Below are 113,698 nucleotides of genomic sequence, written 5' to 3' on the forward strand. Positions count from 1 at the left end.
AATGGGTCCGCCCCGGCGGCCGGCAAAAGTTGGTTTGACGGTCTTTCCGAAGGCAACCGCAAGCTCGCTGAAACCAAGGGCTGGACCAAGCCTGAAAGCCTCGATCGGGTTTTCACATCCTATGCGGAACTGGAGCGGCAGCAGGGTGAGAGCCTGCGCGTGCCCGGCCCGGACGCATCGCGGGAAGACTGGGAGCGTTTTCATGCCCGGCTGCCCGAGACCATGCGTCCGGTCACCTCGTCCGAGAAGGTCGAATACCGCCGGCCGGAAGGCCTGCCGGAAAACTTCGCCTATTCGGACGAGCTCGCCAATGCGTCCAAGGCCTGGGCGGTCGAAGCGGGTGCAAGCCCGAAGATCGCACAGGCCTACCACGACAAGTTCGTCGGCTACATGGCCGAGCAGGCCGCGCGCCAAGAGATCGCGCTCGCCCGCTCGGTGGAAGCCACCCATGACGACCTTGTCCGGGACTGGGGACCGACCAACAGCGACGGCTTTCGCCAGAAGCTCGAGGTCGCCAACCGGGCGATGAAGAAGCTCGGCCTGGTCCACGCCTACAAGGCGAAGGGCATCCTTCTGCCTGACGGGGCGCTGACCGATCCGCAGATCGCCAAGGCCTTCCACGCCATTGGCGAGGCGATGTTCAGGGAAGACACGATCGACGGCGGCGCCGGGCGCAGCGGAGGCAATCCGTTCAAGCGCAACGCCGCCGGCGAACGCAACCTGACCGCCATTTCAGCCCTCGTCAAAAGCGACCCCGCCCGTGCCCGGCGGTTGGCTCGCGAGGCCGGGGAGAATCCGGACCGCTGGATGCCGAACAACCCCCTCTAAGCTGTGTCGATATTCAGGTGATCCCGGCCTGCAAACGATGGCTTTCTGCGCTTCCGGTGCTCACGGACCCAAATGTCCGCTCCGCTCCGGTTCTCGAAAGCCATCATTTTCGGCTCGGCCTGACCTGAATCTCAACACACCTTCACCACCAACCCAAACTGAAGGAAGAGAAAAATGGCAGATGCCTACACCCGCATCGCGGACGCGATCGTTCCGTCCGTCTATGCGCAATATGCTTTCGAGGAACATGTGCAGTCGCTCGAAATCTACCAGGCCGGAATCCTGTTTTCCGACCCGGCCATCTCGTCCAAATTGTCGATGGGCGGCCGCTCCGTCGACATGCCCGGCTGGAAAGATCTCGGCAACGATCCGTCCGAGCCGGTCAATGACGATCCGGCCGATTCCATCGAGATGAAGAAGGTCGGCTCGCGCCGCGAGGTCGCCGCCCGCAACGTCCGCGCCCAGGCGTGGGGCGTTCCGGACCTGACCTCGATCCTGGCGGGCGACGATCCGCAGAAGCTGATCGTCAAGCGGCAGACCGAGTACTGGCAGCGCGCCAACAAGCTGACCCTGCTCGGCATCCTGAAGGGGGTCGTCGCCGACAACATCGCCAATGATGGTGGCGACCTGGTGCGCACCACCGGCGCCTCCATCGTCGACACCGACATCATCGAGGCGGCCTATCTGATGGGCGATCGCGCGGACAAGTTCAAGACGATCTGGATGCACTCCAAGCAGATGAAGGCGCTGAAGCTCGCCGACCTCATCGACTATGTGCCGTCGTCCGAGCAGGGCGGGCCGCTGATCCCCTACTACATGGGGCTGCGCGCCGTCGTCGACGACGACATTCCGGTGACGGCGGGCGTCTACACCGCCTTCATGTTCAAGGACAAGGCGATCCTGTGGAACGAGCTGCCGGTCAACACCGAGGGCGGCCCGCTGGAGTTCGACCGCAAGCCGCGCCAGGGTCATGGCGGCGGCGTCACCGAAATGGTCGGCCGCCGGCATTTCGTGCCGCATGTGCCCGGCACCCGCTTCCTCGACGCCTCTTCGGCCGGCGAATTCGCCACCGATACCGAGCTGGCGCTGGCTGTGAACTGGGACCGCACCGCGTCGAGCGTCAAGAACATGACCTTCATCGCGCTGAAGACGACGGAGGCCTGACCGGGCCGAGGCGAGAGGGCGGGGCAGGGTGCCCCGTTCTCGGTCGGCAACCTGCTGGCAAACGCGTCCGCCGTCAGGCACGCTGTCTGAAGCGGCATCAGCGGATCTCAAGGAATGAAACCAGAGGCCTCGATCTTGCTTCGGCTTCCAACGGTGTTGTTGCTGGTCGTTGCTTCTGTCGTGCCGGTTTCCGCCGCCGAGATCAGCGAGCCGACACATGGTGTGACCCTGACCTATCAGGATGCGCTCTGGTCGGCGGCGATCGAGGATCAGGACATCGATCTCAAATGCAAGTCCGATGCCTGCGGCGGCGAGAGCGGCGAATGCGAGGTGATGCTGACCATGAACAACGCAGCGCTGACGTCGCGGCAGTTCTTTGACGCGTATCAGAAGGAATTCACCGACAATCTGGTGGAAGAGTTCGACAAGCTCGGCGTCGACCCCGTCGTGGTCGATCCGCCGACCAATTTCATGGAAGGCGGCGTTATCGTCTCGATATCCTCGATCCGCTACGACGAATCCGGCACGCCGACGCGGGCTTGGGCGGCCGCGCAGGAAGCGCGGTTCGGCGCCGTCACGCTGACCTGCTACGGTAGCGAAGACAAATACCAGACCGCTGAGATGGCCTGGCTGGCGCTGGTCAAGGACATCACCATTCCGAAGCAGTGAGGATCCCGGCAGCTTCGGCGCCGGTGCTCCACCGACCACGATTTTCCCAAGCCGCTTCCAAGCGGCTTTTTTCATGCCTGGAGACAATCATGACCCTTGCTCGACCCGTATGGACGAGGCGCTGAGCCATGGCCATCACCCCGCTCGATATCGCCAATATGGCGCTGGCCGTGCTCGACGAGGCGCCGATCGACAGTCTCGATCAGGACGTCAAGGCGGCGCGCCTGTTGAACCTGCATTTCGACCTGACATGCGAAGCCGAACTGACCAAATACGCCTGGGTGTTCGCGATCCTGCGCGCCAATGTGGTGGGGTCGGACAGCGGCGGCAATGATTGCGGCTTGAACGTCGCCTATGAACTGCCGGCCGACTGCCTGCGGCCGCTGCCCTTGACCCACAATGGCGAACCGGACGGCGTGCCGATCTCGTGGCGCCAGGAGGCGGGTCTGATCTATTCGGACCAGCCGGGTCCATTGACCATCCGCTACCTCGCCAACCTCACCGATCCCAACGACTGGGACGCGCTGTTCACCGAGGTGCTGGTAGCCGCGCTTGCCATCAAGGTCGCGCATCCGCTGACCCACAAATCGGGCATGATCGACATTGCCCGTTCGGCCTATGACCGGGCGCTGGATGCGGCACTCAACGCCAATGCCATCCAGCGCGGTGGCCGGTTCTACACCGCCTCCTGGTCCAGCCAGCGCGGCGACAGCAGGATGGTGCGCTGATGACGACGCTTTATCCCGTCCAGGATGTTTTCACGCGTGGTGAAATCAGTCCGCGCTTGCATGCCCGCGCGTCGCTCGATTTCTATCGGGCGGCGCTTGCCCGATGCGAGAACTTCCTCACGCTGCCGCATGGCGGCATCCGCAAGCGCGGCGGCACCTATTTCGCCGGCGAGGTCAAGACATCGGCCAAGAAGACGCGGCTGATCCCGTTCATCTTCTCGGCCGACCAGGCCTACGCGCTCGAATTCGGCGACCTCTATATCCGCGTCTACGCCTATGGTGCGCGCGTCGGCACGGTGGAGGTCGCCTCGCCCTATCTGGAAGCGGACCTGTTCGAGCTCGCCTATGTGCAGTCGGCCGACCAGATGTGGATCAGCCACAAGGACTATCCGCCCAAGGTGCTGACGCGCACCGCGCACACCACCTGGTCGCTGGCAGACTTCACCTTTCTCGATGGCCCCTATGACGAAATCAACACCACGCCGACGACGCTCACCCCGGCGAATACTGGCCACGCCACGCCGCAGATGACCTCCGCCACGACACCGAGCGGCACCGTTACTGACAACGGCACGGGCACAACCAGTTGGAGGGCCTTTGACCGGGCAATAAACGGCTCCGTCACTGTGTCGACGGGGAGCAGCGGGTTTCTTCAGTACCAGTTCCCCGCCGGTCAGGGAAAGGCGGCGAACGCCTACTGGATCTCTGCATCGGAGGATGCCGCCAAATGGGGCGACACGCCGACACAATGGAAACTGTCAGGTTCAAACAATGGCGTGAATTACGTCTCGCTGGATGGCCGGAGCGGGGAACGGGGCTGGTCCGGCTCGGAAGTGCGCTTTTACGAGTTTCAGAACCAGACGACCTATGAATACTACAAATTCGACTTCTCCGGTGGCGGCGGGGACGACGCCAACAACACCGGGATCTCAGAGGTTGCGTTGGCCGAGAACGGCGACATGATGACGCCGTTCGACCTTACCGCGTCCAGCATATCCGGCATCAACGGCGGTACGGGCTTTCAGACAACCGATGTCGGCCGATCAATCCGACTGCTCGGCGCCGACAATGTTTGGCGCTGGGCCAAGATCACAAGTCGCACCAGCACGACAGTGGTCAAGGTCAGGCTCTATGGCCACGCCTTGCCCGACTTCTCTCCGATCACACGCTGGCGGCTGGGTACGTTCGTGCCTGGGAAGTATGTCGAAAGCGGATCGCTGTACGAAGAGCGCCTGGCCTTCAGCCGCAAGTTCTCGGTCTACGCATCGAAAACCGGCGACTTCGACAATTTCGCGTTGGGCGAGAAGGACGATGATGCGCTGGAGTTCGTCCAGGCCGGCGGCGGCCAGGCCAACGACATCCAGTGGATCGCGGAATCGGACGGCGCCTTGATGATCGGCACCTCAGGCGGCGTGCGCGCGCTTTCGGGCTCGGGCATCGACGAGGCGCTGACGCCGTCTTCGTTCAAGAACCGGCGCTCGCGCACCTTCGGCTGTGCCCGCATCCGCCCGGTCGATGCCGGCCAGTCGTTTCTCTATGTCACGCGCTCGCGCAAATCCATCGCCGAGCTGACGCAGACGGCGCAGAGCCGTTTCACCTCGGACGATGTCGGCCAGATTTCCGAGCACATCCCCAAGCAAGGCGTGGTCGAGCTGGCCTTCCAGACCGACCCTGACCCGTTGCTGTGGTTCCCGCTCGATAATGGCGAACTGGGCGGTTACACCCACCAGCCATCCCAGGAAGTCAGAGGCATGCATCGGCATCGCCTGGGCGGCAGCTTCACCGGGGTAGACTGGGCAATTGTCGAAAGTGCCTGTGTTACGCCTGGCCAGGATGGCAATGATGATCTGTGGCTGGTCGTCAAGCGCACCATCGGCGGCGTGACCAGGCGCTATATCGAGATCAAGACCGCGCCGTTCGAATATGGCGCCGTCGCTGACGCCTTCGAGGTCGATTGCGGGCTGACTTATATGGGCGCCGCGGTGGCCACGGTGGGCGGCGCGGCACACCTTGCCGGCCAGTCCGTCGACGTGCTGGCCGACGGCAAGGTCTACCATGGCCTCACCGTGAGCGGCGGTGGCACGGTGACGCTGCCGGGCGGCTCGACTGCCGCCAAATGGCAGCTTGGCCTGCCCTATGCGGCGGCCGCCGACACGCTGGAACTCGATGTCGGCGGCAAGGACGGCTCCATCATCGGCCGCCGCAAGAAGGTGGCGAAAGCGATCCTGTCGCTGCTCGAGACCGACACTACGGGGCTCGAGGTGCAGTCCTTCATGCGCGGTCGCTGGGAGCCGGTGCGCATGCCCTCAATCGTCGCACCCGACGGCGGGGCGACGCTGTTCACCGGCAATGTCGAGGTGCCGATCGACGACAGCTGGGAAGGGCAGGGCCGGGTACGCATCCGCCACGTCAACCCGACGCCCGGCACGATCAGGGCGTTCACGCCGGTGTTCGACGCCGAGCCGTAGTTGATCTCCCCCCTCGAGGGGGAGATGTCGCCGAAGGCGACAGAGGGGTCGGTACGACGGGACGCGACCTCCTAGCCTGAAACGATGCCGGCGCCTCACGCGAGGCGCCAACCTTCATCCGCCGCAGAAGGTCGCATCCGGTCGTACCGACCCCCTCTGGCCTGCCGGCCATCTCCCCCTCGAGGGGGGAGATAACACTCCCCACAGGGAACCCACCCAATGACATCCCCCCATGCCGAAACCCTCGGCAGGGCGCGGACGGCTGCCGAATTCGCGGCCGTCATCGCTCTGCTCGACACCGACCTCAACGACGCGCTCGCCTGCAAGAGCGAACTGGCTGAAGCCGAGGACCGCGCGGTCTTCGGCGATGGCGACCTGGCTGCAGCGCGTGCCGCGCTCGACGACTGCAACGACCGGATCGCGCTGCTGGAAAAAACCATCGACGCCGCCGGCAAGCGCCGCGCGGAAGCCGCGCGCGGCGAGGCCCGCGCCGACATCGCCGCACTCGGCGAGGAGATCAAGGCCAGGGCAGCCCTGCTTGTCGACCGGTGGCGCGCCGTTCATCGTCTGGTCGAGCAGCTGCGCCAGGAACTGTTCGAGGCCGATGCGCTCGCCCGCGGCATCGCCACCGCCAATGGCCTGTTCGACGCCGCCGGCGTCGGCGAGCTGAAGGTGAACCTGACCACCACACGCCGCGCCGCCATGGCCGGCGCTCGGGCCACCCCGCCCGCCCGGCTCAGCCGGCCGGCGCTGCAGGCGGACAGGGTGCTGCTCTCCTTCCTGACCCCCGGCGGTGCGCTCGACCCGCGCCCGCCGCTCGGCGCGCCCGTGGACGGCGTCAAAAGCAAATTCATTCCCGCAACTCCCTCTCTGAGCGAACGAGGCTGAACCATGTGCACACTTGCCCTTCTTGGACTGGCGGGCACGGCCCTGTCGGTTGGCGGCGCGCTGGTCGAAGGCCAGCAGTCGAAGCAGATGGCCGACTATCAGACCAAGGCCTATGAGCAGCAGGCGCAGGCCGAGGCACAAAGCGCGGCCTTCGAACAGAGCCAGGAGCGCCACAAGCAGGATCTGCTGCAGGCCCAGGCGCGCGCCCAGGCCGGCGCCTCCGGCGTCGGCATATCCGGCTCGCCGACCGAGGTGCTGGACGCCAATGCCAGGCAAGGTCAGATGGACCTCGACGCGATCCAGTACAGCTCGCAGCTGCGCCAGAACAACCTCAACAGTCAGGCCGCCATTTCGCGCTTCTCCGGCAAGCAGGCGGTGACGGCATCGATCTTCAACGCCGGCAGCGCGCTCGTTGGCGGCCTCTCCAAAATCTACGACCCGACCAAGGCTGTGAGCCTCGGCGGTTCGGCATTTTTCGCCCGGGCAAGCGCCGCCATAGCCGGCGGCTATTCGGGACTCTACTGAAATGGTCCACGTCATCCCCCTTTCCATCGCCCAGCGCCGGCTCGATACCGGCAACGCGCCGCAATACCCCAGGGCTCGCCGATCGGCGGCGCCATGCAGGGTTTTGGCGATCACCTTTCCGCTGTCGCCGAGCGCTATCAGCAGATGAAGGACCAGCAGGAGGCGTTCGATGCCGAACTGGCCCGCCGCCGGTTCAACGGCCAGATCGCGCAAGCGGAAGACGAGGTGACGGCAAATGCGCCGGCCGACGGCGCCGGCCTGCATGAAGTCATGTACGGCCAGGTCGATCCGTACAGTGGCCGGGTGGTCAAGACAGGCCTGTTCGACAAGCTGTTTGCCGCCGCCTTGCCGGGTATGCCCGAGAGCCAGCGCGCCGCTTTCGCCGGGCAGAAGGAACCGCTGCGTCAAACCGGCGCGCTGCGCATGGCGGCACGGCAGCTTCAGCGGCGCGACGACTATGAGTTGGCCAAGTGGACCAAGGTCGACACCATGTCGACGAGCGCCATCGCCCAAAGCGACCCGAACGACACCGCGAACTTCGAGGCGATCCGGCAGAGCGGGTCCGACCTGATCGCCAAGATCGGCAACCCGCTTGCCCGGCAAGCGGCGGAAGCCGCCTGGCGCACCAACACGGCCAAGGCGCTGGTCCAGGCGATGATCGCCCAGGACCCGAAGCGGGCTGCCGAGATGCTGGGCGCGGCGCAGGGCCGGACGAAGGACGATGCCGTCGTTGGTGGCTCCAGTGCCTCGGACAGTGCAAATGCGGCGGCCGCGAAAGGCGATCGCGTTGGAACGCACACGCCAGATGAAGCCGTGGCGCAGGCGTTCGGCGGAAGCGACTCGACGACGCCGGAAAACAAGACAGCCATCCCACTCGACGCCATCACCTATCTGAAGCCAGGCGATGTTGCGGCGCTGAAGGACCAGGCCAACAGCGCCACCGCAGCCCAACTGATCGGTGCGCGTGCAAGGGTCCTGCTTGCGGAGCAGAACGCACCGGCCGTCATCGCCGCCACGGGCAAATATCCGGAGGAGGAGCCGACCGCTCAGGATTTCGTCAACATCTACGGAGCCGAGGACGGCCCGCAGCATTTCGATCAGTTCAGGACAACGGCCGGCGTCGCCAAGTCTTTCTTCGACATGTATCGGGCGCCGAACCAGGCAATACATGCCGAGCTTCGGGATTTCGAACCAAGCCCCAACGGCTCGCTGGAAGAGCGCGAGCGATACGAGGTAAGAGCCGGCGCCGCCCAATTGATCATGGGCGCCCGCGACGCCGATCCTGTCGCCTACATCAGCCAGATATTCCCCGGCAAGGCTCCGGACTGGAGCAAGGTCTCAACGCCCCAGGATTTTCAAGCCGCCATCACGTGGGCCTGGGCTGCTCAACAGCAGATGGGCTTCGGCAAGGTCTTGGCGGTTCCGCAGGCGCTCTCGGACAGCTTCGGCGCGAGATACGTCGATGAGAGCGCGCCATTGCGGCAGCGCATCATCGAACTGAGTGAGTTTCTCAAGGCCGTGCGCGATCCGGAGGCGCGCTTCACATTCGCCGGGCAGGTTTTCCAGTCCGCCTTGGCTCGCCTGCGCCAAAACGCGGCAAACAATCCGAAGATCGCGCCGGCAGAGCTGGAAGCTCAGGGAAAGGCCCTCGAGGCCGGTTTGATCGAGATGGCCCTGCACCCCGCCCGTGTGCGGTTCAACGCCGGCTCATGGTGGCAAAAGCCGATTGCGGCTGTGAACGACAGCGTCAGGCTCGCGGCCAACGGCGCGACATTCGATCAGGCCGATAAGTTCGCCGCGGGAATGAAATGGCTTTTCTCCGACAAAAGCTACAGCGAGTTGCAGGCAGCCGAGCAAGCCGAAAGCGAGGATGCTGAAGATCGTGCCGGCTCGGCCGGCATAGCCGCGAAATTGCTCGGCGCTTTCGCAACCGGCCACGGCATTCAGAGCGCGGGCCTCACCTTCACGGGAAAGTTCGCGGCAGAAGGTCTGAAGGGCATACCCGGCCTTTTCGCACGAAGCTCGACCATGGCAGCAGACGGCGCTGTGTTCGGCGGTGTCCATGCCGCTCTAAACGGCCGGAACATCGTAACGGAGATGAGCACCGGAGCACTGTTGGGTGCAGGTGGCAATGCCCTTGCCGAGGGTTTGAGTGCGGTTGGCGGTCAGGTGGTGAGAAGGCTCACCAGGCGCCAGGCCGATTCAGGGGCATCTGCCGCTGAGGGCAGGGGAAGTGATGCGGGCATCAAGGCGTTGGAGGAAGGCGCGTCCGAGGGGGCAGACCTCTATCAAGGCGTCGATTTATCCAAGCCTGCGCCGGAACTTGCCGCAGGAGAGGCGAATGCCAGAGCAACTCACCTACCGACCGGCCGATTTTATAGTGTAGTGTTTGAAATGAGACTAGCCCCTACGTCATATCCGGGTATCTCACGCGATCTACATTATCAAGAAGCAAACGAGGCGCTGTTGCAGGCGATGGAGGGAGAAGCGGCTTTCGCTCAAGCCATGCAGAATCATGGAATTAATCTTCGGAGAACGCCGAGGGGGCTGGCTCCCCAAAACGCGCCTGATGGTTTCTCGTGGCATCACGCCGATGAGTCCGGAGTGATGCAACTCGTGCCTAGATCTCAGCATGATCCTGGTACCATCTTCCAGAAGGTTCTGCATCCGAATGGCAAAGGAGGGTTTTCTCGATGGGGAAAGTAGGCAGGCTGATAGAGATAGTCGAAAGGCTGTCGGAGTTTGACGAGTACGACACGATTTATGCGTCGGAGCCTTGGACCGAGGATTCGGATGCGATGGTTGCTACCGGGCTAGACACGGGAAGATCGCCACCGGAGGCCGTCGAAGCGGGTTTGGAATATTTTCTTGAGATACATATCTCTAGAGAAGTCATCGAGGGTTGGCTTGCCTCGATAGAAGAAAAACCTAGCCTATCGGCAGTTTGTCAAAGGCTTATCCAATACGCCGTCAATGACGCATAGGAGATAGAATGGAAAATAATCCGCGCTATGACGGAAAGCCGTTGCTTAAACTCTTGGAATTCTATGTTCTATGGGTAATTGGGGAGTTGCCGGAAGAAGTGGATAAATCCTTGAAGGCGATAGCTCCCAAACTGCACGCTCTCTACGGTGGCGATGGACACTGGCAAGGTGCAATTGCCGCATCGGTTCATTTTTCCGAGGAAATACCGGCCGAAATCCGGGGGCTATGGGCAAGAAACCTCGAAATCGCTCGGGACAACAACGTAACGCTTTCGCCTCAGAAATTTTCCGAGATGTTCGTCGATGAAAATTTCGATAATTGAATGCTCTTTTCTGGCCGATTTGGTGCGAGGCGTCAACGAATTACGGTGACGGTGAATTACGGTGACAGTGCTGGACTGCACCCCATGGGTCATCCTCCAGGATAACCTGTCACAGAAATTGCAGTGTCTCACCCATGGGGTGCAGTCCAGTCCATTTTAATCAATCGTCCCCAATATCGCTGGAGTGAACCACCGGGCGGAGATATGGGGGAATAGTGCACTGTCACCGTAAGCATCACCTGGTGACTCAGGCGAGACGCCAGTCGAGGCACGAGCGCTTTCAGGACGAGAAAACCGGAAATAAACGATAGCCGCTGGCCAAGTTAGTTGGCGCGCCCGTCCCGTCCACCCATCCGACCCGAAATCCTCAAGCCTCGCTTCAGCGGGGCTTTTTTCATGGAGCAAGCCTTATGGCCCGACCTGCAACTGCCGCCGTTCGCCTGTTGACCGGTGAGCGCGAACCCGTGCGACTGGCGACCACGGCCAATATTTCTTTATCTGGCCTCCAGGCGATTGACGGCGTGCTGACGGAAGCCGGTGACCGCGTGCTGGTCAAGAACCAGACGAACGCCACCCAAAACGGCATTTACACAGCAAGCACAGGGGCTTGGTTCCGTGCCGCCGACGCGCGGACCTCGCGCACGATACAGAAGGGCACCACGGTCCACACCCAGGCCGGATCGACCAATGCCGCCAAGGTTTTTTCATTTCAGACCGATGAGCCGGTGATCGGCACCGACAACATCACGCTGTCGCTCTATTTGTCCGACAATGCATTGGGCGATGCTCAGGCGGCGGCGACGGCTGCGGCCGGCAGCGCTTCCGCCGCCGCCGGATCGGCCACTGCCGCATCGACCAGCGCGACCAATGCCGCGACCTCCGCAACGAATGCCGGCAACTCGGCCACCGCCGCGTCGGGCTCGGCATCCGCGGCCGCCACCAGCGCGACGAACGCCGGCAATGCGGCCACGGCGGCGGCCGGCTCGGCATCGAGCGCGGCGACATCCGCGACCAATGCGGGGAATTCAGCGACCGCCGCCGCCGGCTCGGCTTCGGCCGCGGCCGCGTCGGCGGCTGCAATCAACCTTCCGGCGCCGGTCGCCAACACCTTCCTTAAGCGGAATGCCGGCAATACGGCCTATGTGCCCATAGCCGCAATCGATGGTGCCGACGTGTCTTACACACAAGGTGGGACAAGTTCGTTGGCGCGTACAATGCAGGATCGCGCCCGGGAGAGGGTATCTGTTCTCGATTTCACAGGCGTTGATCCTACGGGCGTTTCAGACAGCCGTGCCGGCATCGTCGCGGCTGACGCCGCTGCAGCAGCTTTGGGCAAAGCTCTCTATTTCCCAAAGGGCAACTATCTGGTCTCTGCCGCGATCACACCGTCGTCGTTTGCTTGCTGGCTCGGAGAAAGCAAAGCCAAGGTCATGCTCACCACGACCTCGGCGACTGCCGATCTTCTGACTGTTTCGAACGGCTCGTTCACTCTGGATCGGATTTCCTTCGGGACTAACATCACCCGAACGGCGGGCAGCTATATCAATATTTCGGCCAACGTCGTTTCGATTACAAACTTCAATATGACCGGAACATTTCAGGGGATCTTTCTCTCGGTGGCGGTTTCAACAATTTTCGTGGCCAACGGCAACATCAGCACAGCTAACGTCTCTAGCATCGGTATCCGGCTCCATGGCGGTGTTGCAGTTGAGATCGCTAATATGATCGTGGTGTGGAACGGTGTGGCCCATCCATTTGCCTGTCTCTATATCGACAACGGAGGGGACTACAGCTTCACCAATTGTCAGTTCCTCGCTGGGACCAATGGCGCGCAAATCACCCCGGCAGCCGGCCAATCCGTTGCCTATTGCCGCTTCACCAATTGCTGGTTCGATACCTCTTTGGGCGCGGGTCTTTCCATTACCCCCACGAGCACGGGCACGATTACGAGTTGCGATTTCGTACAATGCTGGTTCAGCACTTCAGGAACTCACGGAGTGCAGATGGCGCCTGGCGCAAGCGCCTCGGTGACAAATGTCAATTTTGCAAACTGCTTTATGCTTAACAATGGTTCGAGCGGGGTTACACTCACTGGTGCAGTGATCTCTGATTGTAGCTTCGTCAACAACACCATCAACGGCCCGGGTGCTGCTGCCGGGTTTTCATTGAATTCTGGTGTGGTTCGCGCACGCCTTCAAGGCAACCGCCTTGGTGGTCTGTTGTATGGCATTTTCTCGGATGGCACGCCGACAGACGCGATGATTTACGACAACTCGTTTGTGGGCTGTACGAACAAGATAGCTGGAGCTTGGCTAGGCAGCACGCGCATCGAACGAAATGCGGGCTACAACCCGGTTGGCGCGGCAGGCATCACACCAGGAGCTTCCCCCTACACCTATACGGCTGGCGCGTCACCGGAGACAGTTTACACTTCCGCGACCACATCAATCACAGCGGCCACCCAAGGTGGCGTATCGATACTGCCGGCCGCGCTGGGCGCCAATGTCCCCCTTTGTATTCAGCTTGAACCAAACGAGGCGGTCGCGATCACCTATACCGGCACGTTGACCGCCAGGAAGATGGTACATTAGCGTCTCTACGTTGCCACTTCGCGTAGCCAACGCGCGCCTTCAGCCTGTAATCTAGCGTCCTTATCGAGATCAATCGGCCTGATGTCTGCTAGGGGCATTGACTTGGGGATCGGATCGCGCCGGGCTAGGTCGCGATCAATAGCAGAATGCACTATCTCGATGTGCGTGGCCCATTCCCGTACCTGTCGGGCGGTGTCGCGCCATGTTGGTAGTGAGATGCTTGCCGCTTCAGTCCAAAGTCTGCGGGCTTCGTCATTGTCCAGCATTTTTCTTGCCGCCGCTGCGATCCGATCGGGGCGTTTGGGCTCGATGCGAATTTGACCCAACGGTTGCAACCGTCTCGTGCTTGGCATGACGTCGCTCACGATTACGGGGATGCCGGCGTAAAGGCTTTCAACTGGCGGGATGCCATAACCTTCAAGAGCGCTGGCCAAAATGGTAGCGCGAGCGGTGGATAGGATTTGTGCCAACTGTTCGTCTGAGGCGGCCGGATAGTGCGAGAACTGAGGATACCTCTCCTTAGCCGCCTCGATCGCTGGTCCGAGGGATGCGTTACCGTGATCCACCAACTTGCCTACAAACACTAAGTCGACTTCGACGCCTTCGTCCCAGAGGTCTTCGAAGGCCATCAGGACATCGCTTTGGCGCTTTCGCGCTTCGATCGATCCGAGGCATACGAAGGTTTTTCGGCTCGGGTGGAAAGTTTGTTTCTCAACGGAAAGGCCGTCGGCGCCAAGATGAAGGATTGGCAGTGGCCAGGGCCTTCGTAGCCGACCGGCAATCTCGTAGGCTTCCTTGGTCTCCTGGCTGATGTGAGCGGTGTAGGCCATCGAAAAGACCAGGTTGAAATACGGCTCGAATGGCGTCCTGTCAGTGATACCAAAGTCCTTGGGATGCATCCATGGGAAAAGGTCATAGACAATAGCGAAGGAGCGCGACGGGTGGCGCTCAATGCGCTTTTTATAGAACGCGCAACGTGCCTGATCCCAGAACAACTCAGGGATCAGGACATAGGCTTCGTCGCCGATGAGAGTGCCTGGGGCCGCTGCTATCGATCTTGCCGCACGGTCTGCTTTTTCGGCAGTTGTTGCATTTGAATTGTCTAGGACAGCCGCCAAGGCTTCGGGTGTCAGGACTCGCAAATTGTTCGCCGCTTTGTCAAAATAGCATGCCGTCAACCCGTCCGTCCAATGGCGGAAAATGGCGCGAATAGTGCGCTGGATGCCGGTTCCGATAGGGTTTGAAACAAATTCGCTGATGTCGGCGTGGATCATGGTCCACGTTAAGCACGGCCGGCGCCACTCCGCAATTCAGATAAAGGCTTGGACCACTTCCGATAGCCGGTAGACACCTGTCACCTCGCAGGTTAGACCGAATCTATATGCGTTCGAGGGCTCATGGTGGGAATGAGGTATGTCGCTGGCGTAAGCTGGCCACGGAGCGGCCATCATCTGATGGAGCGGCTTGTCCAAAATTATTTTGGTGAGAGCTTCAGGTATTGCTTCTTTTACCGAGACGATCCGGCCTGCTGCCACACCTTCCCGTGCACTCAGTCTGGTGTCAATTTCACAAAATACCATGACTTCGAACTGTCTGGACGTATTGTCGAGGGCGTTCCTTATTTGGTCCAATACCGCGCGCTTACGCCCGCCACAATCTCTGACTTCGAGCTCTATCTGCGAGACGACGGCGATGTAGGCGAGGACACCGTCGAAAGTTTCCGAGCCTTTGCTCGCTACAAAGCCGACGGCTGGGCAGCGTTCATGGCGAAGTGGGTGGACGCACAGTTCCCGACCGAGCGCCTTCTCGTGCGGTACGAGGATCTGGTCTCAGACGCTCACGGCGTCCTGCGTTCGACCATCCCGTTTTTTGCACCAGGCGAGGTGCTGGATGAAGAGCGTCTGGGCCATGTCATTGAAACCGAGCACCATGTGGACGTCAGCAAGCAAGACGGTGTAAAATGGCGCCTTAACGCTGGCGTTAAGGCGTTTCGGAAACCTGAGAGTTTCCGCTTCTATGACGCCAGCTTTTTCAGTGAGTTGGAGGCTTATGCCGACGAAAAGCGTTGGCAAATAGCAGCGGCTGACGTGGCTGATGCGGCGCACAATTGGCGGCGTCCGTCTTCGGCAATTCAATTTTTGCGATCTTCGGCCTCGAGGTTGAGGCGCCTGATTTCGTAAGGATTGCGACTCCACCCGCGACTAGCCCATCCTGACGCCAGCTCGCGTTCTCTAGGCTTATTCGCCAGAATCCGGGGCCTGACCTAGAGTCACCGGTCCCTACACAATCGGGCCATCAGCATCGCGCTGACTTCTCGGCGCTCCTTGGCTTTAGCCACAACCAACCCCATCCGAAAGGAACTCCCATGGACCGCAACTTTGCGCGGGCGCTTTCGCTCGTCTTGAAATCCGAAGGCGGCTGGTCGGACAATCCGGCCGATCCGGGCGGCGCCACGATGAAGGGTGTGACGCTGGCGAATTTACGCCGCTATGTGAAGGCCAATGCCAGCAAGGCCGATCTGAAGACGATCGGCGATGACCAGGTCGCGACCGTCTACCGGCGGTTTTATTGGGATGCCGTGCTCGGCGCCGAATTGCCGGATGGCGTCGACTATGCCGTGTTCGATTTCGCGGTGAACAGCGGACCGGGCAGGGCGGCAAAATACCTGCAGGCAAGCGTCGGCGTCCCGCAGGACGGGCGCATCAGCCCAGCGACGCTCGCGGCGGCCAGGGCAAGGCCGGCCGGCGTCGTCATCGACCAGCTTTGCGATGCGCGGCTGGCGTTTCTCCGGCGATTGCCGACATGGGCGACGTTCGGGCGCGGCTGGTCCGATCGAGTCAGGTCGGTGCGGGCTCAGGCCTTGCTGATGTCGGACCCGGCGACAGTGCCAGCGCCCGTAAAGCCTGCGATGCCCGAGCCGCTTCCGCGACCGGTCCCGCAGCCGCCCGAGGTCGAAACGCCCGACGGCAACGCGCCGACGGCCGAGCCGGCGTCGCCGGCGCCGAGCGGTTCTGGAATTCCGGTCGCCGCCAGGGCAGGCGGTGTCATCGCCGCCTGCCTGCTCATCGTCTACGCCGCCTGGCACCACATTGCCGTCGCCTTGCAAGGGATATTCTGATTATGGCCACCATAACCCAGCCGACCATCCGCCCGACCAACAAGCTCACAGCCGCGACCATCGCCGCCGCGGTCGTGTCGGTCTCCGGCGTCTTCGTGCGCAACATCTGGCCTTCCTGGTACGACGCCAGACATGGGCGACGCTTCTGCCAATCGCCGTCTTCGCCATCGGCTATCTGGTCAAGGATGAGCCAAACCGATGAGCGCGCTGCTGTCCTTCCTGCTTGGCAATCCGACCCTTCTCGGCATCGGTGCGGCCATCCTCGCGGCGCTCGGCTGGGGTGTTCGCCAGCGGCTTGCCGGCGAACGCAGCGAGCGTGCCCGGCAGGCCGCCGCCGAGGCCGTGGCGCACGACATCGCCGACCAGGTCCAGAACGATATCGGCGCGCTGCCGGCCGCCACCGCGCGAAAGGAGCTCAAATCATGGGCAAGGGATTGATGCTGGTGTCCGTCCTGGTCGCGATGGTCGGCTGCACGACCGTCGAGGGCGGGTTCTGCGGGGTGTCCAGCCCGCTGCGCCTGTCGGCGGCCGCGGTCGATGCGCTGTCGGACGCCGAGGTCAAGGCGCTGCTGGCGCACAACCGCAAGGGCGAAAAACTGTGCGGGTGGAAGCCATGACCGTTGTCGCATTTCCGCTGGACTCGGCCATGCTGCTTGCCGGGCTGGTCATTTTCGGCGCCGGATCGGTCTTCGGCTTCCTCATCGCGAGGGCGATGAAATGATGCACGATGTCTTCGACCTGCTCGGCATCAAGGGACCGGTCGTCGTCGCCGGTCTGGCCGGCGGTGTCCTGCGCGCTTTGTCGCGGCACCGCTACAAGCTGCGCGAAATGGTGGCGTCGCCGATCTGCGGTGCGCTCGCCGCCGCGTATCTGACGCTGCCCGTGGTCCAATATTCCCGCGCCACGGGCCTGCCGCTGGCCAATGACGACACCACGACGCTGGCGGCTGCTTTTCTCATCGGCGTCTGCGCCATGTGGATATCGGATATTCTGTTCGAGGTTGCGGAAGTTCAGGCCAGCGACGGAGGACTGAAAGGCCGCGGATGGTTGCTTCGTTATCTTCCCGGCAGGCTGCGCGGCGCGAACGCGCTGATGGCCGGGGCGGCCTTAGGCCCAGATATATGTGCCTCTCAATGGAATCTGGTTTTGAAGACGCGAAAGACTTCGCACCAGAGGCGGAAATCGGCCAGTCGCCCGGCGAAGTGTGCTTCCATGGCACAGTAGGCCGCTGCGGTCTGCGCTTCCGGCCCATAGAGTTCGATTGCGGCAATCACTGCGTCGTTAGGATCGGCAAAATCTGAAAGCCTGAGCGCCGCGCCATTGTCAGTCCGGAGCATCGAGCAACACCTTCTGTTCGGCGCCTTCATGCCGCATATGAGGCGCAAATCACGTCACCTGCGGCCCAGCGGCTTGGTTGCTAGAGGGGACTGGCAGCGGAAGGCCACTGGGCCTGACCGGCAGGGCCTTGAGGATGGCAGCGCCGACTGGCGAAGATGATGCACCCCTGCTCATATCAGCGAAACATGCGAACGAAGGAAGGGCAAGGCGCGCTGGCTCCGGCCGGCGGGCTTTTCGTATTGGGGCCTTGTCGCGTCTCCGGGAACACCAGCATTTGGGCGCGCTAATTTGCTTCGGAAGCCCCCCGCGCCCTGGTTAGGGCGGAATGGAGCACCAATCGAATGATGCGCTGGCCTCCCGTATCATTGCAAAATAGATGGCCGGCATCATTGGGGAAACCGAACTGATTTCGCTCTCCAGGCAACCATGTTTAGCCAGATCGCTCGTGGATCGCAGGGCGCCGGCATTCGGAACTGAAACAGGCTTCGCAGCTTCTATCTGAGCGAAGCTTAATGAGGCATGCCTAATGTTCAGTGACAAGGAAACCCGATTTTTAGAAGCTGGGCTGTTCATGGCGGTGCCGCTCTCAATCTTGATCGCGGTCTTGGTGGTTAGCGTTACGTTTGGCTGGTTTGAATGACAGATTGCACGCGGCGGGGCGCGATCGACGGCCAGTATTCTTCACATGCAGTCCTGACTGCGAAGGCATCCAGGCGAGGAGCAACCGACGTTCGATCGAGGTGAAGCCACCACCAATTGCCCTTCGGACGCTTGCCGCCGCCTTCCTGATCGGCGTGTCTGCGATGTGGATTTCGGATATTTTGTTCGAAGTGATCGTGCGGAAGTTCAGAGCAGCTTCCGAGGAATAGCTCCAGGCTTGCCCGGCGTCGAAAATCCGTACCGGCCGGCTCGATCGACCCAAAGCCCGCCTCGGCTCACGCCGGGGCGGGCTTTTTGCGTTTGTGGCGCCTGACCGGCCGCTGCTATATCCCGGAGCAAGGCTGCCGAACTCGCGGCGGCATTAATCCAGCCTGGGCTTACGGATGCAGATTGAACGATATGACGGGGACCGCGAAATATTGCTGCCGCTGTTTACCCTTGCCGACGATTCTCCCACGCAGGTTTCCGGCTATATCGACAAGGGCGAGGTGCTGGTCGCGCGGGATGGAAACAGGATCGTCGGCCATGTGCAGCTCATCGAGACAGGCGAGGGCGGGGTCTTCGAACTCAAGAGCCTGGCGGTCCGTCCGGCAAGGCAGAGCGAGGGGTTGGGGCGTGCCCTCGTCGCGGCGGCAATCACCCGCTGTCGAGAGCGCTACGGCCGGCGCCTGATCGTTTCGACCGCGGCGGCCGATATCGGCAATCTGCGATTTTACCAGAGACAGGGCTTTCGGATGTTTCGCATCGTGCAGGATGCGTTCGGGCCGTCGACCGGTTACCCCGAAGGCTCGGCTGTGAATGGCATTCCGCTGCGCGACCAGGTGGTGTTCGAACGCGACCTCGGCGCGGATTGAGGGGATCGTCCGTCCGCTCCAGCTTCGAGACCGTCGCAGACCATCCAATAGCCCGCTCGTTGGGCGGGCTATTTTGCGTTTCTGGGCCTAACGCGCATCGCGTTTTGAACGGATTCGGGCGACGCGCTTTAGGTTTTTGTTTTCATGCCTGAATCTCAACGCACCTTAGGCGAGGATGTTGACGGCACGGGCCGCGACCAGTGCGATCGTCAGCAGCGAGATCATCGCCTCGGCCATCATCAAAAGCTTGGCGCGCTGGGAGAGCGGCAAGGTGTCGGTCGGCGAAAACGCCGTCGCATTGGTGAAAGCGAGGAAGAAATAGTCGACGAAGCCAGGCAGCCAGTCGCGGATCTCGCGGTCGTTCAAGGTCATTTGCGGGAACAGGAAATCGGATTGGGCGCGTTTGACGAGGCCGCAGGTCGGCGGCCCGCCGCGGTCGGTGCTCCAGAACCACAGGGCAAAGACGATGACATTGGTGACCCAGATATTGAGCGCGTCGATCAGCAGCGTCTGGCCGCTGGAGCCGGCATGGCCTGCCAGCAGCGCGCGCACCAGGAACACCAGTGAACCGCAATTCATGACGCTGACGACGCCGGTCATCACCAGCGCCGTCCTGCGGATCATGACGCGAAACCGGCCGACCAGGTACCAGTGCTCTTCCTCGATCGCTTTCAGGGTGGCGACCTGTGTCCAGGCGGTGGCGACGGACAGAGGCACGAGCAGGGTGGCCTCGAGCGCCGGCGCCAGCCAGCGGGGGCCAAACGAAAGATCGTTGATCACCAGGAGCTGCAGACAGATGATGACGAGGACGGCCGCACGCGCCAGCCAGAAGTCGAGCGCGCGGTGGTGGATGACGGCATGCTGGTGACGCATCGAATATCCGGGATGTTCAGACAGGATCAGATGGGCGGGCTTGTTCTGCCGGGGGAAGTCAACGGAGCGCCGAAACTCCCGCTCAATCTTGGTCTTGCAATGGCCAGCAAGTATACTTTTTCGTAAGCTTTGAGGTTGGGGCTGTTCGGCAAACCGGACGATGTGGTTTAAGCGCCGCATGGTGGGAATAGACGACTCCATGGATGGTTGGGCGCCGGCGGGGCTGACTGCCACCGGCCTCGACTCGTCATCGGTCTGGCCCGGCCTGCTTCGCCATCCCTGGTATTTGCTCGCGCTTCTGTGCCTGGTGCAGATCCTGTGCTGGACGGTGGTGCCGGCACTGATCGACCCCGCGCCGCCTGGCGATGTCGTGGAAGGTTTCATGTGGGGCCGCGAATGGGTGCTTTTGACCTACAAGCACCCGCAGCTTCCGGGCTGGCTTCTCGAAATCAGCCATCTTCTGACCGGATCGTTCCACTGGCCGCAATATCTGCTCGCCCAGCTGACGATTTCGTCGACCTTCATCCTGGTCTATCTGCTGGCCCGCGACATGCTCGGGCAACGCCGGGCGCTGGCTGCCGTGCTTTTGATGCCCTCGGTCTATTTCTTCGGCTGGCCGACCCCGCAATTCAATCATGACTATGCGCAGATGCCGTTCTGGGCGGCCATCTGCTGGCTGCTTTGGCGCGCCGGCCGTGGTGGCGGGCCTGGCTGGTGGCTGGCGCTTGGGCTGGTGTCGGGCGTCGGGCTCTATGCCAAGTTCTCCACCGGCCTGCTGCTCGCCTTTGGCGCCCTATGGCTGCTGTCCGACGCGCGCGCGCGCAGCCGGCTGGCGACGCCTTGGCCATGGCTCGGCCTTGCCGTTTTTCTCGCCGTTGCGGCGCCGCTGGCCATCGCGCTCTACCGCATCGACTTCTTGCCATTGACCTATTTTGCCGACCGTGACGTGTGGGTAACCGAACACCGCGCGCGCCTCTACTATATCGGCGTCCAACTGGCCGGGCTCTCAGGCTTCCTCCTGGTGCTGGCGATATCGGGGCTGCTGCGGCGCTCGCCCGCTCCGGAAGCTCCCGTCGAACGCGGCATTCTGGTCTATCTCGTGTGGATGGGGCTTGGGCCGGCGACCCTGATCATGGTGGCCTCGTTGTTCACCGGCACCGGCGAGTCCTGGGGGGCGCCGATGTACAATCTTGTCGGTGTTACGGTGCTCGCCTTTCTCGGCCACCGGCTCGGCGCCATCGAGATGCGAAGGCTGGCGATCTGTGCCTTCCTCTGCATCGTCACCATGTCGGGCGCCTATGCGACCCTCCGCTGGACGGGCTGCAATGTGCGGGGGCGCCTCGACGCCGTCTGCTGGCCGGCGCAGCCGATCTCGGACGAGGCCGAGGCGGTTTGGCATGCGGCCGCGCCCGGCCGGCTCGACATTGTCGGCGGCGATACCCAATTGGCCATGCTCGCGGGCCTCAATGCCTATGACAAGCCGTCGATCTTCACCGACCTCGATACCCGGTTCGCGCCCTGGATCACCAGGCAGCGCTTGCGCGACCACGGCATGCTGATGGTTTGGCCTGGGCATGGCATGCCGCCGCAGTTGCGGACATGGCTGGGCAACCTGCCGGTCAAGACCGTTCTTTTCAACTGGTCGCGCACGGCGCCGCCTGTGGCAATCAGCTTTGCCGCCATTCCGCCTGGCACGCGGTATCTGCCGCTTGACGCCGACAGCCGGACCCGGCATCCGCGTAATTGAAGCGGTTCGATCCCTTAGCCGCGTCGTAATATCGTTCGCGCATGGCTGCGTTCGTCTCCATGCGACTGGACGAAGCAGGCGACAATGCCCATTTATTGGGAAATCCAATTTTGTCTGCGCAATTCCGGACGGGAAACCGCTACGCGAATGGAATTGCCTTTTGAGGAGACGTGACATGGCGACTTCGATCGAACGCGCAGTGCTTGCCGGTGGTTGTTTCTGGGGCATGCAGGATCTGATACGGCGCTATCCCGGCGTCATCTCCACCCGTGTCGGCTATAGCGGCGGCGATGTGCCAAACGCCACCTACCGCAATCACGGCACTCATGCCGAAGCCATCGAGATCAATTTCGATCCGGCCGTGATCAGCTATCGCACGCTGCTGGAGCGCTTTTTCCAGATCCACGATCCGACGACGCGCAACCGCCAGGGCAACGATGTCGGGATGAGCTACCGTTCGGCGATCTACTATACCAGCGACGAGCAAAAGCACGTGGCCGAAGACACCATCGCCGATGTCGATGCCTCCGGCCTGTGGCCTGGCAAGGTCGTCACCGAAGTCGCGCCGGCCGGCGCCTTCTGGGAGGCCGAGCCCGAGCATCAGGATTATCTGGAGAAATATCCCAACGGCTACACCTGCCATTTCGTCAGGCCGGGCTGGAAGCTGCCGGTGCGTGAGAAGGCCGCGTCCTGACGTTTGGCGAAACGCATCGTTGGGAAGCGATGTCGAAACAAAGAAAGCCGCGGGGCGGATGCCCCGCGGCTTTTCTTCGTTTATGGCGATGACTTGCTTGCATCGGAGTTCATGTCGCCCGGTGTGGTGGAGGTGGTGCTTGCTGCCGGATCGACGGTGTTGGGCGAAGCCGGCTTGCTCGGGTCTCCAGTGATCGACCCGCCGCCACCCAGATCTGGTGCAATGCTTTTGGCGCGGTGCGCTGAAAAAACGGCTTCCCCTTCGGTTCGAATGGTGCTTTAACGCGCCCATCCACAGGGGTGCTCCGTACGGTCGGGCTGAGACGGGGGCGGCAAGCCCATAGACCCTAGAAGCTGATCTGGGTAATACCAGCGGAGCGAGGCGGGCTATGTTTTCAGGCGCACAGATTTCCCTATATCCCATGGCCGACGATTTCGTCGGCGTCATCCTGGGCGCGCTCGGCGCGCTCGATCCCTACCGGGACAGGCTCAGGATCGAGACCGACGACATCTCGACCTTGCTGGTCGGGCCGCCCGAAGTGTTGTTCCCGGCGCTGCGCGACCTGTTCGTGGCGGCGGCGCGGAGCGGCAAGCATTGCGTGCTGTCGGCGGCCATTTCGCGCGGCTGCCCGGGCGAGCCGGACGATCCGATCTGCCGCTCCGACGCGTTTGGCGGACCTGTCGGGCCGCTCGGCCCACGCAAGGAAGCCGCCATCACCGCCGTGCGCAAAGCTGCTGCCACCGGCCAGCCGGCGGCGGCGCAATTCTCGCTCTATGTGATGGGCGCCGGCGACCACATGGACGAGATTTATGGCTGCATCGATTTCCTGAAACAGTCCGGCGTCTACGATCGCTCCAAGAATTTCTGCACCAAACTGCGCGGTGATACGGGCGCGATCTTTTCGGCACTGAACGAAGCTTTCTGCCGCTTCGGGCCAGGCGCCGGGCACGTAACCCTCGACGTCACGGTTTCGGCCAACAGCCCGTCGGCTGTCTAAGCCGGCCGCGCTTCGGCGCGACCCCGTCAAAGGTTATGCCCGTGGTGTCATCATCAGTCGCGTCGCGCCCGCTCGTGGGTTCCCTTGCCAAGGCTGTACCCGCCGTCATCTCGGTCGGGTTGCTGCTTGTGGCGTGGGAGATCTACGCCACCTATTCCGGCATCAAGCCGACGATTCTGCCGGCGCCGTCACGCGTCTTCGAACAGGCGACGCTCAATCGCGACGCGCTGATCGACAACGCCATTCCCACCATCCGCGCCACACTGATCGGCTTTGCCTGCTCGCTCGGCGCCGCCTTCGCGCTGTCGATGTTGGTCGACTTCTTCCAGCCGCTGCGGCGCGCGCTGTTTCCCGTCTTCATCGTCAGCCAGACCTTGCCGCTGGTGGCCATCGCGCCGCTGGTGGTGCTGTGGTTCGGCTTCGGGCTGGCGCCGAAGATCATGCTGGTGGCGCTGGTCACCTTCTTCCCGATGCTGGTGGCTCTGGTACAGGGCTACGAGGCGACCGAGGTCGAGATCGGCCAGATGTTGCGGGCCATGGGGGCAGGGCGCTGGCGCGTCTTCGTGCTGGCACGGCTGCCTTCGGCGCTGCCCTATTTCTTCGCCGGCTTGAGGATCTCCATCACCTATGCCGTGGTCGGCGCGATCTTCGCCGAATATGCCGGCGCGGCGAAGGGGCTGGGCATCTACATGCTCAACGCCAAGAACAATTTCCGCCCCGATCTGGTTCTGGCCGCTGTCGGCGTCAGTGCCGCGCTCACGCTGATCCTGTTCGGGCTGACGGTGCTCTTGCAGCGCCTCGCCATGCCCTGGGAACGGGCCGGCCGGCAGCCGGCAGGGAAGGGGGCGCAGGGATGAGCCGGCTCGAATTGCGGCATGTGCACAAAGCGTTTGGCGGGCTCGACGTGCTCGCCGATATTTCGCTCAGCGTCGGCGCCGGCGAATTCGTCTCGATCCTTGGGCCGTCGGGCGCCGGCAAGTCGACGCTGTTCCAGCTCCTGACGGGTGCCGAGCATGGCGAGGGCGAGATGTTGTTCGACGGTGCGCCGCTCGACGACCATGGCAGGCATTTCGCCTTCATGCCGCAGCGCGACGCGCTGATGCCGTGGCGGCGCATCCTCGACAACGCGACGCTCGGGCTCGAAGTGCAAGGCGTCAGACGCAAAGCGGCGCGGGCGCGTGTCGCGCCGCTGTTTGCCGAGTTCGGGCTTGCCGGCTTCGAGCGGCATTTCCCGGCACAGCTTTCGGGCGGCATGCGCCAGCGCGCGGCATTGCTGCGCACGGTGGTGCAGGAGCGCGATATGCTTTTGCTCGACGAGCCGTTCGGCGCGCTCGACGCGCTGACCCGCGCGGCCATGCAGCGCTGGCTCGAGCAGATGTGGCGGCACCATCGCTGGACCGCGCTGCTGATCACCCATGATGTGCGCGAGGCCGTGTTCCTGTCCGACCGCATCTATGTGCTGTCGGCGCGCCCGGCCCGTGTGCTGCGTGAAATCGGAGTGCCGTTGCCGCGCCCCCGCGATCCAACCGGCGCCGCCGCGCAGCAGGCCGGCGCACTCGAGGCCGAGATTCTCGACATTTTGCTCAACCCGCAACCATCCAAAGGACATGACCATGACTGACTTGACGCGCCGGCAGGCCTTGCTGCTCACCCTTGCCAGCGGATTTCCGCTGATCGCTGGATCGAACCGCTCCTTCGCGGCCACGCAAAAAGTCAGCGTCGCGCTGGACTGGACGGTCAACACCAACCACATCGGGCTGTTCGTCGCCCGCGACAAGGGGTTCTATCGCGAGGCCGGCCTCGAGGTCGACATCCTGCCCTACAGCGATACCGGCGCCGGCACGCTGGTCGCCAACCGCGTCGCCGATTTCGGCATCAACGGCACAATCAGCCTGTTCACCCAGAGGACTGCCGGGGCCGATCTGAAGGCCGTCTATGCCGTGGTGCAGTCGGAAACCGGCCGCGTGGTCTTCAATGCAGCGCGCAGCGAGATTAAAAGCCCGAAAGATCTTGACGGCCTGACCTATGGCGGTTTCGGCAGCGCCTGGGAAAACGCGCTGATCTCGACCATCATCCGCCACGATGGCGGCAAGGGCAATTTCGAGACGGTGACGCTCGGCACCTCCGCCTATGAAGCGTTGGCCAACGGCTCGGTCGACTTCACGCTCGAGGTCTCGACCTGGGAGGGCGTCGAGGCCGAACTCAAAGGCATCAAGCAGCGCAGCTTCGTCTATGCCGATTATGGCGTGCCCGACGAGCACACGACGCTGATCTCGTCGAGCGAAGCGTATCTGCAGGCAAACCCGGCACTGGCGTCAGCTTTTGTCCAGGCAACGCGACGCGGCTATCAGTTCACCGTCGATCATCCCGGGGAAGCCGCCGCGCTGCTGGTCGCCGCCAACAAGGATGCCCTGACCAACCCGGCATTGATCGAGGCGTCGCTGAAGGCGCTGATCGACGGCCACTACCTGCGCACAGAAAACGGCGCCATCGGCACGATGGATCCGGCCAAGATGGACGCGATCGGCGACTACCTCTTCACCGCCGGCATCTTGCGCGATGCTGATGGTAAGATTCTGGCGCAACGCCCTGATTTCGCGAAGTATTTCGAAAATCTGAACTTGGGGTGAGGTTGGATACGCATCACCAGTAGCGCCCGGCCTACTCCGTTGGCTTGGCGTACGGGGGCGTCCTGCCCCCGTATGCTTTCGGAGGCGTCACTCCGTTTGATACCATTGCGATCTCTCCGGTTAACCGCCCGGCAATGGTTGCATGCAATGGTCCCTTCGAGGGATCATCGGGGTGCTCGCGTTGCTCACGTCAAAAAGTGAAGCGTTTTCGCATAACAATGAGGGTGGATTTTTCTCCGCCGCGCGAAGGCATGACATACTGGTCGACCTGCGCGAAGGCTTCTTTCGCCTCTGTGCGCTGGCCTGTGCGGGGCTGTTCGTCTATCGCGGCGTCTATCAGGTCGTGGAGGATCCGACCCGGCTCAACGCCGCGCTGGTGGCGATTTCCGAGATACTCACTTTCACTTGGCTGCTTCTGTCGCGGCGTCCGGTGACGCGTGACTGGAATCCGCTTACGGTCATCGTCTCCGTGACCGCCAGTTTCGGGGTTGCGCTGATCAGCCTCCAGCCTGGCGTGGCGCTTGTTCCGGTCTATTTCGCCGCGCCGCTGCAGTTTGTTGCGCTGTTGTTCGTTATTTGGGGTAAGATATCGCTGGGCCGTTCCTTCGCCATCCTGCCCGGCAATCGCGGCGTGATGACAGGCGGCGCCTACAGGATTGTGCGGCACCCGATCTATGCGGGCTACCTTGCCGGCCATGTGCTCTATCTGCTCTCGGCCTTTTCCTTCCACAACCTCGCAGTCTATGCGGTCATCACCTATCTGCAGCTGTATCGTATCCTGCGCGAGGAGGCCCTGCTGGCCGCCGAGCCGGAGTATCGCGCTTACATGGAGCGTGTGCACTACAGGCTGTTCTACCGGATATTCTGAGGGCATCTGGCTTGGGATTGGCTAACAGCGCTTCCAAAGCGCCAACTGGATCGTTTGCCTTGACATAGGTCGCTGCTGGGCTGGTCACCCCTCCAGGTTGGTGGCAGGTACGGCCATCAGTGTTTGACGGCCTTTGGGATCCGATGCCTTTGATCGGTGATTGACGTCCGATCTTCGCGCTATGCACCAAGCAGAGAGGCCTGCCAGCAACCGGGAGTCGGCGGCCCTTAAAAATCGTTTTTATTCATATATTTGCAAATATGTCGGTGATGTATATGTTGCAGGAAAAATATTTTCTACATATGTAGTATAGTTTTATTATGCTTATAGTTTCTGTATTTTTTAAATAGATACCATTAACTGCACAGGCATCCGTCGATTTGAAACTGAAGCTCGTCTGTTGCGTAGTTGCGACAGCAATCGGCTGTGCGCCGGCTGCCTTAGCGCAACGACAACAGGAGAGTGTTATGACTTTTACCATCAAAACAGTCGCCAGTGTGTTGGCAGGTAGTGCAATAGTCTTCGTTCTTTCCATGCCGGCAAGCGCAGCCGGTGTCGGTGCCTCGGTTGGCGGTAGCGGCGGCGTCAATGCCGGCGTCGGTGCCTCCATCGGCGGCAGCGGTGGCATCAATGCCGGAGCCGGTGCCAATGTCGGCGGCAGCAATGGCGTCAATGCCGGAGCCGGGGCCAATATCGGCGGCTCGAGCGGCGTCAGCGCCGGATTGGGCGCCTCCGTCGGCGGCAGCAACGGCATCAATGCCGGCGCCGGCGCCAATGTCGGCGGTACGGGCGGCGTTACCGCCGGGCTCGGTGCATCCGTTGGCGACAGCAACGGCATCAATGCCGGGGTGGGCGCCAATATCGGCGATTCGACCGGCGTCGCCGCCGGGCTCAACGCCAATGTTGGCGACACGAGCGGCGTGGGCGTGAGTAGCAATCCGAGCAATCTCTCAAACCCCAGCAATCCGAACAATCCCAAGCTGCAGGGCATCGTTGCCGACATGTCGAACAGCCAGGTGGCGCGCATGAAGAAGCGCTGCGTCGACGTGCTCGGCAACGAAGGTACCTATGATCGCGACCTGCGTCAGCTCTGCCTGCTGATCGCCCGCCGCTGAAGCCAAGACCGCCAGGAGTGGAAGTGCACAGCCAGCCGTGAGGCTTTGATAGCACTCTCCTGGCCTCCGGCCGGTCGGAAGCCCGCCACCCAGGCGGGCTTCCTGCTGTGGAGCGCGTTCGTAACGTCGACGCTCAGGGGCCGCTTTCAGGCTTCCAGGCGAAGAACTCTGCGCCAATTTCCGATCAACATCTCCCCAATTGTCCAGTTGTCTTGAATTGGCCGGTACACGGGTAACTATACCGCTGGTTGCTCACCGTACTTTAGCAACCAATGATAGAGGCTCGGGTTGGTGATACAGCCGGTTTTGAAGTCCGGTTGTTCGAGACAACCCAAGGAGACAGCCATGTTTGGCATCACGAAAAGACTTTCCACAATCCTCGCGGGCGGCGCAGTCGTGGCCGCTCTATGCATGCCGGCCCTCGCTGCCGGAATCGGCGTTGGCGCCGGCGCTTCGGTCGGCGGCAGTGGCGGTGTCAATGCCGGCGCCGGTGCTTCAGTCGGCGGGGGCAATGGCGTCAATGGCGGCGCCGGGGCATCGATCGGCGGCGGCACTGGTGCCAATGCGGGCGCCGGAGCAAGCATTGGCGGCAGCGGCGGCGGCACAGCAGGGCTCGGTGCCACGGTTGGTGGTCAAAATGGTGTCGGTGTTGGCACCGGCGTCGCGGGCATTGGTGGGGCAACGCCCAGCAGTCTGTCAAATTCCAGCCTGTCAGGCGTCGTCGCCGACATGTCCGACAGCCAGGTGGCGCGGATGAAGAAGCGCTGCGCCGACGTGCTGGCCAGTTCGGGCAGCTACGATCGCGATCTGCGTCAGCTATGCCTGCTGATCTCGCGCCGCTAGAGCAGGAAATGTCAGGGCCCGCTGCCGTAAGGTGGCGGGCCCTTTTAATTTGCCGGCGGATCTTCTTCGCGATCACGCGCCGTCACGCGGAACGGTAAGGCCGCTCGAACGTTCTCGTCTTCGAAACACCGCATGCGACGGTGCTCAAACCGGCGCATCAGCGCCCAACGGGAGCGGGAACCATGAGCTTAGGCACCATACTCATCATCATCCTTGTCATTGCGCTGCTGGGCGGCTTCAGCGGGCTCGGCGGCGGACCTTTCTATGGAACGGGCTACTATGGCGGCGGCGGGCTCGGGCTTGTGCTGCTGATCCTCATCGTCCTTGTCGTGCTAGGGCGGATTTAGGAGCTCGCAAGGCTTCGGATAATCGCGATCTCGTGACTGCCAAACAAAGGGAGCGCACCGGATCGTGATGAAAGCAAGCCGGCTTGTGATCCGCCATTCCGCGGGACTCGAGTATGTTGATTTCGGTCCACACCCCCCGTGGAAACAAGAGGAGAGGGTCCCACCCCTTCATCCTCCTCCAAGGCCCGCCCCGGTATACCGGAGCGGGCTTTTGCGTTGAATCCGAGGGAACCGGCTTGCGTCGAGACAGTTGAGTTTGCGGAAGGCTACCCAATGCCCGCAACACTCAGAACGACACTCTGCGAAATTCGCGATGATCTTCATGTCCTGCGGCGGATGGTGGCGGCTCGCGGCCATATCGAGACCATCCAGGGCATAGACGCCTTGATCGGCATCGCGGAAGCAGAGGCTATCAAGGTCATACGCCGGATCGATCGCGCGGCCTGAACAGGAAGAGGGATTGGATGAACATCAAGGAGATGACGCGGCAGGACTGCGTCGCCCTTTTGAAGACGCAACGCCTTGGTCGCCTGGCCTGCGTGCGTGACCACAAACCCTATGTGGTGCCGGTCCATTTCGCCTTCGGCGAGAATTCCATTTTCAGTTTCTCGCTTCCCGGCAAGAAAGTCGACTGGATGCGGGCCAACCCCCATGTCTGCCTTCAGGTCGACGATGTCGGTGGTGTTGTCAATGGTTGGAGGAGCGTCGTGGTGGAAGGCCTGTTCGAGGAATTGCCCAAAGCGCCTGATCCGGATGCCGGCAGGACCAGCGTCGAAAGGATGACCGCTCCGGTCGATGGCGACCGCAAGCTTGCCTGGTCGCTTCTTGCCACGCATGCGAACTGGTGGGAGCCGGGAGCACTGAAGCCTGGCGATGCCCTCTCGCCCTCGGGCAGCCATCTCTTCTATCAGATCAGGATCGAGGCGATGTCGGGAAGGCAGGCCTCGTGGTAGCGGTTCTTACGCCGCGCGCGGCACCCGTGAGGTGAACGTTGCCCGGGTGACCGAGACGCTGGTGCCGTCGTTGTCGCTGATGACTTCCACCTTGGCTTCGAGCTGTTTCACCAGCGCCTCCACGATGGCTGTTCCAAGGCCGGTGGCCGGCACGTCGTTGGCGATCTTGCCGACGCCATTGTCCGAAACCGTCAGTTTCCAGTCGCTGCCCGCGGTCTCGTAGCTCACCTGGATCCGAGCACCGTCCTTTTCCTTGGGGAAGGCATATTTGATGGCGTTGAGCACCAGTTCGGTGACGATCAGTCCGAGGCTGACTGCCTTTTGCGAATCCATCCTGCCGCCTTCGGTCGTAACGGTGACTTCGATCGGCTGGGCCTCGCCAACCATCGAAGTGGCGAGGCTGCCGCACAGTTTCGAAAGGTAGGAGCCGACATCGATCTCGTCGATGCCGACCGAGGTGTGGAGATGGCGCTGCACTTCGGCCACGGACAGGACGCGTTGATGGGCGTCCCTGAGATGCTGGCGCGTCTCTTCCGAAGTGACCGAGCGCGCCTTCAGCAGCAGGATGCTGGCGATGATTTGCAGGCTGTTGGCAACCCGGTGCTCCATTTCGCGCAACAGCACGTCTTTCTGGTTGAGCAGATCTTCGGTGCGCTTGAGCAGTTCCTCTTTCTCTCTCTCGATTACCCGACGGGCGGTGATATCGTTGAAGGCGAGAAGGATGGTGATCGCTGAACTGTGGTCGTAAAGCACCTTGCGGGCATTGAGCAGCATGGTGCGGCGGCCGATCCGCGGGAAATCATGCTCGACCTCGAAGCCGTCCATGGCGGTCTTCTCGGGAATGATCGTCTCCAGCAGCAGGCGAAGGGCCGGAATATCCCACTGGCCGTCGCCGAGCGCGTAGAGCAGCGAGCCCTGGGTTTGCGCGGGGTCGACTTCGAATGTCTTGTAGAAGGAGCGGCTGGCGGCCAGCACGCGAAATTTCTCATCGAGGACCAGGAACGGCTCGGTGATAGTGTTGACGATCGCCTGCGCCAGCGTCTGCGCATCCTCGATATTCGCGATGGGTTGAAACATGGGCAAAAGCCAGACGAGCGGCGTTCTGCCACTCTGGGTATTGATGTTACACCTTTGCCGCGCCGTTGTCGCGAAGTGAATCGCCGGCCACGATGACGTGATGTCCCGTATTGTCACGGAAAAGGCGGGCACTCGGCCCGCCTTCGTCCAGTTGTTCCATTCAGGCCTTCGCCCAAATCGCGGTGCGTCAGTTCGCGCCGCCGAGCTGCTTGGTCATCTTGCAGAAATCGTCATGCGACTTGGCGAGGGCCTTGTCGCCGCATTCCTTCGTCATGCCTGCTCGGTCTTCTTCCTTCATGGCCATCCAGGCGGTCTTGAATTCCTTTTCGGACTTCATCGTCTTCATGCCGGAGTCCGTATAGAAAGGCGCCATCTTTTCCGGATTGTCGAGCGCGGAGGTGCCGTTGGCAGCGGCCAGCGCTGAACCGGTCATCATTGCAAGCGCCATCGCGCCCATCGTGAGCATCTTGAAGTTCATCGGGGAATTCCTTTCGTAGAGGTCATTGGAATAAACGACCTGCAGACAAACGGCATCGAGAGCAAACCGTTCCTCTATGTGAACATAAATTAAAATTTTTTTTATTTTCTCGATCCGGCCAAGGCGGCCGGCTACTCCATATCCGGCACTTCGCCGCTGACAAACAGCGTGTCGGCGGGCCGTAGTCGCCAAGTGTCGGGTCGGCATCGCGGCTCCAGGCGATGACGCCGACATGTTTTGCCGCCAGAGCCCTGGCGGTGCGTATGGCGCGGTCCTCGCTCTGCTGGTCGGCTGGGCCGAAGGCCGCAAACAATTCACCGTCCTCGCCGCGATCGAACGCGACCACCACGATCAGCTTGGGATTCTTATGCTCTGTTGAATGGGACATGTTGCTCCTTCAACGCGGAACCTACCACACTGTCAGGAACCCACTGCGGGCTTTTTGACCTGTCTTGGTATCGCATTGACATGGGCTTTGTCGCCATATATTGAACAGGACTATACAGGTTCACTGAACAGGTATGCATATGAAGCGACGCGCGGTTCAACTGTCTCCCGGCACGGGCAAGCCTGAGCAGATCGCGACCGTTCTGGAGCATGAAATCCGCTCCGGCGTGCTCGGCTTCGGTGACCGCCTGCAAAGCGAGAACGAGCTCGTCCAACGCTTCTCCGTCAGCCGCAACACGGTCCGCAAGGGCCTCGAGGAACTGTCCAGCCGCGGGCTGATCACCACCAAGGTCGGCATCGGCTCCTTCGTCACCTTCGACGGCAAGCCGGTCGACGATTCGATCGGCTGGTCACGGGCGCTTGCCAATGCCGGCGCCAATGCCGAGACAAGGACGCTGCGGCTGGAGGTCATCGAAGACGCTGATCTCGCTGCCTTGCTGGAGATCGAAAGTCCGTTCTTCATCGCCGTCGACCGGGTGCGCACCAATGCCAGCGATGGTCATGCGATCTCCATCGAGCGCAGCCGCCTGCCGCTGTCGCCGGAGCTGGAGGATGTGCCGCTGCGTGGCCTGCGCGAAGGGTCGCTGCACCAGACGCTGCGCGGTGCCGGCCTCATCCCCGATCATGGCGAGGAATGGGTCGGCATCGAGATGCTCAACGCCGAGGATGCGGCCATCCTCGGTTGCCCGCAAGGCACGCCCTTCCTGCGCGGACGCCGGCTGACGCGTGCGGCCGACGACCGGCCGATCGAATATGTCACCAGCCTGCTCAATCCCGCGCATTTCGCGCTGCATATGAGGTTCTGAGCGATGCCGGACACGCTTGATCTCGCCATGGGCGCGCTTGTCGGCGGAGCGCTGGGAGACGCGCTCGGCATGCCGACGCAGCTCTTGTCGCCGGCCCGCATTGCCGAACTCTACGGCCATGTCGAGGATTTCGTCGCGCCCTTCGCCGATCATCCGGTGTCGAAGGGTCTCGCGGCCGGCACCATCACCGACGATACCGAACAGGCGCTGCTGCTCGGCCGCATCCTGGTCGAGTCCGGCGAGCGCTTTGACCACACGCGCTGGGTCAATGCGCTGCTCGACTGGGAGCGCGAGGTCAAGGCGCGCGGCAGCTACGATCTGCTGGGTCCTTCGACCAAGCGCGCCATCGACGCCATCAACAATGGCGTGCCGGCCGAGGAAGCAGGGCGTAGCGGCGACACCAATGGCGCGGCGATGCGCATCGCGCCGGTCGGCATCATGATGCCGCTGGAGCCGCTCGACGCATTCGTCGCCAAGGTGGCAGAGACCTGTCGGGCAACGCACAACACCTCGATCGCCATTGCCTCGGCCGCGGCGGTTGCGGCCGCCGTCAGCCGCGGCGTTGCCGGGGGGGACTGGCGCGCCGCGTCCGGCAGCGCCGTCGCCGCGGCGCGGCGAGGGGCGACGCTTGGCCATTGGGTGACCGGCGGCGACATCGCCGCGCGGATCGTCTGGGCGCAGGACCTGGTGCGCGGCAAGGTGATGAGGGATGCAATCCGGCTGATCACCGATCTGGTCGGCACCGGCGTCGCCAGCCAGGAATCGGTTCCGGCGGCCTTCGCGGTGCTGGAGATGGCCGGCGGCGATCCCTGGCAGGCGGCTATCATCAGCGCCAATCTCGGCGGCGACACCGACACGATCGGCGCCATCGCGGCCGGCATGGCCGGAGCCTGTACCGGTTTTTCGCAGTTGCCAAGGGAACGCGTCGACGGCCTCAAGGGCATCGACATGGCGGAGGTTCAGGCGCTGGCCGCTGATCTGGTTGAGGCGCGGACGTCCAAAGGCCTTGCGCCAAAAACCGGTTCCGGCAAGGACGCGGCGGCATGAGCGGGCGTCTCGTCCATATAGGCAGCGCGGTGGTCGACTATGTCTACCGCATCGACGCCTTGCCGGCGCCGGGCACCGAGAAGACGGCATCGAGCTTTGCCCAGGTCGCCGGTGGCGGCTTCAACATGATGGTCGCAGCCAGCCGCACCGGTATGAAGGTGGTGTTCGGCGGCCAGCTCGGCAGCGGGCCGAATGGCGATTTCCTGCGCGCCGCTCTCGCCGCCGAGGGCATAGAGACGCTGACACCTCCATCGACCGCCATGGACAGCGGCAATTGCGTCGCCATGATCTCGAGCGATGCTGAACGTACTTTCGTCTCGTGGCCCGGTGCCGAAAGCGTGCTCAGCCTCGCCATGATGGTGCCGGTGTCGGTCGCGTCGGGCGATTGGGTGTTCACGTCAGGCTATACGCTGAGCTATCCCGGCAGCCGCGACGCGCTCACCGACTGGATCGAGGCGCTGCCGGCAAACATTCCCTTTGTCTTCGACCCAACTCCTGTCATTTCGGATATTCCGCGTGCCATCCTGACGCGGGTGCTGGCCGCACCACATGGCTGAGCTGCAACGCGACCGAAGCCGCTGAGATTGCCGGCCCTGGTGATGTCGAGAGCCTCGCGGCGCGGCTGCTTGCAGAGCATTGCCCGCAGGCCGCCGGTGTCGTCATCCGCAGCGCCGCCAAGGGCTGCCATATCAGGCTGGCCGACGCCACGGCGCAGACCATTGCCGGGTTCAAGGTCGACGCCATCGACACCAACGGCGCCGGCGACACCCATATCGGCGCTTTCGTCAGTGCGCTGGCGCGGGGCGTGCAGCCCTTTGAAGCAGCGCGCTACGCCAATGCGGCGGCGGCCGTTTCGGTGACCCGCCATGGCGGTTCATCGGCGCCGACCGATGCGGAAATCCAGACTTTCCTGAGCCAGGCCGCCGCGACCGGCGCGCCGGGCCAGACAAAGAAGGCCCATCAGACAGCCTGACAAGCCCGGGAAGCGGGCAAACAAAGAGAGGAACCAACATGCGCATGCCAAGACTGACTGCTCTCTTGACGGCGACCGCCGTCTTCACCACCGCACTCACGCTGGCCGCCAGTGCCGCCGAAGTGCATGTGCTCAACTGGAAGGGCTACGGCGCCGACGAGCCGTGGGCCGTAGCGGCTTTCGAGAAGGCGACCGGCAACAAGGTCGTCAACGACTTCTTCAATTCCGAACAGGAAATGCTGACCAAGATCCGGACCAATCCCGGCCTCTACGACGTCGTCATGATCAACGCCGCCTTCAACGACCAGGCGATGGCGGAAAAACTGATCCAGCCGATCGATGTGTCGAAGCTGCCGAACTATGCCGACATCAGCAAGGACAAGGCCGGCTCGCCGATGCTCGACCATGACGGCAAGGTCTATGGCGTGCCGTGGGTGTGGGGGCTGACCGCGCTCGCCATCAACGAAAAGTCCTTCGACAAGCCGCCGACGTCGATCGCCGAAATGTGGGATCCCGCGCATAAGGGCCGCGTCGTCATTCGCGACGATGCCGTCGAGGCGGTGCAGTTCGGCGCCATCGCCACCGGCCAGAACATCAACGACATCAAGGATATGGATGCGGTCAAGACGAAGCTCACCTCGCTGATGCCGCAGATCAAGACCTTCTGGAGTTCGGAGAACGACTGGAACCAGATGGTCGCCTCCAACCAGATCGACATCGGCACCTATTGGAGCGGCTCGGCCGACCGCGCCAAGACGCACTTCAAGCTGCCGGTGTCGCTGGTCATTCCGCAGGAGGGCGCCGTCGCCTGGCTGGATGCCTTCTCCATTCCCGTCGGCTCCAAGAATGTCGAAGGCGCGCAGGCCTTCATCAACTGGATGATCGACCCGAAATTCTATGTCGAATGGGTCACCAAGGTCGGCGCCCCGGTCTCGGCCAACACCAAGGCGGTCGAAGCACTGCCCGAGGACGCCTTCAATCGCAAGGTGATGGGTGATCCCGAGGTCGCCAAGCGCATCCAGTTCCAGGCACCGATCACCGATGCCCAGCGCGAGGCCTATCTGGCGCTCTGGCAGCAGCTCAAGGTCGACGTGAAGTAATACGCGCGTCCGGACCAGCCGGCGGTTCGCGCCGGCTGGCCCTTCAATCCTGGGGAGGAGGAGGGTGGCATGGCAGCACAGAGCGCGACCGCATCGCGCAGCGGATTGAGATCGGCGCTGCCGCTGCTGGCACCGGCCTATCTCTGGCTGACGGTGGCGATCTTCCTACCACTCTCGGCCATGGTCTTCTTCTCCTTCATGACCGAGCTGCCGCTGTCGGGAAAGCCGTGGGCGTTCACGCTTGGCAACTACGCCGCCTTCTTCTCGCAAAGCCTCTACCTGACCCTGCTGCTCGCCTCGCTGCGCCTCGGCCTCGAGGTGACGCTGTGGTGCGTCGTCATCGGCTATCCTGCCGCTTACGTGCTGGCCAAGGTGCTGAAGGGGCGCAGCCGCGAGGCGATTTTTCTCCTCGTCATCCTGCCCTTCTGGTCGAACGGGCTGGTGCGCATCTTCTCCTGGGCAATGGTGCTGCGCGAGGGCGGCATCCTCGACACGGCGCTCAACGCGGTGCTGCCGTTCAAGATCAACATCGATCTGATGTATTCCTATCCCGCCGTCATCATCGGGCTGGTGCACTCCTATGTGCCCTACATGGTGCTGACCTGCTATCTCACGCTGCAAGCCATCGACGACTCGCTGATCGAGGCCGGGCGCTCGCTCGGCGCCTCGCGGCTGCAGGTGCTGAAGCGGGTGATCATTCCGCTGTCGATGCCTGGCCTAGTTGCGGGTGCCGCGCTGATCTTCGTACCCGTCGTCGGCTCCTTCATGGAACCGCGCATCCTAGGCGGGCGCACCGGCACCTTCTACGGCACGGTCATCGAGGACCAGTTCGTCGCCGTGTTCAACTGGCCGCTCGGGGCGGCGCTCTCCTTCATCCTGCTTGCCGTGGTGCTGGTCATCCTGGCGATTGCATCGCCGGTGCTGCGGAGGGCTGCGTGATGATGACTACGCGCATCCTGGAAGGACTTGGCCGCCTGTATATCGGACTGCTGCTCGCCTTCCTTTATCTGCCCATCATCATCATGGCGCTGATGTCGTTCAACGTCTCGCCCTTCTACCAATTGCCGTTCGAGTGGACGACCGAATGGTACGCCTCGCTGTGGCAGAACGACCAACTGATATCAGCCACCTGGAACAGCCTGGAAATCGCAATCATCACCACGCTCATCAGCGTGGTGCTCGGCTCGGCGGCGTCGCTGGCGCTTTATCGTTATGAATTCCGCGGCAAGAAAGTGCTGCAGGCGCTGCTGTTTCCGCCGATCGCCATTCCGTGGCTGATCACCGGCACGGCGATGCTGATCTTCTTCTTCGGCGTCGGCATCGGGCGCGGCCTGTTCGCCATCCTGCTCGGCCATGTCGCGCTGGCGCTGCCCTATGTCATCGTCGTCGTCTCGGCCCGGCTGCAAACCTTCGCGCCCGAGCTGGAAGAGGCGGCGCGCTCGCTCGGCGCCAACCAATGGCAGGTCACGATGCGCGTCACACTGCCCTGGATCATGCCGGGCGTCATCGCCGGCGGGCTGTTTGCGTTTGCCGTATCGTTCGATCAGTTCGTCGTCTCCTACTTCCTGTCGACGCCCGGCCAGACGACCCTGCCGGTCGAAATCTACGCCGCGATCCGCAAAGGGTTCACGCCCGAGATCAATGCGGTCTCGACCATCATCATTGTCGTGTCGATGGCGCTGATGCTGCTGACGGCGCGCTTCTTCAAATTCGGCGGAGAGAAATAATGGCCGGCGTGCAGGTATCAAACGTCTCGCGCAGTTTTGGTGCGCACAAGGCGCTGGATGATGTCTCCATCGATTTCGCCGATGGCGGCTTTTATGCGCTGCTCGGACCGTCGGGTAGCGGCAAGACTACGCTGCTGCGGCAGATCGCCGGTTTCGATTTTCCCGACAGCGGCCGTATTTCCATCGGCGGCGAGAGCGTCGAACGCGTGCCGGTCGAGAAGCGGCGCATCGGCATGGTGTTCCAGAACTATGCGCTGTTTCCCAATATGAGCGTCGCCGACAATGTCGCCTTCGGCCTGTCGGTGCGCGGCGAGGCCAAGGCGGTGATTGCCACTGAAGTGCAGCGCGCGCTCGACCTCGTGCAGTTAGGCAAGCTCGGCGGCCGCCGGCCGCACCAGCTCTCCGGTGGCCAACGCCAGCGTGTGGCCTTGGCGCGCGCCATCGTCACCAAGCCGCGCGTGCTGTTGCTCGACGAACCGCTGGGCGCGCTCGACAAGGCGTTGCGCGTCGACATGCAGATCGAATTGAAGCGCATCCAGCGCGAGATCGGCATCACCACCATCTTCGTCACCCATGACCAGGAAGAAGCGCTGACGATGAGCGACCGCATCGGCATTCTGCGCGATGGCCGGCTGGTGCAGGAGGGGCCGCCGGAGGAAATCTACGACCGGCCGAAAAGCGAGTTTGCCGCGACTTTCCTCGGCGACGCCAACATTTTTCGCGGCGACTCGACCGGCAACGGTATCCGCCTGCCGGACGGCACGGCGATTGCCGCTGGCGCAGGCCCGACGCTTGCCGCCGGTGCCAAGGCGAGCTGTGCCGTGCGGCCCGAGCGGATTCGGATTGGCACCGATGCGGGGCCCTCGGATGGCAATGCCAACACGCTGAAGGGTCAGGTATCGAAGCGCATCTTCGCCGGCAACAACAGCACCTATTTCGTCGAGCGTGCCGGCCAGACATTGAAGGTCATCGTGCAGAACACCGGTGCCGACAGGCTGGCGGAGGGACAGGATGTGGTCCTGCGCTGGTCGCCGGAGAGTACGGTGTTGATCGCTGCGAGCTGATCCTCGTTCTGGCTCTTGCCACATAGCAAGCAATAAGGAACAGCATAGCCGGGCATAAGTCCGGAGTTTCCGATGACGCTAGAACTGACAGCGCGCGACCAATCCATGCTCGACGGCGAGCAAGGCCCATCCGTCGCCGCCGCGATGAAAATCCTCGTCGCCTTTTCCAACGCGATCGGCGCGCAGGGCTTGCTCGACATCACGGGCGCCCATATCGATGGCTGCCTCTATCACGGCAAGGCCGGGCTCGATTTCGTCGAACGGCTGGTCGAGGGCGGCGGGCGCGTGCAGGTGCCAACGACGCTGAATGTCGGCTCGTTCGACCTCATCCATCCCGGCATGGTGAAGATGCCGGCGGCGGAAGAAGTGCCGGCGCGGCGGCTGATGAAGGCGCATCTGGAACTTGGCTGCCAGGCGACCTTCACTTGCGCGCCGTATCAGACGCGGTTTCGGCCTGAATTCGGGCAACAGATCGCCTGGGGCGAATCCAACGCCATCGTCTTTGCCAATTCGGTGATCGGCGCGCGCACCAACCGTTATGGCGACTTCATTGACCTTTGCTGCGCCATGACCGGACGCGCGCCGGCCTGGGGCCTGCATCTCAGCCAGAACCGGCGTGGCCGCATCCTGTTCGAACTGGACATTGCCGAGGCCGAACCCAGCGACAGCCTGTTCGTCGGCGTCGGGTTGATCGTCGGGCAAGCCAGCGGTGACCGCATTCCGGTCATATCAGGCCTGCCACAGCCGCGCGACGAAGATCAGTTGAAGGCGCTGGGCGCGGCCGCCGCGACAACCGGTGCCGTGGCGCTGTTCCATGCGGTCGGCATCACGCCGGAGGCCAGAACACTCGACGACGCGTTCCACGGCCATGCGCCGGACGAGACGATCCGCATCACCCGTGCCGATCTCGATCATGCGTTGGCAAGGCTGTCGATGGTGCCTGACGGCACGCCGCTGGCGGCCGTGTCGCTCGGCACGCCGCACTTTTCCCACGAGGAGTGGATGCGCCTGTTGCCACTGCTGCGCGAGGCAGCACCTGGCCGGGGCATCCCGATCTACGTCAACACCGGTCGCGCGACGCTGACGCGGCTGCAGGAGGAAGGCATGCTGGCCGGCATGGAGGCGTTCGGCCTGATCCCGGTCGCCGACACCTGCACCTATGTCACCTCCATCCTCCAGCTGCTCGACGGCGTGGTGATGACCAATTCCGGCAAGTGGGCGCATTATGCGCCGGGCAATATCGGCGTGACCGTCGCCTTCGCCGAGATGAAGGATTGCATCCGCTCCGCGGCAGTCGGGCATGTCGTGCGGAGCGCCTCATGACGCTGGAGGCCGCAACCGCAGTCGTCGAACGGCCGGGCACTTTCCAACTAGCCGGGGAGGCCGATGGCCTGGCGTTGGTGTTCTCACAGCCGCTCAGTTTCTGGGGCGGCATCGACGCCGAGACCGGTGAAATCATTGACCGTTCGCATCCTGGGCTCGGCCAGAATGTCGCGGGAAGATCCTGGTCATGCCGAGCGGGCGAGGGTCGTCCTCCTCATCGTCTGTCCTGGCCGAAGCGATCCGCCGGGGTACAGCGCCGGCCGGCATTCTTCTGGAGCGGCCGGACCCGATCCTGGCGGTGGGCGCCATCGTCGCCGAGTTTCTCTACGACATCCATATGCCGCTGGTGGTCTGCGACATTGCGGGGATTGTTTCCGGCGACAGGGTAGCGATCGGCACTGGCGCGGACGGCCGGGCGATCGTCAGAGCTAAAACAGAGAGCTTGCCGCTCAGATCTCCGGGATGTTCTCCTTGAAGATCACCTGCAGCCTTTGCTGATGCAGTTCATAGGGTAGTCCCCGGACCGCATGGGTCAGCGTGTTGAGCGCCTCGCGCGCCTCGACGCGGGGGTTCTGGTCGATGACCGCGTCGAGCGTGCCGTCGAGCAGAAGGTCCTTGGTGCCGTCGGTCACTTCATGGCCGAGGAAGACCATGGACTGCGCGCGGCCACGCTCCTTGAGCGCACGCGCAATGCCGGTGTTGCCGGCGCCGACATTGTAGATCGCGGCAAGATCGGGGTGCCGGTCCAGAAGCGCTGACGCCTCCGAATAGGCCTTTTCGCGGTCGTCGAGCATTTCGCGCATCTCGACGATCTCGAGATTGGGGGATTCCTCGGTCAGTATGTGCCGGAACCCCATCTCGCGTTCCTCATGGCCGCGATAGGACAGCGAGCCGGCGAACAGCGCGACCTTGCCGGGGCGTTCCGGCCCCATGAAACGGTTGAGCAGATAGCCGGCCAGCCGCCCGGCGGCGCGGTTGTCGATGCCGATATAGGCCACCCTCGGCACATGCAGGATGTCGGAGGCGATGGTCACCACCTTGACGTCGTTGGCCGACAGCGAGCGCAGCGCCTCACGCACTGTCGGATGGTCGAGCGCGATGACGCCGACACCTTGCGTCTGCCCGCGCAATTCCTGCAGCAGGCGGGCGAGGCGGTCGGGATTGAAGCCTTCTATGGTGGCGATGTGGACGTCGAGATCGGGGCGCGCCAGGGCCTGCGCCTCGATGTGGCGGTGCAGCATCTTGATGAAGGAATTGGTGCCGGCCGGGAGCGCGAAGTCGAGCCGGATGACCTCGCCTGGCAAGCCGCGCGGCGGTGCCCCATTCGGGCTTTCGGCGATGTAGCCAAGGCGCTGCGCCATTTCGAGCACGATTTCGCGCGTGCGGGCCCGCACGCCGGGCCGGTTGTTGAGCACGCGGTCGACGGTGGCGGCGGAAACGCCGGCTTCCCGGGCTATGTCGGTCAGGGTGGAACGCACCGTCTTCATCTCCTCAACGCATCAGGATCACGCAATGCCGGCAGCCGGCCTGACGGCAACGACTCTTCACCATCGGCGATTCTGATGGGAAATGATGTATCCGGCCTTGGCCGAAGCGCAAGCCGTCGGGCTAAATCAGATCGACTGGCACGGCTATTTCGGGACGGGAAGACACATTTCCCATCAAATCGAGGCATCTGGAGCGGTATATGGACCCGGTATGACACATTTCCTCGCTCCATTGCGATGTTGTGAGGTATTTTGATTATTTATGATGTTGACAGCCTTCCGATCCTGCCGTCAATATCCCTCATGGGCTCGTGGAGGAAACATTGAGCCCTGAGGGAGGAATTCCAATGTCTGATCTGATCCGCATATCGCGGCGCCGATTGCTGGCGTCCGGAGGAAAAGCGGCGGCGTTCGTGGCCGCGGCCGGTATCGCACCACAATTCATCCGTCCCGGCCGCGCCTATGCCGCCGACGCACTGGCGCCGGGCATGATCGGCGGCCCGACCGGCTTCGAGGGCGCCGAGCGCTACCAGTATGGCGCCGACACGCCCGAAGGCCGTGCCATCGAGGCGGCCAAGGCGCTGAAGGGCGCCGGCAAAGCGCCGGCGAAGATCGTGCTCGGCCTGTCGGACGGTTCGATCGGCCAGTTGACGCAGCCTTTCCCGGCCGGCGCGCCGTCGATCAAGGAATTGTGGGAAAAGGAAACTGGCATTCCGATCGAAATCGTCGGCCTGCCGAACGGCCAGGAATTCACCAAGACGATGCAGGACATCTCCACCAAGGGTGGGGCCTATGACATCTATTCGACCGAATGGAACCGCCTCGGTGACCTCGCCGAGACCGGTGGCATCGCCAAGCTCGACGACTTCGTTGCCCAGTATAAGCCTGAGTGGGACGATCCCAAGACCGGCTATGTCGACGGCGCCAAGGGTGTGTCGTTGCTTAACAAATACCGCGGCTCGAACTATGGCGTGTCGCTGGACGGCGATTTCCAGACCTGGGTCTACCGCACCGATTTGTTCGGCGACGCCGCCGAGCAGAAAGCCTTCAAGGACAAATACGGCTACGATCTGGCGCCGCCGAAGACCTGGAAGCAGCATGGCGATATCGCCGCCTTCTTCCAGCGCCCGGACAAGGGCCTGTTCGGCTCGACCGACCTGCGCAACCAGGGCTGGGGCTACACCAACTGGTACCAGCGCTATGTCTCGATGGCCTCGCCCAACCAGTTCCTGTTCGGTGACGACGGCAAGCCGCTGATCAATTCCGAGCATGGCATCGCCGCCACCAACGAATATGTCGCCTCGCTCGTCCATCACTCGCCGGATGCGATCTCCTGGGGCTGGCCGGAGCAGTACGGCAATTTCGCCAAGGGCGGTGCGGCGATGACCTGCGCCTTCTCCAACCTGCCGAAATTCCTCGACAATGCCGGCAACAAAGATTCCCAGGTCACCGGCAAGATCGGCTCGATGCTGCCGCCCGGCCGCGAGATCGACGGCAAGCTGATCAGCCGCTCGGTGCTGTGGTTCTCGCTGACCGGCATGGTCTCGTCGCAGTCGAAAAACCCTGAGGTGGCCTATCTCCTGCTGCAATGGCTGGGCTCGGCTCGCATCTATGCCTGGATGAGCGCCAACCCCGGCGGCTATCTCGATCCGTTCCGGCTTTCGGATTTCTCCGATCCGCTGGTGCGGCAGACCTATCACGCCTACCACATGGACGTGGTGCGCGAGACGGTCGCCCGCACGGTGCCGACCATCAACTATCCCGGTGCCACCGCCTTCCACAATGCGCTCGACGAAAACCTCATGGCCTCGCTGACCAAGGCCAAGACCGCTGAACAGGCAATGGCCGATACCGAGACCGAGTGGAAGAAGATCGCCCGGCGCATTGGCGAGGACAAACTGCTCGAAGCCATCCGAACCAACAAGGAGGCCTGGCCGACCGTTCTCGATCCGATCAGCTGATCCATCTCCCTGGATCAGAGCCGGAGGGGAGGGGCATCTGCTCTTCCCCTCCGCACTCAACGCCACCAGCAAAAGCAGCCAGATGAAGCGTTCCGTTCCTTTCGAGATATTCCGCTACGCCGCGATCCTCGCGGCGATGGCGGTCACGCTGGTGCCGATCCTGTGGATGGTGTCGATGGCCTTCAAGCCGATCGCCGAATGGTCGGCGACCGGTGCCGACCTGACATGGTGGCCGAAGAACCCGACGCTCAGCAATTTCCGCTTCGTCTTCGGCGAATCCACCAACAATCTGATCGTGGCGCTCGACCGCACCGCGCTGAAGCCGATCCTGTCGTCGCTCTTGTCGGCGGTGTTCGGAACTGCCATCGCCATGTCGGCCGGCACGGCCGCCGCCTACGGGCTGTCGCGTTTCGGCTCCGGACAGAACCTGCCGCTGGCGCTCATCCAGCTCAGGCTGTTTCCGCCGATGGCGGTGATGATTCCGGTGATGATCATGTGGGCCTTCCTGAACTTCACCGACAGCTGGTGGGGGCTGGCGTTGATCTACGGCATCGTCACTCTGCCGTTCGCCTTCTGGCTGATGAAGACCTTCTTCGACGACATGCCGCGCGAGATCGAGGAAGCCGCTCTGGTCGAGGGCTGTTCGCGACTGCGCGTCTTCACCCGCATCACGCTGCCGATGATGCGTGCGCCGCTCGCCAGTGCCGCCCTGTTCGTCTTCATCCTCAACTGGTCAGATTATCTGATCGCGCTGCTTCTGACGACGCGCGAATGGGTGACCATCCCGGTCTACATGGCCTCGCTGTCGTCCTCGATGACCGGCCAGCTCTATGGTGCCAAGGCGGCGCTCGGGCTCATCGCCGCCGTGCCGCCCGTCATCATGGGCATCGCCATCCAACGCCATCTGGTCCGCGGGCTGACCTTTGGGGCGCTCAAGCAATGAGCGCGGTGATGACGACAATTTCGGAGGGCGAGATGGGCGCGCGGACAAAGCCGGCCCTGCGAGACGAAGGCGCGCGGCTCGGCTTCCGGCTGACGCTGCCGGCGCAGGTCCTGGTGCTGTTCATCTCGGCCTTTCCGCTCTTGATGCAGCTCTACATCAGCGTCACCGACTGGTCGCCGCTTTCGGGCCTCGGCTGGTGGAACGCGTGGGAGATGTGGAACAGTTTCGCCAACTACACCGATCTTGGCGCCGATGCCCGGTTCTGGAGCGCGCTGAAGCGCACGGCGATCGTCATGATCGTCTGCGTGCCGGCGGAGTTCCTGCTGGGCCTCGCACTGGCGACGCTGTTCGCCGACGATTTTCCCGGCAAGCGCATCTTCTATTCGATCCTGCTGATGCCGATGATGGTGGTGCCGGCGGTGGCCGGCTACATGTTCTTCATGCTGTTCCAGTCGGGCGGCCCGGTGAACGACATCCTCTCATCGCTCACCGGTTCTCCCGTCACCATCGCCTGGCTGTCCGACCCGACCCTGGCGCTGATCGCGGTGATGATCGCCGACATCTGGCAGTGGACGCCGCTGATGTTGCTCATCCTGCTGGCCGGCCTGGTCGGCGTGCCGGAGGATCAGATCAAGGCCGCGACCTTGCTCGGCGCCAATCCCTGGCAGCGCTTCGTCACCATCGTGCTGCCGAAGATGAAGACCATCATCATCATCGCGCTGGCGATAAGGGTGATCGAGAACTTCAAGATTTTCGACACGCTCTACATCATGACCGGTGGCGGCCCTGGCGTCGCCACGGAAACGATCTCCGTCTACATCTACAAGGTCACCACGCAGGACCTGATCTGGGGCTATGTCGCGGCGATCGCGCTCGCCATCCTGATCGTGCTCTCCATCGTCGCCGTGTTCGCCATGAAGCGCATGGCGCGGGCAAGGGAGGTGGCGGCATGAGCGCGATCGAGCTGCGCAACCTTACCAAGACATTCGGCGACTTCACCGCGCTGAAGACCATGGACCTCGACATAGCGGACGGCGAGTTCATGGCGCTGCTCGGACCTTCGGGCTGCGGCAAGTCGACGACGATGAACATGATCGCCGGCATGGAGGAGCCGACCAGCGGCAGGATCCTGTTTGGCGAGCGCGACATGGCCGGCGTGCCGATGGGCCGGCGCGGCGTCGGCTTCGTCTTCCAGAACTATGCCATCTTCACCCATATGACGGTCCGCCAGAACCTCGGCTACGGGCCAAAGATGCGGGGTGCCGCCAAAGCCGAGATCGATCGCCGTGTCGGCGCCATCGCCGAGCTGCTGCAGCTGACGCCGCTGCTCGACCGCAAGGCCGACCGGCTGTCGGTCAACATCTTGCAGCGCGTGGCGATCGGCCGCTCGGCGATCATGGAGCCGGCGATCTTCCTGCTCGACGAGCCGCTGTCCAATGTCGACGCCGCTTTCCGCGCCGTCATGCGCACCGAGCTGAAACAGCTGCAGCGCCAGTTCAGGCAGACCATGGTCTATGTCACGCACGACCAGCTCGAAGCCATGACCATGGCCGACCGCATCGCCGTCATCGACCATGGCGTGCTGCAGCAGGTCGGCACGCCGCTCGAAGTCTACAACAATCCGGCCAATGTCTTCGTCGCCCGCTTCATCGGCGCGCCGGGCATGAACCTGCTCAAGGGCCGGCCGGCGGAGAGTGACCGTGGGCTGGTCGTCGATCTCGGCCCGTTGGGCGTAACGCCGCTGCCGGACGAGCTCGCAGCCGCCTTGCGCGGTGCACGCGGCGATGTGCTCTACGGCTTCCGGCCGGAGCAGGTGGCGCTGGCGCAGGACGGGCGCGGGCTGGCCATGCCGGTCACCTTCGTCGAGCGCATTGGTGCGCGCACCATCGTCCATCTCGGTGAGGGCGAGGGAGCGGTCAAAGCGGTCTTCGACAATGATGTCGGGCTCTCGATCGGGCAAACCGCGGTCGTCGCGCCCATGGCGGCGTCGGTGCGCATCTTCGACGCCGCCAGCGCCCTTGCGATGAAGGCAGGTTGAGATGGCTGACATCGTCTTTCGCAATGTGACCAAGCGCTACGGCAACACAGTCGCCGTCGACGACGCCTCGTTCACCGTCAACGACAACGAATTCTTCTGCTTCTTCGGGCCGCCTCTGTCGGGCAAGTCGACGATCCTGCGCCTGGTGCTCGGACTGGAGGCGCCGGACACCGGCGAAATCCTTATCGGCGGCAAGCCGGTCAACGCGGTGTCGCCGGCGGAGCGCAATGTGGCGATGGTGTTCCAGAACCTGGCGCTGTTCCCGCATATGAGTGCGCTCGACAATGTGCGCTTTCCGCTGGTCGAGCGCGGCGTTGCCGAACTCCAGATCAAAAAGCGCGTCGCCGATGTCGCCGCCAAGCTGCATATCGGCCACATCCTGCACAAGCCGCCGGCGCAGCTTTCGGGCGGCGAGCGCCAGCGTGTGGCGATCGCGCGTGCGCTGGTGCGCGACCCCAATGCCTATCTGATGGACGATCCGATCTCGGCGCTCGATGCGCGGCTGCGCGAGGAGACGCGTGTCGAGCTGAAGCGCATCCAGCGCGAGCTCGGCAAGACGCTGATCTACGTCACCCACGACCAGGAAGAGGCGATGTCGATCGCCGACCGCATCGCCATACTGGACAATGGCAGGATCAGGCAGATCGGCGCCCCGACCGAGATCTACGACCGCCCGACGAGCACCTATGTGGCACGGCTGCTCGGTTCGCCTGTCATGAACATCCTGAAATCCGCCCGGGGCGAGGGCGGCGTTGAGGCGGCCGAAGGCGCGATCCGGATTGCCGACAAGGCTGCTCCCGTTGATGCCGTCGAGATCGGGCTGAGGCCGGAGGATATCAAGGTCAGGCCGTGGGCGGATGGGGGCCAGGGCCGCCCGGCGCGGGTGTTCGAGGTCGAGCCGCTCGGCGGCTACACCGTGGTGACACTCGCCGCCGGGCAGGCGCGGCTGAAGGCGCTGTTGCGCGGCCAGCCTGACATCAGGCCTGACGCCATGGTGGCGATATCCTGCGAACCGGCCCGCGTGCATTATTTCGGGCAAAGCGGAGGCGCGTTGGCGAGATGATTGCGGCCGCGAGGACAGAGTTTCGGGAGGAAAGCATGACAGCCAAAGGCTTCGAGCCGGACGTGAAGGTCCGCACGAAAGAATACAGGATCGGCTGCGTCGGCGCCGGCATGATCATGGCCGAGTGCCATCTGGCCGCCTATCACGAAGCGGGCTTCCCCGTGGTAGCGATCGCCTCGCGCACGCCGGCGAATGCGCAAATGGTCGCCACGCGCTGGGGCATCCCGACGGTGCACGATACGCCGGAACAATTGATCGAGGACGAGACTGTCGAGATCATCGACCTTGCCTTTCCGCCCGACCTGCAGCCAGCGCTGATCCGCCATGCGCTGAAGCAGAAGCACATCAAGGCGATCCTGGCGCAGAAGCCTTTGGCGCTGTCGGTCGAGGAAGCCGTCAAGCTGCGCGACGAGGCGGCGAAGGCCGGCAAGATCCTCTCGGTCAACCAGAACATGCGCTACGACCAGTCGATGCGTGTGCTGAAGCAGATCATGGACAGCGGCGCGCTGGGCGACATTGTCTTCGCGCAGATCGACATGCATGCCATCCCGCACTGGCAGACGTTCCTCGAGGATTACGACCGGCTGACGCTCGCCAATATGAGCGTGCATCATCTCGATGTGCTGCGCTTCCTGTTTGGCGATCCCGACGAGATCACGACGCTGACGCGCAAGGACCCGCGCACCAAATTCGACCATCTGGACGGCATCACCGTGTCGACACTGCGCTTTCCGTCCGGCGTGCTTGCTGTATCGCTGGAGGATGTCTGGTCCGGCCCGCGCCAGGAAGGATACAAGGACGACCAGCACATCAACTGGCGTGTCGATGGTACCAAAGGCGTCGCCAAGGGCACGATCGGCTGGCCGACAGGTGCGGCCTCGACGCTGACCTATGCCTCGGCCGAGACGACAGGCGGTGAGTGGGTGAGCCCGAGCTGGGAGACGATGTGGTTTCCGCATGCCTTCATCGGGGTGATGGAGCAGCTGCAGCACGCGGTGAAAACCGGCACGCCGCCGGCGCTTTCCGTCGCCGACAACGTCAAGACCATGGCGCTGGTCGAGGCGGGCTACCGCTCGATGGCGTCGGGCCGCACGGTCAAGCTTTCCGAAATCGCTATCTGATCACCGCAACCGAAACACCAGACAACTGAATCGCTTACAGGGAGGAATTCACACCATGATGCAGGCAGGCATTTTCACGGGCTATTTCCCGTACGGCCTCGAAGAGACGGCGAAGAAGATCCGCGGTCTCGGTTTCAACACGGTGCAGCTCGACCTGCATTTTAGGGATGTCGACCTGTCGGCCGGGCAGATTACCAAGGACAAGGCGAAGAAGGTCCGCGACGTCTTCCGTGACCACAATCTGCCGGTCTGCTGCGTGTCGGGCTACACCAACATCATCCATCCCGACAAGGCCGAGCGCGACAAGCGCGTCGGCTATCTCAAGGAGATCATCCGCAACGCCCGCCATTTCGGCTCGCCTTACGTGATCTCGGAGACCGGCACCTACAACACCGAATCCGACTGGGTGCATCACCCCAAGAACAAGACCGAGGAAGGTTTTGAGGAATGCCGCAAGGTGATCGCTGACCTCGCGCAAACGGCCTATGACCACGGCGCGGTCTTCCTGCTCGAAACCTATGTCAACAACGTCGTCGGCTCGGTCGAGGAGACGGTGAAGATGTTCGCGCAGGTCGACCATCCCGGCCTTGGCCTGCTGATGGACCCGACCAATTATTTCGAGACGCACAACATCGACAAGATGGACCAGATCCTCAACCAGGTGTTCGACACGTTGACCGACAAAATCAAGATCGCTCACGCCAAGGACGTCAAACGCTCGGGCGACGACAAGTCGGAGAAGCACGCCGATATCGGCGACGCCGATGCGATGGAAAGCCACACCTTCCGCGGCGTTGGTGAGATCGAACTGCCGGCGCCGGGCCTCGGCTCGCTGAACTACGACCTCTATCTCAAGCGACTGGCTGAGAAGCATCCGAACATCCAGGTCATCATCGAGCATCTGTCGGAGGACGACGTGCCACGCGCCAAGACATTCCTCGACGGAAAGTTCCGTGCCAACGGCCTGTGAAGGCCGTTCGCGCCGCCGGTCGAAGGATGACAGTGCAGCGAATGAAGCAGTCGTGACATGGTAGAGCTTTACGGCAAGACGCTGTCGCGACGGCAAGTGGCGGAGCGGTCCGGCATGCTGTCGCAATTCGCCGGCGTGCGGCTGATGACGCTTGGCGACGGCATCGAGCGCGGCATCCGCATGCTGGAGTTCCGCACCGGCTCGGGCCTGCGCTTCACCGCGCTGGTCGACCGGGCGCTCGATATCTCGGACTGTGACTTCAAGGGCCAGGCGATCGGCTGGCATTCGCCGAGCGGCTTTCGCCATCCCGGCCTGCACGATTATGAGGGGGAGAGCGGTCTCGCCTGGGCACGCTCCTTTTCCGGCCTGCTCGTCACCTGCGGCCTCGACCACATATTGGGCCGCGAAGACGTGCCGGCAGAAAACTACAACTATCCAGGCAAGAAGACCGTCACCCATGCGCTGCACGGACGCGTCGGCACGATCCCGGCGCGGCTGACCGGCTATGGCGAGCGCTGGGATGGCGACCGCTGCGTGCTGTGGGCCGAGGGCATCGTCCAGCAGTCGGCGGTGTTCGGAGAGGATCTGCATCTCATCCGCCGCATCGAGGCCGATGTCGGCGGCAATGAGATCCGGCTGTCCGACCGTGTCGTCAATCACGGCTTCAACCGCACGCCGCATATGTATTTCTATCACGTCAATGTCAGCCATCCCTTGCTCGACGCGGGCTCGCGCTATCTGGCGCCGATCCGCGACGTGGTGTGGGCCGGCCATGCCGGCGAGCGCTACGAGGCACAGAAGGTCGGCTACCGCACGGCACCGGCGCCGCAAATGGGGTTCAGCGAGCAGGTCTGGCAGCATGAGATGGGCGCCGATGCAAAGGGCCAAGTGCCGGTGGCGGTGGTCAACGACCGGCTCGGCCTTGGCTTCGAAGTGGTGACGCGCAAGGACCAACTGCCTTGCGCCTATCAATGGCAGAATTTCCAGGCCGGGCAGTATGCGCTGGGCATAGAACCCTCGACCCATCATGTGCTCGGCGATCTCGCCGCGCGCGAACGCGGCGAGATGATCTGGCTGGAGCATGGCGAAGCCCGGTCCTACGATGCGGTGTTCCGGGTGCTCGACGGTGCTGGTGAGATTGCCGCGGCCGAAGGCAGGATCGCGGCCATCGCCCGCCAGCCCGAGCAGGACTATCCCAGGCCTTCCGGCACCTTTCCAAGACTGGCGGGCAGGGCATGAGTGACACATTTATCCAAGGCAAGCCCTCCGGCCGGCGAACCGGATTGCCAGCGGTGCATGACGATTGGAGGTCGATGTGACGACGATGGCAAAAAAGCGCGATTACAGCCTGGTCGGCGAAAGCACGCGGGCCGCGATCGAGACCGGACTTGCCTCGGCCCAGTGGTATCACACCGACGTGCCGCGCAAGGCGATGAAGGAGCTTATGCAGCGCTCGGACGGCCCGGCGATCCGCGACACCATCATCTGGCTCGCTGTCATCGTGGGTTCGGCCGCCGGCATCGTCTGGTTCTGGGGCACGTGGTGGGTGCTGCCGTTCCTGTTCGTCTATGGCGTGCTCTACGGCTCGTCAAGCGACTCGCGCTGGCATGAATGCGGCCACGGCACGGCCTTCCGCACGCGCTGGATGAACGATGTCGTCTACCACATCGCGTCCTTCATGCTGATGCGCAATCCCGTGCAATGGCGCTGGAGCCATGCCCGTCACCACACCGACACCATCATCGTCGGCCGCGACGCCGAGATCGCCGTCATGCGTCCGCCCGACCTGTTGAAGGCGGGACTGGCCTTCACCGGTATTCTCGATTTCCGCTATTCGCTGCCGACGCTGGTGCGCCAGGCCTTCGGCACGCTGTCGGACGAAGAGAAGAGCTACATCCCGGAGATGGAACAGCACAAGGCGATGGTCTTCGCCCGCTGGCACGTCGCCATCTATGTCGCGACGATCGCCCTTGCGATCGCGCTGGGGTCATGGATCCCGCTGGTGCTGATCGGCCTGCCGCGCCTCTACGGCACCTGGCACATGGTGACGACCGGCCTGCTGCAGCATATCGGGCTCGCCGACAATGTGATCGATCACCGGCTCAACACCCGTACCGTCTACATGAACCCGATCAGCCGGTTCATCTATTGGAACATGAACTACCATGTCGAACATCATATGTTTCCGATGGTGCCGTATCACGCGCTGCCCAGGCTGCACGAACTGATCAAGCATGACCTGCCCGAGCCGAACCCGTCAATGTGGCATGCCTATCGCGAGGTCTGGCCGGTGCTGCTGCGGCAGCTGAAATACGAGGATTTCTATCTCAAGCGCGAACTGCCGCCGACGGCCAGGCCCTATCGCGGCGAGTTCCACGAGGTCGATATGTCGGCGGCGGCTGAATAGCTGAGGAGACCGGGATGGCCGATTGGGTTGAAGCGTGCACGGTGGACGACGTCGAGGCAGAGGACGTCATCCGCTTCGATCATGGCGGCCGCACCTTCGCGGTCTACCGCTCGCCGGATGACGAGTTCTTCGCCACCGACGGCTATTGCACGCACGAGAAGGCGCATCTGGCCGACGGGCTGGTGATGGACGACATCATCGAATGTCCGAAACACAATGGCCGCTTCAACTACAAGACTGGCCAAGCCAAGGGCGCGCCGGTCTGCGTCAATCTCGCGACCTATCCGGTGAAGATCGAGGCCGGTAAGGTGATGATCCAGATTTGACGCGTGGAACTCGATCCAGCATCACAGAGGGGACGTTTTGATGAGCCGAAAGAGACCGACCGTCGCCGATCTGCGCGCGATGAAGGGCAAGCGCCAGCTGACCATGCTGCGCGTGCTCAACCTGGACGAGGCGGAGGCCGCCGAACGGGCAGGGGTCGACATAGTCTCAGTGCCGCCCGAACTTGTGCTCAACCCGCAGTACCGCGATGCGGCGCCCAGCCTTTTCACAATGCCGGGCGAAAACTTCTTCGAGATCGGCACGGCGGATGATTTCGTGCGCTGGGCCTTCCGGCTCTACAAGGCGAGCGCCGACGCGGTCTATTGCAGCGCCGGCTATGCCACGATCAAGCGTATGGCCGAAGACGCCATCCCCGTCATCGGCCATGTCGGCCTCATTCCGTCCCGCGCCACCTGGACCGGCGGCTTCAAGGCGGTCGGCAAGACCGCCGACACAGCCCTCCAGGTGTTCGAGGCGGTGAAGCAGCTGGAGGCCGCCGGCGCCATCGGCGCCGAGATCGAAGTGGTGCCGGTCGAGGTGGCCAAGGCGATCTCGGAACGCACCTCGCTGATCATGCTGTCGATGGGGGCGGGCACCGGCTGCGACGCGCAATATCTGTTCGCCGACGACATCCTTGGCCAGAACCGGGGCCACATGCCGCGCCACTCCAAGGTCTACCGCAATTTCGCCGCCGAGTATGACCGGCTGCAGGCGGAGCGGGTGGCGGCCTTCTCGGAATATGTCGCCGACGTCAACAGCGGCGCCTATCCCGAGGACAGGCACATCGTGCACATGGATCCGGCCGAGCTCAGCCTGTTCATGAAAAGGGTAGACGCAAAGAGCTGATTATTCGGCTTCTTTGCCGACTGTCGCAGTGCCTCGCCACGCTCCATTGGCAAGCATGGCGTGGAGCACCTCGGCGTCGGCCCCCAGCGGCCGGTCGTCCTTCAGCATCGATACATGCGCGCGCACCGCCGCATAGATCGCGCCGGTGCGTGGTGCGAGCGTCAACCCTTCACGCAGGTCGACGGCCTGGGCGGCGGCCATCAATTCAAAGGCGATCAGCCGTCGCCACAGCGCGATCATCCCGGCGCATTTCGAAACAGCGAGCAGCGACTGGGTCGCGTGGTCCTCGACGCCTTCCGAAACGGGCAGGAAGTCGAGCATCACCGGATTGGCCTTGTGGCGGATGGCGGCCAGAATTGATGTCGCCGTCTTCTGCAGCGGCACGAAACCGGCCGACGCGCCACCGATGGGCGACAGGTATTTGGTCAGGCCGTTGCGGCCCGAACCGGTGAGCTGGATGAAGCGGGCGACGCTCGCGGCGGCACATTGCGCGATCGCCAGGCTGAGTGTTTCGAAAGCCAGCGAGAGCGACGCCGTATGGAAATTGCCGGTCGACATCACCAGTTCGTCATCGCCCAGCACCAGCGGGTTGTCGGCGGCGGCGTTGAGTTCGATCTCGACGGCGCGTTTTGCCTGGCCGATCGCCTCGATCAGCGCGCCATGGATCGACGGCATGCAGCGGATCGACAACGGGTCTTGCAAGGTGGTGGGCGCCGGCATCTCGTCGCGGGCGAGAAGGTCGTGTAGGGCTTTCGCCGCCTCCTGCTGTCCGGCGGCCGGCCGCGCCATCTGCAGGCGCGGATCGAGGATGGTGCGGTTGGCGCCAAATCCTTCCATGGTCAGCGCGCCGGCCTGCTGCTGCTGGGCCAGCGCCGACAGCGTATCCGTTATCGCGAGGGCACCGCTGCCGGCGGAGACCGCCGAGGCGTTGATCAGCGACAGTCCATCTTTCGGCGCCAGGCTGATCGGGGCGAGGCGGGCCATCATCAGCGCCTTGGCCGCCGGCATGCGGCGGCCCTGGTACTCGGCTTCGCCTTCGCCAATCAGCAGGCGGGCAAGTGCTGTCATCAGCACGAGGTCGCCGGCGCCAATCGAGCCGAGCGACGGCATCACCGGATGGACGCCGGCATTGAGCGCATCGACCAGCGCGACGAACACGGCGGGCGACAGGCCGGAGCCGCCGGCCGACAGCATCGAGGCGCGGGCGACCATGGTGGCCCGCACGGTCTCGACCGGCAGGGTTTCGCCGACCGCGCCGCTGCGGCCCTCCAGCAACTGACGCTGGAAGGCGCTGGCGTCGCCTTCGACGGAGGTGCCAAGATTGGCGCCGAGCCCGGTGTTCAGGCCATAGATCTGCTGGCCGGAGGCGGCGGCTTGGTCGAGCACTTTTCGCGCCTTCTCCAGCCTGGCGATGATTTCGGGTCCGATCTCCACCTTGCGCGTTTCGCGGGCGACGGCGGCGACATCGCCAGTGCCGACACCGGCTCCGGTGAGGACGAGCGCGCTCATGCGAAACGCAGCCTCTGGCCGATACCCTTTTCCCCTGCCATGGCCAGCATCGCCGTGCCCAGCGCAATGTCGGAGAGCGACAGGCCGCGATGCCAGAACAGGATGGTCTCGTCGTCGCTCTGCCGTCCCGGCTTGAGGCCGGCGGCAATCTGGCCGAGTTCGGCATGCAGCGTCTCTTCGCTCAGCCGCCCGGTCTCGACATGCGCGCGCAGCGAGCCGAACTTGCCGCCCTTGCACTGGCCCCAGTCGTCGACGACCATCTTCTGCATGATGTCGGTCAGCGACAGCTCGACCGCGCTCATCGTGCCATAGGGCACGACCAGAGCGCCGGGCTTGATCCATTCGGTCTTGAGTAGCGGCTGCGGCTCCGGCAGCCGCGAGGCCTCGACGACGATGTCGGCGCCCTTGATGCAACTCTCCCAGTCGGCGACCGCCGTGACTGTCTTGCCGAGATCGGCGGAGAGTTTGGCGGCAAAGCCGTCACGGCTTTCCGGGCGGCGCGAATGGACGCGGATTTCGTCGAAATCGAAGAGATGGTCGAGCAGTCGCACGTTCCAGTAGGCGGTGCCGCGCGCGCCGATATGGGCGAGCACCTTGGAGTTCCTGCGCGCTAGGTGCTTGGCGCCGATGGCGGTGACGGCACCGGTGCGCATGTCGGTGATGACGGTGGCGTCGAGGATGGCGCGCGGCGTGCCGGTGCGCGGATCGAACAGGTTGAGGATACCGAATTCCGAGGGCAGGCCGTGCAGATAATTGTCGACATAGTCGCCGACGATCTTCACGCCCGCCGTGTCGAGCGGCGCCACGTAGCCGCGCAGCACGTTGAAATGGCCGTGGAAGGATGGGTCCGGTTCGAGGTGTACGCGCGGCTCGATTACCGTCTGGCCCTTGCCCTGGGCGACGAGGCCCGCCTCGACGGCGGCGATGATTTCGCCATCGGTCATATCTAGCGCTTCGATGTCGAGGGCATTGAGATAGTCGATATAAATGGGCTTCATTTTATGCGCGCACTTTCCTCGGTCGCCCCGTGCATCCCATAGCAGGCCACGACGCGACACGAAAGTTTGTTGCGCTGTGTCTGGACGCTGCCGGCTAAATGCTGTTCAAACCGGACCGACATGACTGCCATTCCCGACACCGAAGCCTTACCCGAAACGGCCACCAATGCGCGGCGCGTGGCGCTGATCGTGGCCATCGCCTTCTTCATGCAGCTGCTGGATTCGACGATCATCTCGACCTCGCTGCCGCAGATGGGCCAGTCCTTCGGCGTGCCGGCGGTGGCTATGAGCATCGGCATCACCGTCTACATGCTGACCATGGCGGTGTTCGTGCCGCTGTCGGGCTGGCTCGCCGACCGCTTTGGCGCGCGCAACATCTTTCTCGCGGCGATCGCGCTGTTCACGCTGGCCTCGCTCGCCTGCGGTTTCTCGGAAAACCTGACTGAATTCGTCGCCGCACGCGCCGTGCAGGGGCTGGGCAGCGCGCTGATGACGCCGGTCGGGCGTATTCTCGTCCTGCGCAACGCCTCGAAATCCGAGCTGCTTAACGCCACCGCACTGATCACCTGGCCGGCGCTGTTCGCGCCGGTGGTCGGGCCGGTGCTCGGCGGTTTCATCACCACCTACCTGTCCTGGCACTGGAATTTCTTCATCAACATCCCGCTTGGGCTGATCGGGCTGGCGCTGGTCGCCCGCTTCATCCCCGGCGACCGCGAGGCCGATCCCAAGCCGTTGGACTGGCCGGGATTTTTCCTGACCTCACTCGGGCTCGCTTGCCTGCTCTACGGCCTCGAGCGCATCGCACACCCGGAGGATGGCTTGCTGCAGACGGTGCTGCTGATCGCGGCAGGCATCGTCATCGGCTGGCTGGCGGTGCGGCATCTCCGGCGCGCGCCGCATCCGCTGCTCGACCTTTCCTCGTTCAAGGTGCTGACCTTCGCCATCTCGACGCTGGCCGCCGGCACCATCTTCCGGGTGGCGATCAACGCCACGCCGTTCCTGCTGCCGCTTTTGTTCCAGGTTGGCTTCGGCCTCTCGCCCGTCGATGCCGGCTTGATGATCCTGGCCTATTTCCTCGGCAATCTCGGCATGAAGACGGTGACGACGCCAACGCTGCGGCGTTTCGGTTTCCGCTCGGTGATGGTCGTCAACGGCATCATCGCCTCGGCCTCGATCATGGCTTGCGGGGCAATCTCGCCGCAGACGCCGCAGGCGCTGGTGGTGGCGCTGATGCTGATCGCCGGCCTGTCGCGCTCGATGCAGTTCACGGCGCTCAACACGCTGGCCTTCGCCGATATCGATGCGGCGCAGCGCAGTTCGGCGGCGACGCTGTCGTCGATGCTGCAGCAGGTGGCGATGCTGTTCGGCGTTGCCGTGGCTGCGGCGATCCTCAACCTGTCGCAGATAGTCAGGGCGCAGCCGGCGCTCGACCTCGTCGATTTTCGAATCGCCTTTTTCGTGATCGGCGCCATCGGGCTGGTGGCGGCGTTGCGTTTTCTGGTGCTGCCGGCCGGCGCCGGTGCCGAGGTTTCCGGCCACGCGCCGGGGAACTGAAAATCGGATTTTCTCGCCTGGTGCGGAGATAAATTCCGCCCTGTGCTTTCGTCTCGACGCGGCGCTTGCGCGGCTGGCGGCATTGGCGCAATCAATTGCCAAAAATGCAGGAGTTTCCGGGCATTGCGCCAGTTTTCGGCAATCGATGCGTCCACTCGGCGAATATTGGCACAAGGCCGCGTTCTGAACGCGGATTCATTTGACGAACCGGCGCCGAGCCGATTAGCTTTCTTTGAGGGATGGCAGCGCTGCCATCGGGGCAAATGCAGACATGAACGCGATTGGCTGGCTAAATCTCAGGAGCCTGAATCAGGAAGGCATTGTCTTTGCCATCGCGGTGGTGCTGTTCGTTGCCGCGGCCATAGGCCTGCCGGGCTTCATCGACCCCAACAACCTCGTCGCCATCGTCAGATCCGTGTCGGTGCTGGGCATATTGGCGCTCGGCATGGCGGTCGTCATCATCGGGCGCGGCATCGACCTGTCGGCTGTGGCGATCATGGCGATGTCGGTCGCCTGGTATCTGCAATTGCTCAACACCGGGACCTCGGACGGGCTGGCCTTCGCCTATGTGTTGGCCGGCGTGCTCGCCATCGGGCTACTCAATGGCTTTCTCGTCGCCTACGCCGACGTGCCGGCGATCTTCGTGACGCTGGCGACCGGCTCCTTCGTCTTCGGCTATGTGCGCTCGCAACTGATCACGCAGGATGCCGTGCCGGTGCCGCAGGGACATTGGGTCGAACTGCTCGGCGGCCTGCGCTTCCTCGACATTCCGATCGAGGTCTTCGTCTTCGCCGGGCTGGCTTTCCTGTTCTTCCTGTTCCTGCGCTACACCAAATGGGGGCGCTACATCTATTTCGCCGGCGACAATCCGGTCGCCGCCCGCAACATCGGCATTCCGGTGCGGCCGATGCTGGTGCTGCGCTATGTGCTTTCGGCCTTCGTGGCGCTGATCGCCGGCCTGCTGACGGCGGCCGGCCTGCACTCGATCAACACCCGCATCGTCAATTCGACGCTGCTCTACGACATCGTGCTGGTGGCGGTGATCGGCGGCATCGGCCTGTCGGGCGGCAGGGGTGGGGTGCGCAATGTGCTGGTGGGGGCGGCGCTGATCGGCATCCTGCTCAACGCCATGACCATCATCGACATTCCGCTGCTCTACCAGAACCTGATCAAGGCGGCGATCCTGCTCGGCGCCATCATCGTCGACGGCATCATCAATCCGCGCGACGAACAGACCGCGCAGCAGGGCGACATTTAGAGCAGATGGGCTAGCCCATCTGCTCGGGGTACCCGGCGCGATCGCGACGATCGGCCGGCAATGAAAACCGAACCAGAGGACGTGACATGAGACTGATCAAGACACTTATGGCCGCCGCGACGGCGCTCGCGGTTACCGCCTTCGTGGCGCCGACCTTCGCCGCTGACGATCCGGGCCCGGCGGCCTATGCGCAGGCGCTCAAGGGCAAGCGCGTCATGCTGGTGCCGCTGGCGATGGGCTTCGACCTGGCGCAGGGCTGGGCGCATTACCTGAAGAAGGAAGTCGACGCCTGGGGCGGCACCTTCGAGAACTCGCGACCCGAACTGGGTCGTCGATGCCGGCGCTCAGGCGATCACCGATGCGATCTCCTCGGACACCAGGCCCGACGTGCTGATCATCCACGCGCCGGACCTCAACTCCTATTCCAAGCTGATGAAGAAGGCGCAGGCCGCCGGCACCTATGTGTTGCTGGTCGACAACCCGGCCAACTTCCCGGCCGACGCCTTTGTCGGCAGCGACTGGGACCGGCTTGGCCAGCTCGAGGCCGAAGCGGCGATCAAGGGTTGCGGCGAAAACTCGTCGAAGAAGATCGGACTGGTGCAGGGCGACCAGGCGAATTCTTCCAGCCTCTACCAATATGCCGGCATCATGAAGGTGCTGGACAAGCATCCCGACTTCAAGGTCGTGGCCAAGCCCGACTCCAACTGGGATGCGACGACCTCGCGCAATGTGACGACGACGATGCTGCAGCAGAATCCGGACATCTGCTCGATCATCGACTTCTGGGATGGTGACGCCACCGGCGCATCGGCCGCGATCCGTGACGCCAAGCTCGACGGCAAGGTGTTCCTGGTCACCACCGGCGGCGGTGAGAAGGCGGCCGATTGCGACAAGCTGCAGGACGGCACCTATGGCGCCGTGGTGATGACCGATCTCGCTCGCCAGTCGGGCGACATGAACGCCATCATCAAGTTCCTGCTGCAGAGCGGCCAGCCAGCCGGCACCTCGCACACCTACATCTACACGCTGGAGAAGGCGACGACCAAGGCCGACCTCAAGCCCGATACTTGCTGGGACCTGAAGGCGCTGCAGGCTGAAGCAGCGGCGAAGTAAGCCGATCCTCGCCAATCGATATCAACGAGGTGGCCCGATTACCCGGCCACCTCTTTCTCTTGCAATAGTGACCTGATGTCCTTTCGCGAACGCCTCCAGTCCTGGCGCTACAATCTCGTGCCCGACCACCTGGTGGGCGAGATCCTGACCAAGCGCTGGACCGACAACGCCATTCCGTTCCTGGCGCTGGTGGCGACGCTCAGCGTGTTCGGCTCGATCATTCCGGGCTTCTTCAAGCTGAACGCGCTGCAGGAATCGACCCGCCAGCTCGGCGAATTCTCGATGGTCGTCACCGGCATGACGGTGGTGATGCTGGGCGGTGGCATCGATCTGTCGGTCGGCTCGATCTTCGCGCTGTCCTGCTTTTCCGCCGTCTACGTCTTCTTCATTCTCGAACAGTCGATCTGGCTGGCGCTGGCGGCCTCGCTCGCCACCGGGCTGATCTTCGGCGCCATCAACGGCTACCTCGTCGGGTACCTGCGCCTGCGCGCCTTTCTCACCACGCTGGTCACCTTCATCTTCGGACGGGCGCTGTTCGATATCCTGGTCACCACCTATGCCGCCGACGTGCAGCTTTCGACCGCCACATCGGATGTGCTCGACTTCATCGGCGACAGCACCTTCTGGGGGCTGTCCGTCTCGGTGTGGCTGGCGATCATCCTCGCCATCGTCACCCATATCGCGCTGACGCGTTCGCGGCCGGGATGGCATGTGCTGGCGGTCGGAGGCTCCCGGCGCTCGGCGCACAATGCCGGCATCCGCGTGCGCCGCACCGTGTTCATGACCTATGTCTTCTCCGGCTTCTGCGCCTCGATCGGCGGCTTCCTCATCGCATGCCGGCTGAGCGGGGCGGGGCCGGGCACCGGCCTCAACCTCGAAATCATGGCGCTGACGGCGGCGGTGGTCGGCGGCGTCAGCCTGGGCGGCGGCCGCGGTTCGGTGATCAAGGGGCTGATGGGCGCCATCATCGTGCTGACCATGACCAACGGGCTGATCCGGCTGGGCTACGGCACCGGCACCAACCAGATGGTGCTCGGCATCATGCTGGCGGTGGCGGTGACCATCGACATCCGCTGGCTGAAGAACCGTCACAAGGTGCTGAACGAAATCTATGTCGCGCCGGTCTATCTCAAAATGGGCGAGACACAGTCGGCGGTGCCGGGCTCCGGCACACCCTATGAACTCGACAACCGGCTGTCGGCGGCGGACCATATCGGGCTCGGCGAGCTGGAAGGGCCGGAAGACGTCATCCTCGACCGCGACGACCATCTCTATTGCGGCACCCGCCATGGCGAGATCGTCCGCTTCTTCGCGCCGGATTACGTCAAGTCGGAAGTCTTTGCCCATATTGGCGGCTTCCCGCTGGGGCTCGCCTTCGACAAATCGGGCAATCTGATCAGCTGCGTCGGCGCCATGGGGCTCTATTCCGTCTCGCCGCAGCGGGAAGTAAAGCGCCTGTCGGCCGAGACATCGCGCTCCTGGACGTCGATCGTCGACGATGCGCGGCTGCGCGATCCCAATGACTGCGATATCGCACCCGACGGCCGCATCTATTTCACCGACTCCACCAAGCGCTATGACGCCCACGACTGGGCGCTGGACTCGATCGAGAACCGCGCCACCGGCCGGCTGCTGGTCTATGACCCCAGGGATGGCTCGACGAAGACGCTGCTCGACGGCTACCGCTACACCAACGGCGTGTGCATGGCGCATGACGGCAAGTCGCTGTTCTTTGCCGAAAGCTGGGCCTGCCGCGTGCACCGCTACTGGCTGGAAGGGCCGAAGGCTGGCACCGCCGAATGCGTCATCCGCGACATGCCGGGCTATCCCGACAACATCAACCGCGCTTCGGACGGCAATTACTGGATGGCGTGGCTCGGCATGCGCACGCCGAGCTTCAACCTGTCGCTGCGCCATCCCGACATGCGCAAGCGCATGACGCGCCGGCTGCCGCAGGACGAATGGCTGTTCCCCAACATCAACACCGGCGGCGTGGTGAAATTTACCGAGAAGGGCGGCATCGTCGAGGCGATGGGCGACCTCACCGGTGGTGCGCATCCGATGGTCACCTCGATGCGCGAGCACAAAGGATATCTGTTCGTCGGCGGCATCCTCAACAACCGCATCGGCCGCTACAAGATCGCTGGCGCCGACCCGAACTGGACCAGCCCGGCTTCCTATTGGGGAGCGAAATCATGATCCTCGATCCGATCCTGGACATGTTTCGCGGCAAGGCGGTGACCATCCCGCCGCTCGACGGCGCCTTCCGGCCCAATACGCGGCTCGATGATGCGCCGGCATTTGTGGAGCTGATCGAGCCGGATAATCTGGTTGTTTCAGGGAACGAGTTGCTCGTCTCCAGTGGCAGCGCCGTCTATTCGCTTGCCGCCGGAGCCGAGCCCAAGATTGTCGAGACCTTTCCGTCTCTGATCACGGCACTGGCGTTGTCGCCGTCGGGCGAGCTGACGGTTGGGCTGGAAAGCGGCAAGCTGCTGATATCAGGCAAGGAGGTTTCGCTGCCGGCTGATATCAGCTGCATCACCGCGCTCACCTATGCGGAAGACGGCACGCTGTGGCTGGCCAACGGGTCTGCCGAGCATACGCCGTCGCAATGGGCGGCCGATCTGATGAAGAAGGGCGTCTCTGGTTCGCTTTGGAAACGGGACGCGACCGCCGGCGAGTTCCGCAAAATGGCCGGCGATCTGGCTTTTCCCTATGGGCTCCATCCCGTCGGCAGGGATGTGCTCGTCAGCGAAAGCTGGCGCCACCAGCTCATCCGTTTCGACGGCACGACAGGCAGCCGTTCGACGGTGCTGACGCATCTGCCCGGCTATCCCGCGCGGCTTGCACCGGCTGGCGATGGCGGGGCGTGGCTGGCGCTGTTTGCACCGCGCAACCGGCTGATCGAGTTCGTTCTGCAGGAAACGCACTACCGGCAGGACATGATCGACCAGGTGCCGCCGGCCTATTGGATCGCGCCGGCGCTGGCCTCCAACCGCAGCTTCCTCGAGCCGCTGCAATGCGGCGGCATCCGCACCATGGGCATCCACAAGCCATGGTCGCCGAGCCGGTCCTACGGATTGGTGGTCAGGCTCGACGCAAAGATGCAGCCACAGTTCAGCCTGCACAGCCGCGCCAACGGCACGCGCCACGGCATCTGCAGCGTGGCGGAAAAGGACGACCGGTTGTTCATCGCCTCCAGGGGCGGCGACTGTGTGCTGGCCGTCGATACGGGAGGTTTTTGATGGAACCGATCGTTCGACTGGAAAACGTCATCAAAAACTATCGTGGCGTGCCCGCGGTGAAGAATGTCAGCTTCGAATTGCGCAAGGGCGAGATCCACGCGCTGCTCGGCGAGAATGGCGCCGGAAAGTCGACGCTGACCAAGATCATCGCCGGCGTCGTCGACGCCACGTCGGGCAAGATGTTCCACAAGGGCCGGGAGATCGCTTACGCGTCGCCGCATGCGGCGCTCGAAGCCGGCATTGCCATGGTGTTCCAGGAAACCAGCCTGGTGCCATCGATGACGGTGGCGCAGAACCTCTATCTCGGTACTGAAAAATTCCTCAACCGGCTGCGCGGCACGTATATTTCAGCACAGCAATTCCTGCAGTCGCTGAATTTCCCGGTCGATCCCAACGCGATGGTGGCGACGCTGGGTGCGGCCAAGCGGCAGATGGTCGAGATCGCGCGCGCGGTGCACCACAATGCCGAGATCATCATCTTCGATGAGCCGACGGCGACACTGACGCCGGAGGAAAAGCGCCACTTCTTCGCGCTGATCCGCCGGCTGAAGGCCAGCGGCGTGTCGATCGTCTTCATCAGCCATGCGCTGGAAGAGGCGCTTGCCATTGCCGACCGCATCACCATTTTGCGCGATGGCGAACTGGTGATCACCGACGACACATCGGCCTTCGACCGCGACAAGATCGTCGCCGCCATGGTCGGGCGCACACTGTCGGGCAGATCTATCGCCAGCGCGATGAAGCCAAGCTGCGCAAGGCCGGCAAGAAGGTGCTGTCGGTGCAGGACATTTCGATGAGCAATGTCGTGCGCAACAATTCCTTCTCGATCTTCGAGGGCCAGATCACCGGTGTGTTCGGGCTGATCGGCTCCGGCCGCACCGAGACGTTCAAGATCGTGTCGGGCATCTACAAGCGCGACTTTTTGCGCGGTGGCGCGATCGAGCTGGACGACAAGCCGGTGCGCTATCTCGTGCCGAGCGAAGCGGTGGCCGACGGCATCGTCTACGTCACCGAGGACCGCAAGAGCGAAGGCATTTTCGAGACGATGGGTATTGCCGAGAACCTGTTTGGCGGGCTCTTGGCAGCCGGCCGCGAAAAGGCTTGGGTGATCAACCAGCAGGAGATGCGCGCGCTGTCAGCCGAATGGACGAAGACGCTGAACATCAAGGCGATCAACGACAATGCCCGCGTCGTCGAGCTCTCCGGCGGCAATCAGCAGAAAGTGGTGATCGGCAAGGGGCTGGTGCAGCAGCCGCGCATCGTCATCTTCGACGAGCCAACGCGCGGCGTCGATGTCGGCGCCATCGCCGAAATCCACCACATCATCAACCGGCTGGCCGACGAGGGATTGGCCGTCGTCGTCATCTCGTCCTATCTGCCGGAGATCATGAACCTGTCGGACCGGATTTTGGTGTGCCGGCAGGGCCGCATTGTTGAAGAGTTTTCGCCGGCGGAGGCGACGGAGGAGAAGATCATGTACGCGGCGGTGCATTAGGGTTCTGGCTGGTGTGTGCGTCGAAAGTTGGCGGAGTCGTCTCTCCCTTCGTCATCCACGGGCGGAGCAAGGAGCGCAGCGACGCGGCGCAGACCCGAGGATCCATGCCGGGACTCGGATGCGCCGCCACGGTGCAGAATTCTGCCTCGCTGCATTCCTTGGCCAAGGTCACGGAATGGATTCTAGGGTCTGCGCCGCGTCGCTTCGCTCCTTGCTCCGCCCTAGAATGACGAAGCTGAGGTGCTTCGGCCAACCTCCGCGGTCGCGTGCTTTCCCGCGCTAAAAAACTGAATCGGACAAACCGATTAGCCATCTTTGCTCGTGACCTGATTCAACGACCTGATCACTGATCCAACAAAGGAAAAACGCCATGGCCACCACAAGACTCCTCAGCGATGCCGAGGTCGAAAAAATCCCGGCGGTGAAGGCCGTGTTCGACGATATCAAGGCAACGCGAAAATCCGATTTCGTCAACAATTTCTGGCGTGGGCTGGCCAATGATCCGGCGTCGCTGGAGCGGGTGTGGGAGCAGCTCAAGGCGGTGATGGTTGCCGATAGCGCCATCGATCCGCTGACCAAGGAGATGATCTACATCGCGGTGTCGACAGCCAATGGCTGTTCCTACTGTGTCCACTCGCATACGGCCGCCGCCCGGGCCAAGGGCATGACCGACGCGCAGCATGGCGAGCTGGTGTCGATCATCGGGCTGGCCGGCCAGACCAACCATCTGGTGACGGCGATGCAGATTCCTGTCGATCCGCAATTCGAGGTGAAGTGAGCCCAACGTCCTGCCGCGTGTCACAGGATTGTGAGCGCGGCCGATGCGCCGACTAACGACAGCAAGTATCTGAAATATCTTGTATTTCCGCGCTGCGGCGATCTTGGCTGATACCCTTCGCCGGCTGCTGCCCGCAATTGCACAATTTATCCCGGCGGCTGTTAAGGAAGTGACATGGAACGTCACTAAGGAAGCCCCCATGCGATGCCGCTCGCCTGGGGGCGCGGCTCGCATGGTGGAGCCTGCATGAAAATCGTTCAGATCACAGACACCCATTTCAGCCCGACCAAGCCGCACTTCAACGGCAATTGGGCGCCGCTGGCCGCCTGGATCGAGCAGAGCGGCGCCGACCTTGTCATTCACACCGGCGATCTCAGCGTCGATGGTGCCGACAAGGATGACGACATCGCCTTCTGCATGGATCTGATGCGGGAAATCTCCGCGCCGATGCTGCTGGTGCCCGGCAATCACGATGTCGGCCATCTCCCGGGTTCGCTGCAGCCGGTCAATGCCGGACGCCTCGAGCGCTGGCGTCGGTTGGTTGGCGCTGACTACTGGATGGAGGATGCGGGAAGCTGGCGCCTCATCGGGCTCGACAGCCTGCTGATGGGGTTTGACGATGCCGAGGACGAGGCGCAGTTCGACTGGCTGCGGACCGTGCTGGAAAGCCGCGGCGGCCGGCGCGTCGCGCTCTTCGCCCACAAGCCGCTGTTTATCGATGAACCCGGTGAGGGCGATACCGGCTACTGGAGCGTCAGACCGGTGCAGCGCCAGCGCCTCTACGATCTGATCGCCGCCCACGACGTTGCGCTGTTCGCAAGCGGCCACCTGCACCGGGCATGGCAAGGCAAATACCAAAACACATCGCTGGTCTGGGGCCCGTCAGCGGCTTTCGTGGTCGGCGAGATGGAGCGCGACATGCCGGGCGAGCGGCTGCTTGGCGCCGTAGTCCATCAATTCGGCGACACGGTCGCCAGCGAGATCGTCGCCATCTCCGGCATGATGGCCTACGTCCTCGATGATATGGTGGCCGAGGTTTATCCACACGAGGCGCACAAGGTTCGAAAGCGGGTCGCGTCATGAGCGCGCTGTCGCTTCGCGGCCTGAAGAAATCCTTCGGCGGCAACGCCATTCTGAATGGCGTGAGCCTCGATGTGGAAGCCGGCGAGTTCATCGCGCTCGTCGGCCCTTCCGGATGCGGCAAGAGCACCTTGCTGCGTATCCTGGCCGGGCTCGACCATGCCGACAGCGGCGACATCTTCGTCGGCGGCAGGGACATGTCGCCGGTTGCCGCGGCCGATCGCAACATCGCCATGGTGTTCCAGTCCTACGCGCTCTACCCGCATCTGACGGCCGGCCAGAACATCGCCGTGCCGCTTGCCATGAAGCGGCTGAGCCGGTCGCAACGCCTGCCGCTGGTTGGCTCCTTGCTGCCCGGCCAGAGGGAGATCCGCACCGGCATTACGCGCGATGTCCGCGAGATGGCGGGTCTGCTCAAGATCGACCATCTGCTCGACCGCAAGCCGGGGCAGATGTCTGGCGGCCAGCGCCAGCGTGTGGCGCTGGCCCGCGCCATGGTGCGCCACCCCAGCATCTTCCTCATGGACGAGCCGCTCTCCAACCTCGATGCCAATCTGCGCGTCCATGCCCGCGGCGAGATCGTCGAGCTGCATCGCCGCGCCGGCGTGCCGACACTTTATGTGACGCATGACCAGGCCGAGGCACTGTCGATGGCCGACCGCGTGGCGGTGATGATCGGCGGCAATCTGCTGCAGCTCGCCGCGCCCGAGGTGATCTACAACGATCCCGCCCATATCGAGGTGGCGCGTTTCGTCGGCCAGCCGCGGATCAACATCATTCCGGCGCAGGCCGAGAACGGCCGTGTCGGCTTCGAAGGCATCCGGCTGGCCCTGCTGGAGAAAGTGGCGAACGGCCCGGTCAGCCTCGGCATCCGGCCGGAATTCGTCAAACTGTCCGCCAGCGGGCGGAGCGGCCTTGCCGGGCGGATCGAACGGCTCGAATTCCTCGGCTCGGAAGTCATTGCGCATTGCCGCCTCGACGCCTCCGGCGACAGCGTCATCGCCAAGCTTGTGCCGCATGAAGCAAGAGACCTGATTGCGGGAATGAAGGTGGGGATCCTTCTGGCGCAGGAGCAGGCGATGGTCTTCGGGCCGGAGGGAAAGCGGCTGCGCATCGCGGCGGGCGCGCGGCAGGAGCCGGCCTATGTCTAGCGTCGCGCTGGCGGGCAATGTCCCGAGCGCCGCAGCACTTCGTGCGCGCAGCGAAGACCGCACCGCCTGGCTGCTGGCGGCGCCGGCCATCGTGCTGTTGCTGCTGTTCGTGCTGTTGCCGGTGGCTGCCGTCATCTTCCTCGGCTTCACCGATTTCGAGCTCGGCTACGGCAAGTTTCGCTTCGTCGGCTTCGAGAATTATGCGCATCTCCTGAACGACCGCACCTTCCGCCGATCGCTGTGGAACACATCAGTCTATACGGCGATCGTCGCGCCGGTCTCGATCGCGCTTGGCCTCGGGGTTGCGCTGCTGATCGAAGGCGAGGGGCGGGCGCGCGGTTTTTTCCGCACCGTCTATTTCCTGCCCGTCGCTTCGCTGATCGTCGCCATGGCGACCGTCTGGCAATACATCTTCCACCCGACGATCGGGCCGCTCAACGCGCTGCTTTCGCTCGCCGGCATTCCCGGCCCGAACTGGCTCGGCGCGTCGAACACCGTGCTCTACAGCCTGTCGATCATCGGCATCTGGCAGTCGGTCGGCTTCAACATGGTGCTGTTCCTGGCGGGGCTGACGGGGATCCCGCGCGAGCTCTATGCCGCCGCGCATGTCGACGGCGCGAAATCGGCGCTCGACCGATTCTTCCTGGTCACCTGGCCGATGCTCGGACCGACGACGCTGTTCGTCGTCACCATCAGCATCACCAATGCGGTGAAGGTTTTCGAAACGGTGAAGATGCTGACCGATGGCGGCCCCAACAAGGCGTCCGAAGTGCTGCTTTTCACCATCTACCAGGAGGGCTTCGTCTATCTGCGCGTCGGCTACGCCTCGGCGATGACGGTCGTCTTCCTGGCGATCCTGGTGGTGCTGATGCTCCTGCAATACCGCGTGCTCGACCGGCGGGTGCACTACACATGAGCAGCATCCAGCCCGGCCGCATCATCCGCTTCGCGCTGCTTTCGCTCGGCGCGCTGATGATCCTTGCGCCCTACATCTTCATGATCTCGACGGCGGGCAAGACGCAGAGCGACATCTTCACCTCGTCGCTGTCGCTTATACCGCAGCATTTCTACTTCGCCGAGAATTTCGCCAAGGCGTTTGCCAAGGTGCCGATGGCGACGCTGCTGTGGAACGGCGTCGTCGTCTGCGGCCTGATCTTCTTCTTCCAGGTCGTGGTCGCCATCCCTTGCGCCTATGCGATGGCCAAGCTGAAATTCCGCGCCGCGCGGCTGATGATGGTGCTGGTCATGCTCGGCCTGCTGGTGCCGATCCATGCGACGGCGCTGCCGCTCTATGTCGCCTTCGACCGGATGTCGCTCTTGAACAGCTACACCTCGCTGGTCGCGCCGTTCACCATATCGGTGTTCGCGATCTTCATGTTCCTGCAGTTCTTCCGCGCCATGCCCGACGACCTTCTGTACGCAGCACGGCTCGACGGCATGTCGGAACTCGGCATCATCGCCCGCGTCATCGTGCCCAATGCGTGGCCGGCGGTCACCGCCTTCGCGATCTTTTCCGTCGTCGCGCACTGGAACGACCTCTACTGGCCGCTGATCGTCGTCAGCAAGCAGGCCTACGCCACGCCGCCGCTCGGCCTGATGTATTTCCGGGCCGCCGAAGCGGGCGACGACTACGGCGCGCTGATGGCCGCCACGCTGATCATCACCCTTCCTCTCGTCGCCGCCTTTCTGCTCGCGCAGAAGCGCTTCGTCGAGGGCATCACCATGACCGGTCTCAAAGGCTGACCGGACCAACAAGGAGCACGACCAATGAAGCATATTTCCAGGATTCTTGCTGCGGCGGCGGTGTCGCTGGCGACGGCTCTCCCGGCCTATGCCGAGACGACGCTGACGGTTCACTACCCGATGCCCGGCTTCTTCAAGAACGTCATGGACACGATCTCGAAGAAGTTCATGGAAGAAAATCCCGACATCAAGATCCAGTTCGCCAGCCCGTCCGCGACTTATGAAGAAGGCATCCAGACCATTCTTCGCCAGGCCGGCACCGACGAGATGCCCGACATCACCTTCATCGGCCTCAACCGCCTGCGCATGCTCAATGAGCGCGACGTTGCCGTCGATCTCGGCCCGCTGGTCAAGAAGGAAGGCAATATGGCGGAGCTCGGCTTCTCCGACACGATCCTGAAGCTGGCGCAGGTCAACGGCAAGCAGGTTGGCCTCGCCTTCGCCACCTCCAACCCGATCATGTACTACAACGCCGACCTGGTGAAAGCGGCCGGCGGCGACCCGGACAATCCGCCCAAGACCTGGGATGAGGTCATCGCGCTCGGCGGCAAGATCAAGGCGCTCGGCAACGGCGTCGACGGCATCGACTTCCGCTGGCAGGGCGACGACTGGATGTTCTCGGCGCTTTTGTTCGGCGCCGGCGGCAAGATGCTGAACGAGGACGAAAGCAAGGTCGCCTTCAACGGACCGGAAGGCGAGAAAGCGGTCGAGATCCTCGAGCGGATGGTGAAGGAGGGCGGCATGCCGGTCTTCACCAAGCCGGCGGGCGAGCAGGCTTTCGCGGCCGGCAAGGTCGGCTTCGAATTCCAGACCACGGGTGCGCTGGTCAACACGATCAAGAATGTCGGCGACAAGTTCACGCTGCGCACCGCCAAGATCCCGCTGATCGATCCGGTCAATGGCCATCTGCCGACCGGCGGCAATGCCGTGGTCATCCTGACCAAGGACACGGCCAAGCAGGAAGCCGCCTGGAAGTTCGCGAAATTCGCCGCCGGTCCCTATGGCGCTTCCGTCGTCGTGCCGGGCACCGGCTATGTTCCCAACAACGAGCTCGCGGCAAAATCTCCCGACTATCTCGGCGATTTCTACAAGAAGAACCCACTGTTCCAGGCCGGGCTCAGCCAGATGCCGCTGATGGTTCCTTGGTATGCCTTCCCGGGCACCAACGGTGTCAAGGTAACGCAGACGATCGTCGACAATCTGTCGCGCATCGTCGACCAGTCGGCCTCGCCCAAGGAAGCGCTCACCGACGCAGCAAGCGATGTCGAGGGCATGCTGCCGACGCAGTAACGGCGTCTCATTGCGGGTCTTCCCTTCTCCCCTTGTGGGAGAAGGTGTCGCCGAAGGCGACGGATGAGGGGTGCTCCAGAAAGCACCAACGCCTCACTCCGCTGGAACACCCCTCAACCGTCTCGGCGCTGCGCGCCGATCCACCTTCTCCCACAAGGGGAGAAGGGAAAAGAGCGCTACATCGGCCTGTAGACCCGCTCCGCCGTGTTCCAGAAGATATCGGCCTCGGCGGCCGCGCCGTGCTTTGCCACCGCATTGCGGTGCGCCTTGATCAGTTCGGCGTGGCTGGTCCACAGCTTCTCGATCGGGAAATTCGAGCCAAACATCAGATGGCCAGAGCCCAGAATGTCGATCGCATTGTCGACGATATAGGCGATCAGCGCCGGATCGTTGCGGTGGACGAAGGTGCCGAGACCGGAGAGCTTGGCGTAAAAATTCGGCGCTGCCGACAGCGTGCGCAGGCCAGCCTTCCAGGCTTCGGTGGTTTCCGGTTCCATGCCAGTCAGCATGCCGGCATGGGTGAGGATGAAGTTGGTTTGCGGATTCTCACCGACCAGCGTCAGCCCATCTTTCATCTGGGCGGGGAAGAGCTGCAGGTCGAAGGACAGGCCATAATCCTTCAGTCTGGCCACATTGGCGCGCACCTTGGGGTCGATGACCTGGTCGGCCGAGGCGGCAAAGCGGAAGGCCGGCGTCTCGTGCCAGTGCAGTTGCATGCGCACGCCGCGCAGCAGCTTGTATTTCATCAACCGGTCGATCTGCGGCCTGACATCGTCGACCGTCATGTCGGCATAGCCGACGATGGCGTGCGGCCAGCCGGTTTCGCCAGCCGTCTTCTGCAGGAAGGCAACTTCCTTCTCGAAATCCTCCTTCGCCCAGTTGGTCTGGACATAGACGGCCTTCTCGACGCCGGCGCCTTTCTGGTCGGCCAAAAACTCTTCGATCGGGTAGTCGCGGCGGATCGGCTCGTAGGGGCCGAAGATGCGCGGCACCATCGGCCCGACCAGCCAGGGCTGGTCCCGTTGGCGCCAGATGTGGAAATGTGCGTCGATGGCTTTCTGCATCACGATACCCTTTTCCAGATTGTCGATGCCGTGGGGGCGGGGCGGGCGAGCGACAGGATGAAATCGGTGAGGCTGGTCAGCGAAGAGCCGTCGATGAGATCGTCGAGGTCAGGCAGGATGGCGCGAAGCGCCGCCGTGGCTGGCCGGAAGCGCGGATCGCCGGCCAAAGGTGTTGCCAACGACAGCCGGAACGCGCGGGCGCGCAGCCTGCGTATCGCGGTCTCCAACTCGCCATGGTCGCCGCGCTCCAGAGCATCCGACAGGATGACGACTGCCGCACCGCGCGCGAAGGACGAAAAGCGCGGTACGGAGAGGAATGCGAGCAGCGTCGGCCCCATGCGGGTGCCGCCGTCCCAGTCGTCGACCTGCGCCGCCGCGCGGGCCAGCGCGTGGTCGCGGTCGCGGATGCGAAAGGCCGGGGTGATGCGGGTCAGCCGCGTGCCGAAGGTGAAGATCTCGGCGCGGTCCGCGCCTTGCACGGCGGCATGCGCCAGCTTGAGATAGTCCGCCGTGTGCAGCTTCATCGAGCCGGAGACGTCGATCAAGAGCAGCAGCTTGCGTGGCACGGTCTGGCGACGGCGGAGCAGCGGCGAGGGGATGTCGCCATCGGCGCTGACGATTTCGCGCAGCGAGCGGCGTAAATCGAGCTTGCCACGCGAATGGGTGCGCACGGTGCGGAAGGAGCGACGGGCGGGCAGGGCGGCGGACAGTTTTCGGCGAAAGGCTGTCAGCCTGTCGTCCCCGCGCTGGAAATCACGGGTGCTCAATTGCTCCAGGGCGGAGGATAGCTCGCCGCCTTCCTGGCTGCGCTCGGCCTCGATCCGCTCGTCGTCGGCGCCGCCATCATCCTTGATGCGGGTTTCCTCGTCGGCGTCGCCTTCGACCACGGCTGAAGTGTTGCCGAAGAAATGGCTCTGGAAATGCGCTTCGAATTCGTCGCGGCGGTCGGGAGGTGGTGCCAGTGTGGCAAGTGCGGCTTCGCGGATGTCGGCCATCGAGCGGGGGCCGAGCAAGGTCACCGCCTGCATGAAGTTGGAAACTTGTTCGGGTGCGCTAGCGAAGGCGTGGTGGCGCAGCCGCCGGGCGAAGCCGAGGAAGGGCGCGGCGGCCGGAGGTAGGCTCTCCTCGCCCCGTTTACGGGGGTCCGAAGGACGGGTCGAGACAGGCGGCTCGACCCCCGATGCCGGCAGGCAGGTGAGGGGCAGCGCCGGCCTCTGGCCACCATGGCGCTGCCCCTCATCCGCCCCTTCGGGGCACCTTCTCCCGTAAACGGGGAGAAGGGATTGTCGACGTCCCGGCTCACGCCAGCGCCTCCTCGACAATCCGGCCAAGCTCAGGCGCGATGTAGGACAAATCTTCCTCGTCCTTGATCAGCACGCCGATGGCGCGGCGGAAGGCTTCGGGCCAGGGGCTGCCGCCTTTTTCCAGGATGGTCGCGGCATTGGCCCATTCGACGGCCTCGGCGATGCCGGGCGGCTTGGCCAGCGGCCGGGCGCGGATGGTCTGCACGGCTGCCGCCACGGCGCGTGCGGTGGCCTCAGCCACATCGCCGGCGCGCAGCATGATGATGGCGGCCTCGCGCTCGGCGTCTGGATAGCCGATCCAGTGGTAGACGCAGCGCCGGCGCAATGCTTCGGCGAGCTCGCGGGTGCGGTTCGAGGTCAGGATGACGATCGGTTGTGCGGTGGCGCGGATGGTGCCGCGCTCGGGAATGCTGATCTGGAAATCCGAGAGGAATTCCAGAAGCAGCGCCTCGAATTCATGGTCCGAACGGTCGATCTCGTCGACCAGCAGCACGCGCTGTTCCGGTGCGCGCAGCACTTGGAGCAGCGGCCGGGCAATCAGGAACCGGTCGTCATAGATGTCGATCTCGTGTTCGCCGGCATGGCGGATGGCGAGCAACTGGCGCTGGTAGTTCCATTCGTAGAGCGCATGCGCGGCATCGATGCCTTCATAGCATTGCAGCCGCACCAGATCGCGGCCGAGCAGCTCGGCGATCGCCTTGGCCACTTCCGTCTTGCCGACGCCCGGCGCCCCTTCGAGCAGCAACGGCTTGCCGAGTCTGATGGCCAGGAAGATGGCGGTGGCCAGGCTGTCATCGGCGAGATAGCGCGAGGCGGCGAGATGCTGCGCTACCGCCTCCGGCGAGGTCGCAACAGTCTCGGCGTTTACCTCGGGCATGTCAGGTCGCCGCTTGCGCCTTGAGCGCGCGCAAAATGCGCTCCGGCGTGATCGGCAGCGTGTCGATGCGCACGCCGACGGCGTCGAAGACGGCGTTGGCAACCGCAGGGATTTGCGGATTGGCACACATTTCACCCGGGCCCTTGGCTCCGTAAGGCCCGTCGGCCGAGGGCCGTTCCAGCACGATGATCTCGGTCTCGGCGAGGTCGCCCGGACCCGGCATCAGATATTGGTTGAAGTCGGTGCCGCCATGGTCGCGGTTGGGATAATAGGGCTCGGTCGTCTCGTAGAGCGCGTGGCTGATGCCCATCCAGGAACCGCCGACCAGCTGCTGCTCGACCATTTTCGGGTTCAGCGCACGGCCGATCTCGAAGACGTTCTTCACCGTCAGCACGGTCACTTCGCCGGTCTCGTCGTCGACCTCGACCTCGGCCACCGTGCAGGCATGCGCATAGCAGGTCGACGGCTTCATCGCGCCGGTTTCCTTCTCCGGATAGGAGCGCGGGATCAGGAACATGCCGCGCCCCGAAATCGAGCGGCCGCGCTTGAAATGCGCCGACAAAGCGACATCGAAGATCGAGATCGACTTTTGCGGCGCACCCTTGACCAATATGTTGCCCTGGCCATCGGTCTCGAGGTCGGAGGCATTCACCTCCAGTTCCTCGGCTGCCACTTCCAGCATCACCTGGCGAGCTTCCTTGGCGGCCTGGATGACGGCGTTGCCGGCGCGGTGCGTGCCGCGCGAGGCGAAGGTGCCCATGCAGTGCGGGCCGGTATCGGTGTCGGCGGTGTCGACGACGACACGGTCGGTCGGCACGCCGATCGTCTCGGCGCAGATCTGCGCCATGATCTGTTTCATGCCCTGGCCGAGATCGACAGACGACAGCGTCACCATGAAATTGCCGGTCGGTGTCGAATGCACCAGCGCCTGGGTCGGGTCGCCGCCAAGATTCATGCCTGTGGGATAGTTGATGGCGGCAACGCCGCGTCCACGCTTGATCGCCATCTCACGCTCCGTTCTTGTAGGAAGACATCGCCATGTATTTCTCCGCCACCGGCCAATTGGCGGCGCGCGAGGCTTCCTGCATGCATTCGATCAAGGCCGCCCCCTCCGTCGGCTGGCGATGCGCCTTCATGTCGCCATCGCGATAGGCATTGATGAAGCGGAATTCGAGCGGGTCCATGCCGATCAGCCGTGCCAGCTTGTCCATCTGCACCTCCAGCGCGAAATCGCCGATGGTGACGCCGAAGCCGCGCATGGCCGACGACGGTGTGCGGTTGGTGTAGACGCAGTACGTGTCGATCCAGACATTCGGGATGGTATAGGGGCCGGGATAGTGCCCGGCACCCTTCTGCGCGCCATAGGGCGAATGGCGGGAGTAGGCGCCGGCATCGGTGTAGCCGGTGACTTTCCGCGCGATGATGCGGCCGTCCTTCATCACCCCGTCCTTGATGACGACCTTTTCGGCCGCGCGGGGCGATGAGATCTGCATCTCCTCCTCGCGGCTGTAGATGAAGGAGACCGGGCGGCCGGTGAGCTTGGCGCCGAGAATGGCGATCGGCTCGACGATGACGTCGACCTTGCCGCCAAAGCCGCCGCCCACCGTGCCGCCGACGAAATGCAGCTTCGAGCCCGGCATCTGCAGGATGATCGAGGTGTTGTCGAGCGTGAAGAACATCGCCTGTGTGTTGGTGTAGCAGGTGAAGCGGTCATTGCCTTCGGGCGCCACCACGCAGCCGGTGGTCTCGGTCGGCGCATGCTCGATCGGCGAGGATTGGTAGCTCTGCTCCAGGATGTGGTCGGCGCCGGCGAAGCCCACCTCGACATCGCCGAAGCGTACCTTGCGGCACTCGCCGCTGTCATAGAGATAATAGTTCTGGCCGTGATATTCGTTGACCAGCGGCGCGCCGGGCTTCAGCGCTTCCTCCATGTCGAAGACGGCCGGCAGCACTTCGTAGTCGACCTTGACCTTGGCGGCGGCCTCTTGCGCGGCGCGTTCGGTCTCGGCCAGCACCGCCACCACGGCTTCGCCCTTCCAGCGCACCTTGCCGTCGGCCAGCACCGTCTCGTCCTCGGGGCCGATCTGGATCAGGATCAGGATGGTGTAGACATTGTGCGGCACGTCCTTGGCGGTCAGCACCTTGACCACGCCCGGATGCTTTTCGGCCTCCGATGTGTCGATCGAACGGATGCGGGCGTGGTGGTGCGGGCTGCGCACCATCTTCAGGTGCAGCATGCCGGGAAAGGTGCGGTCGGCGAAAAAGGCGGTCTTGCCGGTGACATGGCCGGGCGAATCCGAGCGGGGCCGGGGCTGGCCGACTTCGTGCAGATCGTCCTTGCGGACATCGGCGAAGTAATTCTTGCGCAATTCCATGTTGCTTTCCCCTCAGGCCGCGTTCTGCGAATTGGCACGGGCCGCGGTGAGCACCGCCTGGATGATCGGCTCGTAGCCGGTGCAGCGGCAGATGTTGCCCGACAGCGCCTCCACCACCTCGTCGCGGCTGGGGTTGGGCGTGTGGTCGAGCAGCACCTTGGCGGCCATGATCATGCCCGGCGTGCAGAAGCCGCATTGCGTGGCGAAAGTGTCGAGGAAGGCGCGCTGCAGCGGATGCAACACGCCGCCTTCGGCAAGGCCCGATGTCGTGGTGATGGCTGTCCCGTTGCAGGTTTCGGCCAAAGTCAGACAGGAAAGCCGGAGTTCGCCGTCGATGATGACCGAACAGGCGCCGCAAGTGCCTTGGTGGCAGCCGCCTTTCGGCGAGGTATCGCTGATCTTGTCGCGCAAGGCGTTGAGCAACGTCGTTCCGCTGTCGATGAATTCGGCTTTTTCCGAGCCGTTGAGCGTGAATTGAACCGAGACCTTCGCCATGTTTCCTCCTTGCGCGTCTGCCCGACGGAGCGGACAGACGCGCGCCCCCCAACGGGTGATTTCAGGTCAGCAGCAGCCGGCCGAGATGGACAGGCAGGACTTCAGCGCGGTACCAGGCGCTGGCGATCGGATCGGTGATCGGCGCGATGCCTTCGGTGGCGGCGGCCAGTGCCGCCGCGATGCCGTTCTGATCAAGCGACTTTCCCTTGAGCGCCTTTTCCGCCGCCTTGGCACGCAGCGGCCGGTCAGCCATGCAACCAAGCGCGATCCGCGCCGAAGACACGGTGCCGTCGGCAGCCTGTTCCAGAACCGCGGCGATGCTCAGCACCGAGACACCCTTGGGCTTGACCCGCGACACTTTCAGGAAGCGGAAGCCGTCGGCCTTCGGCAGCGTGAAGCTGACTGAGGTGACGATGGTGCGGCTGTCGTCTCGCCCGGACAGAAAAGCCTCGATCGGCAATTCGCCGTCCTCGGTGCCGACCGTGGCGTCTAGCGCCAGCAGCGCCACGGCGAAGTCGCCATAGGGCGCCGGCGCGAACAGATTGCCGCCGACGGTCGCCATGTTGCGGATCGCCGGGCCGCCGACAGCGCGTGCGGCCTTGGCGAGGATGGCGAGCCCGGGATGACGGGCGATCGCCGCCATGGTCACTGAGGCACCGATGCAGACCTTGCCGCCGGCGACCGTGATGGCCGACAAAGCCGGGTCGGTCGACCTGACAAGGCCGGAGACCGAAACATCGCCTTCATTGGCCGCGCGGACCACGAGTGTACCCCCGCCGAGATAGCGGGTGCCGGCCGCCTTCAGCGCCGCGTTGGCGTCCTTCACGGTCGAGAATGTCTGGAGGGCAAGCGCCATGGAACACTCCTGTTCAATTCAGCTCTGGCCGGCGAAATGGCTTTTCAAGGCATTGAAGCCGCCCTGGAAGACATTGGCGCCCATGCCGGCGGCGATCTTGTCGGCTTCTTCGGGTGCCGCATCGAAGCTGGCGGTCCATTCGGCATAGGTGCGGTCGCCATCGGTGACGCGGCGCAATTGCAGCGTCGCCTTGTGGTTGGTGAGCGGCTGCGGCGTCTCCAGGATGGAATAGCTGACGAGGAAGTTGTCATCGGAGAAGTCGAGCAGTTTTTCGCGCAGCCGCGCGCCGGTGATCAGCTCGAAATTGCGCACGCAGCCGATGGTCGAGGCGTCCTTGCCGTCCTCGATATGGCTTTCGACCATGCGCGGATGCCAGCCCGGCAGGCCGTTGAAGTCGCGTATGCGTGCCCAGACTTTTTCGACCGGCGCGTCGATGACACTGGAGATGGTGACTTTTGCCATAAGACGTTCCCTTGCGAATGCGACAGCTGGCCAAGGGTAGGGCGCCGGTCCGGGCGCCGCTTATCAAAGCGTCTTGTGCGCGTATCAAGGAGTCTGAAAAAGCGGGCAGGCCAGTTCAGGCCGTTGCCCGCGCGGCCTCGCGGTAGAGCGTCGGCGGCACGCCGACGTGGTCGCGGAAGAAACGCGAGAAATTGCCTTGCGTGGTGAAGCCGAGACTGCAGGCGACCGAGATCAGCGGCTCCTGCGACCACTGCAGCTGCCGCACCGCTTCCTCCATGCGCAGCGTGTTCCAGTAGACGTTGGGCGTCAGATTGGTCTGTTCCTTGAACAGCGCGAAGAAATGCGGCCGCGACAGGCCGACGCTGCGCGCCACGTCATCGAAGGAGATGCGCTCGCAGACATTGGCCCTCATCAGCTGGATTGCCTTGCGGACGCGGAAATCCTGCATGGTGTTGATGCGGATGCGCGCCTCATGCGGCGCCGAGGCATCGGCGGCATCGAGCACGCTATCGATGAAGCGCTCGATCTCGTAATTGGCGACATCGTCGACGCTCTCATTGTCTGTCAGATGGTCGAGCAGACTGGCGGCGGCCTGGTGCAGCCAAGGCTCCAGCGTGATGGCGGCCTGGGCAAACAGTGGCGCGGAAGAGGGCAGGTCGCGGCGGCGGCGCGCCCAGTCGGGATCGATGTAGAAGGCGAGGAACAGACCGGGCGTCCCGTTTTGCGATAGAACGTGGCTGTGCGGCTGGAAGGAATTGATGCCGGCGGCGGTGCATGGTCCAAGCCGCACCGTTTCGCGGCCGATGGTCATCTCGCCGGCGGTGCCTTCGAGCCAGATGATCAGATGGGCCTCGACATGGGCATGGGTGACGAAGTCGCTTGCGACATTCAGGACAGAAACATGTCCGAACCGGCCCCAGTAGAGCCTGATCGCGTCCGTCATGGGTATATCCTCCCGCAGACGACTGGCCTCCCTTCGCCTGCATCGAGGATTGTGCGGCCGGTTTCCGGTTTCCGTCAAGGCATCGGCTGTTGGCCGGTAGCCATGGCGGACCGCTTCTGCCGATTTTCAGACTGAGCGATAGGCACCGGAACGAATAGCGCTTCGGTGCAAACCCGATCAGTCGCTGCGCCTGAAATTGCGGATGCGGTCGAACAGCACCGCCAGCAGGATGGCGCCGCCGATGAAGACGCCCTGCCAGAAGGCGTTGATGCCAAGCAGGCCAAGGCTGTTGCGGATCACCTCGATGAGGGCCGCGCCGACAATGGCGCCGAAGGCGGTGCCGACGCCGCCGGCCAGGTTGGCGCCGCCGATGACGGTGGCGGCGATGACCTGCAGCTCCATACCGGTGCCGAGATTGGTGGTGACCGCACCCAGCCACCCGGTCTGGATGATGCCGGCAATGCCGGCCGACAGCGCCGAGATCATGTAGACGGCGACCTTGATCTGCTTCACCGGAACGCCGGTCAGGGTGGCGGCGTGCTCATTGCCGCCAATGGCGAAGATGTGCCGGCCGAATTTGGTCCAGCGTAGGATGAAGCCGGTGATCAGCGCCAGCAGGATCATGTAGAGCACGGGATTGGCGATACCGAATACCCAGGCGCCGCCGCCGAGCGCCAGCAACTTGTCGTGGTCCGGCCCGAACTGGAAGACGACCGTGTTGTTGGAGGCGACCATGGCCAGGCTGCGGGCGATCGATAGCATGCCGAGCGTCACCACGAAGGGCGGGAAGCCGAGATAGGCGATCAGAACGCCGTTGAAGGCGCCGATGGCAAGTGCGGTTGCGATCGAGGCCAGGATGCCGATTTCGATCGAGTAGCCGGCATGCATGGTAACGGCCAGCACCATGGACGACAGGCACAGAACCGAGCCGACCGACAGGTCGATGCCGCCGGTGATGATGACGAAGGTCATGCCGAGCGCGATGATGGCAACGAAGGTGATGTTGCGGGTGATGTTGTAGAGGTTCTTCGGCGTCGCGAAGGCGTCAGTGGCGAACGACAGGAAAATGCAGGCGAGGATGACGGCTATCACCACCCAGAAGGTCTGGGTGGAGAACAGCCGCGACAGGAAACTGTGCTGCTTCTGTGCGATCGTCTGGTCAAGGGTGACTGCCATTATCGACCTTTCCTGCCGGCTGCGATACGCGCCAGCCTGGTGAAATTAGCCGCGCTTACGAGACCTGCTCGATGGCGCCGGTGATGAGCCCGGTGACTTCCTCGGGCGAGCTCGATGCGATTGCCTTGTCGGCGACCTTGCGTCCGCGCCGCATGACGATGACGCGGTCGGCGACGTCGAACACGTCGGGCATGCGGTGGCTGATCAGCACAACCGCGATGCCCTGGTCGCGCAGATGGCGGATCAGGTTGAGCACTTCGGCGACCTGCCTGACCGAGATCGCCGCCGTCGGTTCGTCCATCAGCACGATCTTGGCCTGCGACAGCATAGTCCGCGCGATCGCAACCGCCTGGCGCTGGCCGCCCGACATCTGCTTGACGAGATCGCGCGGGCGGGTCTCGGATTTCAATTCGGCAAAGAGCTGGCCGGCGCGCTTGTACATCGCGGCATAGTCGAGAATGCGGAACGGGCCGACGCCGCGCCGCAGCTCGCGGCCGAGATAGACATTGGCGGCGGCCGTCAGATTGTTGCAGAGCGCAAGATCCTGGTGGACGATCTCGATGCCGTGCTGGCGGGCTTCCGACGGCTTGTTCAGGATCAATTCCTTGCCATCCATGCGCATGGTGCCATGGCTCGCGTGGAAATTACCGGCGATCATCTTGACCAGCGTCGACTTGCCCGCGCCATTGTCGCCCATCAGGCCGACGACCTGGCCGGGTTCGATCGACAGCGACACGTCGTTGACAGCCTGGATGGCGCCAAAATGCTTCGAGATATTGGTGAGTTCGAGAACCGCCACCAGCCTATAGCCTCCCCATGCCTTGCTGCCTGCCTGTTCCAGGTCGCAGCTCTTACATCGTGCTCCCCATTCCTCCCGGAAGCAACGTTGAGCGGCATTTACGCGAATGCTCGCGCGTGCGTCAATTGTCGAAATATGCTATTTGTCAGACGAATAGTGACATACGGTTCCGAAAAATCCGTTTTGTAGGACAAATAGCAATTGACGTTGGCGCCGCGCCGTTATTAGTTGATGGTCGGAGAAAGATACCTGGTCCCAAGCCGTCGTTGCAGCGGGACCGGCGGGAGGTCATCGGCCGTTCCGGCTCGTTGCCGGTCCGGTCGCATCTGAAAATGCTTATCGGCCATGCCTGGCGGCACGAGCGTTGGCTCTGCCATTTCGCATCAGGTCGATTTGTGTGGCGGGCACGCCGTGCCCGTTTGTTTCCAAGGGAGGACTGACATGAGGAAAACAGTATTGCTCGCCGCCGTCGCCGCCATGGCGCTGGGCGCCGGGCCGGCTTTGGCCAAGAAGCAGCTCGTCATCGTGGTGAAAGGTCTCGACAATCCATTCTTCGAAGCCATCCATCAGGGCTGCGAGAAATGGAACAAGGAAAACGCCAGCTCGGAATATGAGTGCTTCTACACCGGTCCGGCGTCGACTTCCGACGAGGCCGGCGAGGCACAGATCGTCCAGGATATGCTGAGCAAGGCCGACACGGTGGCGATGGCGATTTCACCGTCCAACGCGCCACTGATCGCGCAGACGATCAAGACCGCCAATCCGACGATCCCGATCATGACCGTCGACGCCGACCTCAGCAAGGAAGATGCAGCACTTCGCAAAACCTATCTCGGCACCGACAACTATCTGATGGGTCACAAGATCGGCGAGTATATCAAGAAGGGCAAGCCGAATGGCGGCACGATCTGCACCATCGAGGGCAATCCCGCGGCCGACAACATCCTGCGCCGTGCCCAGGGCATGCGCGACGCACTGTCGGGCAAGGAAGGCCTCGCTGCACTTGCCGGCGAAGGCGGCTGGACGGAAGTTGCCGGCTGTCCGGTGTTCACCAATGATGACGGTGCCAAGGGCGTGCAGGCGATGACCGACATCCTCGCCGCCAATCCCAAGCTCGATGCCTTCGGCATCATGGGCGGCTGGCCGCTGTTCGGCGCCCCGCAGCCCTATCGCGATCTGTTCGGGCCGCTCAAGGACCGGATAGCCAAGAACGACTTCGTCATCGGCGCCGCCGACACGATCGGCGACGAAGTGGCGATCGCCAAGGATGGCCTGGTCACCGCGCTGGTTGGCCAGCGGCCGTTCGAAATGGGCTACAAGGCGCCTTCTGTGATGATCGATCTCATCAAGGGTACCAAGGTCGCCGATCCGGTGTTCACCGGCCTCGACGAATGCACCAAGGACACGGTCGACACATGCATCCAGAAGTAAGCTGATGATTTCGGGGCGCTCGGCAGCGGGCGCCCGTCCCTTTGAATTCCTGGACAAGACGCTGTGGCGAGGGGCAACAGGCTCCGGCCTTGACGCGTCCGTGGTTTGGATTTTCGGCAACGGGATCGGCGCCGTGCAGCTCCGGATCAATCCGGGTGACGGACGACCGACCTACTGGAACGTGGATGCCGGACGAGAAGGCAAAGAAACAAGCCAGCCGGGCCAAGGCGCAAGCCAACCGCGATCCGGGGGTCGTGCGCAGGGCGGATGCGGTACACTTTCCCGGATCCAGCGTTCATGCTTCGCTCGCCAGCGAGATTGGTCTGCGGATCGTGCGCGGCGACTATCCGCCCGGCAGCATCCTGCCCAACGAGGCCAAATGGGCCGAAACCTTCAATGTCAGCCGCTCGGCGGTGCGCGAGGCGATGAAGATGCTGATGGCCAAGAGCCTTTTGGCGTCACGCCCCAAGATCGGCAGCTGGGTCGAGCCGAAGGAGCGCTGGAACCTGCTCGACCGCGACGTGCTGGCCTGGTACGCGACCGCGCCCGACCGCGAAGCCTTCCTGCGCACCGTGCAGGAATTCCGCCACATCATCGAACCGGAAGCCTCCGCCTTTGCCGCCATGCGGCGCAGCGACGAGCAGATGGCCGAGATCAGCCTCGCCTGCCGCGAGATGGGCGAGGCTGCGAACCTGCCGGAACGCATCCGCGCCGACACCCGCTTTCACCTCGCCATCCTGCGGGCCTCGGGCAACGACCTTTTGGTGCCGCTCGGCGTGCTGATCGAGTCGGCACTCGACCATCTCTTCGTCTTCACGACACGCCAGGTCGGCGACCAGAACCGGGCGCAGAAGCTGCACGAGGCGATCGAGAAGAACATCCGCCTGCAACGGCCGGCGGCCGCGCGTAACGCCGTGCACAAGCTGCTCGCCGACACCGATGAGGGGATCGGAAGCCGGCGGCGGTAAGCCGTCCGGCCGTTAGAGCAATTCCAGGAAAAGTGTGAAGCGCTTTCTCTTGGGAATTGCGTCAAAACAAAGAGTTTGAGCCTTAAATCGTCTGCTTCTTGCCATCCTTGGTCGGCATCAGGTCGACGCCGTTAACCTTGGCGATATGCGTTGCCAGCATCGGCACGAACTGTTCGGCCGGGCCGGTGGCATGGGCGCCGGCGAAGGAATTCTTGGTGGCGTTGCCGAGCGGGTTGGCGATGCCGGCGGCACCCGCCATGGATTCCAGATAGGTCAAGTCCTTGAAAGCGTTGGCGATGGTGAATTTATGGGCGTCGCGGTCGCCTTCCAGCGTCCAGCGCATGAAGGTCTGGTAGAAGCCGCAATCCATGCGGCCGTTGCGGATGACACTGTCGAAACGCGGCGGCGAGATGCCGACCTTTTCGGCCAAAGCCAAGGCCTCGGAATAGATAGCGGCGTAGCCGAGCGAGATGAAATTGTTGAGCAGTTTCATGCGGTGGCCGTCGCCGGTGTCGCCGATATGGACGATGCGGCCGGCCCACGTTTCGATCACCGGCTTGACCCTGGCGAAGAGGGCGTCTGGCGCGCCGACCATGGCGTCGAGCGTGCCTTCCCAGGCCTCCTTCGGCGTACGGCTCAGCGGCGCGTCGACATAGTCGATGCCCAGCGCCTTGAGTTCGGCCGCAAGCGCCACGGTCGAGACCGGATCCGAGGTCGAGCAGTCGACGACGACCGAGCCTTTTTTCAAGCCTTCCTTGAGGCCGCCGGGGCCACGAATGATCGCCTCCACTTCGCGCGAGCCGGTGACGCAGATGAAGACGATGTCGGACGCTGCCGCGACATCGCGCGAGGTGGCGGCCTCCTTGGCGCCGCGGCCAAGGAGATCCTCCGCGGGTTTGCGGTTCTTGCGGCCAAGGAATGTCAGCGGATAGCCCTTGTCGACGATATTCTTGGCGATGCCATGCCCCATCAGGCCAAGGCCGACGAAGCCGATCTTTTCGCGCGCGGTGGTGGTGTTCATGTCGTCGTCCTATCCCGGATTATCGATAATTGCGATGCCGTTTTAGCCATATGCGGTTGCAGAAAGCAATATTGTCTGACAATAGACGGTTATTCCAGAGCCTGTTGTGGAGACCAGAATGACGAAGCGGATCATGTTCACCGGCGGCAGCGGCAAGGCTGGGCGTCACGTCGTGCAATATCTTGTCGAGCAGGGCTGCCAGGTGCTCAATATCGACACCAAGCCGCTCGACAATCCCAAGGTGCGCACGCTGATCACCGACATCACCGACAGCGGGCAGGTGTTCAACGCGCTGTCGAGCTATATGGGCCTGCATGAGTTCGATCCGTCGCTGCGCCCGCAGCCGGTGGATGCGGTGGTGCATTTCGCCGCCATCCCGCGCATCATGATCACGCCGGACAATGAGGTGTTCCGCATCAATGCGATGGGCACCTACAACGTCATCGAGGCCGCGGTGAAGCTCGGCATCCGCAAGGTGATCGTCGCCTCGAGCGAGACGACCTACGGACTGGTGTTCGCCAACGAACCGCGCGATCCCAAATATTTCCCGCTCGACGAGGAGTATGACGTCGACCCGATGGACAGCTATGCGCTGTCGAAGATCGTCAACGAGAAAACCGCGCGTGCCTTCGCGCAGCGCAATGGCACCGATATCTACGCGCTGCGCATCGGCAATGTCATCGAGCCGCATGAATATTCGCTGTTCCCGAAATGGTTTGCCGATCCCGGCTTCCGCAAGCGCATCGCCTGGAGCTATATCGACGCGCGCGACCTTGGCCAGATCACGCTGCGCGCCATCGAAAAGGACGGGCTGGGCTACCAGGTGTTCAACGCCGCCAATGACGACACCTCGTCCGACTTGCCGACGGCCGAACTCCTGAAGCGGTTTTATCCCAACGTGCCGGTCAAGGCAGAACTCGGCGAATACGAGACGCTGCTGTCGAACCGCAAGGCGCGCGACATGCTCGGCTTCCGCCCGGAGCACAGCTGGCGCAAATATGTAAAAACCGCTTGAGCAAGCGGCTAAATGAGGCTGGCTTGTGCATAGCGGCGCGCTTTGCGGCCCAACCGCCCCGTGGTGCTTGACAGCTTCCGCAAACCGGCCTTTCTGAAGCGTATGCGGGACGCAAAGCCGAACAAGGAAAAACCGCCGAAGAAGCCGGCATCCGGCGAGCGCCAGGCTGGCGTTCGTCGACCCGACGCGGCACGCATTCCCGGCGCCAGCGTGCACACCTCGCTGGCCAGCGAAATTGGCCTGCGGATCGTGCGCGGCGACTATCCGCCCGGCACCATCCTGCCCAATGAGGCCAAATGGTCGGAAACCTTCAGCGTCAGCCGCTCGGCGGTGCGCGAGGCGATCAAGATGCTGATGGCCAAGAGCCTTTTGGCTTCACGTCCCAAGATCGGCAGTTGGGTCGAGCCGAAGGAGCGCTGGAACCTGCTCGACCGTGACGTGCTCGCCTGGTACGCGACGTCACCTGACCGCGAGGTGTTCCTGAAGACGGTGCAGGAGTTCCGCCACATCATCGAACCGGAAGCGACCGCCTTTGCCGCCCTGCGGCGGACCGACGAGCAGATGGCCGAGATCAGCCAGGCTTGCCGCGAGATGGGCGAGGCGGCCAGCCTGCAGGAGCGCACGCGCGCCGACACGCGCTTCCACCTCGCCATCCTGCGGGCCTCGGGCAACGATCTTCTGGTGCCGCTCGGCGTGCTGATCGAATCCGCATTCGATCATCTGTTCGCCTATACGACGCGGGCGGTCGACGACCTCAATCATGCGCAGAAGTTGCATGAGGCGATCGAGAAGAACATCCGCCTGCAGCGCCCGGACGCGGCGCGCGCCGCGGTGCGGAAATTGCTGGCCAACACCGATCACGTGATCAAGTCGCGCTAGACAGCTGATCAGCCAGCAGCACGATTGCTCTGGCTATTGGCGCGCAAATCCCGGCGGAAGGTCATTGCACATACTTCGGGTCTGGAGCCACGGATTTGCCGGCTGTGGCGTTGCTGCGCGCTCAGAATGCGCCGATATTGGCGCAAACGGCGGCCGGTTTTCGTAGCCGCCGACAGGAAAACGCCTTTGACCCGACCCGATTTGAGCCGGCCGAGCTCCGGCATCGACAGCTCCTATGCCTGGACGCGGCTCGCCATCTCGATGGTGCTGGCGACGATCGGGGCGGTCGGCATGTGGGCCGTCGTCGTGGTGCTGCCCGCCGTGCAGGCGGAATTCGGCGTCGACCGCGCCGCGGCATCCATGCCTTACACGGCGACCATGGTAGGCTTCGCCGCCGGCAATGTTCTGGTCGGCCGCGCCATCGATCGCATGGGCTATTGGATCCCGGCGCTGATCTCCTCGGTGGCGCTCTCGGCGGGCCTGCTGCTTGCCGCGTTGTCGACCTCGATCCTGCAATTCACCCTTGCCCAGGGGGTGCTGATCGGTGTCGGCACGTCGGTGATCTTCGGGCCGCTGATCGCCGACATCTCGCACTGGTTCAACCGCCGGCGCGGCGTCGCCGTCACGGCGGCGGCCGCCGGCAATTACCTCGCCGGGGCGCTCTGGCCGACCATCATGCCGACGCTGATCAAGGCGGAAGGCTGGCGCTTCACCTATGCCGCGATCGGCATCTTCTGCCTGGTCACCATGGTGCCGCTGGTGTTGATGTTGCGGCGCGGCGCGCCGGAGGCCGCGGCCGCCGGCTCGCCGGGAAGCCGGTCGGTGCAGCCTATTCCCATGTCGCCGGCGGCGTTACAGGTGCTGCTGGTCATCGCCGGGCTCGGCTGCTGCGTGGCGATGTCGATGCCGCAGGTGCACATCGTCGCCTATTGCATGGATCTGGGCTACGGCATGGCGCATGGCGCCGACATGCTGTCGATCATGATGGCGGCGGGTGTCGTCAGCCGGCTTGCCTCGGGCTTCATCGCTGATCGCATCGGCGGCGCGAAAACCCTGGTCATCGGCTCGGTGCTGCAATGCCTGTCGCTGCTGTTTTACATCCCGTTTGACGGGCTCGCCTCGCTCTATGTCGTGTCGCTGGTCTTCGGCCTGTCGCAAGGCGGCATCGTGCCTTGCTACGCGATCATCGTGCGCGAGTATCTGCCCGCCAAGGAAGCCGGCCAGCGCATCGGCATCGTCATGATGGCAACGATCTTCGGCATGGCGATAGGTGGCTGGATGTCGGGCTGGATCTACGACCTGACCGGTTCCTATGCCGCTGCCTTCCTCAACGGTATCGCGTGGAATTTGCTGAACATACTGGCTGTCGGGCTGTTCATGTGGAAGGCAAGGCACCGGGCCGTCGTGGCAGCCTGAGACACCTCGGCTTGACAATAGGCAGGCACTGCGCGACCCCAGAGGCCATGGGGTGCGGCAACGGGCCGGTGAGATGGCGAAAGCTCAGATAATCGTATTGCCGACGCGCTTCGGCGGTCACGCGCACGGGCGGTGGCCTTGATCAAGCCGCGCTCGCGCCGGGGCGGCGGCCGCCCGACCATAGCGGATGTCGCGCGCAAGGCCGGCGTCGGCGCCATCACAGTGTCGCGCGCGCTGCGCGAGCCGGAGCGCGTTAGCCAGGATTTGCGCCGCCAGATTCAGGCCGCCGTCGATGAGCTCGGCTATGTGCCGGACCCCAATGCGCGGGCGCTGGCCTCGGCGCGCGCCGAGGTGTTTGGCGTGCTGGTGCCTTCGCTCACCAACAACGTCTTCGCCGAGGTGGTGCGCGGCATCTATGACAGCCTGTCGGACAGCCCGTTCCGCATCCAGCTCGGCAACACGCACTATTCCGGCCTCGAGGAAGAGCGGCTCTTACAGGTGTTCGGCTCGCAGCGGCCGGCAGCGCTGATCGTCGCCGGCATCGACCAGACGCCAACCTCGCGAAAACTGCTGGAGAATGCCGGTTGCCCGGTGGTGCAGGTGATGGAGACCGGGCCCGATCCAGTCGACATGCTGGTCGGCTTCTCGCATTTCGACGGCGGCAGGACGGCGACCGAACACCTGATCGAGGCGGGCTACCGGCGGATCGGCTTCATCGGCGCGCGCATGGATCCGCGCTCGCAGCGGCGCCTTGCCGGCTACCGCGCAGCGATGGAGAAAGCCGGCCTGTTCGACCCGCGCCTGGTCACCACCACGCCGGTCCTGTCCAGCGTGCCGCTCGGCCGCGAATTGTTCCGCGACGCGCTGGCCAAAATGCCGACGCTCGACGGCGTGTTCTGCAACAATGACGACATCGCGCTCGGCGTGCTGTTCGAATGCCATCGGGCCTCGATCGACGTGCCGAAGACGATCGGCATCGTCGGCTTCAACGACCTCGACATGATGCAGGTGGCCTTTCCCTCGATCACCAGCATCCGCACCTACCGCTACGAAATCGGCAGGCGCGCGGTCGCCATGGCGCTGGCGGCGATCGCCGGTGACAGGCCGCAGGAGCGGATCGTCGACCTCGGCTTCGAGCTCATGCGCCGGGAGAGCACAGCGCGCTGAACCCGCTTTCGAGAAGGCCTGCAAATGGCGCTTTACACTACGTCATGGTAGCGCTACCATTTTCGCGGCGCGGGTATCGCCATTTATGCGCTAGGTCTGTTTATTATACATAAGCAACAGCTCAAGCTTGTTTATTATGGATAATATGATAGATTTCACCCGGCTGAAGGGGGAGCGGCAAGGGGAGGGATCGCGGAGGTCTTCGGCACCTGGCAGACGTGACTGGGCAAGGCGGAGGAGCCGCCCAGAAACGCGGAAATTCCACAAAACTGAACCGACAATCAGAACTGCAATCGGGAGGATTATCGATGATCAAGTCACTTGTTGGTGGCATCGTTGCCGCCACTGCATTCGTCATGTTGAGCTCGTCGGCGATTGCCGCAGGCCCTGAAATTGTCAAGGGCCCGGCTGCCGAGCCGGATTGCTTCGCACCCTGGGCCGCGGACACGCTGTTCTTCAAGTTCCCCAAGAAGGCGGGCCCATACCGCATTGCGCTCGCCAACGGCTATATCGCCAACACATGGCGCATCCAGATGGTGCAGACCGCGAAGGCCTATGCGGCGCAGAAGGACGTCGCGGCGAAGCTGAAGGAATTCAAGGTCGTCTCGACCGGCGAAGACGTGCCGGCGCAGATTTCGGCGATCAACAACTTCATCGATTCCGGCTACGACGCCATCGTCGTCAACGCGCAGAACCCGACCGCCTTCGGGCCGGTGATCAAGCGCGCCAAGGAAGCTGGCGTCGTGCTGGTTGCCTTCGACAACATTCTCGACACCAAGGACGCCATCAACGTCAATGTCGACCAGAAGGGCCTTGGCGAACTGTGGGGCAAATGGCTGGTCTCGCATGTGCCGAACGGCGGCAAGGTGCTCGAGGTGCGCGGCGTTGCCGGGACATCGGTCGACACCGACCGTCACAATGGCATCCACGAGGTTCTCGATGCCTCCGGCAAGAAATGGGCCGTCACCGAGGTCGTCGGCAAGTGGGATGACGGGGTTGCGCAAAAGGCTTCGGCCGACGCAATCGCCACCAACGGCCCCTTCGACGGCGTCACCGGACAGGGCGGTGACACCGGCATCGTGCAGGCGATGATCGATGCCAAGCATCCGTTCGTGCCGTTCGGCGGCGAGACCGAAAACGGCTTCCGCAAGTTCTGCGCGGCCCACGCGGCCGACGGGTTGAAATGCTCGTCAGCCGGTACCGGCCCGGCGCAGGTGGCGGTTGCCATCAAGACGGCGATCGCAGCGCTTGAAGGCAATGTCGTCCCGCAGTCGGTCAAGCTGCCGCTGGCGATCGTCGAGGATCCGAACTTCAAGGCCGGTCAGGATTTCTTCCCCGACCAGTCCGACAATTTCTTCGTCGGCAACTCCTTCCCGACCTGCGGGATCAATTTCACCGCGCAGGAAATCATGGGACAGACCAAGGCAGACCAGTAGGCCGCACTCCCGGCGCCGTGGGATCTCTCACGGCGCCGGTCACTTTATACGCTGGTGATCAAAGCGCCCCGGGGAGGGCCGATGGACAGTGCGGTTCCGCTCTTCCAGATGGAAGGCATATCGAAGCGCTACGGTGGCGTGCGAGCGCTGGAAAAGGCGGAGCTTGTCGTCACGTCCGGCAGCATCCACGCCATCCTTGGCGAAAACGGCGCCGGCAAGTCGACGCTGATCAAGGTGATGGCGGGCGTCGTCGCGGCCGACGAAGGCCGCATGACACTGGATGGGCGGGAGGTGACCTTCGCTTCGCCGGCTGCCGCCAACCAGGCAGGCATCGTCTGCATCTTCCAGGAACTGTCGCTGGTTCCCGAACTCAGCGTCGCCGACAACATCGTCATATCAGATCCGCCCAAACGCTTCGGCATGATCGACCGCAAGGCGCAACGCCGTATCGCGGAGGAAGCGCTTGCCCGCGCGGGCGCGGGCGACATCCACCCGCTGGCGTTGGTCAAGGACTTGCCCTTGTCGCGCCGGCAGATGGTTGAGATCGCCAAGGCGCTCGCCAGAAAGCCGCGTATCCTGATTCTCGACGAGGCGACGTCCGCGCTCGCGGCGGCGGATGTCTCGAACATTTTTGGCGTGCTGAAGCGGTTGCGCAGGGAAGGACTGGCACTGCTCTACATCTCGCATCGCATGAACGAGATCGCCGAGCTTGCCGATCAGTGCACGGTGTTCCGCAACGGCCGCAACGTCGCCAGCTACAAGGCCGGCTCGAAGAGCGACAATGAGGTGGTCGAGCTGATGATCGGCCGCGAATACAGTCACATCTTCCCGCCCAAGCCGGCGGCCGTGCCAGCGACAGCCGCACCCAGGCTCGAAGCCCGCAAGCTCTCATGGACCGACCGGCTGGACAACATCTCGCTGACCGTCAGGGCAGGCGAGGTGGTTGGTCTCGGCGGTCTCGACGGCCAGGGCCAGCGCGAATTGCTGCTCGCTTTCTTCGGCGTGCTGCGCGGCCTTTCCGGCGAGGTTCTGATCGACGGCAAGCCGGTGACGATCGGCAGTCCGGCCAAGGCGCGGCAGGACGGCATCGGCATGGCGCTGATCCCGGAAGACCGCAAGACCGAAGGGTTGATGCTGCCGATGACGGTGCGCGAAAACCTGTCCTTCGCCGCACTCGACAGGCTGTCCAAAGGCGGCATCATCGACCGCGCCGCCGAGCAGCGGCTGATCGACGACATGGTCGGCCTTCTGGCGATCAAGACGGCGGGCCTCGACATTCCGGTCGGTGCGCTGTCGGGCGGCAATCAGCAGAAGGTGGTCATCGCCAAATGGCTGATGCGCCAGCCGCGCATCATCCTGCTCAACGATCCGACGCGCGGCATCGACGTCGGCACCAAGCAGGAGCTCTACCAGCTGATGCGCAAGCTGGCGGATGCCGGTGCGGCGATCTTGTTCTATTCGACCGACTATGACGAGCTGATCGGCTGCTGCGACCGCGTGCTGGTGCTCTATGACGGCGCGGTCAAGCGCGAGCTGGTCGGCGCCGAGATCACCGAGCGGGCGCTGATATCCAGCGCGCTCAACATTCATGGCGAGGAGAGCCCGGTGGGCCTGGGAGCAAGCGCGTGAAAGATTGGCGCTATTGGCTGGCCGAGCAGCGCGGAACGCTGCTGGCGCTCGGCATCTTCATCGTCATGTTCGTCATCTACACCTCGAACCATCCGGCCGGCTTCACCGCCAATGTGGTGCAGACGGCGGCGAACAAGGGCGTGCTGCTCGCCTTCGTCGCCATGGCGCAGACGCTGGTGGTCATCACCGCCGGCATCGACCTGTCCGTCGGCATGATTTTTCTCCTCACCAACTGCCTGGCCTCCTGGCTGGTGGTGGGCACGTCGATGCAGACGACGCTCGGCGTCATCGCCGTGCTGGCGGTCGGTCTTCTCTGCGGCGCCATCAACGGCGCCATCGTCATCTACGGCCGGCTGCAGCCGATCGTCGCCACCATCGCCACCGGGGCCGTCTATTACGGCATCGGCCTTTTGCTGCGGCCCTTCCCGGGCGGTTCGGTCAATGAGGATCTGGCCGACGCGATGACCGGCCGCGTCTTCGATGTGGTGCCGGCGAGCCTCGTCGTGCTGCTTGCCATCGTGCTGGTGATCTGGGTGCCGTTCAGCCGCTCGGTGCTTGGCCGGGCTGCCTACGCGGCGGGGTCTTCGGAGACGGCGGCCTACATGTCGGGCGTGCCGATAAGGCGCGGCAAATTCGCCGCCTACACGCTGGCCGGGCTGCTGGCGGCGATCGGCGGGCTGTTCCTCACCTTCTTCACCTATACGGGCGACGCGGCCTATGCCAGCGGCAACGCCTACACGCTGTTTTCGATCGCCGCCGTGGTGCTCGGCGGCGTCTCGCTGTTCGGCGGCAAGGGCAGTGCCATCGGCGCCATCTTCGGCGCGCTTGCCTTCCGCACCATCGGCGATTTGTTGTTCGTGTTCGATTTCGATCCGCTCTGGCAGCCGCTGTTCCAGGGCGTTATCCTGCTGATCGCGGTCAGCCTCGGCGCCTTTGCCCTGTTTCGGGTCCGCAACCGGCTGGAGTGGTTCCTGTGAGCGAAACGACGCCGATGGTTGGGAAGAGCGACGGCGGCATTGCCGGCCGCATGCCGAAATTCATCCGCCGCGCCGACCCGGCGGTGCTGACCGCATTCGCCTGCATCGTGCTGTTGCTGTTCCTGGGCAGTCTCTACTCGCGCAGCTTCCTGTCGCCTGAATATCTGCTGCAGCAGCTCAAGGTCGCCTCGTTCCTCGGCGTCATCGCCACTGGCATGATGCTGGTCGTGCTGCTCGGCCAGATCGACCTGTCGGTGCCGTGGTCGGTGGCGGCGGGCGCGATGATGGCCTGCGCCGCGGCCGCCTACGGTCCGGCCGGGGTGGTGTTGGCTATCCCGTTCGGCATCTTCTGCGGCGTGCTGATCGGCATCGTCAACGGCATCGGCGTCGCCTATCTGCGCATTCCCTCGATGATCATCACGCTCGCCACCAATGCCGTCGCGCAAGGGCTGATGGTGGTCTACACCGGCGGCTTCTCGCCGCAGGATTCGGCCACCGGCGCGATGCGCTATCTGGCCACCGGCTTTGCCATCCCCGGCGTCCCCAACGCCGTCATCATCTGGGCCCTGATAGGGGCGGCAATGGTGTTCGTGCTGACCCGCACCGGTTTCGGCCGCACCGTCTACGGCATCGGCAACCGCGAGCGCGCCGCCTATCTCTCCGGCATCGACACAAGACGTGTGGTGATGATCGCCTTTGCCGTCTCCGGCGGGCTCTCGGCCTTTGGGGGCGTGCTTCTGGCCGGCTATGCCTCGAAGGCGGCGCAGTCGATGGGCGATGCCTATCTCTTGCCGTCCATCGCCGCCGTGGTGCTCGGCGGCACCTCAATCCTCGGCGGGCGCGGCTCCTATCTCGGCACCGTCGCCGGTGTCATCCTGATCACGCTGCTGCAATCCATCCTGTCGGTCATGCAGATGCCGGAGGCGGGGCGGCAGATCATCTATGGCGTTGTCATCGTCGCCATGCTGCTGCTCTACGGCCGCGCGCCGGCAAGCCGCTGACTGTGGACGAAGAAGCAGTACAGGCGCCGACAGGCGCTCCCGGCTCAGTGCCTCCGGCCATTGTGGTGATGGGCGTCGCCGGCTGCGGCAAGTCCGCCGTCGGCATCGCGCTGGCGGCTGCTATGGGCGCCGTCTTCATCGAAGGCGACCGGCTCCACCCGCCCGAGAATGTCGCCCGCATGGCGAGCGGCGAGCCGCTCACCGACCAGTTGCGGATGGGTTGGCTCGATGCGATCGGCGAGCGCATCGCGGCATCGGTTGGCGAAGGACAGGGCGTGGTCGCGGCCTGCTCGGCGCTGAAGCGCAGCTATCGCGAACGCCTGCGCGGTTTTTGCCCTGACATCGTCTTCCTCTATCTGGAGATCGACCCAGCGACGGCGCGTGAGCGGGTCGCCAGCCGCAAGGGCCATTTCATGCCGGCAAGCCTGGTTGACAGCCAGTTCGCCATCCTGGAGCCGCCAGGAAGGGATGAGCGGGCCCTGACAATCGATGCGACGCGTCCGGTTGCCGGTGCCATTGCCGACGCGATCCGGCGGCTGGCCAGGTCATGAGCCGGTATCGTCGCCTGTCATCGTATGGTCCGAGGCTTCCGTCAGCCTTCGACTGCTGGACCAGATCAGCATCTGTTCGGGAAACAGTTTCAGCGCCTCGAGCAGCCGGTCGCGCTTGAGCAGGATATAGCGTGCCTGCAGCACCATGTCCTTGGCGCCATCCCATCCCGTCTCCGCTTCAGCCGGCAACAATTCCGGGCTGATGACGGCCCGGTATTCGCGGAAGGGAACGGTCTCGAAGGTCGACATGGCAAAGAGCGCCGCTCTGCCCCTTGCGGCGAAATTCGCTGGCGCCGACGCAAGATGCGTCCAGCCGCTTTCGCCGATCGCGACCTCGGTAAAGGTCGAGCCTGCATGGATGGTGTTGGTCATCAGCACCACGCCATTGCGCTTCAGGATCTTCTGAATGCGGATGGTGACCTGATAGGCGTCGTCGCGCTCGAAGACGATGCGGCTCTTGAGGTAGCGGTTCTCGACCTTGACCAGCGGTGGGTTCAGGAAACGCAGGCCGAACATCGATTCCGAGACGCCGTGGGAATTGACACTCACCTGATGTGCCTCGATGCCCGCCTCGTGCAGGGCGCGCTTGCCGATGATGGTCTGCGAGGTGAACTGGTCGCACCAGACGATGGCGCCGTGGCCGTGCTGCAAGGCAGCCTGCAATTCCTCCTGTCCCTCCAGCCGGATTGTCGGGGCCCATCGGAAGCCGGCGAGGTGTGCGGCAAGCTGCAGCCGACGGCGGTGGCGCGCCGCGAGCAATGCCTCGAACAGCTTGCGCGCGTCGATGCTGCCGCCAAGCACTGCGCGCGTCGCGGCAGCGTAGCCAGGAAATTGCTTGCGCATATGGCGTTTCAGGCGAAGCCTGGACATCCGATCGCAGATCGACGCCCACCAGCGCACCGGAACCGAAGCCGCGACCACAAGATAGAAGGCGGCCAGCAGGCTTTCGCGCAGGTCCTGGTTCGAGAACCGGCGCACCCTGCCGGGTGGACGATTTTGCGGCTGAAGAAGCGTACATCCTCTGCCCGTTCCGGAACGAGAATGTCGGCGATGATTTCACTGCGGAAGGTGGCCGCGGATGGCGGCTTGTGGTTGCGGGATTTTGCGAACCACGACAGCCTCATCGGTCCAGCCTGTTGTCCAAGACCGCTTTACTGCGTTGGCATGGACCGTGCAACCTTGCGACGCCGAGCGCCACGCAGAGGCTCAGATTTGCGACGACAACTCGACCGGAAAATCGTCGTTGTCGGCATCGCGCATGGCGGCGAGGCTTCTGTTATCCAGCACCTCGGCGATCGCCTGGCGCACTTCCAGCATCATGTGCCGGACCTGACAGGTCGCCTCGTCGCAATCCTCGCAGCGCTGGTACTGCGTGCGGCTGGCACAGGGTATCGGCGCCAGCGGCCCGTCCAGCACGCGCACGACATGGCCGATCTTGATCTCGGAGGCCGGGCGGGCGAGCCGATAGCCGCCTTCCTTGCCCTTGCGGCTCAGGACGAAGCCGGCATTGCGCAATTCGCCGAGGATGGCATCGAGGAATTTCTTCGGGATGTTGTTGGCGACGGCGATGTCGTTGACGAAGGCCAATTGGCCCGCCGGTAGGCCAGACAGATGCACGAGGGCCTTGAGGCCGTATTTGCCTTTTTTTGTCAGCATGCCCGAGTCAACCCGTTGAAGCCCCAACCACCCCGCATCTGGCGGCTGTTTGTGTGCAAATAATGACGGTTTCGCCGCGCCATGGCATTTCGCGAAAACAAGACGCCAAATGGCACGTTAGGCACAAACGCGTTGATTCTTTGTAACGTTTTGCGGGGATAGCGCCGTATTTGTCATGGCCGATGGCAAAAACGAAGAAAGCCGGCTCATAGCCGGCTTTCCCTTACCCGTTCTTTGTATGCTGTAGCCGTCAGCGGCTGCCATAGGCCTGGTCGAGCAGGCCGCCGGCGGCGAAATGCTCTTTCTGGATCTTGTCCCAGCCGCCGAAGACATCTTCCACCGTCAGCAGACGCACGTCCGGGAAGTCAGCCTTGTATTTGGCGGCGACGGCTGCGTCGCGCACCCGGTTGCCGTTCTGGGCGAGGATGTCCTGGCCTTCGGGCGTGTAGAGGAAATCGAGATAGGTCTTGGCCAGAGCGCGCGTGCCGTGCTCGTCGGCGACCTTGTCGACGATCGCCACCGGGAATTTGGCGAGCAGGCTGACCGAGGGCGTGACCTGCTCGAACTTGTTGTCGCCATACTCCTTGCGGATGCCGCGCGTCTCGGATTCGAAGGTGATCAGCACGTCGCCGATCTCGCGCTGCACGAAGGTGGTGGTCGCGGCGCGACCGCCGGTGTCGAAGATCGGCACATTGTTGAACAGCTTGGTGATGAACTCCTTCACCTTGGCGTCATCGCCCTTGAAGGCTTCCTTGGCGTAGGCGGTGGCGGCCAGATAGGTGTAGCGCGCATTGCCCGAGGTTTTCGGGTTGGGGAAGATCACCTGCACGTCGTCGCGCACCAGATCGTTCCAGTCCTTGATGTGCTTGGGGTTGCCGGCGCGGACAAGGAACGAAGGCAGTGAATAGAAGGGCGAGGCGTTGTTGGGAAAGTCCTTCTGCCAGTCGGCGGAGACGAACCCTTTCTTGACCAGGAAATCGATGTCGGTGACCTGGTTGAAAGTGACGACATCGGCGCCGAGGCCCTCGGCGATGGCGCGCGCCTGCGCCGAGGTGCCGGCATGCGACTGGTCGACGGTGACGCCCGGATGCCCGGCGACGTAGGCCTTGTTGACCTGGACGAACAGTTCGCGGCCGACGTCATAGGAGGCGTTGAGCAGCTTGTCGGCCGACCAGGCTTGGGAGGATGCGAGGAACAGGCCGGCAACCGTGGCAACGCCGAGGAAAAATCGCTTCATGAAAAAGGCTCCGGATGCAATGCGTTTATGCCCAGACCATAGCCGTGGCGTGTGGTGCGCGACGAGGTATGGGGTCGAGAGCTTGGCGCTCCTTGCTAGAAAAACCGTTGCTCGAACAGGCGGATCGTAGGATTTTCTTTCAACTGGAGTCACTCTGTCTCGCCGACCCCTTCAGTCCCTCCTTGGCAAGGCGAAAATAGATACACATTGTGTATGCGGAGTGCTATGGTGTTGGAAAGGAGTCTTCCATGACAAAGGCCGTCCCTGAGACCCATGCCAAGCCTGTCAATCTGCGCATCCGAGAGGATATACGCATACTGATTGACCGTGCCGCGAAATTACGCGGGAAAACCCGTTCCGACTTCATGATCGATGCCGCCTACCGTGCAGCCGAGGACACGCTGCTCGACCAAACCCTGATCAAGGTGGATCCCGAGAGTTACCGGCATTATCTCGACATCCTTGATGAACCGCCAAGCGGGGAAGGTTTTGCGCGCCTTATGAACGCGCCCAAGCCATGGCAGGACTGATGCTTTCGGCGCCCACGCCCCTGGCCGAAAACCACGATCTCGAACTTTTCCAAAGCGGTACGGAAAGCCTCGACCAATGGCTTCGCCGCAGGGCACGGGCCAACCAGGTCGGTGGCGCGTCGCGGACCTACGTGGTGGCGGAAGGCCCGCGCGTTGTCGGCTATTACTGCCTGTCTTCAGGTGGGCTTGATCTTGCGGAGGCGCCTGGCTCCATCCGCCGCAACATGCCGGATCCCATCCCAATGGTTGTGCTCGGGCGTCTTGCCGTGGACGCGGGCTGGCAAGGGAAGGGGCTGGGTGCAGCGCTGCTGCAAGACGCCGTCCTGCGCGCTGGCAATGCCGCGATGATCCTCGGGATTCGCGGCATTTTTGTTCATGCCATATCGGACGAGGCGAAAGCCTTTTATGAGCACTACGGCTTTGCGGCTTCGCCGAAAAATCCGATGACCTTGGTGCTGTCGTTGAAAGGGCTGGTGAAAGGGTAGGTCACTGCTATCGGACCGAGATGTCCTTTTGGCACACCAAGATCACCCGTGGTCTTACGCCGCCGGAAACAGCTTCCAACGCCCCGGGCGGAACGCCACCCGGCTTTTCTGCGCCGCGGGGTGATCCACCGGCAGTTCGATCTCGACCCGCTGGCGCTCGCCGCCGATCTCGAGTTCGACGCGCCGTGTTCCGGCGACGCGGCGGCTGGCGGCGACCGTGCCGGCGATGCAGCCGCTGCAGCCGTCGAGCAGTTCGACATCGTGCGGGCGGAAGTAGAGCGTCGCGTCGCCCTCGGGTGCGTGCGGCGCCGACAGCCCGATCGGGCGATCGGCGAGCCAGATCTCGCCATTCTCGACCTTGACCGGAAGCGAGCTCGATTCGCCGATGAAGCCATAGACGAACGGCGAGTTCGGCGTGTCGTAAATGTCGTCCGCGGTGCCAACCTGCTCGATGCGGCCCTGGCTCATCACCACGACGCGGTCGGCAAGCTCCAGCGCTTCTTCCTGGTCATGGGTGACGAAGACGGTGGTGTGCCCGGTGCGGTCATGGATCTCGCGCAGCCAGCGGCGCAATTCGCGGCGCACCTGCGCATCGAGCGCGCCGAATGGCTCGTCGAGCAAAAGCACCTTGGGTTCGATGGCCATGGCGCGGGCGAGCGCGACACGCTGGCGCTGGCCACCGGAGAGCTGTGCAGGATAGCGTTTCTCCAGCCCCGAAAGCTGGACGAGATCGAGAAGCTCGGAGGCGCGGCGGCGGATTTCTGCCGCCGGCGGCCGCGAGGACCCGTGCCGGACTTTCAGGCCGAAGCCGATATTGTCGGCCACCGTCATGTGCCGGAACAGCGCGTAATGCTGGAAGACGAAGCCGACATTGCGCTCCTGGATCGACTTCTGCGAAGCGTCCTCGTCGCCGAAGAAGATTTTTCCCGCGTCGGCCGCTCCAGCCCGGCGATCAGCCTGAGCAGCGTCGTTTTGCCGGAGCCGGACGGCCCTAGCAGGGCGATCAGTTCGCCCGACTTGATGTCGAGCGACACGTCATGGAGCGCCGGAAACCGCTCGAACTCTTTGCGCACGTTGGCAACGCGAACTTCCATACAAATCCCTCTGTCAATGTCCGCGCGTCGCGGCAAGCTCGGCGCCGTAGCGCATCTCGAGCAGTGTTTTCAAGACCAGCGTGACCAGCGCCAACCCGGCAAGCAAGGAAGCGACGGCAAAAGCGCCGACGGCGTTGTACTCATTGTAGAGGATTTCGACATGCAGCGGCATGGTGTTGGTCAGGCCGCGTATATGGCCCGACACCACCGAAACCGCGCCGAATTCGCCCATGGCGCGCGCGTTGCACAGGAGCACGCCGTAGAGCAGACCCCATTTGACGTTGGGCAGCGTCACATACCAGAAGGTCTGCCAGCCATTGGCGCCGAGCGAAAGCGCTGCCTCCTCATCGCCATTGCCCTGTTCCTGCATCAGCGGGATCAGTTCGCGGGCGACGAAGGGGAAGGTGACGAAGACGGTGGCGAGCACAATGCCCGGCACCGCGAACAGGATCTGGATGCCATGTCCCTTCAGCCACTCGCCGAGCAACCCTTGTGCGCCGAACAGCAGTACATAGACCAGGCCTGAAATGACCGGCGAAACCGAGAAGGGCAGGTCGATCAGCGTGGTCAGGAACGCCTTGCCCTTGAATTCGAACTTGGCGATCGCCCAGGCGGCGGAGATGCCGAAGATGACATTGAGCGGCACCGAGATCGCGGCGACAAGTAGTGTCAGGTGGATGGCCGAACGTGCGTCCGGCTCGCCCAGCGCTTGCGTATAGGCACCGACGCCTTTCGCCAGCGCCTCGTGGAAGACGATGATCAGCGGCAAAAGCAGGAAGACGCCGAGGAAGACGAAAGCAATGGCCATCAACACGGCCTGTGCGGGACGGCTCTCGGTCACCGCCGCCGAGCGGCTCTCATGGTAGGGTTCGTAGGATTTGATTTCGGGATCAGCCATAGCGCTTGCGGCTCCATGTCTGCACGAGATTGACGACCAGAAGCATGACGAACGACAGCGCCAGCATGATCGCCGCGATCGCGGTCGCCGCCGGATAGTTGTATTCCTCCAGCCGGATGACGATCAAAAGCGGCGCGATCTCGGATTTGTAGGGCAGATTGCCGGCGATGAAGATGACCGAGCCGTATTCACCGACGCCGCGCGCAAAGGCCAGCGAAAAGCCGGTGATGATGGCCGGCGCCAGGCCCGGGAACAGCACGCGGGTGACGATCTGGAAGCGGCTGGCGCCAAGCGTGGCGGCCGCTTCCTCCACCTCCTTGTCGATCTCCTCCATGATCGGCTGCACGGTGCGCACGACGAAGGGCAGGCCGATGAAGACGAGCGCCACGACGATGCCGAGCGGCGTGTAGGCGACCTTGATGCCGAGCGGCATCAGCAACTTGCCGATCCAGCCGTTCGGCGCATAGAGCGTGGTGAGCGCAATGCCGGCCACCGCGGTCGGCAGGGCGAAGGGCAGGTCGACCATGGCATCGACAATGCGGCGGCCGGGAAAGCGGTAGCGCACCAGCACCCAGGCGACCAGCGTGCCGAAGACGACATTGAAGGCCGCCGCGAGGAAGGCGGTGCCGAAGCTGATTTCCAGCGCATTGAGGGTGCGGCGGTCGCTGGCGATCGCCCAGAATTCAGCCCAGCCGAGAGACGCCGAGCGCCAGACCAGCCCGGACAGCGGAATGAGGATAATGAGGGTGAGGTAGGCAAGCGAGAAGCCGAGCGTCAATCCGAAACCCGGAATGACACTCGGCTGTCTGAATCGCCACCCCGCCTGCGCGGGTGCTGTGGTCATGGAGTTCTGGATCGTCCCTTCTTACTCAACCAGACTTGGCTGAAGAAGCCCATTCGCGGGCTTCTTCAGGGTTACCGAACCTCACTGGGCCGGCTTATAGATCTGGTCGAATATACCACCGTCGCCGAAATGATAAGGCTGTGCCTTCTTCCAGCCGCCGAAAAGCGGGTCGTCGATGGAGATCAGCTTGATATCGGGGGTCTTGGGCAGATCGGCCGGGGCCACGAGTTCAGGCTTGGCCGGACGATAGTGGTTCTTGGCGATAATCGTCTGGCCTTCCTTGGAATAGAGCCAGCCGAGATAGGCTTCGGCCACCTTGCGTGTTCCCTTGGCATCGACATTGGCGTCGACGACCGCCACCGGCGGCTCGGCCAGGATCGATGTCGGCGGATAGACGATCTCGAAATTATCGGCGCCGAATTCGTTGAGTGCCAGATAGGCGTCGTTTTCCCAGCCGATCAGCACGTCGCCGATTCCCTTTTGCGCGAAGGTGACGGTCGAGCCGCGCGCGCCGGTGTCGAGAACCGGAGCATTGGCGTAGAGCTTGCCGACAAATTCCTTGGTCTTGGCCTCGTCGCCACCATCGTTGGCGTTGGCATAGGCCCAGGCCGCGAGATAGTTCCAGCGGGCGCCGCCGGAGGTCTTCGGGTTGGGCGTGATCACCTGGGTGCCGTCCTTGATCAGGTCGTTCCAGTCGTGGATGCCCTTGGGGTTGCCCTTGCGCACCAGGAAGATGATGGTCGAGGTGTAAGGCGCTGAATTGTTTTCGAATTTCTTGCGCCAGTCGGGATTGATCTTCTTCGACTTCGAGACGATGGCGTTGATGTCGCCCTCGAGCGCCAGCGTTACCACATCGGCGTCGAGGCCGTCGATTACGGCGCGGGCCTGGGCGCCCGATCCGCCATGCGACTGCTGGATGGTCACCGTCTCGCCGGTCTCGGCCTTCCAGTGCGCGGCGAAAGCCTCGTCATAGGCCTTGTAGAGCTCACGCGTCGGATCGTAGGACACGTTGAGTATGGTGGTGTCGGCGAACGCGAAACCGAGCGTGCCGAACTGGACAGATGTGGCGACCAGTGCGCCGAGCAGTTTCCTGAAATGAGGTTTGGTCATTTCTGCCTCCGTTGAACCCGCGCCAAATCTAGCGAATTGATAGAAATTAGATGCATCGAATGTTGCCTTTTTTGCCCTCCTGAAGAAAATCTTCGATGAGATTTCGCTGTTTGGGGAAATTTCTTCCTCATGGCCGTGCAAGGCAACCTGGCCAGGTTTCATCTAGGCGCGAGTCAGGTGGTGACAAGGACGTCGCGGAGAGGGACGGCCCCTCAACCTTCGCTGTCGATGGTGATCAGCGAGGCCATGTTGGGGCTGTTGAGCGGCACCGAGGAAGGGCAGCGGCAGCCCGGAATGACGGCGATATCGAACAGCTCGGTGATGTGGCCCTTGAGCTCGATCCATTCGGCGATGCCGCCGGTGTGGAGGTCGATGATGTAGAGTGCGCAGCGCGGTTCGGCGTCGCGCGCCTGCAGATTGGCCTGCAGCGGCAGGTCCTTGAACAGGCCGTCGCGCGGCAGCGAGGTGGTGACGAGGGCAAAGCGGCCATGAAAACTCAGGCCACGGAGGAAGCCGGGGCAAAAAGCGATGTTCTGCTTTTCCCAGGTTTTGAGGTCGATGCGAACCAGGAAGCCGCGGCCGGAATCGAGCACCCACAGCGCACCGTCATGGATGCGCGGCGAATGCGGCATCGACAGATCGTCGACCACCACTCTGTCCTCGGCAATGTCGATGATCATGCCGCCTTCCCAGCGGCGGTCGCGCCAGCCGCTGACTGAGTCCGAGCGGCTGATGGCGCTGACATAGCGGGCGCGGCCATTCTGCATGGCAAGGCCGTTGAGATGGCAGCGATCCTCCGGCACCAGCTTGCTGATGAAGGAGGGCTTCCACAGCGGCCGAAAGGAGTGCGTCGGGCTCAGCGTCGCCAGGCACGAGAACTTTGTGTTGATGAAGAGGATCTGCCCGTCTTCGCGAACCGCCAGTTCATGGATGTCAAGGTCGCCGGTGTAGGAGGCCGCGCGCGGCATATACATGCGGTCATAGACGTTGTTGGCAACCTGATCGGGTCCAAGGATGTTTTCGAGCCGCCAGATTGCGGTGTCCGAGGCGAGCACGATGCGCTGGCCGGCAACGGTCACACCCATCGCCCTGGTGAAACTGGTCTGGTGGATCGAGGCTTTCTTGTCGCCGGTGAGGCCGACCAGAAACAGCTGTCCGGTCTGGTAGGAGGTGAAGGCCAGAGAACATTGCGCCGTCTCCAACCAGTTTATGAAGCCGCGCGACAGCGAGACATTGGTTTGCTGCTCGGCCGGCCCGGGAGGAGCCTTTTCCACCGGCTTTACCGGGGCCTCGTCGGTGGCCTTGGATGTGCTCACGCTTGCTCCCTGGATAGACCCATTCATGACTACGCCGGCCACGAGGGCCGGCGCAAGAACTTCAGGTAGAATCCGCTGGACTACCAGCCGTAGCGGATGGCCGCGCCGATGGACCCGGCGCTGTAGTGGTCGCCGAAGCGGACGCTGCCGCGCACCACGCCGGACCAGTTGCTGGAGCTCGCCACATTCACGCCGACACCGACTTCGCCAAAGGTGCCGTTGCCGGCGCTGTCGGTGGCCGAGAAGGCATTGCCGGGGAAGTCGATGTTGACGGCGTTGTCGCTGCCGAAGTGGTTCCATACGCTCAACGTCAAATCGGGGCTGACAGTCATGCCATTCATCGGCATGTCGGTGCCGATGCGAACACCGATCCTGGCACGGCCGCTGCTGCCGTTCTGGAAGTCGATGTCGCCGCCGAAGATTGAAACCGAGTCCATGGTCGTGTGGACCCATTCCAGGCTGGCCTGCGGCTCGACGAAGCCCCAGCTCGTGGCGACGCGGTAGCCGGTGTCGAGGCGCGCGCCAATGTTGGTGGCATTGGTGCTCGCCTTGTCGCCAATGCCGCCCTGGCTGTCGTTGATATCGACATTGAGGAAGTCGGCCTTGACGAGGCCGTCGAGGTAGAAGCCGCCGTTGAGATAGGTGGCATAGGCGCCGACCGTACCGCCCTTGTAGTTCCAACTGTCGTCCGTTGCCTTGAAGTCGAGCCTGGAGGTGACGTAGCCGCCCATGACGCCGAACAGCATGTCGCCGCCTGCGACCCCTTCCAGGCCCATGTCGATGCCACCGAGGAAAGCGCCGGTTTGTTGCCTGCGATCGAGATTGAGCGTCTCGGTCTGCAGCGAAACCGGGTCGGTGTAGCTGACATCGGCGTCACGGCTCGACCAGTCACCCGAAGCGCGCGCCCAGATGCCGCCCATGCGTGTTGTCAGCTTTTCCTCGGGCATATGCGCATTATGGGTGCCGCTCGCTTCGGTGCGCAGGTCGGCCATGCGATCCTGCCAGAAGCCGGTCGTGTCCTGCCAGACATCCTGCGCGCCGGTGACGCCGGCTGGCAGTTCGAACGCGGCATTGCCGAGACCGACATAGCGCAGGCCATGCTGGTTGCCTTGAAGGAAGAGGTCATAGGCGAAGAGGCCGGCATTGACCGGTGCCGGAACATCGAAATTGCTGTCCGAGGTCGTGCCGGTGACGGTCACCACCGGAATGAAGGTCGCGGTCGGCACGCCGGGCGCTATGGCGGTGACGTTCACCACCAAATTGGTGTGTCCGTAGGAATTGCCGCCGATCGTCAGTGTGTCCGACGTGTTGTTCAAAAAGTTGGCATCGACGCCAAGCTTCGAATTGCCCTGGCCGGTGAAATTGCCGGAGGTGGTCAGCTTGTCGCCGACCACGCCGTCGATCATCGTCGTCAGGCCGGGGCCGGAACCGAGGCTGCCGTTGACGAAGTTTTCGAGGCCGGTGAGGGCGACGGTGTTCGGCGATGAGCCGAAATAGCTGCCTGATGCATTGACGACGCCGGAATTGTTGAGCGTGTCGTTGCCGGCGCCGAAAGTGCTGTCGGTGAACGCCCGGAAGGTGCCCTTGTCATCGATGTTCATGACGTTGCCGGCGTCGCTCAACTCGACCCGGCCAGCAATCACGCCATTGTCGTTGATCTCGACCGTTCCAACGGTGGACTTGATGGCAAGGAAGTTGTCGGCGCCGACATAGCCCGATGTGCCGACATTGATGGTTGCACCACCGGTCGAATTGACCTTGATGCCGCCCAGCTCGCCATACACCTCGCCATCGGTGGTGACGGTGATGGTGCTGGCCGCGCCGGTGGTCTCGGCAATCACGCCGAAGCCGACACCGTAGAGGCTGGAATTCTTGTTGTTGGTGATGACGATGTTGCTGTCGGCGCCGCTTGTATAGGCGGCAAGTCCCGCTACGCCGCCATAGGCGTTGACGGATCCCGAATTGGTGATGATGACATTGCTGCTGTTGCCGTTCGATTTGGCGTAGATGCCTTCCTCGTTGGCCGAGTAGATATCGCCGCTGTTGGTGACGGTGACCGTGCCATTCGAACCGTAGGTATAGGCGCCGATGCCCTTGCCGCCGGAATTGATGGTCGCGGCATTGGTGACGGTAACGGTGCCGCCATTGTCGGCATTGGGGCTTTGCCCGACAGGATTAACGCTGCCGGCCTGGGCGAAGATGCCAAAGGCGTCGCTGCCCGTGGTTGTGATGTCGCCGCCGGCCTTGTTGTTGACGACGACACTGCCATTGTTGGTGGGCACGATGACTTTGCCGCTGCTGACGCCATAGTAGTTGGCGATCGCCGAAATGCCCGCCGCGGTGGTGCCGCTGGTCGTGATCGCACCACTGTTGGTGATTTTCACCAGGCTGTTGTCGCCGTTGACATCGGCGAAGATGCCGGTCGAGCCGCCATTGGTCGTAACGCTGGGGCCGGTCTGGATGGCGCCGCTGTTATCGACGGTCACCATGCCGTTGGCGCCGCTCGAGGCGGCCTTGATGCCCGCCGATTCCGCACCTGTCGTGATGTCACCCGAATTGGTGACGGAGATGATCAGGTTGGTGGCGTTGAATCCCGGGCCGTTGACGGCCTCGATGCCGACCGACTTGTCGCCGCCACTCGTCGTATCGATGTTGCCGGTATTGGTGATGGCGATCGTCGAGTTGCCGTCATTGGCCGATGCCTTGATGCCATCGGAACCACCCGCACCGCCGGTACCGGAGGTGATGTTGCCCTTGTTGTCGATGGTGATGTTGCCGCCGGTGCCGTAGGTGAAGCCGGCGACGCCGATGTAGCCGGCGCTGACGGTGGCGGCGTTGGTGATCTTGACCGTACCGCCATTGTTCGGGTTCGGAATGTTGTTGCTCGGCGCGATGCTGCCTGCCTGGGCGAAGATACCGTGGGCATCGTTGCCGGTCGTGGTGATGGTGCCGCCGGCCTTGTTGTTGACGACGACGCTGCCATTGTTGCCATTGTAATAGTTGGCGATGGCCGAGATGCCGGCCGCGCTGGTGCCGATCGTGGTGATTGCGCCGCTGTTGGTGACGTTGACCTTGCTGTTGTCGCCATCGGCATCGGCGAAGATGCCGGTCGAGCCGCCGATGGTCGAAACGCTGGCGCCGGTCTGGATGGCGCCGCTGTTGTCGACCGTCACCACGCTGTTGGCGCCGCCCGAGGCCGCCTTGATACCGACCGATTCCGCGGCCGTCGTGATGCTGCCTGAGTTGGTGACGGAGATGTTCAGGTTGGAGCCAGTGAACCCAGGGCCGTTGACGGCCTCGATGCCGACCGACTTGTCGCCGCCGCTGGTGGTATCGATGTTGCCGGTGTTGGTGATGGTGATCGTCGAGTTGCCGCTGTTGGACGACGCCTTGATGCCATCGGAGCCATCGGCGCCGCCGGTGCCGGAGGTGACGTCGCCCTTGTTGTCGATGGTGATGTTGCCGCCGCTGCCATAGGTGAAGCCGGCGATGCCCATATAGCCAGCGCTGACAGTGGCGGCATTGGTGATCTGGACGGTACCGCCATTGTCGGGGTTTGGCGGTGAATTGTTCGGCGCGATGCTGCCAGCCTGGGCAAAGATGCCATAGGCGCTGATGCCGGTGGTGGTGATCGTGCCACCGGACTTGTTGTTGATGACGATGCTGCTGTTATCGCCATGATAGTAGCTTGCAATCGCGGAGATGCCGGCCGCACTGGCGCCTGTCGTGCTGATCGCGCCATTGTTGGTGACGTTGACCTTGCCGTTGTCACCATCGACATCGGTGAAGATGCCTGACGAGGTGCCGTTCAGGGAGGCGCTGGCGCCGGTCTGGATGGCGCCGCTGTTGTCGATCGTCACCGCATTGTTGGAGCCATAGCTGGCGTTGGCGAAAATGCCCTCGGCATTGGGGCCGGCGGTCAAATTGCCCGAATTGGTGATGGTGATGTGCGTGTCGCTGCTCGACACAGGGCCGCTCGTGGCGGCGCTGACCGCCTTGATGCTGTCGCTGAAGGAATTGATCGTGCCGGTGTTGTTGATGGTGATGTCGGCGCCAATGCCGTTGGTGCCGGCATAGATGCCGCGCGCGCCTTTCGACTGCGAGAAGGTGGGGCCGGGAATGAGCGAGGTCGGATTTGTCGTCAGCAGTCCGCTGTTGGTGATGTCGACGGTGTTGCCGTTGCCGGTCGTCACGATGCCGATCGCGTTGTCGCCGGCCACTGTTGCCGTGCGTGCAACGGTGTTGGTGCAGGAGATCGGCGTCGCCGCGCCGGTAACGGTGATTGGTGAGGGCGAGGCCGGTTGCGTGCAGCTGGCCGCGAAGGACGGAGAGGCGGAGAACGCTATCAGCGTCGAACCGAGTGCCGTGCCCAGAAGGAGCAGACGGCGACGCTTTGGACACAGTTGAACAGCGCCGCGCATAAACGCGACGTCGAAACCCGACGCAAGCTCCATGAGAAGCCCTCCTACCCACGGACATGGGTAACCTTACGGAAGAAAATTGCAATTTGAGTCTGCCCGATTTCAGGGCAATTATTAGTTACCAGTAATTTATGTTGCAATTATACAACAACTTGCTGAATTAGAGGCCATCTGTACAGCAATTCCTGCGGCCTGGTGCCTCTTTCGCCTCACTTGGCGGCGACCGGAAAGTCAAAACGTTCCCTGGCGAACGGTTCGTTTGCCAGCGTAAAATGCCACCATTCGCGGGCATAGTTATTGAAACCGCCGGCAAGCATTGCCTCGACGAGCAGCTTGCGGTTTGCTGTCGCTTGACTGCCGAGCGGGCGGTGCGCCGTCTCGCTCATCGGGTCGAAACAGTCGAAACCGGTGCCGAAGTCGAGTGTATCGGCGTCGATGGCGCCGCAAGCGGGTTTGGAGACGGATGGACTGTCGACCCGCGCAATCGCGACGTCGACGGTCGAGCCACGCGAATGGGTTGACAGTTCACCGACATAACCCTTGGCGATGAGATCGCCACGCCGGACCCTGGGATACCATTGCGGATCGGACGGGCCGCCCTGGCGTGTCCATTCGCCCATGTCGGCGACGGCGCGGGCAGGGCGGTAGCAGTCGAATACGACCAGTGTCAGGCCTTTTGCGGCGATTGCCTGCTGGACGCCGGCAAGAGCTTGCGCCGCCTGCAGGGTGAGAATGCAGACCGGTGCGTCATAGCCGTTGACCTTGCGGTGCAGGAAATTGCCCGATCCGGCGTAGCGCATGTCCTGGCGGATCGACGTGGCGATATCGGCGAGGCGGACGAAGCCGGTGGGGAGGGGGGTGGCATGTGCTGGCGGGACGGAAGCGGCAACCGTCAGCGCGTAAAAGCCAACGCGCAGAATCGCCTGGCGCACTCTATTCAACGAACACTTTCACGCTGGCCGCGCGCCCGGCCGCGTCGATCACGGTCAACGTCGAGTAGCCGGCACCGTCCGGTTGCCAGGTCGCGGTGCGGCGGCGGTCGAGGCCAACCAGCGGCTTGCCGTTCGCAAGCCAGCGGAATGGCGCACGGCCGCCTTGCAGTTTCAGCACCAGCGGCGTGGCATCGGCGGAATTGGTGGCAAGGTCGACGCGGGCGCCGTCCGGCGGGAAGATGATGGTTGGCGCGGGTTCGGTCGGTGTCGCCTGCACCAGGCCATCGGCGCCGGCGCCGAAGCGGGCGAGCGTCACCGGCAGGTCCTCGCGCTTGGGGGTGAAGGCGCCGGGCGGTTTGCCCGGCAGCGGCACGGTGGCCAGGCCCGAGCGGACAAAGCCCTCGAACAGGATCGGGGCGGCCGAGACATAACCGGAAAGACCCGGCACGGCGCTGGCGTCGGGACGTCCGACCCAGACACCAAGCACATAGCGGCCGTCGAAGCCGACCGACCAGGCGTCGCGGTAGCCGTAAGAGGTGCCGGTCTTGTAGGCGATCCCGCGCTGCAAGGCGCCTTCCGGCGGTTTTACTCCTGAGAGAATGTCGATGATCTGCCAGTTCGCCTGGTCGTTGAGGATGGTGGCGGTGGTGCGTTCGGCGTTCGCCGGCTCGGTGCCGTCATGCAGCGTGTGCGTTTTGCCGCCATTGGCGAGCCCCGTATAGAGCTGGACGAGGTCGCGCAGCGTGACGCCAACGCCGCCGAGGCCGATGGCCAGGCCCGGCGCTTCGTTGATCGGCAGGATCGGGTTGACGCCGGCCTGGCGGAAGCGCGCCGTCAGCCGCGCCGGGCCGACCGCGTCGAGCACGCGGATCGCCGGCACGTTGAGCGACAATTGCAGCGCCTGGCGAATCGAGACATCGCCCTGGTAGCCCATGTCGAAATTCTTTGGCCGGTAGCCGGCGAAATCGACCGGGCTGTCCTCGATCAGTGTTTCCTGCGCCACCAGTCCCTGTTCGAAGGCAAGGCCATAGATGAACGGCTTCAGCGTTGAGCCGGGCGAACGCACGATCTTGGTCATGTCGATCCAGCCGGAGCGGCTGGCGTCGAAGAAATTGGCCGAGCCGACTTCGCCCAGAATGTCGCCGGTGCGCGAGTCGGCCAGCACCATGGCGACGGAGAGACGCGGCCCAAGCTTGGTGGCAGCATCGCGCGCCACCTGTTCCAGGCCTTCCTGGACGCTTTTGCGGATGGTCAGTTTGAGCGGCTGGCCGGGAACGGCCCTGGGCAGCATTGCATAGGCGGCGTGCGCGGCGAGCGCCGGCAAGGTGCGGCGCAGGCCCGACACATCGTCAAGGGCGGCGCGTGCGGCCTCGCGTTCGCCGATCAGGCCCGACGAGACCATGCGGGTCAGCACGCGGTCGCGGGCGGCGTGGGCGATTTCGAGGTTGCGGTCGGGTCGGCGCTTTTCCGGCAATTGCGGCAAGGCGACGAGCAGCGCGGCTTCGGAGACGGTGAGCCGCTTCGGTTCCTTGCCGAAATAGGCAAGCGAAGCGGCGCGCACCCCTTCCAGATTGCCGCCATAGGGCGCCAGCGTGAGATAGCGTTCGAGGATCTCATTCTTCGACAGCCGCCGCTCGATCTGGATGGCGCGCAGCATCTGCTTGATCTTGGAGCCGAGGCTGCGGCTTTCGCGCGGCTCGATCAGGCGGGCAAGCTGCATCGACAGGGTCGAGCCGCCGGAGACGATGTGGCCGCTGGTGACGAGCTGGCCCGCCGCGCGGCCAAGCGCCAGCACGTCGACGCCCTGATGATCCCAGAAGCGCTTGTCCTCATAGGTGACCAGCATGTCGACGAACTGCTTGTCGACCTGGTCGAGCCGGGTTTCGAGCCGCCAGTAACCGTCCGGCGTGGCGAAGGCGCGCAACAGCTGGCCGTCGCGGTCCTGGACTTCGGTGGAGACCGTGAGTTCCGCAGGCAAGGGCGGCGGGAAGGCGCGGTCGAGCTCCCAGAGTGCGGCGGCGGAAAGAGCCAAGAGGCCTACGCAGGAAGCTGCGGTTATGGCGGCGCGGCGCAGGAATTTTCTTGAAAGCATGGCGCTGCCCTTCATCCACCTGCCGGCACCTTCTCCCCGTATAGTGACGGGGAGAAGGGGGCTGTCGTCTGCGCAATCGCCATTTGCATGATGGTCACCATCGGCGCCTTACGGCGCCTTGATCTCCATCATGCCGGTGGCGGTGCGGGCCGAAAATTGCGGCCGGTACATGTCTTCCACCGTTGCCGCCGGATGGGCGTAGGTGCCCGGCGTCACGGCGCGCACGACATAGGCGAGCGTCAGATTGTGGTCGTGGTCGCCGTCGGCAGGGTTGAATGCCGCGACAAAACGGTCGTCGCGGAATTCGAGATGGGCGGCGTCGGTCTGTGCCAGCCAGGAGAAGTTCGTCAATTGCGCGCTGGAGACCAGGCCGGGATTGTCGATCTCGAAGCCGGCCGGCAACAGGTCGGTGACCAGCAGGCGCGACGGCCAGCTGTTCTGCTCGGTGACCTTGAGCACGACGACATAGCGTTCGTTCTGGGTTGCCTCCATCACATTGGCTTCGGTGCCATCGAGCTTGTAGTAGGTGCGGTCGATGGTGAAGCCGTCACCGCCGGCCGGCAGGGGCTGGATCGGCGACGCCACGGTGGTGACGACGGCCTGCAGCGGGGTCTTGCCGGTGTTGGCGATTTCGAGCGGGCTGTCGACCAATTCGGAGCCGTTGACCTGGTTGGAATAGCCGCCGGAATGCGGCGCGCCATTGACGGTCAACGTGATCGAGTCATTGCCCTCCTTCAGCGCCCGGGCCGCCAGCAGCATCCAGGAATCGTCCTGGGTGCTGGTCCAGCGGACTTCGGCGCGTTCCCCTGGTCACCAGCTTGATCAGTTCCGGCACGATCGACGAAACCGGCTTCGATTCCGCCGCCAGCGACAGCATCGCGGCGCCGTCACGCAGCGCCGAGCCGTAGTCGGAGCGGTACCAGTCGTAGTCGGTCTGCGACTTGGCCAGCTGCAGCGCGGTCTTGAACGTCGCCTCCGAGCGCTGGGTGTCGCCATAGAGCGCAAGGCTCGCCGCCAGCTGGGCGACGGCCATCGGGCTCGAGAAGGCTTCGAGCTGGGTATCGGCATAGTAGCGCAGATCGCCGATCGAGGCCTTCTTGTTGCGGGCGAGAACATAGAGGGCGTAGGCGATCTCGCTGCCGCGGTCCTGTACGCTCTGGTCGTAGCCGAGCGAGTTCTGCAGATTGCTCAGCGCCTGATTCATGGCCAGCGCCGGCACGTCGTATTTCTGCTCACGCGCCCTGGTCAGGAACTCGCTGACATAGGCGTCGAGCCACAGATCGCCGGAGCCCGGACCCCACAGGCCAAAGCTGCCGCTCGACGACTGGTAGCTCAAGACCTTGTAGATGGCATCCTGGATGCGGCCATGCAGGTCGGGGTCGCTTTCCATGCCGATGCCCGACGCCATCTCGTTGACGTAGAGAAGCGGCATGGCGCGGCTGGTGGTCTGCTCGGCGCAACCATAGGGGTAGCGGTCGAGCGTCATCAGCAGTGACGGCACGTCGAAGGCAGCCGCCTGCGAAACGCCGACACTGACGGAAGCGCCGTCAAGCAGGCTTGCCGCCAGCAGCTCCTTGTCGATGCGCAGCGCGCCGCCATTGCCCTTGAGGTCGACCACAAGGCGCGTGGTGACCGGCAATTGCGCCGGGCGCACCGGCACGTAGAGCGTCTGCTCAACCTTGGTGCCGTCGGCATGCGCCAGCTTGATGGTGAGCGAGGCATTGCCCGGCGTCTTTGCGATCAGCGGCACGGTCAGCGTCTGGCGCTTGCCCTGGGCGAGCGTCAGCTTCTGGGGCAGGGGCTTGTCGCCGGTCGACAGGTCGCCTGTTGTGTCGATCGAGAAGGCATAGTCGCCGGCTGGGCCGTCGGTGTCGGCCACGTCGAGCCGCATGACGGCGGCATCGCCGGGCGCCAGGAAGCGCGGCAGGCCGGCGGTGATGACGACGGGATCGCGCACGATGACGTCGGACTGGGCATGGCCGACCGCTTCCTTGGTCCAGGCGACGGCCATGACGCGCACGGTGCCGTTGAACTGCGGGATGTCGAAGTCGATCCGTGCCTTGCCGTCGGCGTCGAGCTGGACGGGGCCGGAGAAGAAGGCGACCAGCTTTTCGGTGGGCGGGCTGCCTTGCGCCTGCATGTTGGCGCCGTCACCGCCGGTCCTGAGCTTGCCGGTGGTGCCGAGCGAGCCGTCGATCAGGCGGCCATAGATGTCGCGGATCTCCATGCCCAGCATGCGCTGGCCGAAGAACCAGTTCTCCGGATCCGGCGCCTTATAGTTGGTCAGATTGAGGATGCCGACATCGACGGCGGCAACCATGACATAGGCGTTGGTGCCCGGCTGCACGCCGACCACGGAAACCGGGATCGACAGCTGCTGGCGCGGCATCGTTTTGTCCGGCGGCGCCAGCGTGACCGCGAGCTTCTTGGCACCCGGATCGACCGTCAGCCATTTCACGCCGATGGCGCGGGCCGGCATGCGTGTTTCCTGCGCATCGCCCGGCCGGAACAGGGTTGCCGTTACATAGGCACCGGCGCCCCAATCATCACCGACCGGGATGTCGACGGTGCTGCCGCCGGCCGGCACGGTGGCCGTGATGGTCTTCAACAGCTTGTCGGA

Annotated in this window: 100 protein-coding genes, 7 pseudogenes and 1 riboswitch (2 of these 108 cut by a window edge); of the genes and pseudogenes, 74 read left to right on the plus strand and 33 right to left on the minus strand. The window is 63.4% G+C overall.

The annotated features are described in order from the left end of the window. From AC0V8S_RS16750 to AC0V8S_RS16800, 11 genes are all read left to right on the plus strand, one after another. Positions 1-828 carry the 3' portion of a hypothetical protein gene (locus AC0V8S_RS16750; protein WP_475438415.1) on the plus strand. It extends 84 nt beyond the left edge of the window, so 828 of the gene's 912 nt are visible here — the last part of the coding sequence; its start codon lies beyond the left edge, outside the window; the stop codon is at positions 826-828. Positions 829-1,002: 174 nt separating this feature from the next. After that, entirely contained in the window at positions 1,003-1,992 is a 990-nt protein-coding gene (locus tag AC0V8S_RS16755; RefSeq protein ID WP_183461117.1) for a Coat protein, read from the plus strand. A gap of 114 nt (positions 1,993-2,106) precedes the next feature. Beyond that, the gene (locus tag AC0V8S_RS16760; protein ID WP_475438416.1) at positions 2,107-2,661 is read left to right on the plus strand and encodes a hypothetical protein; all 555 of its coding nucleotides are present in this window, start codon (positions 2,107-2,109) and stop codon (positions 2,659-2,661) included. Between the two features lie 128 nt (positions 2,662-2,789). Further along, the gene (locus tag AC0V8S_RS16765; protein WP_183461112.1) at positions 2,790-3,389 is read left to right on the plus strand and encodes a phage connector family protein; all 600 of its coding nucleotides are present in this window, start codon (positions 2,790-2,792) and stop codon (positions 3,387-3,389) included. After that, on the plus strand, positions 3,389-5,857 hold the full coding sequence (locus AC0V8S_RS16770; RefSeq protein ID WP_475438417.1) for a phage tail protein: 2,469 nt from the start codon (positions 3,389-3,391) through the stop codon (positions 5,855-5,857). The genes AC0V8S_RS16765 and AC0V8S_RS16770 overlap by 1 nt, the downstream gene beginning before the upstream one ends. A gap of 219 nt (positions 5,858-6,076) precedes the next feature. Next, positions 6,077-6,745, plus strand: coding sequence for a hypothetical protein (locus AC0V8S_RS16775; RefSeq protein ID WP_475438418.1), 669 nt, complete (start codon positions 6,077-6,079; stop codon positions 6,743-6,745). 3 nt (positions 6,746-6,748) lie between these two features. Then, positions 6,749-7,270, plus strand: a complete 522-nt coding sequence (locus tag AC0V8S_RS16780; protein ID WP_475438419.1) for a virion core protein, T7 gp14 family — start codon at positions 6,749-6,751, stop codon at positions 7,268-7,270. Positions 7,271-7,363: 93 nt separating this feature from the next. Further along, complete coding sequence (locus AC0V8S_RS16785; RefSeq protein ID WP_475438420.1) at positions 7,364-9,976, plus strand: HNH endonuclease; 2,613 nt, start codon at positions 7,364-7,366, stop codon at positions 9,974-9,976. Continuing rightward, positions 9,964-10,254: a hypothetical protein gene (locus AC0V8S_RS16790; RefSeq protein WP_095203850.1), complete on the plus strand. Its 291-nt coding sequence runs from the start codon at positions 9,964-9,966 to the stop codon at positions 10,252-10,254. The genes AC0V8S_RS16785 and AC0V8S_RS16790 overlap by 13 nt, the downstream gene beginning before the upstream one ends. A gap of 8 nt (positions 10,255-10,262) precedes the next feature. Further along, the gene (locus AC0V8S_RS16795; protein WP_183461103.1) at positions 10,263-10,577 is read left to right on the plus strand and encodes a hypothetical protein; all 315 of its coding nucleotides are present in this window, start codon (positions 10,263-10,265) and stop codon (positions 10,575-10,577) included. A gap of 410 nt (positions 10,578-10,987) precedes the next feature. Continuing rightward, entirely contained in the window at positions 10,988-13,168 is a 2,181-nt protein-coding gene (locus AC0V8S_RS16800) for a right-handed parallel beta-helix repeat-containing protein (protein ID WP_475438421.1), read from the plus strand. A gap of 5 nt (positions 13,169-13,173) precedes the next feature. On the opposite strand, the gene AC0V8S_RS16805 is transcribed toward AC0V8S_RS16800, so the two are convergent. Continuing rightward, a complete protein-coding gene (locus tag AC0V8S_RS16805) occupies positions 13,174-14,442 on the minus strand; it encodes a glycosyltransferase (RefSeq protein WP_475438422.1) in 1,269 nt (422 codons plus the stop codon). Between the two features lie 180 nt (positions 14,443-14,622). Here AC0V8S_RS16805 and AC0V8S_RS16810 point away from each other — a divergent pair, with 180 nt between their 5' ends. The 6 genes and pseudogenes from AC0V8S_RS16810 to AC0V8S_RS16835 all read left to right on the plus strand — a co-directional run bounded on the left by AC0V8S_RS16810 (position 14,623) and on the right by AC0V8S_RS16835 (position 19,138). Beyond that, a complete protein-coding gene (locus tag AC0V8S_RS16810) occupies positions 14,623-15,348 on the plus strand; it encodes a hypothetical protein (RefSeq protein ID WP_475438423.1) in 726 nt (241 codons plus the stop codon). A gap of 185 nt (positions 15,349-15,533) precedes the next feature. Further along, positions 15,534-16,286, plus strand: coding sequence for a glycoside hydrolase family 108 protein (locus AC0V8S_RS16815; RefSeq protein ID WP_475438424.1), 753 nt, complete (start codon positions 15,534-15,536; stop codon positions 16,284-16,286). 198 nt (positions 16,287-16,484) lie between these two features. Continuing rightward, entirely contained in the window at positions 16,485-16,724 is a 240-nt protein-coding gene (locus AC0V8S_RS16820; protein WP_475438425.1) for an ABC transporter permease, read from the plus strand. Continuing rightward, positions 16,709-16,903 carry a hypothetical protein gene (locus tag AC0V8S_RS16825; protein ID WP_475438426.1) on the plus strand — a complete coding sequence of 65 codons (195 nt, stop codon included), beginning with the start codon at positions 16,709-16,711 and terminating at the stop codon, positions 16,901-16,903. The genes AC0V8S_RS16820 and AC0V8S_RS16825 overlap by 16 nt, the downstream gene beginning before the upstream one ends. Positions 16,904-17,006: 103 nt before the next feature. After that, positions 17,007-17,288 (plus strand): annotated as a pseudogene (locus AC0V8S_RS16830) (hypothetical protein); the annotation flags it as partial. A gap of 1,379 nt (positions 17,289-18,667) precedes the next feature. Next, positions 18,668-19,138 (plus strand): GNAT family N-acetyltransferase, encoded by a 471-nt coding sequence (locus tag AC0V8S_RS16835; RefSeq protein WP_475438427.1) that lies wholly within the window; start codon positions 18,668-18,670, stop codon positions 19,136-19,138. 165 nt (positions 19,139-19,303) lie between these two features. Here the strand turns inward: AC0V8S_RS16835 and AC0V8S_RS16840 are convergent, their stop codons facing one another. Then, on the minus strand, positions 19,304-20,011 hold the full coding sequence (locus AC0V8S_RS16840; protein ID WP_183461087.1) for a hypothetical protein: 708 nt from the start codon (positions 20,009-20,011) through the stop codon (positions 19,304-19,306). Positions 20,012-20,210: 199 nt separating this feature from the next. On the opposite strand from AC0V8S_RS16840, the gene AC0V8S_RS16845 reads away from it, so the two are divergent. From AC0V8S_RS16845 to AC0V8S_RS16900, 12 genes are all read left to right on the plus strand, one after another. Further along, positions 20,211-21,758, plus strand: coding sequence for a glycosyltransferase family 39 protein (locus AC0V8S_RS16845; protein WP_475438428.1), 1,548 nt, complete (start codon positions 20,211-20,213; stop codon positions 21,756-21,758). A 175-nt stretch (positions 21,759-21,933) separates the two neighbouring features. After that, positions 21,934-22,452 carry a peptide-methionine (S)-S-oxide reductase MsrA gene (gene msrA, locus AC0V8S_RS16850; RefSeq protein WP_183461084.1) on the plus strand — a complete coding sequence of 173 codons (519 nt, stop codon included), beginning with the start codon at positions 21,934-21,936 and terminating at the stop codon, positions 22,450-22,452. Positions 22,453-22,737: 285 nt separating this feature from the next. Beyond that, positions 22,738-22,850, plus strand: a riboswitch (TPP riboswitch). Beyond that, complete coding sequence (locus AC0V8S_RS16855; RefSeq protein WP_183461081.1) at positions 22,841-23,449, plus strand: YkoF family thiamine/hydroxymethylpyrimidine-binding protein; 609 nt, start codon at positions 22,841-22,843, stop codon at positions 23,447-23,449. (Overlaps the previous riboswitch by 10 nt.) A gap of 35 nt (positions 23,450-23,484) precedes the next feature. Next, complete coding sequence (locus AC0V8S_RS16860; protein ID WP_475438429.1) at positions 23,485-24,306, plus strand: ABC transporter permease; 822 nt, start codon at positions 23,485-23,487, stop codon at positions 24,304-24,306. Beyond that, positions 24,303-25,070, plus strand: a complete 768-nt coding sequence (locus AC0V8S_RS16865) for an ABC transporter ATP-binding protein (protein ID WP_183461077.1) — start codon at positions 24,303-24,305, stop codon at positions 25,068-25,070. Before AC0V8S_RS16860 ends, AC0V8S_RS16865 begins: the two co-directional genes overlap by 4 nt. Continuing rightward, a complete protein-coding gene (locus AC0V8S_RS16870) occupies positions 25,063-26,079 on the plus strand; it encodes an ABC transporter substrate-binding protein (RefSeq protein WP_475438430.1) in 1,017 nt (338 codons plus the stop codon). The genes AC0V8S_RS16865 and AC0V8S_RS16870 overlap by 8 nt, the downstream gene beginning before the upstream one ends. Before the next feature lie 172 nt (positions 26,080-26,251). After that, a complete protein-coding gene (locus AC0V8S_RS16875; RefSeq protein WP_475438431.1) occupies positions 26,252-26,947 on the plus strand; it encodes a methyltransferase family protein in 696 nt (231 codons plus the stop codon). Positions 26,948-27,414: 467 nt separating this feature from the next. Further along, complete coding sequence (locus AC0V8S_RS16880) at positions 27,415-28,062, plus strand: hypothetical protein (RefSeq protein ID WP_183461072.1); 648 nt, start codon at positions 27,415-27,417, stop codon at positions 28,060-28,062. Between the two features lie 345 nt (positions 28,063-28,407). Then, positions 28,408-28,905, plus strand: a complete 498-nt coding sequence (locus tag AC0V8S_RS16885; RefSeq protein ID WP_183461070.1) for a hypothetical protein — start codon at positions 28,408-28,410, stop codon at positions 28,903-28,905. 182 nt (positions 28,906-29,087) lie between these two features. Next, on the plus strand, positions 29,088-29,252 hold the full coding sequence (locus AC0V8S_RS16890; RefSeq protein ID WP_095203871.1) for a DUF3309 family protein: 165 nt from the start codon (positions 29,088-29,090) through the stop codon (positions 29,250-29,252). A 273-nt stretch (positions 29,253-29,525) separates the two neighbouring features. Further along, positions 29,526-29,699, plus strand: coding sequence for a hypothetical protein (locus tag AC0V8S_RS16895; protein ID WP_183461068.1), 174 nt, complete (start codon positions 29,526-29,528; stop codon positions 29,697-29,699). A 17-nt stretch (positions 29,700-29,716) separates the two neighbouring features. After that, positions 29,717-30,205 carry a pyridoxamine 5'-phosphate oxidase family protein gene (locus AC0V8S_RS16900; RefSeq protein ID WP_475438432.1) on the plus strand — a complete coding sequence of 163 codons (489 nt, stop codon included), beginning with the start codon at positions 29,717-29,719 and terminating at the stop codon, positions 30,203-30,205. Between the two features lie 6 nt (positions 30,206-30,211). On the opposite strand, the gene AC0V8S_RS16905 is transcribed toward AC0V8S_RS16900, so the two are convergent. The 3 genes and pseudogenes from AC0V8S_RS16905 to AC0V8S_RS16915 form a co-directional block, all read right to left on the minus strand. Then, a complete protein-coding gene (locus AC0V8S_RS16905) occupies positions 30,212-31,282 on the minus strand; it encodes a sensor histidine kinase (protein ID WP_183461064.1) in 1,071 nt (356 codons plus the stop codon). A 187-nt stretch (positions 31,283-31,469) separates the two neighbouring features. Beyond that, positions 31,470-31,760, minus strand: a complete 291-nt coding sequence (locus tag AC0V8S_RS16910) for a hypothetical protein (RefSeq protein WP_475438433.1) — start codon at positions 31,758-31,760, stop codon at positions 31,470-31,472. A 131-nt stretch (positions 31,761-31,891) separates the two neighbouring features. Continuing rightward, positions 31,892-32,148, minus strand: a pseudogene (locus tag AC0V8S_RS16915) (hypothetical protein). A 139-nt stretch (positions 32,149-32,287) separates the two neighbouring features. On the opposite strand from AC0V8S_RS16915, the gene AC0V8S_RS16920 reads away from it, so the two are divergent. The 9 genes and pseudogenes from AC0V8S_RS16920 to AC0V8S_RS16960 all read left to right on the plus strand — a co-directional run bounded on the left by AC0V8S_RS16920 (position 32,288) and on the right by AC0V8S_RS16960 (position 40,722). Next, positions 32,288-33,013, plus strand: coding sequence for a GntR family transcriptional regulator (locus AC0V8S_RS16920; RefSeq protein ID WP_095203906.1), 726 nt, complete (start codon positions 32,288-32,290; stop codon positions 33,011-33,013). A gap of 3 nt (positions 33,014-33,016) precedes the next feature. Further along, a complete protein-coding gene (locus AC0V8S_RS16925; RefSeq protein ID WP_475438434.1) occupies positions 33,017-34,060 on the plus strand; it encodes an ADP-ribosylglycohydrolase family protein in 1,044 nt (347 codons plus the stop codon). Then, a pseudogene (locus tag AC0V8S_RS16930) lies at positions 34,057-35,033 on the plus strand (PfkB family carbohydrate kinase). Before AC0V8S_RS16925 ends, AC0V8S_RS16930 begins: the two are co-directional and overlap by 4 nt. Before the next feature lie 38 nt (positions 35,034-35,071). After that, positions 35,072-36,133 carry an ABC transporter substrate-binding protein gene (locus AC0V8S_RS16935; protein ID WP_475438435.1) on the plus strand — a complete coding sequence of 354 codons (1,062 nt, stop codon included), beginning with the start codon at positions 35,072-35,074 and terminating at the stop codon, positions 36,131-36,133. A gap of 69 nt (positions 36,134-36,202) precedes the next feature. Beyond that, the gene (locus AC0V8S_RS16940) at positions 36,203-37,072 is read left to right on the plus strand and encodes an ABC transporter permease (RefSeq protein WP_475438436.1); all 870 of its coding nucleotides are present in this window, start codon (positions 36,203-36,205) and stop codon (positions 37,070-37,072) included. Then, entirely contained in the window at positions 37,072-37,860 is a 789-nt protein-coding gene (locus AC0V8S_RS16945; protein ID WP_475438437.1) for an ABC transporter permease, read from the plus strand. Before AC0V8S_RS16940 ends, AC0V8S_RS16945 begins: the two co-directional genes overlap by 1 nt. Continuing rightward, positions 37,860-38,924: an ABC transporter ATP-binding protein gene (locus tag AC0V8S_RS16950; protein ID WP_475438438.1), complete on the plus strand. Its 1,065-nt coding sequence runs from the start codon at positions 37,860-37,862 to the stop codon at positions 38,922-38,924. The genes AC0V8S_RS16945 and AC0V8S_RS16950 overlap by 1 nt, the downstream gene beginning before the upstream one ends. Positions 38,925-38,996: 72 nt before the next feature. Beyond that, positions 38,997-40,247 carry an aconitase X gene (locus AC0V8S_RS16955; RefSeq protein ID WP_475438439.1) on the plus strand — a complete coding sequence of 417 codons (1,251 nt, stop codon included), beginning with the start codon at positions 38,997-38,999 and terminating at the stop codon, positions 40,245-40,247. Then, positions 40,244-40,722 (plus strand): annotated as a pseudogene (locus AC0V8S_RS16960) (aconitase X swivel domain-containing protein). Before AC0V8S_RS16955 ends, AC0V8S_RS16960 begins: the two are co-directional and overlap by 4 nt. On the opposite strand, the gene AC0V8S_RS16965 reads toward AC0V8S_RS16960, so the two are convergent. Beyond that, positions 40,697-41,725 carry a LacI family DNA-binding transcriptional regulator gene (locus AC0V8S_RS16965; protein ID WP_475438440.1) on the minus strand — a complete coding sequence of 343 codons (1,029 nt, stop codon included), beginning with the start codon at positions 41,723-41,725 and terminating at the stop codon, positions 40,697-40,699. The pseudogene AC0V8S_RS16960 and the gene AC0V8S_RS16965 sit on opposite strands and share 26 nt — an antisense overlap. A 356-nt stretch (positions 41,726-42,081) precedes the next feature. Between AC0V8S_RS16965 and AC0V8S_RS16970 the strand changes: the two genes are divergently transcribed. The 11 genes from AC0V8S_RS16970 (at position 42,082) to AC0V8S_RS17020 (ending at position 53,407) form a co-directional block, all read left to right on the plus strand. After that, positions 42,082-43,695 (plus strand): extracellular solute-binding protein, encoded by a 1,614-nt coding sequence (locus AC0V8S_RS16970; RefSeq protein ID WP_475438441.1) that lies wholly within the window; start codon positions 42,082-42,084, stop codon positions 43,693-43,695. 82 nt (positions 43,696-43,777) lie between these two features. Next, positions 43,778-44,638, plus strand: coding sequence for a carbohydrate ABC transporter permease (locus AC0V8S_RS16975; RefSeq protein ID WP_115144189.1), 861 nt, complete (start codon positions 43,778-43,780; stop codon positions 44,636-44,638). Next, positions 44,635-45,591, plus strand: coding sequence for a carbohydrate ABC transporter permease (locus AC0V8S_RS16980; RefSeq protein ID WP_475438442.1), 957 nt, complete (start codon positions 44,635-44,637; stop codon positions 45,589-45,591). The genes AC0V8S_RS16975 and AC0V8S_RS16980 overlap by 4 nt, the downstream gene beginning before the upstream one ends. Then, positions 45,588-46,676 carry an ABC transporter ATP-binding protein gene (locus tag AC0V8S_RS16985; RefSeq protein WP_475438443.1) on the plus strand — a complete coding sequence of 363 codons (1,089 nt, stop codon included), beginning with the start codon at positions 45,588-45,590 and terminating at the stop codon, positions 46,674-46,676. Before AC0V8S_RS16980 ends, AC0V8S_RS16985 begins: the two co-directional genes overlap by 4 nt. Before the next feature lies 1 nt (position 46,677). Next, positions 46,678-47,739: an ABC transporter ATP-binding protein gene (locus tag AC0V8S_RS16990; protein ID WP_475438444.1), complete on the plus strand. Its 1,062-nt coding sequence runs from the start codon at positions 46,678-46,680 to the stop codon at positions 47,737-47,739. A gap of 35 nt (positions 47,740-47,774) precedes the next feature. Continuing rightward, positions 47,775-48,860: a Gfo/Idh/MocA family protein gene (locus AC0V8S_RS16995; RefSeq protein WP_475438445.1), complete on the plus strand. Its 1,086-nt coding sequence runs from the start codon at positions 47,775-47,777 to the stop codon at positions 48,858-48,860. A 55-nt stretch (positions 48,861-48,915) separates the two neighbouring features. Next, a complete protein-coding gene (locus AC0V8S_RS17000) occupies positions 48,916-49,830 on the plus strand; it encodes a sugar phosphate isomerase/epimerase family protein (RefSeq protein ID WP_475438446.1) in 915 nt (304 codons plus the stop codon). Between the two features lie 57 nt (positions 49,831-49,887). After that, complete coding sequence (locus AC0V8S_RS17005) at positions 49,888-51,069, plus strand: aldose 1-epimerase family protein (protein WP_475438447.1); 1,182 nt, start codon at positions 49,888-49,890, stop codon at positions 51,067-51,069. An 85-nt stretch (positions 51,070-51,154) separates the two neighbouring features. Further along, positions 51,155-52,237 (plus strand): fatty acid desaturase family protein, encoded by a 1,083-nt coding sequence (locus AC0V8S_RS17010; protein ID WP_475438641.1) that lies wholly within the window; start codon positions 51,155-51,157, stop codon positions 52,235-52,237. 14 nt (positions 52,238-52,251) lie between these two features. Further along, positions 52,252-52,563: a MocE family 2Fe-2S type ferredoxin gene (locus AC0V8S_RS17015; protein WP_183461036.1), complete on the plus strand. Its 312-nt coding sequence runs from the start codon at positions 52,252-52,254 to the stop codon at positions 52,561-52,563. Positions 52,564-52,603: 40 nt separating this feature from the next. Continuing rightward, the gene (locus tag AC0V8S_RS17020; RefSeq protein WP_475438448.1) at positions 52,604-53,407 is read left to right on the plus strand and encodes a 3-methyl-2-oxobutanoate hydroxymethyltransferase; all 804 of its coding nucleotides are present in this window, start codon (positions 52,604-52,606) and stop codon (positions 53,405-53,407) included. On the opposite strand, the gene AC0V8S_RS17025 is transcribed toward AC0V8S_RS17020, so the two are convergent. After that, positions 53,408-54,916, minus strand: a complete 1,509-nt coding sequence (locus AC0V8S_RS17025; protein WP_475438449.1) for an HAL/PAL/TAL family ammonia-lyase — start codon at positions 54,914-54,916, stop codon at positions 53,408-53,410. After that, positions 54,913-55,914 carry an ornithine cyclodeaminase family protein gene (locus tag AC0V8S_RS17030; protein ID WP_475438450.1) on the minus strand — a complete coding sequence of 334 codons (1,002 nt, stop codon included), beginning with the start codon at positions 55,912-55,914 and terminating at the stop codon, positions 54,913-54,915. Before AC0V8S_RS17030 ends, AC0V8S_RS17025 begins: the two co-directional genes overlap by 4 nt. A 120-nt stretch (positions 55,915-56,034) precedes the next feature. Here AC0V8S_RS17030 and AC0V8S_RS17035 point away from each other — a divergent pair, with 120 nt between their 5' ends. From AC0V8S_RS17035 to AC0V8S_RS17090, 12 genes and pseudogenes are all read left to right on the plus strand, one after another. Further along, complete coding sequence (locus AC0V8S_RS17035) at positions 56,035-57,468, plus strand: DHA2 family efflux MFS transporter permease subunit (protein WP_475438451.1); 1,434 nt, start codon at positions 56,035-56,037, stop codon at positions 57,466-57,468. Positions 57,469-57,739: 271 nt separating this feature from the next. Then, the gene (locus AC0V8S_RS17040) at positions 57,740-58,726 is read left to right on the plus strand and encodes an ABC transporter permease (RefSeq protein WP_475438452.1); all 987 of its coding nucleotides are present in this window, start codon (positions 57,740-57,742) and stop codon (positions 58,724-58,726) included. 387 nt (positions 58,727-59,113) lie between these two features. Next, positions 59,114-59,839: a sugar ABC transporter substrate-binding protein gene (locus AC0V8S_RS17045; protein ID WP_475438453.1), complete on the plus strand. Its 726-nt coding sequence runs from the start codon at positions 59,114-59,116 to the stop codon at positions 59,837-59,839. 75 nt (positions 59,840-59,914) lie between these two features. Continuing rightward, complete coding sequence (locus AC0V8S_RS17050; protein ID WP_475438454.1) at positions 59,915-62,038, plus strand: ABC transporter permease; 2,124 nt, start codon at positions 59,915-59,917, stop codon at positions 62,036-62,038. Next, positions 62,035-63,084 (plus strand): hypothetical protein, encoded by a 1,050-nt coding sequence (locus AC0V8S_RS17055; protein ID WP_475438455.1) that lies wholly within the window; start codon positions 62,035-62,037, stop codon positions 63,082-63,084. The genes AC0V8S_RS17050 and AC0V8S_RS17055 overlap by 4 nt, the downstream gene beginning before the upstream one ends. After that, a pseudogene (locus AC0V8S_RS17060) lies at positions 63,084-64,579 on the plus strand (sugar ABC transporter ATP-binding protein). The gene AC0V8S_RS17055 and the pseudogene AC0V8S_RS17060 overlap by 1 nt, the downstream one beginning before the upstream one ends. A gap of 370 nt (positions 64,580-64,949) precedes the next feature. Continuing rightward, positions 64,950-65,357, plus strand: a complete 408-nt coding sequence (locus AC0V8S_RS17065) for a carboxymuconolactone decarboxylase family protein (RefSeq protein ID WP_475438456.1) — start codon at positions 64,950-64,952, stop codon at positions 65,355-65,357. 246 nt (positions 65,358-65,603) lie between these two features. After that, positions 65,604-66,440, plus strand: coding sequence for a metallophosphoesterase family protein (locus AC0V8S_RS17070; protein ID WP_475438457.1), 837 nt, complete (start codon positions 65,604-65,606; stop codon positions 66,438-66,440). Beyond that, positions 66,437-67,588, plus strand: a complete 1,152-nt coding sequence (locus tag AC0V8S_RS17075) for an ABC transporter ATP-binding protein (protein ID WP_475438458.1) — start codon at positions 66,437-66,439, stop codon at positions 67,586-67,588. The genes AC0V8S_RS17070 and AC0V8S_RS17075 overlap by 4 nt, the downstream gene beginning before the upstream one ends. Next, a complete protein-coding gene (locus AC0V8S_RS17080) occupies positions 67,581-68,504 on the plus strand; it encodes a carbohydrate ABC transporter permease (protein WP_475438459.1) in 924 nt (307 codons plus the stop codon). Before AC0V8S_RS17075 ends, AC0V8S_RS17080 begins: the two co-directional genes overlap by 8 nt. Then, entirely contained in the window at positions 68,501-69,331 is an 831-nt protein-coding gene (locus AC0V8S_RS17085; RefSeq protein ID WP_475438460.1) for a carbohydrate ABC transporter permease, read from the plus strand. The genes AC0V8S_RS17080 and AC0V8S_RS17085 overlap by 4 nt, the downstream gene beginning before the upstream one ends. Before the next feature lie 24 nt (positions 69,332-69,355). Continuing rightward, positions 69,356-70,621, plus strand: a complete 1,266-nt coding sequence (locus AC0V8S_RS17090) for an ABC transporter substrate-binding protein (protein ID WP_475438461.1) — start codon at positions 69,356-69,358, stop codon at positions 70,619-70,621. 176 nt (positions 70,622-70,797) lie between these two features. Here AC0V8S_RS17090 and AC0V8S_RS17095 read toward each other — a convergent pair whose 3' ends face one another. From AC0V8S_RS17095 to AC0V8S_RS17145, 11 genes are all read right to left on the minus strand, one after another. Next, positions 70,798-71,685 (minus strand): amidohydrolase family protein, encoded by an 888-nt coding sequence (locus AC0V8S_RS17095; RefSeq protein WP_475438642.1) that lies wholly within the window; start codon positions 71,683-71,685, stop codon positions 70,798-70,800. After that, the gene (locus AC0V8S_RS17100) at positions 71,685-72,761 is read right to left on the minus strand and encodes a VWA domain-containing protein (protein WP_475438643.1); all 1,077 of its coding nucleotides are present in this window, start codon (positions 72,759-72,761) and stop codon (positions 71,685-71,687) included. Before AC0V8S_RS17100 ends, AC0V8S_RS17095 begins: the two co-directional genes overlap by 1 nt. 223 nt (positions 72,762-72,984) lie before the next feature. Beyond that, entirely contained in the window at positions 72,985-73,866 is an 882-nt protein-coding gene (locus AC0V8S_RS17105) for an AAA family ATPase (RefSeq protein ID WP_475438462.1), read from the minus strand. A 1-nt stretch (position 73,867) separates the two neighbouring features. Continuing rightward, on the minus strand, positions 73,868-74,872 hold the full coding sequence (locus tag AC0V8S_RS17110; protein ID WP_475438463.1) for a xanthine dehydrogenase family protein molybdopterin-binding subunit: 1,005 nt from the start codon (positions 74,870-74,872) through the stop codon (positions 73,868-73,870). 1 nt (position 74,873) lies between these two features. Further along, positions 74,874-76,241 (minus strand): xanthine dehydrogenase family protein molybdopterin-binding subunit, encoded by a 1,368-nt coding sequence (locus AC0V8S_RS17115; RefSeq protein ID WP_475438464.1) that lies wholly within the window; start codon positions 76,239-76,241, stop codon positions 74,874-74,876. Between the two features lie 12 nt (positions 76,242-76,253). Then, positions 76,254-76,736, minus strand: a complete 483-nt coding sequence (locus AC0V8S_RS17120; RefSeq protein ID WP_475438465.1) for a (2Fe-2S)-binding protein — start codon at positions 76,734-76,736, stop codon at positions 76,254-76,256. 61 nt (positions 76,737-76,797) lie between these two features. Continuing rightward, complete coding sequence (locus AC0V8S_RS17125) at positions 76,798-77,592, minus strand: FAD binding domain-containing protein (RefSeq protein WP_475438466.1); 795 nt, start codon at positions 77,590-77,592, stop codon at positions 76,798-76,800. A gap of 18 nt (positions 77,593-77,610) precedes the next feature. Then, positions 77,611-78,054, minus strand: coding sequence for an SRPBCC family protein (locus AC0V8S_RS17130; RefSeq protein WP_096447636.1), 444 nt, complete (start codon positions 78,052-78,054; stop codon positions 77,611-77,613). Between the two features lie 115 nt (positions 78,055-78,169). Further along, positions 78,170-78,997, minus strand: a complete 828-nt coding sequence (locus tag AC0V8S_RS17135) for a helix-turn-helix domain-containing protein (RefSeq protein WP_475438467.1) — start codon at positions 78,995-78,997, stop codon at positions 78,170-78,172. A 177-nt stretch (positions 78,998-79,174) separates the two neighbouring features. Next, on the minus strand, positions 79,175-80,173 hold the full coding sequence (locus AC0V8S_RS17140; RefSeq protein WP_475438468.1) for an ABC transporter permease: 999 nt from the start codon (positions 80,171-80,173) through the stop codon (positions 79,175-79,177). 55 nt (positions 80,174-80,228) lie between these two features. Next, positions 80,229-80,972, minus strand: a complete 744-nt coding sequence (locus AC0V8S_RS17145) for an ATP-binding cassette domain-containing protein (protein ID WP_183460997.1) — start codon at positions 80,970-80,972, stop codon at positions 80,229-80,231. A gap of 441 nt (positions 80,973-81,413) precedes the next feature. Between AC0V8S_RS17145 and AC0V8S_RS17150 the strand changes: the two genes are divergently transcribed. Both AC0V8S_RS17150 and AC0V8S_RS17155 read left to right on the plus strand, forming a co-directional pair. Then, the gene (locus tag AC0V8S_RS17150; RefSeq protein ID WP_095202057.1) at positions 81,414-82,403 is read left to right on the plus strand and encodes a sugar-binding protein; all 990 of its coding nucleotides are present in this window, start codon (positions 81,414-81,416) and stop codon (positions 82,401-82,403) included. 185 nt (positions 82,404-82,588) lie between these two features. Next, on the plus strand, positions 82,589-83,371 hold the full coding sequence (locus tag AC0V8S_RS17155) for a FadR/GntR family transcriptional regulator (RefSeq protein ID WP_183460995.1): 783 nt from the start codon (positions 82,589-82,591) through the stop codon (positions 83,369-83,371). Between the two features lie 82 nt (positions 83,372-83,453). Here the strand turns inward: AC0V8S_RS17155 and AC0V8S_RS17160 are convergent, their stop codons facing one another. Continuing rightward, the gene (locus tag AC0V8S_RS17160) at positions 83,454-84,392 is read right to left on the minus strand and encodes an NAD(P)-dependent oxidoreductase (protein WP_475438469.1); all 939 of its coding nucleotides are present in this window, start codon (positions 84,390-84,392) and stop codon (positions 83,454-83,456) included. 118 nt (positions 84,393-84,510) lie between these two features. Between AC0V8S_RS17160 and AC0V8S_RS17165 the strand changes: the two genes are divergently transcribed. From AC0V8S_RS17165 to AC0V8S_RS17205, 9 genes are all read left to right on the plus strand, one after another. After that, a complete protein-coding gene (locus AC0V8S_RS17165) occupies positions 84,511-85,407 on the plus strand; it encodes an NAD-dependent epimerase/dehydratase family protein (RefSeq protein ID WP_096447624.1) in 897 nt (298 codons plus the stop codon). Between the two features lie 102 nt (positions 85,408-85,509). Further along, positions 85,510-86,286, plus strand: a complete 777-nt coding sequence (locus tag AC0V8S_RS17170; protein WP_095202283.1) for a FadR/GntR family transcriptional regulator — start codon at positions 85,510-85,512, stop codon at positions 86,284-86,286. A 186-nt stretch (positions 86,287-86,472) separates the two neighbouring features. Then, positions 86,473-87,702 carry an MFS transporter gene (locus tag AC0V8S_RS17175; RefSeq protein ID WP_475438470.1) on the plus strand — a complete coding sequence of 410 codons (1,230 nt, stop codon included), beginning with the start codon at positions 86,473-86,475 and terminating at the stop codon, positions 87,700-87,702. A 138-nt stretch (positions 87,703-87,840) separates the two neighbouring features. Continuing rightward, positions 87,841-88,869: an HTH-type transcriptional regulator GntR gene (gene gntR / locus AC0V8S_RS17180; protein WP_475438471.1), complete on the plus strand. Its 1,029-nt coding sequence runs from the start codon at positions 87,841-87,843 to the stop codon at positions 88,867-88,869. A gap of 308 nt (positions 88,870-89,177) precedes the next feature. Further along, on the plus strand, positions 89,178-90,305 hold the full coding sequence (locus AC0V8S_RS17185) for a sugar ABC transporter substrate-binding protein (RefSeq protein WP_095202062.1): 1,128 nt from the start codon (positions 89,178-89,180) through the stop codon (positions 90,303-90,305). 81 nt (positions 90,306-90,386) lie between these two features. Then, positions 90,387-91,934 carry a sugar ABC transporter ATP-binding protein gene (locus AC0V8S_RS17190; protein ID WP_475438472.1) on the plus strand — a complete coding sequence of 516 codons (1,548 nt, stop codon included), beginning with the start codon at positions 90,387-90,389 and terminating at the stop codon, positions 91,932-91,934. Then, positions 91,931-92,911, plus strand: a complete 981-nt coding sequence (locus AC0V8S_RS17195; RefSeq protein ID WP_475438473.1) for an ABC transporter permease — start codon at positions 91,931-91,933, stop codon at positions 92,909-92,911. Before AC0V8S_RS17190 ends, AC0V8S_RS17195 begins: the two co-directional genes overlap by 4 nt. Positions 92,912-92,925: 14 nt before the next feature. Continuing rightward, a complete protein-coding gene (locus tag AC0V8S_RS17200; RefSeq protein ID WP_475438644.1) occupies positions 92,926-93,912 on the plus strand; it encodes an ABC transporter permease in 987 nt (328 codons plus the stop codon). 2 nt (positions 93,913-93,914) lie between these two features. Then, positions 93,915-94,463 (plus strand): gluconokinase, encoded by a 549-nt coding sequence (locus tag AC0V8S_RS17205; RefSeq protein WP_475438474.1) that lies wholly within the window; start codon positions 93,915-93,917, stop codon positions 94,461-94,463. On the opposite strand, the gene AC0V8S_RS17210 is transcribed toward AC0V8S_RS17205, so the two are convergent. The 3 genes from AC0V8S_RS17210 to AC0V8S_RS17220 form a co-directional block, all read right to left on the minus strand. Continuing rightward, positions 94,458-95,441, minus strand: a complete 984-nt coding sequence (locus AC0V8S_RS17210; protein ID WP_475438475.1) for a hypothetical protein — start codon at positions 95,439-95,441, stop codon at positions 94,458-94,460. The genes AC0V8S_RS17205 and AC0V8S_RS17210 overlap by 6 nt on opposite strands. Before the next feature lie 228 nt (positions 95,442-95,669). Further along, complete coding sequence (locus AC0V8S_RS17215) at positions 95,670-96,119, minus strand: RrF2 family transcriptional regulator (protein ID WP_096447613.1); 450 nt, start codon at positions 96,117-96,119, stop codon at positions 95,670-95,672. 250 nt (positions 96,120-96,369) lie between these two features. Then, positions 96,370-97,356, minus strand: coding sequence for a sulfate ABC transporter substrate-binding protein (locus tag AC0V8S_RS17220; RefSeq protein WP_475438476.1), 987 nt, complete (start codon positions 97,354-97,356; stop codon positions 96,370-96,372). A gap of 248 nt (positions 97,357-97,604) precedes the next feature. On the opposite strand from AC0V8S_RS17220, the gene AC0V8S_RS17225 reads away from it, so the two are divergent. Both AC0V8S_RS17225 and AC0V8S_RS17230 read left to right on the plus strand, forming a co-directional pair. Beyond that, on the plus strand, positions 97,605-97,886 hold the full coding sequence (locus tag AC0V8S_RS17225; RefSeq protein WP_183460970.1) for a type II toxin-antitoxin system TacA family antitoxin: 282 nt from the start codon (positions 97,605-97,607) through the stop codon (positions 97,884-97,886). Next, a complete protein-coding gene (locus tag AC0V8S_RS17230) occupies positions 97,886-98,371 on the plus strand; it encodes a GNAT family N-acetyltransferase (RefSeq protein ID WP_183464955.1) in 486 nt (161 codons plus the stop codon). Before AC0V8S_RS17225 ends, AC0V8S_RS17230 begins: the two co-directional genes overlap by 1 nt. Before the next feature lie 54 nt (positions 98,372-98,425). On the opposite strand, the gene AC0V8S_RS17235 is transcribed toward AC0V8S_RS17230, so the two are convergent. From AC0V8S_RS17235 to AC0V8S_RS17280, 10 genes and pseudogenes are all read right to left on the minus strand, one after another. Beyond that, complete coding sequence (locus AC0V8S_RS17235) at positions 98,426-99,016, minus strand: sulfate/molybdate ABC transporter ATP-binding protein (RefSeq protein ID WP_475438645.1); 591 nt, start codon at positions 99,014-99,016, stop codon at positions 98,426-98,428. 18 nt (positions 99,017-99,034) lie between these two features. Then, a pseudogene (locus AC0V8S_RS17240) lies at positions 99,035-99,465 on the minus strand (ATP-binding cassette domain-containing protein); the annotation flags it as partial. 13 nt (positions 99,466-99,478) lie between these two features. Further along, positions 99,479-100,363: a sulfate ABC transporter permease subunit CysW gene (cysW, locus tag AC0V8S_RS17245; protein ID WP_183460966.1), complete on the minus strand. Its 885-nt coding sequence runs from the start codon at positions 100,361-100,363 to the stop codon at positions 99,479-99,481. Beyond that, a complete protein-coding gene (gene cysT / locus AC0V8S_RS17250; RefSeq protein ID WP_183460964.1) occupies positions 100,356-101,207 on the minus strand; it encodes a sulfate ABC transporter permease subunit CysT in 852 nt (283 codons plus the stop codon). Before cysT ends, cysW begins: the two co-directional genes overlap by 8 nt. A gap of 81 nt (positions 101,208-101,288) precedes the next feature. After that, complete coding sequence (locus AC0V8S_RS17255; RefSeq protein WP_475438477.1) at positions 101,289-102,317, minus strand: sulfate ABC transporter substrate-binding protein; 1,029 nt, start codon at positions 102,315-102,317, stop codon at positions 101,289-101,291. A 212-nt stretch (positions 102,318-102,529) separates the two neighbouring features. Further along, complete coding sequence (locus AC0V8S_RS17260) at positions 102,530-103,633, minus strand: TIGR03032 family protein (protein ID WP_475438478.1); 1,104 nt, start codon at positions 103,631-103,633, stop codon at positions 102,530-102,532. Between the two features lie 80 nt (positions 103,634-103,713). Beyond that, the gene (locus AC0V8S_RS17265) at positions 103,714-108,087 is read right to left on the minus strand and encodes a beta strand repeat-containing protein (RefSeq protein ID WP_475438479.1); all 4,374 of its coding nucleotides are present in this window, start codon (positions 108,085-108,087) and stop codon (positions 103,714-103,716) included. A 176-nt stretch (positions 108,088-108,263) separates the two neighbouring features. Continuing rightward, a complete protein-coding gene (locus AC0V8S_RS17270; RefSeq protein ID WP_475438480.1) occupies positions 108,264-108,995 on the minus strand; it encodes a M15 family metallopeptidase in 732 nt (243 codons plus the stop codon). Continuing rightward, the gene (gene pbpC, locus AC0V8S_RS17275; RefSeq protein WP_244661760.1) at positions 108,988-111,078 is read right to left on the minus strand and encodes a penicillin-binding protein 1C; all 2,091 of its coding nucleotides are present in this window, start codon (positions 111,076-111,078) and stop codon (positions 108,988-108,990) included. Before pbpC ends, AC0V8S_RS17270 begins: the two co-directional genes overlap by 8 nt. Positions 111,079-111,186: 108 nt before the next feature. Beyond that, positions 111,187-113,698 (minus strand): annotated as a pseudogene (locus AC0V8S_RS17280) (alpha-2-macroglobulin family protein); it runs 2,989 nt beyond the window's last position.

It is taken from the genome of Mesorhizobium oxytropidicola, assembly GCF_056174625.1.

What these genes read in the sequence shown, in the direction of transcription:
- pbpC (WP_244661760.1), bottom strand. Translation starts at nt 111,078, where the DNA reads ATGCTTTCAAGAAAATTCCTGCGCCGCGCCGCCATAACCGCAGCTTCC.
- AC0V8S_RS17230 (WP_183464955.1), top strand. Translation starts at nt 97,886, where the DNA reads ATGCTTTCGGCGCCCACGCCCCTGGCCGAAAACCACGATCTCGAACTT.
- AC0V8S_RS17055 (WP_475438455.1), top strand. Translation starts at nt 62,035, where the DNA reads ATGATCCTCGATCCGATCCTGGACATGTTTCGCGGCAAGGCGGTGACC.
- AC0V8S_RS17090 (WP_475438461.1), top strand. Translation starts at nt 69,356, where the DNA reads ATGAAGCATATTTCCAGGATTCTTGCTGCGGCGGCGGTGTCGCTGGCG.
- AC0V8S_RS16880 (WP_183461072.1), top strand. Translation starts at nt 27,415, where the DNA reads ATGACTTTTACCATCAAAACAGTCGCCAGTGTGTTGGCAGGTAGTGCA.
- AC0V8S_RS16900 (WP_475438432.1), top strand. Translation starts at nt 29,717, where the DNA reads ATGAACATCAAGGAGATGACGCGGCAGGACTGCGTCGCCCTTTTGAAG.
- AC0V8S_RS16810 (WP_475438423.1), top strand. Translation starts at nt 14,623, where the DNA reads ATGGAGCGGCTTGTCCAAAATTATTTTGGTGAGAGCTTCAGGTATTGC.
- AC0V8S_RS16945 (WP_475438437.1), top strand. Translation starts at nt 37,072, where the DNA reads ATGATGACTACGCGCATCCTGGAAGGACTTGGCCGCCTGTATATCGGA.
- AC0V8S_RS17125 (WP_475438466.1), bottom strand. Translation starts at nt 77,592, where the DNA reads ATGGCGCTTGCCCTCCAGACATTCTCGACCGTGAAGGACGCCAACGCG.
- AC0V8S_RS16940 (WP_475438436.1), top strand. Translation starts at nt 36,203, where the DNA reads ATGGCAGCACAGAGCGCGACCGCATCGCGCAGCGGATTGAGATCGGCG.
- AC0V8S_RS17075 (WP_475438458.1), top strand. Translation starts at nt 66,437, where the DNA reads ATGAGCGCGCTGTCGCTTCGCGGCCTGAAGAAATCCTTCGGCGGCAAC.
- AC0V8S_RS16760 (WP_475438416.1), top strand. Translation starts at nt 2,107, where the DNA reads ATGAAACCAGAGGCCTCGATCTTGCTTCGGCTTCCAACGGTGTTGTTG.
- AC0V8S_RS16845 (WP_475438428.1), top strand. Translation starts at nt 20,211, where the DNA reads ATGGATGGTTGGGCGCCGGCGGGGCTGACTGCCACCGGCCTCGACTCG.
- cysW (WP_183460966.1), bottom strand. Translation starts at nt 100,363, where the DNA reads ATGGCTGATCCCGAAATCAAATCCTACGAACCCTACCATGAGAGCCGC.
- AC0V8S_RS16860 (WP_475438429.1), top strand. Translation starts at nt 23,485, where the DNA reads ATGCCCGTGGTGTCATCATCAGTCGCGTCGCGCCCGCTCGTGGGTTCC.
- AC0V8S_RS16895 (WP_183461068.1), top strand. Translation starts at nt 29,526, where the DNA reads ATGCCCGCAACACTCAGAACGACACTCTGCGAAATTCGCGATGATCTT.
- AC0V8S_RS16955 (WP_475438439.1), top strand. Translation starts at nt 38,997, where the DNA reads ATGACGCTAGAACTGACAGCGCGCGACCAATCCATGCTCGACGGCGAG.
- AC0V8S_RS16890 (WP_095203871.1), top strand. Translation starts at nt 29,088, where the DNA reads ATGAGCTTAGGCACCATACTCATCATCATCCTTGTCATTGCGCTGCTG.
- AC0V8S_RS16980 (WP_475438442.1), top strand. Translation starts at nt 44,635, where the DNA reads ATGAGCGCGGTGATGACGACAATTTCGGAGGGCGAGATGGGCGCGCGG.
- cysT (WP_183460964.1), bottom strand. Translation starts at nt 101,207, where the DNA reads ATGACCACAGCACCCGCGCAGGCGGGGTGGCGATTCAGACAGCCGAGT.
- AC0V8S_RS16910 (WP_475438433.1), bottom strand. Translation starts at nt 31,760, where the DNA reads ATGAACTTCAAGATGCTCACGATGGGCGCGATGGCGCTTGCAATGATG.
- AC0V8S_RS17070 (WP_475438457.1), top strand. Translation starts at nt 65,604, where the DNA reads ATGAAAATCGTTCAGATCACAGACACCCATTTCAGCCCGACCAAGCCG.
- AC0V8S_RS16975 (WP_115144189.1), top strand. Translation starts at nt 43,778, where the DNA reads ATGAAGCGTTCCGTTCCTTTCGAGATATTCCGCTACGCCGCGATCCTC.
- AC0V8S_RS17225 (WP_183460970.1), top strand. Translation starts at nt 97,605, where the DNA reads ATGACAAAGGCCGTCCCTGAGACCCATGCCAAGCCTGTCAATCTGCGC.
- AC0V8S_RS17080 (WP_475438459.1), top strand. Translation starts at nt 67,581, where the DNA reads ATGTCTAGCGTCGCGCTGGCGGGCAATGTCCCGAGCGCCGCAGCACTT.
- AC0V8S_RS17185 (WP_095202062.1), top strand. Translation starts at nt 89,178, where the DNA reads ATGATCAAGTCACTTGTTGGTGGCATCGTTGCCGCCACTGCATTCGTC.
- AC0V8S_RS16800 (WP_475438421.1), top strand. Translation starts at nt 10,988, where the DNA reads ATGGCCCGACCTGCAACTGCCGCCGTTCGCCTGTTGACCGGTGAGCGC.
- AC0V8S_RS17155 (WP_183460995.1), top strand. Translation starts at nt 82,589, where the DNA reads ATGCCGGACGAGAAGGCAAAGAAACAAGCCAGCCGGGCCAAGGCGCAA.
- AC0V8S_RS16970 (WP_475438441.1), top strand. Translation starts at nt 42,082, where the DNA reads ATGTCTGATCTGATCCGCATATCGCGGCGCCGATTGCTGGCGTCCGGA.
- AC0V8S_RS17130 (WP_096447636.1), bottom strand. Translation starts at nt 78,054, where the DNA reads ATGGCAAAAGTCACCATCTCCAGTGTCATCGACGCGCCGGTCGAAAAA.
- AC0V8S_RS16990 (WP_475438444.1), top strand. Translation starts at nt 46,678, where the DNA reads ATGGCTGACATCGTCTTTCGCAATGTGACCAAGCGCTACGGCAACACA.
- AC0V8S_RS16840 (WP_183461087.1), bottom strand. Translation starts at nt 20,011, where the DNA reads ATGCGTCACCAGCATGCCGTCATCCACCACCGCGCGCTCGACTTCTGG.
- AC0V8S_RS17050 (WP_475438454.1), top strand. Translation starts at nt 59,915, where the DNA reads ATGTCCTTTCGCGAACGCCTCCAGTCCTGGCGCTACAATCTCGTGCCC.
- AC0V8S_RS17170 (WP_095202283.1), top strand. Translation starts at nt 85,510, where the DNA reads ATGCGGGACGCAAAGCCGAACAAGGAAAAACCGCCGAAGAAGCCGGCA.
- AC0V8S_RS17235 (WP_475438645.1), bottom strand. Translation starts at nt 99,016, where the DNA reads ATGGCCATCGAACCCAAGGTGCTTTTGCTCGACGAGCCATTCGGCGCG.
- AC0V8S_RS16765 (WP_183461112.1), top strand. Translation starts at nt 2,790, where the DNA reads ATGGCCATCACCCCGCTCGATATCGCCAATATGGCGCTGGCCGTGCTC.
- AC0V8S_RS16755 (WP_183461117.1), top strand. Translation starts at nt 1,003, where the DNA reads ATGGCAGATGCCTACACCCGCATCGCGGACGCGATCGTTCCGTCCGTC.
- AC0V8S_RS16820 (WP_475438425.1), top strand. Translation starts at nt 16,485, where the DNA reads ATGAGCGCGCTGCTGTCCTTCCTGCTTGGCAATCCGACCCTTCTCGGC.
- AC0V8S_RS17220 (WP_475438476.1), bottom strand. Translation starts at nt 97,356, where the DNA reads ATGAAGCGATTTTTCCTCGGCGTTGCCACGGTTGCCGGCCTGTTCCTC.
- AC0V8S_RS16835 (WP_475438427.1), top strand. Translation starts at nt 18,668, where the DNA reads ATGCAGATTGAACGATATGACGGGGACCGCGAAATATTGCTGCCGCTG.
- AC0V8S_RS17025 (WP_475438449.1), bottom strand. Translation starts at nt 54,916, where the DNA reads ATGAGCGCGCTCGTCCTCACCGGAGCCGGTGTCGGCACTGGCGATGTC.
- AC0V8S_RS17030 (WP_475438450.1), bottom strand. Translation starts at nt 55,914, where the DNA reads ATGAAGCCCATTTATATCGACTATCTCAATGCCCTCGACATCGAAGCG.
- AC0V8S_RS17255 (WP_475438477.1), bottom strand. Translation starts at nt 102,317, where the DNA reads ATGACCAAACCTCATTTCAGGAAACTGCTCGGCGCACTGGTCGCCACA.
- AC0V8S_RS17000 (WP_475438446.1), top strand. Translation starts at nt 48,916, where the DNA reads ATGATGCAGGCAGGCATTTTCACGGGCTATTTCCCGTACGGCCTCGAA.
- AC0V8S_RS16925 (WP_475438434.1), top strand. Translation starts at nt 33,017, where the DNA reads ATGCCGGACACGCTTGATCTCGCCATGGGCGCGCTTGTCGGCGGAGCG.
- AC0V8S_RS16770 (WP_475438417.1), top strand. Translation starts at nt 3,389, where the DNA reads ATGACGACGCTTTATCCCGTCCAGGATGTTTTCACGCGTGGTGAAATC.
- AC0V8S_RS17150 (WP_095202057.1), top strand. Translation starts at nt 81,414, where the DNA reads ATGAGGAAAACAGTATTGCTCGCCGCCGTCGCCGCCATGGCGCTGGGC.
- AC0V8S_RS17010 (WP_475438641.1), top strand. Translation starts at nt 51,155, where the DNA reads ATGGCAAAAAAGCGCGATTACAGCCTGGTCGGCGAAAGCACGCGGGCC.
- AC0V8S_RS17135 (WP_475438467.1), bottom strand. Translation starts at nt 78,997, where the DNA reads ATGACGGACGCGATCAGGCTCTACTGGGGCCGGTTCGGACATGTTTCT.
- AC0V8S_RS17200 (WP_475438644.1), top strand. Translation starts at nt 92,926, where the DNA reads ATGGTTGGGAAGAGCGACGGCGGCATTGCCGGCCGCATGCCGAAATTC.
- AC0V8S_RS16775 (WP_475438418.1), top strand. Translation starts at nt 6,077, where the DNA reads ATGACATCCCCCCATGCCGAAACCCTCGGCAGGGCGCGGACGGCTGCC.
- AC0V8S_RS16785 (WP_475438420.1), top strand. Translation starts at nt 7,364, where the DNA reads ATGCAGGGTTTTGGCGATCACCTTTCCGCTGTCGCCGAGCGCTATCAG.
- AC0V8S_RS16790 (WP_095203850.1), top strand. Translation starts at nt 9,964, where the DNA reads ATGGGGAAAGTAGGCAGGCTGATAGAGATAGTCGAAAGGCTGTCGGAG.
- AC0V8S_RS17035 (WP_475438451.1), top strand. Translation starts at nt 56,035, where the DNA reads ATGACTGCCATTCCCGACACCGAAGCCTTACCCGAAACGGCCACCAAT.
- AC0V8S_RS16855 (WP_183461081.1), top strand. Translation starts at nt 22,841, where the DNA reads ATGTTTTCAGGCGCACAGATTTCCCTATATCCCATGGCCGACGATTTC.
- AC0V8S_RS17110 (WP_475438463.1), bottom strand. Translation starts at nt 74,872, where the DNA reads ATGGCGATCAAGCGTGGACGCGGCGTTGCCGCCATCAACTATCCCACA.
- AC0V8S_RS17190 (WP_475438472.1), top strand. Translation starts at nt 90,387, where the DNA reads ATGGACAGTGCGGTTCCGCTCTTCCAGATGGAAGGCATATCGAAGCGC.
- AC0V8S_RS16885 (WP_183461070.1), top strand. Translation starts at nt 28,408, where the DNA reads ATGTTTGGCATCACGAAAAGACTTTCCACAATCCTCGCGGGCGGCGCA.
- AC0V8S_RS16905 (WP_183461064.1), bottom strand. Translation starts at nt 31,282, where the DNA reads ATGTTTCAACCCATCGCGAATATCGAGGATGCGCAGACGCTGGCGCAG.
- AC0V8S_RS17165 (WP_096447624.1), top strand. Translation starts at nt 84,511, where the DNA reads ATGACGAAGCGGATCATGTTCACCGGCGGCAGCGGCAAGGCTGGGCGT.
- AC0V8S_RS17105 (WP_475438462.1), bottom strand. Translation starts at nt 73,866, where the DNA reads ATGCCCGAGGTAAACGCCGAGACTGTTGCGACCTCGCCGGAGGCGGTA.
- AC0V8S_RS16795 (WP_183461103.1), top strand. Translation starts at nt 10,263, where the DNA reads ATGGAAAATAATCCGCGCTATGACGGAAAGCCGTTGCTTAAACTCTTG.
- AC0V8S_RS16870 (WP_475438430.1), top strand. Translation starts at nt 25,063, where the DNA reads ATGACTGACTTGACGCGCCGGCAGGCCTTGCTGCTCACCCTTGCCAGC.
- AC0V8S_RS16920 (WP_095203906.1), top strand. Translation starts at nt 32,288, where the DNA reads ATGAAGCGACGCGCGGTTCAACTGTCTCCCGGCACGGGCAAGCCTGAG.
- AC0V8S_RS16815 (WP_475438424.1), top strand. Translation starts at nt 15,534, where the DNA reads ATGGACCGCAACTTTGCGCGGGCGCTTTCGCTCGTCTTGAAATCCGAA.
- AC0V8S_RS16950 (WP_475438438.1), top strand. Translation starts at nt 37,860, where the DNA reads ATGGCCGGCGTGCAGGTATCAAACGTCTCGCGCAGTTTTGGTGCGCAC.
- msrA (WP_183461084.1), top strand. Translation starts at nt 21,934, where the DNA reads ATGGCGACTTCGATCGAACGCGCAGTGCTTGCCGGTGGTTGTTTCTGG.
- AC0V8S_RS16985 (WP_475438443.1), top strand. Translation starts at nt 45,588, where the DNA reads ATGAGCGCGATCGAGCTGCGCAACCTTACCAAGACATTCGGCGACTTC.
- AC0V8S_RS16935 (WP_475438435.1), top strand. Translation starts at nt 35,072, where the DNA reads ATGCGCATGCCAAGACTGACTGCTCTCTTGACGGCGACCGCCGTCTTC.
- AC0V8S_RS17020 (WP_475438448.1), top strand. Translation starts at nt 52,604, where the DNA reads ATGAGCCGAAAGAGACCGACCGTCGCCGATCTGCGCGCGATGAAGGGC.
- AC0V8S_RS17120 (WP_475438465.1), bottom strand. Translation starts at nt 76,736, where the DNA reads ATGGCGAAGGTCTCGGTTCAATTCACGCTCAACGGCTCGGAAAAAGCC.
- AC0V8S_RS17005 (WP_475438447.1), top strand. Translation starts at nt 49,888, where the DNA reads ATGGTAGAGCTTTACGGCAAGACGCTGTCGCGACGGCAAGTGGCGGAG.
- AC0V8S_RS16780 (WP_475438419.1), top strand. Translation starts at nt 6,749, where the DNA reads ATGTGCACACTTGCCCTTCTTGGACTGGCGGGCACGGCCCTGTCGGTT.
- AC0V8S_RS17040 (WP_475438452.1), top strand. Translation starts at nt 57,740, where the DNA reads ATGAACGCGATTGGCTGGCTAAATCTCAGGAGCCTGAATCAGGAAGGC.
- AC0V8S_RS16825 (WP_475438426.1), top strand. Translation starts at nt 16,709, where the DNA reads ATGGGCAAGGGATTGATGCTGGTGTCCGTCCTGGTCGCGATGGTCGGC.
- AC0V8S_RS16865 (WP_183461077.1), top strand. Translation starts at nt 24,303, where the DNA reads ATGAGCCGGCTCGAATTGCGGCATGTGCACAAAGCGTTTGGCGGGCTC.
- AC0V8S_RS17115 (WP_475438464.1), bottom strand. Translation starts at nt 76,241, where the DNA reads ATGGAATTGCGCAAGAATTACTTCGCCGATGTCCGCAAGGACGATCTG.
- AC0V8S_RS17085 (WP_475438460.1), top strand. Translation starts at nt 68,501, where the DNA reads ATGAGCAGCATCCAGCCCGGCCGCATCATCCGCTTCGCGCTGCTTTCG.
- AC0V8S_RS17065 (WP_475438456.1), top strand. Translation starts at nt 64,950, where the DNA reads ATGGCCACCACAAGACTCCTCAGCGATGCCGAGGTCGAAAAAATCCCG.
- AC0V8S_RS17095 (WP_475438642.1), bottom strand. Translation starts at nt 71,685, where the DNA reads ATGCAGAAAGCCATCGACGCACATTTCCACATCTGGCGCCAACGGGAC.
- AC0V8S_RS17015 (WP_183461036.1), top strand. Translation starts at nt 52,252, where the DNA reads ATGGCCGATTGGGTTGAAGCGTGCACGGTGGACGACGTCGAGGCAGAG.
- AC0V8S_RS17215 (WP_096447613.1), bottom strand. Translation starts at nt 96,119, where the DNA reads ATGCTGACAAAAAAAGGCAAATACGGCCTCAAGGCCCTCGTGCATCTG.
- AC0V8S_RS17265 (WP_475438479.1), bottom strand. Translation starts at nt 108,087, where the DNA reads ATGGAGCTTGCGTCGGGTTTCGACGTCGCGTTTATGCGCGGCGCTGTT.
- AC0V8S_RS16995 (WP_475438445.1), top strand. Translation starts at nt 47,775, where the DNA reads ATGACAGCCAAAGGCTTCGAGCCGGACGTGAAGGTCCGCACGAAAGAA.
- AC0V8S_RS16805 (WP_475438422.1), bottom strand. Translation starts at nt 14,442, where the DNA reads ATGATCCACGCCGACATCAGCGAATTTGTTTCAAACCCTATCGGAACC.
- AC0V8S_RS17140 (WP_475438468.1), bottom strand. Translation starts at nt 80,173, where the DNA reads ATGGCAGTCACCCTTGACCAGACGATCGCACAGAAGCAGCACAGTTTC.
- AC0V8S_RS17160 (WP_475438469.1), bottom strand. Translation starts at nt 84,392, where the DNA reads ATGAACACCACCACCGCGCGCGAAAAGATCGGCTTCGTCGGCCTTGGC.